Here is a 113420-nt window from a genome sequence, read left to right on the forward strand (position 1 = left end):
CACCGATGTGGGCCGGGCAGGTACCGGCCGTCCACACCGCAGACGGACAAGTCGCTCAGAAGGACACCCTTGAACAAGGGGCCAAGCGTTTTGTGCGTCACGACCGCGGGGTGGAACGGCCTGCACCTACTCTGCCAGCCAATCCCAGACCAGCCAGCACAATCCTCACAGCGTTTTGAGCCTTCAAAACGCGCTTAACTGCGACCTACTTGGGTTAGCCGGGGACGCCGTAGCGGTGTTCCGGGCGGCCTGTGGTTCCGTAGCGCAGTTGAATCTCGACGGCGCCATCATCCGCAAGCGAGGACAAGTACCTTTGCGCTGTGGCACGGGAAACGCCGACGCGGTCTGCGACTTCGGCGGCCGAATACTGTTCTCCGGGAAGCAATGACTCGAGGACGGCCGCTTCCGTGGCGGAGCGCGGCTTTTGCGTCGGCGTCGCGTCGCCGGGAATGAGCGCCCGCTTGGCACGTTCGATGCTCGTTTGGTCCACGCTTGCTTGCTGAGCGAGGATCCGCCGGTACCGCGCGTAGGACCTGAGCTGCTGGGACAACGATTCCGCGGTGAACGGCTTGAGCAGGTATCCCAGTGCGCCCCGCCGCAAAGCCACCCTGATGGACTGTGCATCCGAGGCCGCCGTAAGCATGACGGCGTCCACGTCCAGCTGGCCAAGAAGGTCCAAGCCCGAGCCATCCGGCAGGTAGACATCCAGCAACACCAGATCCGGGCGAAGGCTGTGGATCGCTTGGAGCGCCTGGGACACCGACCCCGCCGGTGCAAGCGCCATGAAGCCGGCCACCGAATCCACGTAGGCCGCATGCAGCCGGGCGACGTGGAAGTCGTCGTCCACGATCAGCACCCTCAGGTCCTCAGTCATTGCCGTCCTCCAAAAATGTCTCTTTGCCGATCGTCTCCGTCCGCCCCATCACTCCGGGGATGGCCGCCATGAAGACGGCCCCGGGACCACCTCGTCTGCCGGCTTCGAGGACGCGGACATCGCCACCACGGCGCCGCGCCAACTGCCGCACCAAAGCCAGCCCCAATCCTTGTCCAGCCCCCGAGCGTACCGGTTGTTCCGCCGTCGTGAATCCCTCCGCGAAGACGTCCTCCGGTTCCAGTTCCCCCAAACCGTCACCCGAGTCCCCAACCACGATGTGCAGGGTCCCGCCCCGGTGGTCCGGTTCGTCGAGAAGCTCGACTTCCACCCACCGCTCCGCCGCGGAACCCCCGACGGCGGCGTTCACGGCGTTGTCGATCAGGTTGCCGAGCACTGTGGTGACCTCCTGCGGATCAGCTACGTGACCACGGACCATTGTCTCGGGCCCGATCCGCAGCACGACCCCGCGTTCGGACGCTTCGACGCTTTTGGCGCCGATGAAGGCCTGCAAGTAGGTGTCCTGGAGGAGCTCACCCTGCTCCACGGGAAACTTCAACGGACCGGTGGAGGAGATCCTGGCCAGATACTCTGCGGCTTGCTCATGGTGGCCGATGCTCATGAAACCGGCGATGGTGTGGAGTTGATTGGCGAATTCGTGGCGCTGGGCGCGCAGGGCCGTGGACATGGTTCCCACGGCGTCCAATTGCCGTGTGAGCTGCTGGAGCTCGGTCCGGTCGCGGAGCATGACCACCCAGCCGAGGTCTTCCTTGCGATGCCAGGCCTTTCGGGCGTTCGCCACGATGACGCGGCCGGCGGCCATGATTTCAATGGCTTCGGCGTCGCGCGTGGCCGGTTGGGTCAGCTGCTTGAGTTGCTGCGGGACAGGGGCCGACTCCCAGGCCTGGCCGGTAGCGTCCGGCATGTCCAGCAGCCTGGAGGCGGCTGCGTTGAAGACGGAGATTCTGCCGTCGGCTGCGATGCCTATCACGCCGTCGTCCACGCCTTGGAGGACAGCGACCTGATCGTGGACAAGGGTGCTGATTTCCTCGGGCTCGAGGCCCAAAGTGAGCCGTTGGAGGCGGCGGCGCAGGAGGAAGGAAGCCAGCACCCCGGCCAGGAGGGCTCCGCCTGCGGTGAGCGCGATGGGGACGATGTCACGTGCGAGGCTCTTGCTGAGGGACTCCACGGAGTAGCCCACACTGACTTCGCCCACGATCGTGGCCTGTTCCGTGGTGGATCCGGGGGCATACACGGGCACCTTCGCCCCGGCGGAAGGGCCCAGGGTGCCGGTATTGCGCGTGGTGATTTCCTGGCCGCCCAAGGCAACGGAGGGATCTGTGCTGACCCGCTCCCCAAGCCGGGCTTCTTCCGGGTGGGCCAGCCGTAGGCCCTTTTCGTCCGTGATCACCACGAAAAGGGCGCCGGTGCGTACGCGGGCTGCCTCTGCTGCAGCCTGCAGCGGCCCTTCGGCCAGCACGGCGGGCGGAGGTGTTCCCTCCTCCTTGCTGATGGTCTGGACATCGGCCCTGACGTCAGGGTCCGCCGCAACGGTCCGGGCAAGGGTGAGGGCCTGGTTTTCGGCTTCGTCGCCGATCCGTTCATACACGAGCCACGCATGGACTGCGCCGCTGAGCAGCACCACCAACAGCACCACGCCGAGCTGCAGAAGGAGGGTTTGGGTGGAGAAACGCAGACTGACCCGTTTGAAGCGCGGCACCCTTACTCCTTTCCTTCAGCTCCATTGAAGCATTGAGCAAAATGCGCAAAAAGCTCGCAATGATCAGTATTCCCATCAAATCCCGGAAACCCTAGCCAGTGACGGGGGCCACCCTACCTTTGTAGTGCGCATCACATCGAAGTGGGTGCCTACAGAGTAGTAAGGAGCCGGCCGTGCTGGTTTTGCTTGGATTCGCAATGATTGCGGTATTCATGGTCCTGATCATGACCAAAAAGTTGACGCCGGTTTTGGCGCTGATCATCGTCCCCACCGTCTTCGGCCTTTTCGCCGGCGCCGGCCTCGGCATTGGCGACATGGTCATGGACTCCATGAAGTCCATGACGTCCACGGCCGCGCTCCTCATGTTCGCGATCATCTACTTCGGTTTGATGATCGACGTCGGACTCTTCGACCCGCTGGTGAAGTTCATTCTCCGTAAGCTCGGAAACGACCCCGCCAAGGTTGTCCTCGGTACGGCCATCCTGGCGGCGGCAGTCTCCCTCGACGGCGACGGCTCCACCACCTTCATCCTCACCACCGCCGCGATGCTCCCGGTCTACCTCCGCCTCAAGATGAGCCCGGTGGTCCTCACGTGCGTCGCCGGCCTTGCCAACGGCACCATGAACATCCTGCCGTGGGGCGGTCCCACGGCCCGCGCCGCAACGGCGCTGCACCTGGACGTCAACGACGTCTTCGTCCCCATGGTTCCGTCCCTCATCGCCGGCCTCATCGTCGTGATGGTCTTCGCCTGGCTGCTTGGCCTGCAGGAGCGCAACCGCCTCCGCGCTACTGCTCCCGAAATCTGGGGCGATGTCGCCGATCCGTCGGAAGCGTTCGACGGCGGCACTGGCCACGGCGGTACTGTTGCCGGCGGTTCGGTCCGTGGCCGCACCGGCGGCAAGCCGGGCACCGGCGGAGGGGCCGGCGTCGCAGTTTTGGAAAAGACTGAACTGCTGGTGGACGACCACGACACCGCCATGGCCGACACCGCGCTTGACCCCAACCGCCCCACCCTCCGTCCCAAGCTGTTCTGGTTCAACCTTGGCCTGACGGTTGCCGTGATGGGTGTGCTGATCGCCAACATCGTGCCGCTGCCGTACGTCTTCATGGTCGGCTCGGCCATCGCACTGCTGGTGAACTTCCCCAAGGTCAAGGACCAAGGCGCCCAGCTGATCGCCCACGCGCCGTCGATCGTCGCCGTGGTGAGCATGGTCATGGCCGCAGCAGTCCTCACCGGTGTCCTCAACGGCACGGGCATGGTCAAGGCAATGTCCGAGTGGCTCGTCCAAATCATCCCCGCAGACATGGGTCCGTTCATGGCGGTCATCACCGGCCTGTTGAGCATCCCCATGACGTTCTTCATGAGCAACGATGCCTTCTACTTCGGCGTTCTTCCCGTCCTCAGCGAAACCGCCGCGCACTACGGCGTCGGCGCTGCGGATATGGCCCGCGCCTCGATCACCGGCCAGCCCTTCCACCTGCAAAGCCCGCTGGTGCCGGCGATCCTGCTGCTGGTGTCCCTGGCCAAGGTGGACCTGGGCGACCACCACAAGAAGGTCCTGTGGAGGACGGCTGTCATCTCGATCGTCATGCTGGCAGTAGGGATGCTGACGGGGGCCATCGCCATCGGCTAACCTGCGCCGCGGCACCGCACCCGTGCTGCGCTAGAGCGCAGACCGGGCCAGACATCCTCCGCGCCGTAGCGCGAAACGAACCAGACATCCTCCGCGTGCTGCTCCTTCGTCGCTTTGACGCACGCTTCCGGATGCCTGGTTCGTTTCGCTTTGAGGGCCAACCCGGTGCCTGGCCCGGTTCGCGAAACAAGCCCACCCAGCCCACGTCCCCCTACCCAACGAGACGCAAAGTGCGAATGGTCCGCTCGGCTGTCTTTTTGGTGTGTGAGGGTTCAACGCCTGGTGGGTTCAGCGTGTGGCGAGTGAGGCACGTCGGCGGTGGCCGGGGCCTCCCGTAGGCTGCGTCTAAGCGAGGCACGAGCGAGCAGCCAAGGGAGCGTCCCGGCTGGCTCCGAAAGGCGCCCCATCGCACACAGCGCACCCCGCCGTTCGCGGGCCCACACAAGCCAAGTAGACTGGTTCGGAAAACCATTTGAACTTTGCAGGGGAGATCCATGGCTGCGATCAACCGTGACGACGTCGCGCATCTTGCGCGTCTGGCTCACATTGAAATGAGTGCCGAAGAGTTGGACAGGATGGCGGGCGAACTTGCTGTCATCGTGGATTCGGTGAAGTCCGTCAGCGAAGCCGCCGGGGAGGATGTGCCGGCCACGTCCCACCCGATTCCGTTGAGCAACGTGTTCCGTGAGGACGTGGTTGGCCACACGTTCACAGCTGAGCAGGCACTGTCGGGTGCCCCCGATGCTGCCGAGAATCGTTTCAAGGTCCCCGCAATCCTGGATGAGGACTAAAGACTGATGACTGATTTGAAGAACGAACTCATCCGCCACTCCGCTGCCGATCTTGCTGCCAAACTGGCCGCCCGTGAAGTTTCCGCCGTGGAAGTGACCCAGGCGCACCTGGACCGTATCGCCGAGGTGGACGGTCAGGTCAACGCGTTCCTCCACGTCAATACCGAAGAGGCTTTGGCTGTTGCTGCCGAGGTTGACGCTGTCCGCGCCGCCGGCGGGTCGGCTGCCGGGGAACTGCACGCGCTTGCCGGTGTTCCGATTGCGGTGAAGGACCTCATCGTAACGGTGGGCCAGCCGACCACTGCCGGTTCGAAGATCCTTGAGGGGTGGCACAGCCCCTATGACGCCACGGTGATCAAGAAGCTTCGTGCTGCCAAGATGCCGATTCTTGGCAAGACCAACCTGGATGAATTCGCGATGGGTTCGTCCACGGAGCACTCTGCGTACGGGCCTACCCGGAACCCATGGGACCTGGATCGCATTCCCGGCGGTTCCGGCGGTGGTTCCGCTGCCGCCGTCGCGGCTTTTGAGGCGCCCTTGGCGCTTGGCACGGACACCGGCGGTTCCATCCGCCAGCCGGGCGCGGTCACCGGAACGGTGGGCATGAAGCCCACGTACGGCGCGGTCTCCCGCTACGGTGCCATCGCCATGGCCTCATCGCTGGACCAGATCGGCCCCGTGTCGCGTACCGTTCTTGACTCCGCCCTGCTGCAGGAAGTCATCGGCGGTCATGATCCCTATGACTCCACGTCGCTGACCGATCCCTTCAACAACCTGGTGGAGGCCGCTCGTGTGGGCAACGTTGCCGGGCTGAAGATCGGCATCATCAAGGAACTTCACGGCGAGGGCTACCAGGGCGGCGTCGAGAACCGCTTCAAGGAGTCCCTGCAGCTCTTGAAGGATGCGGGCGCGGAAATCGTGGAGGTTTCCTGCCCCAACTTCAAGTACGCACTGGGTGCCTACTACCTGATCATGCCTTCCGAGGTGTCCAGCAACCTGGCCAAGTTCGACGGCGTGCGCTACGGCTTGCGTGTCCTCCCCACAGAGGGCCCCATGACCATTGAGCGTGTGATGGGTGCTACGCGTGCCGCCGGTTTCGGTGACGAAGCCAAACGGCGCATCATCCTGGGCACGTACGCTCTGAGCGCAGGCTACTACGACGCCTATTACGGGTCGGCGCAGAAGGTTCGGACCCTGATCCAGCGTGACTTCGATGCCGCGTTCGCCCAGGCGGATGTCCTCATTTCGCCGACGTCGCCTACCACGGCCTTCAAGCTGGGGGAGAAGCTGGAGGATCCTCTGGCCATGTACCTGAACGACGTCGCTACGATCCCCGCCAACCTTGCCGGCATCCCCGGCTTGTCGCTGCCGGGCGGCCTTGCGGACGAAGACGGGCTGCCCGTTGGTATCCAGTTGCTGGCGCCTGCCCGCGAAGACGCCCGACTGTACCGCGTGGGCGCCGTTCTTGAATCCATCCTTGAAGAGAAGTGGGGTGGCCCGATCCTCGCGCAGGCCCCCGACCTGAAGAATGCAGCTCTGGGCACCGCATTCAACACTGCCGGAGGTTCCAACTAATGTCCGTCGATGCAACCTTGAGCTTCGAAGAGGCCATGGAGAAGTACGATCCCGTCCTGGGTTTTGAGGTCCACGTGGAGCTCAACACCAAGACGAAGATGTTCTCCTCCGCTCCGAACGTCTTCGGTGACGAGCCGAACACCAACGTCAACGAGGTTGACCTGGGCATGCCCGGCGTCCTTCCCGTGGTTAACAAGACGGCCGTGGAGTCTTCCATCAAGATCGGCCTTGCCTTGAACTGCAAGATCGCCGAGTCCTGCCGGTTCGCGCGGAAGAACTACTTCTACCCCGACACCCCTAAGAACTTCCAGACCTCGCAGTACGACGAACCGATCGCTTATGACGGCTACCTCGACATCGAACTCGAGGACGGCACTGTGTTCCGGGTCGAGATCGAGCGTGCCCACATGGAGGAGGACGCCGGTAAGCTGACTCACATGGGCGGTGCTGCAGGCCGCATCCAGGGCGCCGACTATTCGCTGGTGGACTACAACCGTTCCGGTGTTCCGCTGGTGGAGATCGTTACCAAGCCGATCGAGGGCGCGGGCAGCCGCGCACCCGAGCTTGCCAAGGCCTATGTCGCGGCGGTCCGGGAGATCGTGAAGAACCTCGGAGTTTCCGATGCCCGTATGGAGCGTGGAAACGTTCGTTGTGACGCCAACGTTTCCTTGCGACCGCACGGCCAGGAAAGGTTCGGCATCCGTTCCGAGACGAAGAACGTGAACTCACTGCGCGCGGTGGAGCACGCCGTCCGGTACGAGATCCAGCGCCACGCTGCTGTTTTGGACTCCGGCCAGCCGGTCATCCAGGAAACGCGCCACTGGCACGAGGACACTCGTTCGACGACGTCCGGCCGGGCCAAGTCCGACGCCGACGATTACCGCTACTTCCCTGAGCCGGACCTGGTTCCGGTGGTAGCCTCCCGTGAGTGGGTGGAGGAACTGCGTGCCACCCTCCCCGAACCGCCGGCCGAGCGTCGCAAGCGGTTGAAGGAAGCCTGGGGCTATTCCGACCTCGAATTCCGCGATGTGGTCAACGCCGGCGTCATGGACTCCATCGAGGAAACCATTGCCGCCGGCGCGAGTGCCGACGTCGCCCGTAAGTGGTGGATGGGTGAGGTTGTTGGCCGCGCCAAGACCGCGGATGTGGAACCCGCCGAACTCGGTGTGACCCCGCAGCTGATCGTTGAGCTCAACAAGCTGGTGGAAGCCGGCAAGATCAACAACAAGATGGCCGGCCAGGTCCTGGACGGTGTCCTCGCCGGCGAGGGCACCCCGGAGGAGATTATCGAGAAGCGCGGTCTCGCGGTCGTGTCCGACGACGGCCCCCTCCTTGAAGCCATCGACGCCGCCCTGGCGGCACAGCCGGATGTGGCGGAGAAGATCCGTGGCGGCAAGATCCAGGCCATCGGCGCGATCGTCGGCGGCGTCATGAAGGCCACCCGCGGCCAGGCCGACGCCGGCCGCGTCAAGGAACTCATCCTGGAGAGGCTGGGCGTCCAGGGCTAAGCACCTCGTCTCACCCAAGTAGGTCGCAGTTGATGCCGTTTTGAGCCTTCAGAACGGCATCAACTGCGACCTACTTTTTTATCGGGATCGGCGCACAATGGAGGCATGGCCACTCTTGCACCGGGCCTTCGGAAGGCCCTCCTTGCCGGCGGAATCGCCGCCGCTCTCACAGGCGGCGGAGCCGCCGCAGTGTGGGCGGGCACCCAACCCGGTCCGTCGCCGTCGGGCACGTCCGCGACGCCAAGCCCGGGCACCACAGCTGAAACCAGGCAGGCGGAAAAGCGCGGGCATCCCATCCACGGCGAGCACGTGGTCAAAGGCGCCGATGGGACATTCCGCACGGTGGTCACCCAGACGGGCACCATCGAAGCTGTCAGTGCTTCCGGGATAACGGTCCGGAGCGAGGACGGCTTCACGCAGCGCTACGCGATCAACGCAGACACCCGCATCGCGAAGATCCCCGTGGAGGCATCGGACCAGCGCAGGGGCAACCAGCAGAAGGGAAAGGGGCGGCCGTCCCTACCTTCTGCCACGGCCGCTGACCTGAAAACGGGCGACACTGTGCGGTTATCGGGAACCAAAGACGGCGAGGTCGTCACCGCCACCAGGATTGTGGCAGGCGAGTGGCCGGCCATGAAGGGGAACGGCCTGAAGCGCGGTCACGGTCCCAAATAGCCAACAGACCCGGACCGCCGCCAGCCCTAAAGAGCAACCGTCCTGAAGCCCAGGTTGCCGCTGGCCGAATCCGGCGTGTTGGAACTCCGTGCGGCCAAACGGTAGCGATTGCAGTACGAGTCATGGCAGAGGTACGACCCTCCGCGCATCACCCGGCCGCGTCCAATGGACGGACCTTGGGGATCCGTTACCGTCCCGGCGGCAAGGCAGGTCTTGTAGTACTTGGGCAGGAACCAGTCGCTGCACCATTCCCACACGTTTCCGCTGGTTTGGTAGAGCCCGTAGCCGTTCGGGGCGAATGACGTGGCGGGAGCCGTGGTGAGGTAGCCATCCTCGACGTCGTTGCGGTGCGGAAATTCTCCTTGCCAGATGTTGCAGTTGTGTCGGGCAGCGCCCTCTGCGGCATCGTTGTGAAGTTCGTTTCCCCAGGGGAAGCGCTGCCCCGCCTTGCCGCCGCGGGCTGCGTATTCCCATTCGGCCTCGGTGGGTAGACGCCGGCCTGCCCAAGCACAGTAGGCCAAGGCATCATTGTGGGACACGTGGGTCACGGGGTGGTCCGGAACATCCGTCCAATGTGAGCGAGGCCCGGCAGGGTGGGCCCAATCGGCTCCGCGGACGTTGAGCCACCACGGGACGTTGTTGACACGGTTCAGGATGTCGTGCGGCTCGGCTTTGACTGCGAGGTGAAAGACTGCCGACGTCCCGAAGACTTCTGATTCCGTGCGGTGGCCGGTTGCGTCGATGAACTCGGCGAACTGCTGGTTGGTGACCGCCGCTACGCTGATCCGGAACGCCGACACGGACACCTCGTGCACCGGCGACTCCCCGTCACCTTCGTAGCCTTCGTTGAAAGGATCGCCCATGGCGAAGGTCCCAGCCGGAATGCTGGCGTCGGTGACCCGCAGCGGCGTTCCGCTCACGACGGCGGCACCCGGCACGGCGGTGCCGCTCACCGCAGGTTCGGGCACCGCAGGCAGGGACGGGCCCGGCGTCGAATGCTGTTGGCCCGGTCCCGGTGCGCAGCAATTGGCCATGGGAACACCCTTCCTTCTGCGGTATCACTCAATCTTAGTGGCGCCTCCTATGGTCCCGGAAATGATGAAATCTGACTTCTAAAGCAAGTTTCGATCATCTTCTTGCAAAAGTGAAAGCGGGCACTTATGGTTTGTTAAACGGTTAACGAGGCTTGGATCACATGATGGTTCTTGCTCGGCACTTGAGGAGACAGCATGAACTCGACGACGGAACAGGCTCCGGCGCTGCCGGACGCGCGCCGAGTCGCAGCACCGGACGGCGGCGAACGGCCCAGGTCCGGTCAGCGGAAACGCAACAGCCGAAAAGCCGGAAAGGCCACCGTGCCTGCACAGAGTTTCCGGTCGCGTTTCCGACGCGACAAGCAGATGCTGCTCATGATGGTCCCCGGTGTGGCCTTCCTTCTGCTCTTCTTCTACATCCCCATCCTTGGCAACGTCATCGCGTTCCAGGACTACCAGCCCTACCTTGGCATCGGGGACAGCCTCTTTGTTGGCTGGCAGAACTTCGTGGACCTGTTCGCCAACCCGGACTTCATCCACGCGTTCTGGAACACCCTCTACCTGGCAGCCTGGCAGTTGGTTTTCCTGTTCCCCGTGCCGCTGGTCCTGGCGTTGATTGTGGATTCGTTGATCAGCACGCGGGTCCGGAGGATCTTCCAAAGCATTGCCTACCTCCCGCACTTCCTGTCCTGGGTGCTGGTGATCGCTTTCTTCCAGCAGATGCTCGGCGGGGCGGGCTTCGTCAACAACGTCCTTCGGGACCTGGGCCTGGATCCCATCCCCTTCATGACCAATCCGGAAACCTTCCCCATCATGGTGGTGGTCCAAATGATCTGGAAGGACGCCGGGTGGGCCATGATCATCTTCCTGGCAGCACTTGCCAGCATTGATGCTTCGCTCTACGAGGCTGCTGCGGCTGACGGCGCAGGACGCTGGCGCCGTATGTGGCACATCACCCTCCCCGGGCTGCGGCCCGTGATTGTGCTCCTCCTGATCCTGCGCATCGGAGACATCCTTTCGGTGGGATTTGAGCAGTTCATTCTGCAGCGGGATGCCGTCGGGGCCGGCGCTGCCGAAGTCCTGGACACCTTCACCTACTACACCGGCGTCGTAGGTGGCGGTTGGAGTTCAGGCGCAGCAGCCGGGCTGGCGAAGGGCGTGGTGAGTGCCCTGTTGATCTACGGCGCCAACAAACTTGCCCACTGCTTCGGCGAAGACGGAATTTTTGCCAAGCAAGCGCGCTGACTGCGCTGCGCCCCACCAACTGCACTGCGGCACAACCAGTTGCGGCACAAGGAGAAACCCATGGCAACAACATTTTTCACCAGGAAACCCCGGGAACTGAGCTACAACCCCAAGCGCCCGGTGTGGAAGGAGCGTCCCTCCGCGCTGTACCAAACCATCAAGGCAGTGGTGCTGGTGGTTTTCAGCCTGTCCATCCTGACGCCCATCCTCCTGGTGGTGTCCACCTCCCTCGCGGACAATGAGCAGCTGGTCAAGGCCGGAGGCTTCGTGCTTTGGCCTGAGCGACCCACCCTCGAGGCATACGCGACCATCTTCAAGGGCCCCATGGTTTTGCAGTCACTGGGCGTCAGTGTCATGGTGACCGTAGTGGGTACCCTCCTGGCCCTCTTCGTGACCATCACCATGGCGTACGCGACGAGCCGTTCGGTGCTCTTCGGCAGGCCGGTAGTGCTCGCTGTACTGTTCACGCTGCTGTTTGCCCCGGGACTGATTCCTTCCTTCCTTCCTCATGATCCGTCAACTGGGCCTGCTGGATTCCCTGTGGTCGCTGATCCTCCCGGGCATTTTCGGAGCGTTCAACTTCGTGGTGATGCGCTCGTTCTTCATGAACATTCCGGGTGAGCTCATCGAGAGCGCCAGGATTGATGGGGCCAACGACTGGCAGATCTTATGGCGGATTGTCATGCCGCTGTCCAAGGCGGTCATCGCAGTGGTCGGACTCTTCTATGCCGTGGGTTTCTGGAACTCATTCTTCAACGCGCTCCTTTACATCAACGACCACAGCAAATGGCCTATCCAATTGCTGCTCCGGAACTTCGTGGTCCAGGGCAGCGGCGCGGCCGACCAACTCGGAATCACCACCACCCCGCCACCCCAGTCCATCCAGATGGCCGTGGTTGTCGTGGCGCTGGTTCCCATCCTGATGGTCTACCCGTTCCTCCAAAAGCACTTCGCAAAGGGCGTCATCACGGGCGCTGTCAAAGGCTGACGTCCCGGTCCACAACAACTGACACCCAAACCATCAAAGTAACCAGAAAGGGTTATGCCATGACGAGCACTACCTCAGGGCAGGCTGGATTCAGCCGCCGCGGTTTCCTCGGCCTCGCAGGCCTGGCCGTGACCGCCGTCGGTCTGTCCGCTTGCGGCGGCGGTGGCGCCTCCGGAGGTGGAGGCGCTGCGGCCTCCGCCACGGTCAAGCTGCCCACGTACAAGGAATTCACCGGCGTCACGCCGGATCTTGCCGGCAACGCCAAAGGCCTCCAGGCCGGATACTTCACGTTGCCCGATGCTGTGCAGTCCGTGAAGACGCCCCCGCTTAAAGGCACGGTCACCGGACTCACGGAAACGTTTGACACCATGAGTCCCGGCCTGAAGGATAATCCCTTCTGGCAGCGCCTCAACGCCAAGCTCGGCGGCGACCTCGAACTGCAGATCGCTGAAGACATCGGGGACGGTTATCCGGCCAAGTTCGCCACAGTCCTGGCGAGTAACGAACTGCCGGACATGATGTGGGTTCCACCCAACCAAGGCATTCCCAACGTCGGGCCGATGCTGGAAGCGAAGTTCCAGGACCTGACGCCGTACCTCTCCGGTGACGCCGTTCTTGAGTACCCCAACCTCGCTGCCCTTAAACCCGATTCCTGGAAGACCGCCGTCGTAAACGGCAAGATCTGGGGTGCTCCAATCCCGAGTACCCCGTTCGGTCAGGTCTACCTGGGCAACCATGATGCCTGGGCGCAGGTGGGCGGCTTCGAAGCAGCGAACGCCGACGAGTTCCTGGACAAGGCCAAGGAACTGACGCGGCCCGGCGAGCAGAAGTACGCCCTGGAGCCCGCCTACATCAATGCCCTCCACATGGTCACGGAGTGGTTCGGCGCCCCGAACAGCTGGGCCGTTAACAAGGACCGCACGCTCACCCACCTCTATGAAACCGACGAATACATGGCGGGTGTCGAATTTACGGCCAAGATGTTTGCGGCAGGGGTGTTCTATCCCGACTCCCAGGCCACGGACATCCGCTCCCGTGTCGCCAATGGCAGCGTCGCTGCCCAGGTTGTGGTGGGACCGCACGACCTTCGCAGCTACCGCGCCCTGAACAGGAACGCCAAGTTCGACATCCTCATTCCGTTCAGCGCCGACGGAAAGGTCAAGCCCGTCTACGACATGGGCTACGGCACTGTGGGTTTCACGCCGTTCAAGAAGGCCGATGAGGGCAAGATCCGCGAGTTGCTGGCACTTATCAACTACTTGTCGGCACCGTTCGGCACGGTGGAGTATATGCAAAAGAACTTCGGCGAGCTCGGCCAGGACTACACCCTTGATGCCTCGGGCAACCCGGTCCGCACGGAAACGGGAACCACCAACGCCCCTGGCCTGGTGTCAGCCCTGAACATCATGGCAAGCCCGGAGAACGTCATCTTCAACCCCGGCTTCGACGACGACACGCGCTATGTCAGCCAACAAGAGGAAAAGCTCCTGGAACTAGCATGGCGCAATCCCACCAACGGTTCGTACTCGGATACCAACGCCAAGGTCGGAGCCAAGATCACCAAACAGTTGCGGGACAAAGTGGTGGACATCATCACGGGGCGCGCCAAGATCGACGAACTCAAGGATGCGGTCAAGCGCTGGAAGAGCGAGGGTGGCGACAAGATGCGCGACGAATACCAGGCCGCATTGGACCCCAACGCGCCCGTATTCCGTAGCTAGCCGCTCTCCAAGGGCTAGCCTCAACACAGAGCCACAGCACCGGACATCACGCAGGGGGACACCATGGCAAAGACGAACAACACAGGGATCAGGCCCACCATCCGTATGGTGGCCGAACTCGCGGGTGTTTCCACGGCCACGGTTTCCTACGTTTTGTCGGGGCGGCGTGGAGATGCCGGCCCGGGAGTCTCAGATCCGACGGCGGAAAAGGTCAAGGCCGCTGCGGAGCGGCTTGGCTACCGCCCCAACCAGGCTGCCCGTGCAATCCGGACAGGCCGTACGAATACCGTGATCCTCTCGCTGACCATGCTTTCCGATCCGTGGTCGTTGTCTGTAGTGGAAGCCGTCCAAAAGGCAGCATCACCACTGGGAATCACGCCGATGATCCTTGGCGACGCCGACTGGGTCAAGGTGCTCGGCACACACAATGCCGATGCCGTGTTCGTAGACGCTGTCCGCGAAGGACAACGGGAAGCGCTGCGCAAGCTTGCGCAGCACGGGACCACCTTGGTGGTCTTTGACGAAGAACTCGAGGCCGACGGCTTCGACGTCATTCGTTCGATTGCGGGACCCGGGTGCCGCATGGCCGTGGAGCACCTGCTCCACGGCCACCGGCGGGTCGCCTGCATCACTCCCGCCACCGCTACCGGAACGTCCGGCGGCAGCCGGTACCGAGCCTACGCCGACGCTTTGGCGGCTGCGGGCCTTCCGGAGCGAAGCGACTATGTAGGACTGTTCGACGGGACAACCGCCGGGGCCTATGCGGCCGCAACGCGGCTGCTGGGTTTGGCGGACCGACCCACAGCTATTTATGCCACTACGGATTTCGCCGCCGTCAGCGCGATCAACGCCGCACAACGTTTGGGGCTGGCCGTGGGAGTGGACGTGGACATCATCGGTGTGGGCAACACCGTGGAGGGGGAACGGATGTCACCCTCCCTGAGCACCGTAGGTCCCGTGGACTTCTTCGACAAACTCGCCCGTCTCCTCCTGAAGCGGGCAGTAGGTCCGGACGGCGCAGAGGCGCCCACTGTCCTGGACTTCCCTTGGCACTTGTTCGTCCGTGAATCAGCCCCGCACCGCAGTGGCCCAACCAGACTTAACTAGAGAATCAGCAGAAGGAAATTGCACACCATGGAAAAGGATTTGAAGGTCGGCATCGTGGGTTTCGGCCTGCGCTCAGGGTTGTGGAAGCACGCCCACAAGCCCGGCCGGGGGTCTGAGGTCACCATTATTTGCGACCTCAGCGAGCGGGGCCGGGCAGATGCAGCCGAACGCATCCCGACGGCACGCATCACAAGCGACCTTGAGGAGTTGCTGTCCAGCGGCTTGGACGCCGTACTGGTGCTGACCCCCGATAACCAGCATGCCGCCGTCGTAACCCGTACCCTCAAGGCGGGCATTCCTACCTTCTGCGAGAAACCGTTGGATGTCACGCTGGAAGCCGCGGATCTGATCCTGAAGACGGCGTACCAAACGGGCACGCGTCTCTACGTTGGCCACAACATGCGCCACATGCCGGTGGTGGTTCAGATGCGCCGGATCATCGAAGAGGGCACCATAGGCGAGGTCAAGGCCATCTGGTGCCGTCACTTCGTGGGACATGGCGGCGACTTCTACTTCAAGGACTGGCACGCGCAGCGCGCCAACGTGACGTCCTTGCTGTTGCAGAAGGGCGCGCACGACATCGATGTCATCCACTGGCTGGCCGGCGGCTACACCAAACGTGTTGCGGCCGTTGGCGACCTCGCGGTTTACGGTGGCGTGAAGGACCGCGGCAACAACACCGGCAAGCGCATGGGGGACTGGTTCTCCCTTGACAACTGGCCGCCAACGGAGCAGAAGGACCTGGCCGAGGTCATCGACGTGGAGGACATTTCCATGATGAACATGGTCCTCGACAACGGCGTGCTGGCCTCGTACCAGCAGTGCCATTTCACCCCGGACTACTGGCGCAACTACACGATCATCGGCACCAAGGGCAGGATCGAGAACTTCGGGGACGGCCCGGGGGAGACCATCAATGTGTGGACCTCGCGGACGTCGGGCCGTGGGGAGCCGGACCAGGTCATCACGATCGAGGACGGCGAAGGCGGCCACGGCGGCGCGGATCCGCGCCTGATCGAGGAGTTCCTGCGGTTTGCCGTGGAGGGCGGACGGACCCTGACCAGTCCCATCGCGGCGCGGCAGGCCGTCGTCGCGGGAATCCTCGCCGCCGAATCGCTCCGTGGCGACGGCTCGGCGCGCGAGGTTCCGGAGCTTCCGGCGGATCTCGTGGCGTACTTCGACGCCGGACAGCCTGCACTGGTCCGCGACTAGCTCATCTGCGTCGCAGTTAAGCGCGTTTAGCGGCGTCTAAACGCGCACAACTGCGACTTACTTGGGTGAGGAAAGCCCGGTCATGACGGTTTGAAGTGACTCGCAGACCGTCATGACCGATTTCCGTTTGAGTGTTTCCGGCCGGGCGAGGATGTCGATTTTGCGCACCGAATTGACTCCGGAAAGTGGCCGCAGCACCACGCCCGCGTCCAATACGCGCCGCGCCGTGAATCTCGGCAGCAGCCCGATGGCACCACCGGCCGAAACCAGTGCCGCCACGGTCGAATAGTCGTTGATGCGGTGCAGGACTTCGGCCGGCCGCCCGCTGACGGCAACGACGGCGGCCAGCACGTCCGCGGGCGAGTAGCCGTCGCGGCTGGTCACCCAGGTTTCACCAACGACGTCGGACGGCTCCAGTTCGGTTCGCTGCGCCAACGGGTGGTCGGCCGGGAGCGCGATGTCCAGGGGCTCGTCGGCGAGGGGGACCACAGCGACCTTGTCCTTGGGCCATGGGGGACTGTTGTCCATCCTGTGGGCCAGGACCAGGTCATAGCGCGCCACCAACCCGGGGAAATCTTCCTGGGCCACATCCTCATCCGAGAGCCGCAGCGTTGGTGACTTCCCGCCGTCGAACGTTTTTGCCAGCAGCGCAGCCAAGGGCGCAAACAGCGCCTGGCCCGCGCTGTGAAAGGCGCTGACGCTGACCGGGGCGTCAGGAGCGTCGTGGTAGGCACCGATTGCTGCACGCGCATCCGCCATGGCATTCACGACGGCGGCACCCGCCTCTGCGAGGACGCGTCCGGCGTCGGTCAGCACCAAAGCGCGGCCTTCCTTGCGCGTGAGGGGCACGTCCACGGATTTCTGGAGCAGCGCAAGCTGTTGCGAAACGGCAGAGGGCGTGACCATGAGGGTCTCGGCGACTGCCTTGACGCTGCCAAGGTCACCCAGTTCCCGCAACATTTGCAACTGATGGATTTCCATTAGCAAATGCTAAATCGTTGATTGAGAAGAATCTAGTTGTGCTAAATCGTCAAGGGGTCTTCAATGGACTCAGCAGCAGCGAAGCAGCATCAAGCCAGTGAGGAATCCCATGAAGGCTCTCTACAAATCCGGACCGCACACAGGGTTCGAGCTCGTCGACCGTCCAGAGCCTGAGGCCGGGCCCAACGACGTGAAGATCCGCGTCATGACCACCGGCATCTGCGGCACGGACCTCCACATCCAGAGTTGGGACGCGTGGGCGCAGAGCATCATCGAAACCCCGCTCATCGCCGGTCACGAGTTCTACGGAGAAGTGGTGGAAGTCGGCGAGGACGTCCGCGACGTCAAGGTCGGGGACCGCGTCTCCGGTGAAGGCCACGTGGTCTGCGGCATCTGCCGCAACTGCCGTGCCGGTCGCCGCCAGATGTGTATCCACACGGTTTCGGTAGGCGTGCAACGCGATGGGGCGTTCGCGGAGTTCGTCGTGATTCCCGAGACCAACGTCTGGGTCCACCACGACGAATCCGTCACCCCTGAACTCGGCGCCATTTTCGACCCCTTCGGCAATGCCGTGCACACCGCCCTTAGCTTCCCCTTGGTTGGCGAAGACGTCCTGATCACCGGGGCCGGTCCCATCGGCCTGATGGCAATCGCCGTCGCCCGACACGCGGGTGCCCGAAAGATTGCCATCACCGATGTGTCCGCTCCCCGCTTGGAGCTCGCCCGGCAGATGGGCGTGGACCTCGCCGTTGACGTGTCAAAGATGCGCGTGCGTGAGGCTCAGCAGGAATTGGGAATGCGTGAAGGCTTCGATGTCGGCTTGGAAATGTCAGGACACCCCACGGCCCTGCCTGAGATGATCGACAACATGAACCACGGTGGTCGCATCGCCATGCTCGGCCTGCCCAGCCAGTCCATCGACATCGACTGGGGCAAGGTGGTCACCCACATGCTCACCCTCAAGGGCATTTACGGTCGCGAAATGTTCGAGACCTGGTACGCCATGAGCGCCATGTTGTCCTCGAACCCCGTGCTGCACCGCAACATCTCGGCCGTCATCACTGACAAGCTCTCCGCCGCCGACTGGGAGAAGGGCTTCGAGATTGCCCGCGCCGGTACAGGCGGCAAAGTGGTCCTCGACTGGACTGAACTGTAAAAGCGCGAAACAGACTTTAGGAGCACACCATGTATTCAGCCACCAAAGACCAGCTTCGGGGCGAACTGGACGACATCCGCTCTGCCGGACTCTTCAAGACCGAACGCCACATTGATTCACCACAGGCAAGCCACATCGCCGCAGGACAGCTGGGCCAGCCGGCCAACAACGTGCTTAACTTCTGCGCCAACAATTACCTGGGCCTTGCCGACCACCCGGACATCATCGCCGCAGCCAAGTCGGCCATGGATGAGCGTGGCTTCGGCATGGCCTCCGTGCGGTTCATCTGTGGAACCCAGGACCTCCACCTGGAACTTGAATCGCGTGTCTCCAGCTTCCTGGGCACGGAAGACACCATTCTGTTCTCCAGCTGCTTCGACGCCAACGGTGGCGTGTTCGAGTCCCTCTTCGGCCCGGACGACGCCATCATTTCCGACTCCCTCAACCACGCCTCAATCATCGACGGCATCAGACTGAGCAAAGCGAAGCGCTTCCGCTATGCCAACCAGGACATGGCTGACCTTGAGGCCAAGTTGGTGGAGGCATCGGGCTCGCGCCGCAAGATCATCGTGACCGACGGCGTGTTCTCGATGGACGGCTACCTCGCGCCCCTCGAAGCGATCTGCGACCTCGCCGAAAAGCACGACGCCCTGGTCATGGTGGACGACTCCCACGCCGTCGGCTTCATGGGCCCTTCCGGAGCCGGCACCCCGGAACACGCCGGGGTCTCGGACCGCGTGGACATCTACACAGGCACCTTCGGCAAAGCGCTCGGCGGGGCCTCCGGTGGCTACGTCTCCGGCCGCGGCGAGATTGTTGCCATGCTGCGCCAGAAAGCCCGCCCGTACCTGTTCTCCAACTCGCTTGCTCCCGCCATTGTGGCGGCGACCATCAAAGCGATCGATCTCGTGCGGGGATCCGGCGAGTTGCGCACCCGGCTGTTTGAGAACGCGGCGCTGTTCCGTCGCCGGATGAGCGAGGAAGGTTTCGAGCTGCTCGACGGCGAGCACGCCATCATTCCGGTCATGTTCGGCGACGCCGTGGTTGCGGCCCGCGTCGCGGATGAGATGCTCAACCATGGCGTGTTCGTCACGGCTTTCAGCTACCCGGTGGTTCCGAAGGGTGCGGCGCGTATCCGCGTGCAACTATCGGCAGCGCACAGCTCCGAGGACGTCGAGGCCTGCGTCCAGGCGTTCGTGAAGAGCCGCGCAGCCGTCGCCTGAGCCAACCGTCTCTCACCTAACGCCCCAATTTTCCCAACCGTCTCTCACTGGCGAAAAGGCCCGACGTCGGCAGTCACCGCAGGGCGGTCGTCTGGTTTGCCAGTGTGGGCGGCTGCCGGTAAGGCGCCGGTGAGAGACGGTTGGGGGGTTGGGGGTCATCGGTGAGAGACGGTTGGGGGTTTGGGGGTCATCGGTGAGAGACGGTTGGGGGGTTGGGGGTCATCGGAGAGAGACGGTTGGGGGTTTGGGGGTCATCGGTGAGAGACGGTTGGGGACCCGGGTGTCCGGCTGCCCGCGGCTTCTGACAGGATGGAGCCATGGCTTCGAATTATGACGTGGTAATCGTTGGCGGCGGGATTGCCGGGCTTTCCTTGGCATCGGCCCTGGCAGGGAAGTGCAGCGTCGCGCTGGTGGAGGCCGAGCAATCCCTGGCCTTCCACACGTCGTCCAGGTCGGCCCGCCAACTGATTCCCAGCTACGGGCCGCCCGTGGTGCAGGAACTGACTGTTCGGACCCTGGAGATGCTTGCGGCCCGTGACGCAGAGTCTGAAGCGCCGATTTTGACCCCGCGGGGCTTCATGTTGGTGGGCGACGAGGAGACCGTGCGCGCCCAAGCCAGCGGCAACATGCGCCCCATCTCGCACGACGAAGCCATGCTCCTGTGCCCGGTCCTGAACCCCGACGCGTTCTCCGCCGCAGGCTTGGACAACGGCTCCTTCGGTTGCAATGCCCCGTTGTTGCTGGAGGAACACCGCCGCACGGCTGAAGCAGCGGGAGTGGACATCATCACCGGCGCCAAGGTGCACTCGGCCCAGCGGCTCGGAAGCGGCTGGCAGGTGGGCGCAGGCACGGAAGGCTTCCAATCCGCCGTCGTGGTTAATGCGGCAGGTGCCTGGGCTGACGAGTTGGCCGTTATCAGCGGGGTGGAAAAGCTGGGGCTGCAGCCGTACCGGCGAACGGCGGCGATCGTGAACGTAGACCGGCCGCTGACCCCGGAAACGCCGATGGTGTGCGCCGCCGACGACTCCTTCTACTTCCGCGCCGAAGGAAACCAGGTGCTGATCTCGCCCTCGGAACACGTCCCCAGCGGTGCGGAGGACGCCAAGCCCTACCCAGGGGACATGGAAAAGCTCATCAGCGCGCTGAACTCCGTGACGACCCTGGGGATCCGCTCCGTGGACCGTGCCTGGACCGGGTTGCGGACCGAAGCGGCTGATGGTGTTCCGGTGGTGGGGTTCGACGCCGAAGCTCCCGGTTTCTTCTGGCTCGCCGGTCAAGGGGGATACGGTTTTCAAACATCTTCCGCAGTGGCGGAGCTGGCGGCGGCGCTGATTCTGGGCGACGTGGGCCCGGACAGTCCGGAATCCCGGACAGCGGAACAGCTTGCTGCGGTCCGTTGGTCCATCCGGCGCTGAACAATAGGGACATGAGCGGAACCACGCAGAGGCGCAGCGAGATCACAGCCGGCAGCACACTGATCACCAACATCGGCGAGTTGATGACCCAGGACCTTGAACATCGGGTCCTGAAGGATGCAGCGATCGTGTTCGAAGGGGAGCGGATTGCCTGGATTGGCTCCAGTGCTGATGCACCTGCGGCAGACGAAAAGATCGACGCTGAAGGTCGGGCCGTCCTGCCGGGTTGGGTGGATTCGCACTCGCATCTTGTCTTCGCAGGAGACCGCACTGCCGAGTTCGAGGCCCGCATGGCAGGTGAAAGCTACAGCGCGGGCGGTATCGCCGTGACCACTGGTGCCACGCGCAGCGTGAGTGATGAAGAACTTACCCGGCTGGTGCAAGACCGCGTCACCGAGGCAGTCTCCCAGGGCACCACTTACCTGGAGAGCAAGACCGGTTATGGCCTGGATGTGAAGAACGAGGCCCGCAGTGCCCGCATCGCTGAAGCGCTCGTGGACGAGGTCACGTACTTGGGCGCGCACCTTGTCCCGGCGGGATCGGATCCGGAGGACTACACGGACCTGGTCTGCGGGGAAATGCTCGACGCCGTCCTCCCGCACGTCCGCTGGGCGGATGTGTTCTGTGAGCGCGGGGCATTCACCGAGGCGCAGTCCAGGCGGGTCCTGACGGCTGCCCGTGACGCAGGCCTCGGTTTGCGGGTCCACGGCAACCAGCTCGGAGAAGGACCAGGAGTGGCGTTGGCTGTGGAGTTCGCGGCGGCGAGCGTGGACCACGTGAACTACCTTTCCGATCACGACATCCAAGCGCTCGCGGGAACATGGGCCGATTGGGACACGGCAAAGGGAACGGGGCAGCGGGGCACAGTGGCTACCTGCCTTCCGGCCTGCGACCTGTCCACGCGCCAACCGCTGGCTCCGGGACGGGCGTTGATTGATGCCGGGGTGCAGATTGCGCTTGCGGCCAACTGCAACCCGGGTACGTCGTACACCAGTTCCATGGCTTTCTGCGTCACCACGGCGGTGTTGCAAATGCACCTCAGCGTCCACGAGGCCGTTCGGGCTGCGACGTACGGCGGCGCCTTGGCGTTGGGCCGGGAGTCCGGGAACGACGTCGACGGCGAACGGGCGGTGGGCTCGCTCGCCGTCGGTCATCGGGCGGACCTGCACATGCTGAAGGCGCCGTCAGCTACGCACCTGGCGTACCGGCCGGGTATCCCACTGACGCATTCGGTCTGGCGGGCCGGCCAGCAGGCCGTCTAAAGAGGAAACTTAGGAACACGTGAACTTCGCGTCGGCCCAGTCGGCGTGGTCGTTGCCGTTTCCGTCGCCGGCGTCGTTGGCCAACAGGACCACATACTGTGCGTCGTTGACGTCCACGTTCAATGTCACGGGAGCGCTGGCCGGCGCCCGTGCGGCCGTTCGGTTGGTCCTTTTCCGCAGGGCCCCAACCGTGGTTGCACTGACCCAGGGGTGGTCGCTGGCAAGACGGTGCCCAGCGGCGGCCTGGGAAGTGTGCGGACAGTGACCGTTGAGCTGATGGTCCGGCTGCCTCGGTGGTGCAATACGCGAGGCCGGGGCCGCCATAGGGAGCCTGGTTCTCATCGTGGGGGATCGGCGACCACCTTCCGTCCAACACTTCGTCGATGACATTGATGAGCGAACCCTTCTGCGTGAAGGGTTCGTGGCGTTCCGTGATGTGCGTGCGGGGGTCGGTGGCGCCGCCGGCAGGCTTTGATCAGTCTGTGGCCAGCCGTACGGCGGCCTTGCCCATCCACTCCAGTAGATGATCCTTGTGAGATTGAAATTGATCGTTTAGTGTTTCTATAGATCAGAAAACGTCATTAGTTGAGCGGGAGCAGAACACACAATGAGCGACAACACACTCGGCGCCTTCATGGAGGAAGAACTGACATCCCAGCCGGAAGTTTGGCGTCGGGCCATCATCCAGGCCGGTTCCGAAAGCCTGCTTCCCGCGGACGGTTTGCGCATCGCGGTGATCGGTTGCGGTACTTCCTGGTTCATGGCCCAGAGCTACGCGGCCGCCCGCGAATCCGCAGGCAAGGGAGTCACGGATGCCTTCGCCGCGTCCGAAGCATTCCTGAACAGCAACAGCGTGGACCGCCGTTACGACGTGGTCGTGGCCATAACGCGCTCCGGCACTACAACTGAAGTCCTTGAGGTCCTGACGCAGCTCAAGGGGATTGTCCCAACCATCGCAATTATCGGCGACACCGCTTCGCCCATTGTCGGGTTGGCGGACGCCGTCATCGGCTTGCCCTACGCGGATGAGCGGTCTGTTGTGCAGACACGCTTTGCGACCACCGCCCTCGTGTACTTGCTGACCAGCTTGGACATCGACCTGGCCCCGGCCATCGAGGACGCTCAAGCCGCTGTCGCCGGCGAGGTCGCCCAAGAACTCCTGGACGCCGAACAGTTCACGTTCCTGGGCACGGGTTGGACCGTGGGCCTTGCCCACGAGGCGGGACTGAAGATGCGGGAAGCCGTGCAGGGCTGGACCGAGTCCTACCCGGCCATGGAATACCGCCACGGCCCCATCTCCATCGCCGCCCCCGGACGAGTGACATGGCTGTTCGGCGACGAGCCCGAGGGACTGGCCAACGACATGGCTGCGACGGGCGCCCTTTACGTCCGTTCGGACAACCACCCTCTGGCGGAACTGGCACGGGTGCACAAGGTAACCCTTGAACGGGCCCGCGCCCGGGGGCTCAATCCCGACCTGCCCCGGAACCTCACACGCTCCGTCATTCTCGACGCCACCGCCTAGGTGCCTCCCATGGTTCTTGGAGCCGCAGAATCAGCAGTCCTGGCCTTCGATGTCGGCGGAACCGACATCAAGGCCGGACTCGTGGATGCCCAAGGGGCCGTCCTTGGGTTGCGTCGCGTCCCCACGCCATTGGACCCTTCCCGCCCTGGAGAGGCGGTACTTGACCGGCTTGCTGTGCTCGCGGACGAACTCGCGTCCGAGTTCCCGGACATCACTCCCAAAGCTGCCGGCGTCATCGTGCCCGGCATTGTGGACTCAAAGGACGGAATCGGTATCTATTCGGCCAACCTTGGTTGGCGCGATTTCCCTTTCACGGCCGAGGCCGAAAAACGTTTGGGAATGCCTGTGGCGTTTGACCATGATGTCCGCTCTGCGGCTGCCGTGGAGCACCATTTCGGCGGCTCCAAGGAGTTCAAGGAAGTAGTGGTCATGGTGGTGGGGACCGGAATAGCGGCGGCAGTCTTCTCGGACGGAAAAGCGGTCACGGCCGGTGGTTTCGCCGGCGAACTTGGGCATGCCCAAGTCCCGAACCCCGACGGCGGCCACGGCACCGGAAGTGGACCCGGCACCGGAGGCGCGACCATCCTGGAGGCCGTCGGTTCCGCCGGTGCCATCGCCAAGCGATACAGCACATTCACGGGCACGCCGGTGGATGGCGCCCGCGATGTCCTGCTCCGGGCACGTTCCGGCGACGAAACCGCTGCCCGGATCTGGTCGGAGGCAGTGGATGCCTTGGCTTTCACCATCTGCCAATGCGTCAACATCATCGGCACCGAGGCCGTGGTGATTGGCGGAGGCTTGGCAGAAGCCGGGGAAGAGCTGCTTGAACCGCTTCGCCACCGCGTGGACCAAATCCTGGATTTCCAGCGGCGGCCCCGCCTGATCCGGGCCCAGCTCGGACAAGACGCGGGACTGCTCGGCGCGGCGCTGAACGCACGCGCACTCCTGGGAGCCACCTCATGAACCGCATTGTCACAGTGACCCCCAATCCGGCCATCGACATGACCTACACCGTCCACGGCATCACCGAAGGTGCGAGCCACCGCGTGCCCACTCCACTCAGCCGTGCCGGCGGCAAGGGGCTCAACGTAGCCCGCGTGGTGCACCAGCTCGGCCATCCGGTCCTCGCCATCGCGCCAACCGGGGGCGCCGCAGGGCAGACCCTCGCTGCCGAGCTGTGGACCAGCGGAGTTCCCCATAGCCTGGTGGCAGTCGCCGCCGAGACGCGCCGCAGTATCGCCCTGGTGGATACGGTCGCCGGCGAAACCTCCATCTTCAACGAGGAAGGGCAAGCCCTCCTCCCGGACGAGTGGCGCTCGCTGCGTGCCGCCGTCGACCTAGCCATCCATAGTAATGGCGGGGAAGCCGCCGCGGTGCTGGTCGGCTCGGGGAGCCTGCCACCGGATGCACCTGCGGACTTCTATCCGTCGCTCGTCCGGATGGCGCATGATGCCGGCATACCCGCGATCATCGATACCTCCGGGCCGGGAATCATCGCCGCGGCAAAGGCCGGCGCGGACGTCCTCAAACCCAACCATCACGAGCTCGCGGACGCCACGGGGGAGACGAGCGTTGAAGCCGCCGCCCTGGCTCTGATCGGGATGGGCGCCAGGACAGTCCTGGTCAGCGCAGGCGCCGACGGCATGCTCGCCTTCGACCATGCATCGCCGGGCGGCTACTGGAGCGCCCGCCTCCCCGAACCGCTCAGCGGCAATCCCACAGGGGCGGGCGACGCCGGTGTGGCGGCTGCCGCCGTCGCCCTCGCCGAAGGCGTGACGGAGCCGCGCGGGATACTCCGGCGGGCCACCGCCTGGTCCGCTGCGGCCGTGCTCATGCCGGCGGCCGGGGAGATCTCGCCCCGCTACAAGGAACTGGAACAACGGCTGATCGTGACATGGAAGGAGACCGGATGACCCTGGTCAACACCCGGGAACTGATGGAAAGGGCCGCCGGCAACGGTACCGGCCAAGGGGCGTTCAACATCATCCATGTGGAAACGGCTGAGGGCCTTGTCGCCGGTGCCGAAGCTGCAGGAGTGCCCCTGATCCTTCAGATTTCCGAGAATTGCGCCAAGTACCACGGGGGTCTGGAACCGATCGCCGTTGCTGCCCTGGCCATCGCCCGCGACGCCGCCGTCCCCGTAGCTGTCCACCTGGACCACGCCGAGTCTGAAGACCTCGCGCTCGCCGCAGTGGACTTGGGGTTCGGGTCCGTCATGTTCGACGGCGCGCACCTGCCCTACGACTGGAACGTTGAGGTCACCCGCCGGGTTGCCCGGTATGCCCGGGAGCGTGGCGTCTACGTTGAAGCCGAACTCGGCAAAGTGGGCGGGAAGGATGGAGCCCACGCGCCCGGTGTACGAACGGATCCTGCCGAGGCCAAGGCGTTCGTCGACGCCACGGGGGTAGATGCGCTCGCCGTTGCCGTTGGGTCATCCCATGCCATGACGGAACGCAGCGCCGAGCTGGACCTGCCGCTGATAGGCAGGTTGAAATCCGCAGTGGGAAAGCCTTTGGTCCTTCACGGCTCTTCAGGCGTCACAGACGAGATGCTCGTAGGTGCGATTGGCGCCGGTATGACTAAGATCAACGTATCCACACATTTGAACGGGTTCTTCACCCGCGCCGTCCGTGAGTACCTCGATGCCAACCCTGCAGTGGTGGATTCCCGGAAGTACATCAAGGCCGGACGGGAAGCACTGGTGCTTGAATCCGCACGTATGCTGACGCTGTTCGCCAAAGCGAAATAGCCAGACCCCGCGAAAGGCTTGTCATGACCCGCACCGATCGGCTGACCGCCATCCTTGACCTCCTGGCCGAATCCGGCCACGTGGAAGTCGAGGACATCGTGACGCGGCTTGGCGTGTCACCTGCCACGGCACGCCGGGACCTCGACAGCCTGGCTAAACAGCGGCTCCTGAGCCGCACCCGGGGCGGCGCCACTACGGGATCCGTGGCCTACGACCTTCCCGGCCGCTACAACCGTGACGATCACGCGGAGGCAAAGCAGGACATCGCGCAGGCAGCATCTGCACTGATCCGGCCAGGTGCCGTAATCGGGCTCAGCGGTGGAACCACCAACACCGCCCTGGCGCAGTTGCTGTCCACCCGTGAGGACCTCAACGCACCGTCCAACCGTCCCACGCTCACCGTGGTCACCAACGCGATCAACATCGCATCGCAACTTGCAGTTCGTCCCAACATCAAGATCATGGTCACCGGCGGGATCCTCAACCCGCGTTCCTACGAGCTCGTGGGACCGTACACGGATGTGATCATGCAGAAGGTTGCCTTGGATATCGCGTTCATCGGCGTTAACGGCGTGGATCCGGACCTCGGCCCCACTATCACGGACGAGGGCGAAGCCATGGTGAACACTGTCATGGCCCGCCGCGCCACTGAATCCTATGTTGTGGCCGACTCGTCCAAGGTGGGGCGCCGCTCCTTTGCAGCCATGGCTGGTTACGAGTTCCGGCACCTCATCACGGACGCCGGCATCAAGGCCGAGGACAAGGCCGCGTTCGAAGCCAAAGGCACGGAAGTCATCGTCGCACCGGCAGCGGGCTGAGTTTCCGGTTCGACGGGGCGGCGTCAGAGCACTGTTCGTCGTTCCCGGCAAAGTGGCAGGAATTGAAGGCAAGATAGGTACATGTTCCTAGCGTCCCATCGCCGCCTGCGCGCCGAAGTACTGATCGTACTGGGCCTTTCGCTGGGCCAGTCAGCCGTGTATTCGGTGGTGCAGCTTTTGGACAAGATGACGCGCGCGCCACTGTCCGAGGCCACCTCGACGCTGAACAGGTCGCAAAGCAGCAGAGAATACTTCGACCTCACCTACCAGTTGTTGGACATTGTGTTCGCCCTGGTCCCCGTAGTCCTTGTGTTCTACTTCCTTTCATCGCACTCGCCGCTGAACCGGGAAGACGCGGGTGGTTCGGCCTTCGATCGGCTTGGGTTCAACTTCGCCCGTCCCGGCAGGGACATGTTGCAAGGGCTCGCGCTGGCCGCCGCCATCGGGATCCCGTCACTGGGCCTCTACGCGGTTGGGCGCGCACTGGGAGTGACCACAGCAATTGTGCCGAGCGGACTGGATGCGTACTGGTGGACCGTGCCCGTGTTGATTCTTTCGGCCATGCGACACGCGATCGTTGAGGAAGTGATCGTGGTGGCGTACCTTCTGGACCGGTTCGGAAAGTTTGGCTGGAGCACGGCGGTGGCGATCGTTGTCAGCGCCGTCCTGCGCGGCAGTTACCACTTGTACCAAGGATTCGGGCCGTTCATCGGGAACATGGTGATGGGCCTCGTGTTCGCATGGATCTATACCAAGACCAAGCGGGTCATGCCGCTGGTCATCGCGCACGCACTACTGGATATCGTGGCATTCGTCGGCTTCAGCCTCTTCGGCAAAGCGATGGGGCTGGGCTGACACGCTGCTTAGGCGCTCTCAGGGGAACTGCTTAAAGATATTCGGCCGCCATCGGTGGGTGACGTCATTGGCACCCGCTGATGGCGGCCGAAGCTGCACCCGGACACGCTGGCCGGGGAGTTGCCCCCTCGTGGAAGGGGACTGTTGGATAGTGACTCCGCCTAGATGGTGACGGCCCCCGAGGCGGTTTCGAACGTGACGGACATGATGCCCGGCGTGCCGTGGGGAGCCATCCATTGGACCGCGACGTCCTCAAGCGGCTTCTCCACAGGTTCGCCCAGCCATTCGGTGACACGTTCCGCCGAGCCTGCAATGGTCAGGCTGGACATCTTGACGTCGCTTTCATAAACCCTGGACGGGTGCAGCGACGGGTCGCCCTCCCACTTGAGCAAATACGGCACCTGCGGATCAGCGATGAGTCCGAGGATGCCGATCTGCTGCCACACCAGTTCGCGGCCATCGGGGAACTTCCTGTTGCCGGGTACCGCTGAGCGGCCAAGGCGTTCTTCGAACGGAGCGAGGTCGTCAACGGCGACGCACCAGCCCATCCAACCGCCACCCGCTGCCGAGCGTGCCCTGACTGCCTGGCCGAAGGGTGCCTTGTCGGAAGCGGGGTGGTCCAGGACCTCCACGACTTCCAGGTATTTGTTATCCGCCAAGGGAATGATCATGTTCCGGGTGCCGAAGCGCGGGTGCACTCCGCCCCGGACTGCGTCCACTCCCAGAGCTGCGGAAATTCGTTCTGTCGTGGCCAAAAGGCCATCTCGTTCACAAGCGTAAGAGACGTGATCCATGCGCATGGCTTCATCTTGGCACTTTGTGATCGGGGTCTCAGCTAAGTCCAGCCTAACTAAGGTGGGATGTTACTGAAATGCGTCCCGAGGCGTCATGCCGGTACGCGGAAACGACCCGAGAAGTCCGAAAAATTCCGTCTTCGTCACAAAGCGGACCGCCACGGCCGGCGCTTCCTAGACTGGCCCCACGCAACCCGCCCAACCAGAACAGCGCGCTACGACAAGGAGAATGCAATGTCCCACGGATGGTCCTTCGAAACCCGCCAGATCCATGCAGGCCAGGAGCCTGATGGCGCAACGGGCGCACGTTCCCTCCCGATCTACCAGACCACGTCTTTCGTTTTTCCCAGTGCTGAGAGTGCCGCCAACCGCTTTGCGCTGGCAGAGCTCGCGCCCATCTACACCCGGATCGGCAACCCAACGCAGGACGCCGTGGAACAGCGCATCGCGAGCCTGGAAGGGGGCCTTGGTGCCCTCCTGCTCAGTTCCGGACAGGCAGCGGAAACCTTCGCGATCCTGAACATTGCCGAAGCCGGAGACCACGTCGTGGCCAGCCCGAGCCTCTATGGCGGCACGTACAACCTGCTTGCGCATACGTTGAAGAAGTTCGGGATCTCCGTGACGTTCGTTGAGGACCCGGACAACCTGGAACAGTGGCGCGCGGCCGTCCAGCCCAACACCAAGCTGTTCTTCGGCGAGGTGGTTTCCAACCCGCGCCAGGACGTGCTGGACATCGAGGGAATTGCCGGGGTGGCGCACGAAGCGGGTGTGCCGTTGATCGTGGACAACACCCTCTCCACCCCGTATCTGATACGCCCCATCGAATGGGGTGCGGACATCGTGGTGCACTCAGCCACCAAATACCTTGGCGGCCATGGCGCGGCGATCGCCGGCGTGATCGTGGACTCAGGGAACTTCGACTTCTCCCGGGACCCGGAGCGGTTCCCCAACTTCAACACACCGGACCCCAGCTACAACGGCCTCGTCTACGCCCGGGACCTCGGGAAGGACGGCGCGCTTGGCGCGAACCTGTCCTACATCCTCAAGGCCCGGGTCCAACTGCTGCGCGACCTTGGCTCCGCGGTGTCCCCGTTCAACGCTTTCCTCATCGCCCAAGGACTTGAGACTCTGAGCCTGCGCGTGGAACGCCATGTCTCCAACGCCACTAAAGTGGCGGCATGGCTGGAAGCTCATGACGACGTCGAATCGGTCGCCTTTGCGGGTCTGCCGTCCAGCCCTTGGTATGACCGTGGACGGAAGTACGGGCCGCGGGGTACGGGCGCGGTTGTGGCATTCACCATCAAGGGCGGGGTCGAGGCAGGGAAGCGTTTTGTCGACGGACTCGAGCTCCACTCACATGTGGCCAACATCGGCGACGTTCGTTCGCTGGTCATCCACCCCGCGTCCACCACCCACAGCCAATTGACGGTTGAGCAGCAGGTTGCTGCGGGCGTCAACCCCGGCTTGGTCCGCCTGGCCGTCGGCATCGAGCATGTGGACGACATCATCGCGGACCTTCAAGCCGGATTCCGCAGTGCCAAGGGCGCATAATCACCGCCGCACCTGAGTATCACGGGGAGTGCCGTCCGACGAATATTCGCCGGACGGCACTCTGAAGTGCACCTTGCTGAACGAAAACGCCCCAAACCGTCACACAGCTGTCACATTCTTCGCCATGAAGGTGGTGTCTTTCCTAGACTCTACGTATTAGGTCATGAGTGCCAGCGAACAGCCCCGGCTTGCTGGCCGGCAACCCTCCTCCGCGGTGGGGTGCCCCGGGTGAGGACCTGGCCTGTCGCACGCAAGGCGATGGGCAAGCGCGAGGTTAGGTGTCAAAGGAATGACCATTACTGCTACAGCACTCCCGAAATCGGGCGAAGAAGACGGAACGGTCAAGTTCGCCAGCGTGGGTCCGCTGGATCTTGAAGCCGGCGGATACCTCCCGAACGTTGTCCTGGCCTATGAAACCTGGGGGCGCCTGAACGCGGATGCGTCCAATGCGGTCCTCATCCAACACGCGCTAACCGGCAGCACCCACGTGGCGCGGGGAGCCACGGACGAAGAAGGCTGGTGGGAACAGCTCGTCGGGCCGGGCGCCACCATCGACACCAACAGGTTCTTCGTGGTTTCCATCAACATCGTTGGCGGCTGCTACGGCAGCACGGGTCCTTCGTCCGAAGCTCCGGATGGTCGCCCCTGGGGATCCCGGTTCCCGCTTATCACGCTCCGCGACAGCACCGCGGCCGAAGCGCGACTCGCGGACGCTTTGGGCATTCAGGCGTGGCACGCCGTCCTGGGCGGTTCCATGGGTGGTGCGCGAGCGCTGGAGTGGGCAGTCACCTTTCCGGAACGTGTCCGGCGTTGTGCCGTGATCTCCGTGGGGGCCTACAGCACGGCGGAACAGATCGCGTTCGCCCAATCGCAGACCCTCGCCATCCGTCAGGACCCGAATTTCAACAACGGCGATTACTACGGCGGACCTGCCCCGGAAGCAGGATTGGCATTGGCGCGCCGGATCGCCCACATCACCTACCGTTCGGCCCTGGAACTCGATTTCCGCTTCGGCCGCGAAGCGCAGCACCAGGAAACCCCGCTGGCCGCACCGGTCCTGGGGGAGCGGGGGCGCTACCAGGTGGAGAGCTACCTCGACCATCAAGGCACCAAACTGGTCCGCCGCTTTGATGCCAACAGCTACATCGCCATCACCGAGGCCTTGATGTCCCATGACGTCAGCCGCGGCCGGGGAACGCTGCGGGAGGCCCTGGCCCAAGCCACTGCCGAATTCTTCGTGGCGGCGGTGGATACGGACCGTCTGTACTTCCCCGCGCAATCCCGGGAACTCGCCGACAACCTTCCCGGCGATGTTTCGGTCCACCTGATCGAGGCCCCCATCGGACACGATGGCTTCCTGACCGAGATCGGGCAGTTGTCCGTCCAGCTTCGTGAGGCATTCTTCGCCTGACCAAGCCGTTGCCTGACCAAGCAGTAGGCAGTGATGCCTGGGCTTCACACCAACGTGGCCTGAATCCCCAGGAACCGCCCATAGCGTTCCACCTCGGCATCCAGCGCCTGCTGTTCGGGCGCCGTGGCAGCACGGTTCATGCGGACGTGCACTTCGCAGGCTCCTCCGGAGAAAGCGTGGCGCCACCAACCGGCCAATCTGCCATCAAGCAGGACCACATGCATGGGGCCGTTGTCCTCAGGGAAGTAGGGTGCCGTGCCGCCGAGGTAGTGCCGGGATTGCGAGTACCCCATGACGTACTCGTCGTAGCACTGGATGAGGTCCACCCGCGGGAGTGCCGGCTCCGGGTCGGCCGTCCGCGGGGTCCGGTCCAGCGCTTCAACCTCCTCGGCAGCAAGGTAAAAGTCAACGCCGTCAATGACCACCGGGGTCAAGGATCCTTCTGAAAGCCCATGGGCTGCCTCGAGACCGCGTCGCACATCCTTTTGGGTCAGTCCGGACCATGCCGCGCAGTCCTTCACGGTGGCAGGGCCACGGCTGCTGAAATAGCGCAAGGCGAGTCGGCCCAGTGCCGCATCGCGGTCATCGCCGGTCAAAGGGCCACCAGCGGCGTTGGGAACCCGTTCCTCAAACAACGCATAGCTTTGCTTGAGGGCCCCGCCGGCGGAACGAACAGGAGTGCCGCTCACCAGGATTCCGCTGATCTCGGCGTGCATCAGGTGGTAGATAAAGCCAAGTCCTTTGCTCGGGAACCCGGCTTGTCCCAACACCACGGCAAGTTCTTCGCGCGTCTTATGTGCACCGCCCGCCACCGCTTCGGCGAGGATCTTTCCGCTTCGCGCAGCAGCGTCCTCGTCCACGCCGGTCTGCCGGTACATGCCCTTGTTTCCCTGATGTAGGCGGTCTGCCGACAACGCCATCAGCCAGCCCAGGTCCTCCCGGTGCACAAAGTGCCAGGTGGGACGAAGAATATGCGTTCGCAGGACGGTGCCATCAGCGACGGCTTGCTCCACGTCCTGGGCCGTTGATCCGTACGTCCGCTGGGCGAGGGTCCAGCGGGCGTAGGCAAACTCCTGCGACTGGACTGCCAGGAGGTTCCGGAGCGCCGCGCCGGTGTCCGCCGCATGGGGAGCCCGCAATTGTTGTCGTCGCAAACGCAGTCCCACCACATCCTCAGGCTGCAGGCCCAAACCGGCATCCAAGGGCCGCCCACCCGGTGCGTGCGTCATGTCAGCCGCGGGGCAGCATGCTGCCGGTGGGTCCGAAGACGGGCCCCGGCGTCGGGCGTTTGGGCGTAATGCCGTCCCCTGAGGACTGGTGGCGCAGCCTCCTGATGACCCACGGGACAAAGTATTCACGCGCCCAGACCAGGTCCGAGGAGCGTGCCTCGCGCCACGTTCGCGGTGGCAGCGGCTTCGGCAGGAGCGGTTCCAGCGTGTGCTGGACGTTCAGGGCATCAAGCACCATCATGGCGATGGTGTGGTGGCCCAAGGGCGAGAAGTGCAGGCGGTCCTCGTCCCACATTTGCGGATCGGCCAACTGCCTGAGGGACCACATGTCGGCCACGATCGCGTCGTGGCGCGCGGCCACCGTCCTGAGGTTTTCGTTGTAGATGGCCACCTTGCCGCGTATCCGCCCGAGGACGGAGGACGCCGTGTCCGGTCCATTGAAGAGCACCACAGTGGCGCCGCCGGAGCCAAGTTCCTGAACGGCGGCGTCGAGCTTCTCTGCCAGCAAGTCCGGATCTCCGCCGGGGCGGATGAGGTCGTTGCCGCCGGCTGAGATGGACACGAGGTCGGGCTGGAGTTCCAAACAAGGGCCTACTTGCTCATCCACGATCTGTTGCAGCAACCGGCCCCGGATGGCGAGGTTGGCGTAGGCGAAGTCTTCGTGGCCCCTGCCGAGTTCTTCCGCGACGCGGTCCGCCCACCCGCGGAAGCCGCCGGGGTTTCGGGGCTCGGGATCACCGATGCCTTCCGTGAACGAATCACCCAGGGCCACGTAACGGCTCCACGGGTGCTTTTGGACCGGCTCGCCCGGTTTCACCAACGAATTGAAGTCACTCACGCTTCACATCCTGCCTCGTACCTGCGAACCTACGCCACCGTAGGTTGTTACTCATCGGTAACTGCAAGAATAGTCCCATGACTGAAGCCGTAGCATTCCCCGCGCCCGTTGTCCTCTGGTCCCATGACGAAGCCGATCGTGCGGGCAAGCCGCTGCTGGTCCTGCTCCACGGCTACGGCTCCAACGAGGACGATCTGTTCAGCCTCGCGGGTCTGCTTCCGGACGGCTTCGTCGTTGCTGCGCTCCGGGCGCCGATGCCGATGGGTCCCGGATTCACGTGGTTCCCGCTGACGGCGTCGATCGACTACTCGTTGGAGGCGGTGAAGCTCGCTGCCGAGTACGCCCTTGAATGGCTGGATACGGTGAAGGCCAACCACTCTTCAGTGACGCTGCTGGGGTTCTCCATGGGCATGGCCATGGCGACCACGATGCTGCGGTACCGGCCCGCTGACTTCGCCGCCGTCGTCGGGCTTTCAGGGTTCGTCGTCGACGCCGGTGCTGACGCTGCCTTCCGCGACTCGGAACTGGACGGTTCGGTCCCGATGTTCTGGGGCCGCGACCAGCAGGACCCCGTCATTACCCCCGACAAGATCGAGTACACCATGGGTTGGGTCCGCAAGCACGTGGACCTGACCAAAGTCCTTTACACAGGGATGTGGCACGGCATCAACCAGCAGGAAATCGGGCATGTGGGCGAATTCCTCACCCACAAAGTCCTCAGCTAGGCAGAGGCGATCCGTACTGTCCGGCCGTTGACGGTAACGGTGTCCCCGGCGTGAAGCTGCCGGCCACGGCGTTCCTCGATGTCGTCGTTGACCTTGACCAAGCCGTTCTTGATGAGCTCCGTGGCCTCAACGCCGTCCTCCACAAGGTTCGCCAGCTTCAGGACTTGGCCCAGGCGGATCATGTCGTCGCGGATGGGGATCTCTTCGATTTCGGGGTTGCTCATACAGCAATGATGCCTGAAGTAGTGTGGTGACAGTGCCGCAGCCCCAACGTTCCACCCTTCCGCTCGCCCTCGGGCTGCCTCTTGCCGTGGTCACCGGGCTGGTCCTGCCACTCCAAGGGCGCATCAACGGGGCGCTCGCGGTGGCCGTTGACGACGTCGTCACCGCCTCAGTGGTGAGCTTCACCACTGGACTGGTGGTGATCGCGATGATTTCGCTCCTGACGCCCAAGGGCCGCGCCGGACTGTGCAACATCCTTCCGGCGGTCCGCAACCGCAGCTTTCCGCCGTTCTACGTCATGGCCGGTGGAATCGGGGCGTTCTTTGTCTTTGCGCAGTCGTTCACGGTAGGTCTGCTGGGCGTTGCGGTCTTCACTGTAGCCACCGTGACCGGACAGACCCTCAGCGGATTGCTCGTGGACCGCCTGGGCCTCGGGCCCGGGGGCAAACGCTCCATCACCGGTATCCGGGTGATGGGAAGTGTCGCCACTGTCGCGGCCGTCGCCTGGGCTGTCTCCCCGCGTTTTGGTGGAACGCCCGACGCCGGTGCGTTGGTTCTGCCGGTCCTCTTGCCCCTGTTGGCGGGTTTCCTGATGAGCTTCCAGCAAGCCATGAACGGCACGGCCACGGTCCACTACGGCACGCCCCTCGCGGCTACGTTGGTGAATTTTCTGGCCGGCTCCGCCGTCCTGTGGGCAGCCTGGCTCATCAAGTCCGCGGTGGCAGGAACAGGGAAACCCCTGCCTGCTGAATGGTGGTACTACCTCGGCGGCCCCATGGGGTGCGTGGCCATTGGCCTCGCGGCCCTGCTGGTCCGAAGCCTCGGAGTCCTTATCACCGGCCTCGGCATGATCGCCGGGCAGCTGCTCGGCTCCCTGATGCTCGACATCGTGATCCCGGCGCCGGGTACTGTGGTGACCTTGCCCACGGTGTTGGGAACGTTGCTGACCCTCGTCGCGATCATTGCGGCCACCTTGCCGTGGCCGAAGGGGCCCTTGGCTGGGAGGTCGACCCTGAAAGGCCGGTAGGCTAGGACACGCAGCTTCCTGCACAGATCAACCCACCGCGGACCGCACCCAGCGGCCCTGTAGAAATATGGAGTACCCATGGCAGCAAAATCCGTCCTCGACCAGGTCATTTCCCTCTCCAAGCGGAGGGGTTTCGTGTTCCAGGCCGGTGAAATCTATGGTGGCTCGCGCTCTGCATGGGATTACGGTCCCCTCGGTGCGGAACTGAAGGAAAACATCAAGCGCCAGTGGTGGCAGAGCATGGTCCGCGGCCGCGAAGACGTGGTTGGCCTGGACTCCTCCGTCATCCTGCCCCGCCAGGTATGGGAAGCTTCCGGCCACGTCGAGGTGTTCTCCGACCCCCTGGTGGAATGCCTTTCCTGCCACAAGCGCTACCGCGCTGACCACCTCGAAGAAGAATACGAGGAAAAGAAGGGCCGCAAGGCTGAGAACGGCCTCGCCGACATCGCCTGCGCCAACTGCGGTACCCGCGGCCAGTGGACCGAGCCCCAGGAATTCTCGGGCCTCCTCAAGACGTTCCTTGGCCCGGTTGCCAGCGAGGAGGGGCTGCACTACCTCCGTCCGGAGACCGCCCAGGGCATCTTCGTGAACTTCAACAACGTTCTCACCACCTCCAGGAAGAAGCCGCCTTTCGGCATCGGCCAGATCGGCAAGTCCTTCCGCAACGAGATCACCCCCGGCAACTTCATCTTCCGCACCCGGGAATTCGAGCAGATGGAAATGGAGTTCTTCGTCGAGCCCGGCACGGATGAAGAATGGCACCAGTACTGGATGAACGAACGTATGTCCTGGTACACGGGCCTTGGCATCCGCGAAGAAAACCTGCGCTTCTTCGAGCACCCGTTGGAGAAGTTGAGCCACTACTCCAAGGGCACCACGGACATTGAGTACCGCTTCGGATTCCAGGGCTCGGAGTGGGGCGAGCTCGAAGGTATCGCAAACCGCACGGACTTCGACCTTTCAACACACGCCAAAGCCTCAGGCACTGACCTGAGCTACTTCAACCAGGCCACCAACGAGCGCTACACGCCGTACGTGATCGAGCCCGCCGCCGGCCTGACCCGTTCCTTCATGGCCTTCCTGATCGACTCCTACACGGAAGACGAGGCACCCAACGCCAAGGGCGGCGTCGATGTCCGTACGGTCCTGAAGCTGGATCCGCGACTGGCGCCGGTCAAGGCCGCCGTCCTGCCGCTGAGCCGCAACGAGGATTTGTCTCCGAAAGCCAAGGCGCTCGGCGCCCAGTTGCGCAAGAACTGGAACATCGACTTCGACGACGCCGGAGCCATTGGCCGCCGCTACCGTCGCCAGGACGAGATCGGCACCCCGTTCTGCATCACCGTGGACTTCGACACCCTCGAAGACCAGGCCGTGACCATCCGTGAGCGCGACACCATGAGCCAGGAGCGCGTCTCCCTGGACAAGGTTGAGGCCTACCTGGCAGCACGACTGATCGGCGCTTAGCCGTGGCGCTGGAATACCGCGAGTGGAAGGAGGGCGACGACCTCGCCCTCCTGGAGATCTGGGGCGACCCTGAAACCCTCCCCGCAGAGCAGTTCCGCGCAGCGTTGGCGCCGTCGGGCAACCAGCCGTGGCGCCGCTGCATCGTGGCCGAGGACGTCGTTGACGGCGTCCGCATTCCCGTGGCGGCCGGCGTAGTCCATGAGGCTTCGCTCCATCCGGAACGCCTCTGGGCGTACGTCGAAGTTGCCAAGGACCACCGGCGCAACGGAATCGGCGCGACCCTGCTGACCATGCTGCGACGCGAAGCCGGGAACTCGCCGTCGGGCGTTTCCAAGCTGCGCAGCAAAGTGGAGCCGGGTACGCCCGGCGCCGCCTTTGCCGAGGCGGCCGGGCTTGGTCCCATCCAACGGTCACAACTTGTGGTGGTCGCCCCGGAGCCGCTGAAGCTGCCGAGGTTCGGCGACGGCTCCGAGGAAGCCGCTTCCGAGCGTGTGGAGGACCTCGCCACGGGATCGGTGGAACTGAGCGACGTTGTGGGCCGCTACTATTCCGCTGTCCATCACTGGGACAGCCCCGGTGAGCTCAGCATTGCCACAGTCCAGAGGCTCTTCCTGCATGACCTCACCGGAGCGCATGGAGCCATTGTGCTGCGGGCACCGAGGGCCAGCGCGTTCGGCCAGGGCGTGCCGGCTTCCAAAAAGGGCAGGATCCAGGCGTTTGCGATCAGCTATGCGCATGGCGAATCCGACGAGCCCTCGGATGTGTTCCTGGGGCACGAGCCTCAGCTTTCGGGGGAGGAGGCGGAGTCCGCCGTCCGGGACCTGCTGGCACTCATTGCGTACCAGCATCCTGTGCTGCTGGAAGTGGATGAGTCCATGACCGCGCTGCGCAACGTCCTTGAGCCCTTGCTGGAATCAGGCAAGGCCCACGTCCGTGGTGCGGACACGCTGATTGTGAGCGACTGACCCGCGTAGGGTTGAGGCATGAGGTTTTGCGTCTGATGGGCCACGGTCACTCCCACGGTCATTCTGAAAGTTCCGAGCCGACTCCGCAGGCAATAGCCTCGCGCAAGAGGGCGAATTGGCTTTTAGCGGCGGTGCTTGTGCCGCTGGGTGTGTTGACGCTGGTGGCCATGATCGTCATGTGGCCCTCGGGCAGCCGGGAAGGGATTTCGTTCGCGAGTCCCTACCAGGCTGCTCCGGGGGTCACGTTCGACACCGGCAAGATCCAACGGGTGGTGCAGGAAAGCTGCACGCAGACGGGCCAGTCCGTACCCGGCCAAACGGACACAGGCCAGACAGGCTCGGAGTGCACCTTCGCCTTCACTGAACCGGACAACGGCGGGGAACCCGTCAAAGTGGTCATCAACCCCGACGTCGCGAAGTCCCATGGCGTGGATGTGGGCGACTCCATCCGCTACCTGAACCTTTCAGGAGTCCAAGGGGCGTCCCAGGGCAGCGGAGCGCCATCCTATGTCTTTGTCGACTTCGTGCGCAGCATGCCGATTGCCCTCCTGGCTGTGCTGTATGCGGCGGTGGTGATCGCGGTGGCGCGCTGGCGCGGCTTCCGTGCGCTGCTGGGCCTTGTTGGCGCCTACGTTGTGCTGGTCAGTTTCATCCTGCCCGGCCTTGTGGAGGGCAAGCCGCCACTGTTGCTGGCTTTGGTAGGGTCCACGGTGATCATGATCGGGGTCCTGTATTTCGCCCATGGATTCTCGGCACGGACATCCACGGCGCTGCTGGGAACCATTTTCGGCCTGGGAATTACTGCGTTGCTCGCGGCGTGGGCCACCGACGCCGCCAATTTGGCCGGTGTAGGGGACCATGACGCCTCCACCTTGGTGAACATGTCGGGGAATATCTCGATCTCCGGCATCATCCTGTGCGGCCTCATCATCTCCGGTCTAGGTGTGCTGAACGACGTCACAATTACCCAGTCCTCCGCTGTCTGGGAACTGTACGAGCTCGCGCCGAACACGAGTGCGCGCAAGCTTTTCTCCTCGGCCATGCGGATCGGCCGGGACCACATCGCCTCCACCGTTTACACGATCGCCTTCGCGTATGCCGGTGCTGCCCTGCCCATCCTGATCATCGTGATGCTTTACGACCGGCCGCTCGCTGAAGCCCTGACGAGCGCGGAGTTGTCCGAAGAAGTCATCCGGACACTCGTTGGTTCCATAGGCCTCGTCCTTGCGATCCCCGTAACAACATTGATTGCCGTGCTGGTGGTCAAGGCGACCGGAGTGAAGAAGGCAGCGCCGATTTCCTCCGTGAATCCTGACGACGTAGAGGACACCGGCGCGCTGGCTGCAGCTGCCGCCGTCGTAAGTTCCGATCGCTTGGGTGCCGGCAGCGAAGAAAGGCTCGACGGGGGCGAGTCGCCACGCGCGGGCGGCAAGCCGGCCCGCCCGGGGAGCCGACGCGCCCAACGGGAAGCCGAGCGCCGTGGGGACGGGGTGGACCCCGCACCCTAGCGGCCCCGTCCACGCCCAACGGCCGATTTGCCCCGATTTGCGACAATGGATGGGTGACTGTTGTAGCAACGCCTCCTACTCCCAAGCTTGAGCTCCCGCCTTTGAAGCTTGGCGGGATCACCGTGGACACCCCGGTGATCCTTGCTCCCATGGCAGGGATTACCAACTCGGCCTTCCGCAGGCTCTGCCGTGAATACGGTGGCGGCTTGTATGTGGCCGAGATGGTGACATCGCGGGCCCTCGTGGAGCGGACGCCCGAGTCACTGCGGATCATTTCGCACGACGACGACGAGAAAGTCCGCTCCGTGCAGCTTTACGGAGTCGACCCCAAGACCGTGGGCGCCGCCGTCCGCATGCTTGTTGAGGAAGACCGCGCGGACCACATCGACCTCAATTTCGGCTGCCCCGTGCCCAAGGTCACCCGCCGGGGCGGAGGTTCCGCGCTGCCGTGGAAGATCGACCTTTTCACATCGATCGTGCAGACCGCCGTGAAGGAAGCGTCCAAGGGCGGGATCCCGCTCACCATCAAGATGCGCAAGGGCATCGACGACGATCATTTGACCTACCTTGACGCCGGCCGGATTGCCCGCGATGCCGGTGTTGCCGCCGTCGCACTCCACGGCCGGACGGCTGCGCAGTTCTATTCAGGCCAGGCCGATTGGTCATCGATCGCCCGCCTTCGCGAGGCTTTGCCGGACATCCCGGTGCTGGGCAACGGCGACATCTGGTCCGCGGAGGACGCGGTCCGTATGGTCCGGGAAACCGGCGTGGACGGCGTGGTGGTGGGCCGCGGCTGCCAGGGCCGGCCGTGGCTGTTCGGAGACCTCCAGGCAGCGTTTGAAGGCAGCGAAAAGCGCCACCGTCCGGGTCTTCGGGAAGTCGCCGAGGGCGTCTACCGGCATGCGGAGCTCATGGTTGAGACGTTTGGCAATGACGAATACAAGGCGCTCCGGGAGATCCGCAAGCACATGGCCTGGTACTTCAAGGGTTATGTGGTGGGCGGGGAGTTGCGTGCCAGGCTGGCAACCGTGCCCACCCTCGAAGTCCTGCGGGAACTCCTGGACGAGCTGGACATGGACCTGCCCTATCCGGGCGTGGACTCGGAAGGACCCCGCGGCCGCGCAGGCTCCCCGAAGCGCCCTGCCCTGCCGAAGGACTGGCTGGACAGCCGCCGGCTGAACGCTGAGCAGAGCGCGGACATTGCGGCAGCAGAGCTGGACGTTTCGGGCGGCTAGCCTCACACGTGCAAGACTGGCTCAAGAGGCACCACACGACGGCGCTTGAAGGAGGCAGACACCCATGGGAACAGAAGCGACGCTGGGCCGTCCGGACACGGCGCACGACTACGTGCTGGCGATTCCCGGCTACACCGAAGCGGATTCGGCGCGGTGGGTCGAAGAGCCGCGCAAGAACACCTACCGCTCCGACTTTGAACGGGACCGGGCTAGGGTCCTGCACTCGTCCGCCTTGCGCAGGCTTGGCGCAAAGACCCAGGTTGTAGCCCCGGATACGGACGACTTTGTGCGGACGCGGTTGACTCACAGCCTGGAGGTCGCCCAAGTGGGCCGGGAACTCGGCCGCTCACTGGGCTGCGACCCCGATGTTGTTGACACGGCCTGCTTGAGCCACGACCTCGGCCACCCTCCTTTCGGACACAACGGAGAGTCGGCGCTCAACGAGGTTGCCCACGCCATCGGCGGTTTCGAAGGCAACGCCCAAACCTTGCGGCTGCTCACGCGCCTCGAGCCCAAGGTTTTCACCACCGATGGCAGGCCCGCCGGCCTGAACCTGACCCGTGCGAGCCTGGATGCGGCCTCCAAATACCCGTGGTCGGCGGTCGATGCCCCCGTGATCCACGGCCACCGCACCAGCAAGTTCGGCGCCTACGAGGACGACCTTCCCGTGTTCGAATGGCTCCGCGAGGGTGCTCCCGGCAACCGCTCCTGCATCGAGGCGCAAGTCATGGACCTTGCCGACGACATCTCGTACTCGGTCCATGATGTGGAAGACGCGATCGTCGCCGGCCATTTCCAGCTTAAGTGGATGGAAAACCCCGATCATCGTGCACGCGTTGTGGGGTACACCAAGCAGTGGTACCTCCCGCACAACGATCCCGCGGAGATTGACGCTGCGCTGGCCCGCCTGGAAGCGACAAAGGTGTGGGTCCGCGAGGCGGATGGCAGCCGGAAATCCATGGCCGCGCTGAAGGACATGACCAGCCAATTGATCGGCCGGTTCTGCCAAAGCGCGATGGAGACCACCAGGGACCATTTCGGCCCGGCCAACCTGACCCGCTACGGGGCAGAGTTGATGGTGCCGGAAGAGACTGTGACGGAAATCGCGGTCCTGAAGGGCCTCGCCACCACCTTTGTGATCTCCACCGATCACCGGCAACCGGTCTATGAGCGCCAGCGTGAAGTGCTCCACGCTCTTGTGGGCGTCCTGAACGCCACGGGCGACCGGCATCTGGAGCCGATGTTCGCCGCTGACTGGCGTGCCGCCGTCGACGATTCCGCCCGGCTCCGCGTGGTCATAGACCAGGTGGCCTCCCTCACTGACGGCTCCGCGCTGGCAATGTATGAGCGTTTGGTGGGGAGCCTGCCGTCGCTGTGGTAGGCACTAGGATGGTCACGTGGCTGGCTTGATCAAACGTGAAGATATCGACGAAGTTCGTCAGCGCACGGATATCAAGGAAGTCGTTGACGGTTACGTCACGCTGAAAAGCGCCGGCTTGGGCAGCTTCAAAGGCCTCTGTCCTTTCCACGATGAGCGAAGCCCGTCGTTCACTGTCCGGCCCCAGGTGGGCAGGTACCACTGCTTCGGCTGTGGTGAGGACGGCGATGCCATTTCCTTCATCCAGAAAATGGACCACAGCTCCTTCCACGAGGCTGTCGAGAAGCTGGCCGCGAGGATCGGTTATGAGCTGCGGTACGAGGACGGCGGTACCGGCCCGAGCCGGGAGGAAGTCGGCAAGCGACAGCGGCTCCTGGATGCCCACAAAATCGCCGATGAGTTCTTCCGCGCCCAGCTTCTGACGCCGGGCGCCGCGGAGGGGCGCAACTTCCTGGATGGCCGCGGTTTCGACCGCGCTGCCGCGGAACACTTCGGCGTCGGTTACGCGCCTCAAGGCTGGGACTCGCTCCTGAAGCAGTTGCGGGGACGCGGCTTCACGGATGCTGAGTTGAAGCTCACCGGAATGTTTTCCGCCGGGGGACCCGGAAACCAGCAGAGGATCTACGACCGTTTCCGCGGCAGGCTGATCTGGCCCATCCGTGACATCGCCGGGGACACCATCGGGTTTGGCGCCCGCAAACTTTACGAGGAAGACCAGGGACCCAAGTACCTGAATACCCCCGAAACCACGCTCTACAAGAAGTCGCAGGTCCTCTACGGCATCGATATCGCCAAGAGGAATATCGCCAAGGACCGCCAACTGGTGGTCGTGGAGGGGTACACGGACGTCATGGCGTGCCACCTGGCAGGAGTCACGACGGCGGTAGCCACCTGTGGTACGGCGTTTGGCACCGAACACATCAAGATTGCGCGACGGCTGCTTTCCGACGACGGCACCGGGGGAGAGGTGGTCTTCACGTTCGATGGCGACGCTGCCGGACAGAAGGCCGCGTTGCGGGCCTTCGAGGAAGACCAGCGTTTCACGGCCCAGACCTATGTGGCTGTGGAGCCCACGGGCGCCGATCCGTGTGATCTTCGCCAACTCAAGGGCGACGCCGCGGTGCGCGAGCTAATCCAAAGCCGGAAGCCACTGTTTGAATTCGCCATCCGTGCCTCCCTTCGAAAGCACAACCTGGACACCGTGGAAGGGCGTGTTGCCGCGTTGCGTGAAGCTTCGCCTGTGGTGGCGCAGATCCGCGATTCCGGCCTCCGCCCTGCCTACACCCGTGAGCTTGCGGGTTGGCTGGGGATGCCCATCGAGGAAGTGAGCCGGTACGTCGGCGCTGCAGCCAAGCGAGCCGCTTCCGGCGGCCAGGCCGAACAACCCACGACGACGGCGGCAGCACCGCCGTCGAACGGCCCGGCTTTTCATCGTCCCGACCCGCGCGATCCTGTGGCGGGGATGGAGCGCCAGGCCCTCGAAGTCGTCCTGCAGGAGCCCGCAGTGCTGGGTGGAGTGGCTTGGGAACGATTCGAGGTGTCCCACTTCGCAACGCCCGCCTATGCTGCGGTCCACGCCGCCATACGGGCTACCGGTTTGGCCCAGGCAGCCGACCCTGTGGCGTGGGTGGAACAGATCCGGCAGGAAGTCCCCGAACCGCTTCGGCCGCTGGTATCGGAGCTGGCGGTGACACCCTTGCCAGCCAGCACGCCGGAAGCGATGCAGCGGTACTGCAGGGACATCCTGGCGCGGTTGTTCGAATTGCAGATCACGCGGATCAAGGCGGACAAAATGGGCCAGCTGCAGCGCCTTGATGCTGCGGCGTATCCGGAAGAAGTCCAGCGTCTGCACCGTGAACTCATGGAGCTCGAGATACAGCGCAGGTCCCTGCGCATGGAGGCCTGAGGCTCGATTTCGTTTTCCGGCGGGACCCTGTTAAGCTGGTTACCGCTTCAATCCTCCGTAGCTCAATTGGCAGAGCATTCGACTGTTAATCGAAGGGTTACTGGTTCAAGTCCAGTCGGAGGAGCGCACAATTCCCCCGTTCCGATCTTGCGGAACGGGGGAATTTTTTATACCCCCTGGGGGTATCGCTCCCGATTTCGCATTCGGGGTAAACCTTTGCTAAAGTCATAACCGCTTCATTCCTCCGTAGCTCAATTGGCAGAGCATTCGACTGTTAATCGAAGGGTTACTGGTTCAAGTCCAGTCGGAGGAGCGAGAGGACCCCGTACCGGCCAACAGGCTTGGTGCGGGGTCCATTTTCTTTAGACGAAATCCATCTCCACTTGCAGGAACCGCGCTGCCTCTGCCACGGCTGAGAGGAAGGCTTCCTGCTCGGTGGGCGGCGTCCGGGGTTCGCGTGGATGCCACTCGTGCGGTGCGGAGTACACGCGCGTGAAACCGCCGCCGGGAGGGGCGTAGAAAATTCCGAAGCGCTGTACCGGCCACTCCGGGGAAGTCTCGGGGGCCACCAACAGCGCTGCATCAGCCTCGGGGTTATACCATTGTGCGATCGGCCTGCGGCGGTCGTCCGTGAAAAGGCCGGCTGCGTAGAGCGCCGCGGATTGCGGACTGGTTACGGAGCACAGCCTGTCCCACCACAGCGGCAGGATGCGCTCATCCCGACGCTGCCAGGGTGCCGGAAGCGGCTGCAGCTCTTGCCAATGTGGCACATCTCAACTTTATCGCCGGCGGCGTGCCGGCAACAGGGCTGCCTATCGGGACAGGCCCAGCCGCGGGTAGAGCACGTCGAACCCCTTGGTCAGTCCTGCGTTGAGGGCGATGCCCACATGGCCGCCATTGGGCACTTCGTAGTAGGTCACTGTCATTCCGGATTCCCGGGCAGCCGCGGACACAGCCTTCGCGGCGGCAACATAGGTAACGTCGTCCGAGCCCACCGTGAAGACAGCGGTAGTGTCCGGGAACTGCTTGCCTCTCATGATGTTGATCGGCTTCTGGGCATCGTACGCTGCCTGGTTGCCGCCGAAAATCTCTTTGAGGTTGCCGGCGGGATCCTCCGCCCCCGGGAATTCTTCACCGGAGATATCCACCACGTTGCCCCACATGGTGGGGTACTTTGCGGCGAACGAAATGGCGCATTGACCGCCATTCGAGTATCCGGCAATGGTCCAGTGCTCACGGTCGGGAAGGATGTTCAGGTTGGCTTTCGCCCAGTTCACGACGTCCACGTTGATGTACTTCTCCACGTTTCCGTACTTGGGGGTGTCCAGGCAGAGATTGTCGTTTTCATCGGGACCGATCTGGTCGGCCACGATGGCTATCGGCGCCAGCCCGTTGTTCTTCGCTGCGAATTCATCCAAGGCGGTGGAGACGTACTGGGGGTCCGGAAGCCCTGGCTGTCCCATCATCAGGACATAGAGGGGCAGGTGCGGCGGGTTCTCCGTAAGGGCTGCCGGTGGCAGGTAGATCCCGGCTGGACGGGCGTTGAAGCCGGATTCGGTGGCCGGGATGACCTGTGTGCCCACCTCGCCCTTGGCCGGCATGTTTGCCGGCGGTTTCCAGTGCTGCCAGAGGGGTCCGGCCGGAACGGAAGCGTCCGGATCCGGTTTGCTCAACTGGATGGCTCCTTCTGTGGAGATTCCCAACGCCGAACCCAGTGTCTTGTTGAGGCCGAACTCCGTGTTGATGCCCAGCGCTGTCACCAGGAGGAACACGGGGATGGACAGGGCAGCCACGACTTTCCGCCAGCGGGGACTGTGGCGGAAGCTGACCACGGACAGGCCCAAGGCCCCGAAGCCGGTGATCGCCCAGAACCACACGCGGGGAGTCAATCCAACGTGGAAGACATCCATGACGTCTTCCACGAGCCAGACGATCAGCCAACCCAGCAAAGCGGCTACGGCTATACCCGTGACGGCGGTGACCACCCAACGGGCGGACGGCCGCAGGAACAGCAAGAGGAAGACCCCGGCGCCGATGGCAACAGCGATGGTCATCACCAAGGGGCCGCTGATCTCAAGTTTCAGGAGTTCGTTCATGACCGCGGCGTGCCGTTCATGGCTCCACCGCCGTCATGCGGGCTCCCTGGCCACCATTTGCCGGAGCAAACCAGCGCTTTGTGCCGGAGACAATCCCGGAAGGTAGGCCGAGCCAACAGCCAGGCCGATAGACGGCAGCGCCAAGGGATCCTGATAGTACATGTACAGCGTGCGGTGCTCGGGCTGGAAACGTGATTTGAAGGCCGCCAGCGACTTGAAGCCGTACATGGGTTCCAAAGCGTTCCCCAGCATCGCCAGGACCCGGTCCAAGGCAGTGTGGTCGCCGTCGCCCGGGTCATTGCCGGCGTTCGCCAGCGGGGAGCCTGACAAGGAGATCTGTGGCACGTCGTCTTTGAAGTGGTTGACGGCAGATGCGATCAGGAATTCCATGACGCCCTTGAACCCCGTGGTCCGGCGGCGCATGAAATCCAGGGTCCACCCGGACACGGTGCCGTCGGTGAAGACCGGCAGCCAGCTCGTGACGCCATGGACCAAGCCCTCATCGTCCACTGCCACGCAGCAAAGGACCTCGGGATCCTTCAGTTCGTCCAAGCCGCCCAAAGTGAAGCCCATCTCCGGGAGTGCTTTGTCCGCCACCCACTCCTCGGAGATTTCGGCCAACTGGGCCCTGATCCCGGGCGGCATCTGGGAGTAGTGGTACCACTGATCCCTGATGGACAATTTTTCCGCCCTGTTCAGGGCGGTCCGGACGTTTTGCCATTCCTTTCCCTTGAACGTCATGGAGTGGACATTGAGGAGGGTTTCCTCGGCTACCTCCAGCTTGCGGAAACCGCGGGGGAGGAGCGCCGTATCCAGCTCCGCCGTTGCTGAGTAGAAGCAAGGCGTCAGGCCGAGGGCGGCACAGTGGGCCACGAAACCTGTTGCTGCCTGCTCCAGGTGCCCTGCCGCGCCGAACGGCCCTGCCACAGTGATCGCCACGCCGTTGTGTACCTGGTAGGCAACGCCGGCTTTCCTGTCCGGGGTGAACCAGTAGTGGTTGTTATCCCAGAGGACCATCCAGGACAAAGTCCCGCCGCCATCATGCAGGAGTTCACGGGCGTGTCCCAAGTCCGCTGCCGGGTCCTTCGCCAGGGTCCGGAACCGCTGGTAGTTGTTCAGGACCAGCAAGAGGATGCAGAGCCAGATGGCGTCGCCACCCAGTCCGTACAACACCGTGCTCAGCAAACCCTGGGGGAGTTCCACCACGAAGGGAACAGGGAAGGGAATCAGGATGTGCGTCAGTTGGCCGGCGAGATCCCACAACGACGAACGGGTGGAGTTGCCCTCGAGGAACCAGAAGAGTACGTAAAGTGCCACGGCGGTTGCCGCGAGGACGACGGTAGTCCTCCCCAGGACGCGGTACCCGGCGTCGCTGGATTCGACATGGAACTTGTGCCGGTTGGCCACAAGCAACGCCACAATGATCAGGGGTGCGAGGACCGCAGGCACGGCATATAGCCACAGGTATCCCAGGTCGTCTTCGCCCACGTTCACCTCCGGGTCCGTCAGGTATTGGAGGATCGACAGGACGGTCACCACCGCCAGGTACACCTGGACGACGAGCGTGAGGCGATATGCCAGGCGGCGGCCACGGCGGAGCCCCTCGGCGCACACCAGGAGCAGCAACACAGGGATCAGCGTGAGGATAGTGGCCCCGAAACTTTGCACACCCACCACACCCTGCAGCGTGATGCAGCTCTTATCGTTATCGCACGCTTCCTGGACTTCATCAGCCCCGGGACTGGCCTGCAGCATGACCTCGGAAACTACTGACAGCGGACCGATGTCCAAGGTCCCTGTGAGCTGGGTGAGGAGTGGACCGACAGCGAAGACCCCCACCACTGTGCCCACCAGAAAGCGCGTTTCGCGAAGACTTGAGGAGTGAAGGGACCCGGCCGGCCGCCGGAGGACCCAAGCGCGGACGGCCCACCCCGCGAGGATGCCGATCACGGCGCCCGCAAGGGCCTGAAGTGTTTGGGCGACGCCCACGAACAGGGCGAACATGAGCGTTGCGGCCAGCAGCCACGTCCGCAAGCGACGGCGCCACAGCGACTCAAGTGCCGCCGTCGAGCATCCCAAGGCCGCAGCCGCGCCGCCGTAAGCGCCGACAACGTATTCGCCACCGAGGAAACTGAGCCATTGGTCGCTGTTGTCGGTGCCGAAGGTCACCAACGCCACCACGACCAGGGCGCTCAGTGCCGAGCCCAAAACGAACGCTGCCAACGCTAGCCAGGGACCAATGGTGCGCTCGGCGATCCCGACACCCACCACGACCACCACACTGCAGGCCAGATAGTCCACAAGGGACGTCGAAAAAAACGCCGAAGTGAACACCGACCACCACGGACCGGGTTCGACGGCCAGTCCCAGGCCCACCTGCTCCAGAAGGGGTTCGGGCGGGCCCGCGAGCAGGCTCGCCGTCGCCGCTCCAATGAGCCACAGGAACACGGCGAGTCCCACTGTCAGCGGTACTCGTCGAAGCGCCCCCAAGCCGCCGGCGTTTCCCCTTAGTCCCACAGCCGCACTCATGTGATGTCCCCTTCACCGGTGAAGCACGGGTTACCCCGGCTGGCCACCATTCTGCCTTGCCCGACGCCGGAAGGGGAGGGTTTTCGGGTGGGAACGGACGCCGGGGTCAGTCCCTGTTCCAGGGCCCGGGGTTCACCCGGTACAGCACGGCAGCACCAATGACGGCCCCAAGCAGGGCCCCGAACACAGCACTTCCGGCGGCTCGGCCTATGAGCGCCCCGACGACGGCGCCAAGCAAGGCGCCGAGGAAAAGTCCCCTGCCATTGCGGTGCGGTTTCCTGGTCATGATGACAGCCTACGGGCAGGTCCTAATGAATGGAGGGGACAGACCGCGGCCGCACCACCAACCAAAGGGCTGCGATGGCACCCGTGATGCATACCGCCTGGACGGCACCCATTGGGACCGCCGAACTCACGCCAAGCCAACCGACCACCGGCGGAACAATGCCGGCCATCATGAATTGCGCAGCGCCAAGGAGGGACGCTGCTGTTCCCGCTTGGGCGCCGTGGTTGGCCAGTGAGAGCACCTGTACGCAGGGAAACATGAAGCCCGTAGCGCAGATGTAGAACCAGAGCGGGATCAGGATGCCCCAGAGGCCAACATGAAGGAGGTCAAGGACGATGATGAGTCCCGCCATGCCCACCATGAACACTGTTGCGGCGGCCACGATCCACTGCGGTGCAACCCTCTTGATCAACCGGGAGCTGATCTGTACGCCCGCCACAATTCCCAAGGAGTTCACGCCAAACAACAGGCCGTATTCCTGCGGCGAGAAACCGTACACTTCCTGGAAAAGGAAGGTAGAAGCGGACAGGTACGCGAACAAGCCGCCGAAATTGAGGCTTCCCACGAGCAACATGCCAAGGAAGATACGGTCAGTCAGTACGGTTTTATAGCGCTGCCGCACCGTCACGGTGGACTTTCCGCGCTGTTCCGCCGGGAGGGTCTCCTTGATGAAGAAGATCGACGCCACGATCACCAGCGTTCCGTAGGCAGCCAGGAAGTAGAAGATGCCGGGCCACGGCAGGACCAGGAGGAGCTGCGAACCGATTACCGGGGCCAGGATCGGCGCCAGGCCGTTGACCAACGACATCCTGGAGAACATGCGGACCATCGAGTAGCCGTGGAACAGGTCCCGCACCATCGCCATGGCCACCACACCGCCACCTGCCGCGCCGATTCCCATCAACACCCGGAACAGGGACAACAAGCCGATGTCCGTGGACAGCGCTGCGCCCACCGAGGAACCGATATGCAGCGCTGTCGCAAGGATCAAAGGCATGCGGCGGCCGAACTTGTCGCTGAAGGGACCAACCACCAGCTGGCCGAGGCCGAAGCCGACCGTCGTGCCCGTTAGTGTCAGCTGGATAGCCGCTTCAGACACGCCAAAGCTCTCTTCCAGCGCCGGGAACGCCGGCAGGTAGAGATCGATGGTGAACGGGCCCAAGGCAGTCAATGCGCCCAGGAGAAGGATGTAAACAAGCTTTTCGCGTCGGCTCAGGGAATCGCCCGGAGCAATGGGGTTGGTCACGATCATCCATCCTATTGCCGACACATCATATTTATGGAGCCTGGCGGGGCGCGCCGCGCTGTAACAGGCGGAAGTTGAGCAGGAACCTGAATGATAGTTTTGAGGACAGGCGCCCGCGGTGATCGATTTCCGGCCGCGTTCGTCACTACGCAGCCCAGAGGAAGCAGTTAGGCGGAACCCATGAGTGGACGTCATACCGGCAGGACCAGCAGAGGACCCGCCATCCGTACCTTGCCGAAGACCCTCAAGCTCGTTGCCCGCTTGGCTCCGCGGCAACTTAACGACGAAATCGCATTGGCGAAGGTCGAACTGCAACGCAAGGGCAAGCAGGTCGGAGTTGCCGGTGCCTTCTTCGGCGTAGCACTTGTCTTTATGTCACTCCTGGTCATCGCCTTGGTGGTTGCCGCTATTCTCGGCCTGGCCACCATCATGCCGGGGTGGCTGGCCGCTTTGATCGTCGCGGCAGTTTTCCTGATCATCGTTGCCCTCGGCGCGTTGATCGGCATCGCCAAATTCAAGAAGGCCATGCCACTGGTTCCCGAAGACACCATCCGTGGCCTCAAGCACGACCTTGGAATTGCCAAGGAAGGCTCGGACTTCGACGAGTCCATCCTGGATCCGAACTCGCCCGCGGCCAAGGCCGCCAAAGCTGAAAAGGAAGCCGCCGCGCAGAAGGCCAAGGCGGAAAAGGCCGCCAAGGAAGCTGCCAAGGAAGCGGATGCCGTCAAGGCGCCCACCGAGGCCGAGCTCCGCCTCCGGCTGGACAAGCGGCGCCAACACCTCACCGGGGTGCGTGACGAGCTTGGGGAGCAACTGGACGTTAAGAAGCAGGGACAGGCCCTCTTGGAAGAAGCGAACCTCAAGTTCCGGGAAGGACGCGAATTCGCAGCTGCGAAATTCGCAGACCTCAGCGGATCCGCCCCTGAAGACCTTGCCGGACGCATTGCAGCCCGTTGGAAGGACCTCGTGGCCTTTGCCGCGGCGGCGGCTGTCTTCGTGGTTGCCCTGCGAAAACTGCTGAAGCAGTAGCGGCCTGCAGCACGACAGCAGACACTGACAACGGGAAGGGGGGCAATATGAGGCTGATCGGCGCTGGATCGCGCCCGGGCCGTCCCCAGGTGGATCATGACCTCGTCTTCACCGTTCCCAATATCCTCACCGTCCTCCGCTTCATGGGCGTACCGCTCTTCGTGTGGTTGGTGCTGTGGCAGAAGGAGTACGGCTTCGCCGTCCTGGTACTCGTGATCATGGGTAGTACCGATTGGGTGGACGGTTACATCGCCCGCCGCTTTGACCAGACCTCAAAACTGGGCAGGATCCTGGACCCGATGGCCGACCGTGCCGCGCTCCTGGCCGTCGCCGTCACCTTGGCGATTGCCGGCGTCGTGCAGTGGTGGTACCTGGCCGCGCTGATGGTGCCGGACGCCGTTCTGGCGATCGCCTCGCTGATCTACTTCCGCAGCCACCCGGATCTTCCCGTGAGCATCATCGGGAAGATCCGAACTGCCCTCCTGCTGGTGGGAACGCCCCTGCTGGTGCTCTCCAAACTGCCGATTCCCTTGACGGACGTCTACTTCGTGGCTGCCTGGGTCTTCCTTGGCCTGGGCCTGGTAGGCCACTGGATTGCGGCTTACAACTACTTCTGGGCCATCTTGCGCAAAGGCAAAGAATTGCGGACCGACGACGGCGGACGAGGCTGATGGTCTGGCTGGCGGTTTTCCTTGCGGTACTTGGAGCTTTCTTCCTGGCTATCGGCGCACAGCGGCAGGGGAGCGCGGTCAAAGCCGATACCGGCGGCCTGGCGCTGAGCTCGAATGGTTTCCTGCGGCTGCTCCGCAACCCGCGCTGGATGCTGGGCCTGTTGCTTTTGTGCCTGGGCATGGTCATGAATGCGATCGCCCTGGTTTCCGCCCCGTTGACCGTTGTCCAGCCCATTGGCGCCATCGCCCTGGTCATCACCACGGTGGTCAACGCCAAGGACCAGGGCTTGAGCATCAACCGGGCAACGGTAGTGGCTATTACAGCGTGCGTCACCGGCTCCGCGTTGTTTGTGCTTCTGGCCGTCAATGTCACGCAGGAAAACCATCACGTCAATGCTGAGGACGAGCTGACCATCGTCCTTCTCCTTGCCTTGGCGGTTGGCCTGTTCGGGACCCTCGCGGCTCTGTTCAAGCACCGCATGAGCGCGTTTGTCTACATCCTGGGCGCAGGTGTCCTGTTCGGATTCGTGGCAGTCCTGACACGCATCATCGGAAAGCACCTGCTCGATCCCAACGGTCTGTTCCTGCTGAATGTCCAGTGGTACACGCTCATTGCGATTGCCGCCGCCGGCGGCCTGGGGTCCTGGTTCGTGCAAAGTGCGTACTCCAGCGGTCCGCCGGACCTCGTCATCGCCGGCCTGACGGTGATTGACCCGATTGTTGGCATCGCCATCGGCATCGTGATCCTCGGTGAGCTTCGTCCCGATGTCCACGCCGTAATGGCCATCGCCATGGCCGCAGCGGCTTCGCTTGCTATCGTGGGAGTTATTGCCCTGAGCCGGCACCACCCGGAAGTCACCAAGCGCAAGAAGGATGCGAAGGCGACTGCAAGCCGGAAGGCTTAGGCCAAAGCTGTACCTTGCGCCACCGCTTCGCAGCGGACCGGCCACCCGGCGACACCGCAGCATTGCCCCGCAACGCTGACCGCACCGTGACCATCAGGAGTTCTCCACGTGACCATTCCCGACACCACCAAGCCCCTCACTATCCTGATCGCGGCGGACACCTACCCGCCGCACGTCAACGGCGCTGCGCAGTTCGGCTACCGCCTGGCAAAGGGAATGACGGCACGTGGTCACAACGTGCACGTCCTTGCCTGCCGCCAGGACAAGGGCAAGAGCTTCACGGAGTTCCGGGACGAAGCAACCGTCCACCGGCTACGCTCCCATTCAGTTCCCACGCACGACTATTTCCGCATCTGCTTCCCATGGGAGATCAAGAAGGAAATAAGCCTGCTGTTCGACAAAGTCCAGCCGGACGTCGTCCACATCCAAAGCCACTACATGATCGGCGAGCATGTCCTTTATGAAGCCGTGAAGCGTGGCATCCGGATCGTTGCCACCAACCACTTCATGCCGGAAAACCTGAACCCGTTCCTGCCGTTCCCCCAGTGGTTCAAGAACATCATCGGGAAGATCTCGTGGAAGGACATGGGCAAGGTGATGGGCAAGGCGCACATCGTCACCACCCCCACACCGTTGGCTGCCAAAGCGATGCACCAGCACGCGTTCCTCCGCAAAGTCCTGCCGTTGTCCAACGGCATCGACTCTGCAGCCTACGAACTTCAGCCCGGCGAGGTCATTGAGCCGCACCCCCACCCCACCGTGCTGTTCGCGGGGCGTCTTGCCGAGGAAAAACACGTTGATGTGCTGATCGATGCTGTCGCCAAGACTCCTCGTTCGCTCAACGTGCACCTGGAGGTCGTTGGCGGCGGCGAAGTGCGCGCAGCACTGGAGGCCCAAGTGGCCCGTCTGGGGCTCCAGGACCGCGTGAAGTTCCTGGGACTGGCAAGCGACGAGGAACTCCGAGAGGCCTACATCAAGGCAGATATCTTCTGCATGCCGGGCACGGCGGAGCTTCAGTCCTTGGTGACCCTGGAAGCCATGTCCGCCTCTACGCCCGTCCTGCTGGCCAACGCCATGGCGCTTCCGCACCTGGTCCGCGACGGCGAGAACGGCTACCTGTTCACGCCCAATGACAGCACCGAGCTTGCAGCCAAGATCACCAAGCTGCTGGAGCTTCCGGATGACCAGTTGATGGCCATGGGCAAGGTGAGCCGGGAGATGGTGGAGCCCCACAGCATCAACGGCACACTCCAGACGTTCGAGGACCTCTACCGCGGGGCTTCGTACGAGGACAAGGTCGTGTGACACAAGCACTGCCTCGTAGCCATTAGTATTGCTAGAGTGCTTTGCCCGGTATGGCCGTTTTGCGGCGGCTGGACCAGGCATCACGGGGCTATAGCTCAGCTGGTTAGAGCGCGGGACTCATAATCCTAAGGTCCTCGGTTCAAGTCCGAGTAGCCCTACATTTCACGGGAGCCGTGGTTGACGTATAAGCGTCGACCACGGCTCTTTGCTTACTCCAGACCTTAAAAAATGTGCCAAAGAATCACTCCGTCCGGGCATTGCTCCGGGACAGCGGGATGGGGTATGTTACTGATCAGTAACTTAACTACTCGCCGGTAACATACGGATGCCCTCCCTTGTACTGTGCATCGCCGACGAAAACGTGACGTGGTCGCTGTAGACCACCCTGAAGGAGAGATCATGCCCAAACCCGCCTTCGACGCCTCCAGCCTTCCTTACGCCGATGGCGACTTCTACGCCTTTGAACAGCTGCTGACGGGCAAGGAGCAGGACCGCCTCGCCGAAGTGCGGGAGTTCCTTGCCCGCGAGGTCAAGCCCCTGGCGGTGGATTGCTGGAACCGTGCCGAGTTCCCCATGGAACTTATTCCGAAGCTGAGCGAAGTGGACCTCGTCAGCCCCGTGCGCCGGCAGGGCTACTCCAATTTGTTCGCGGGCATCCTGCACGCCGAAGTGACCAGGGCCGATGCCTCGATTGCAACCTTCATGGGTGTGCATGACGGACTGTTCACCGGCTCCATCGAAGCACTCGCCTCCGAGGAGCAAAAGGAAGCCTGGCTGCCGGACATCTACTCTTTGAAGAAGATCGGTGCGTTCGGACTGACCGAGCCCCTGGGTGGTTCGGACGTCGCAGGTGGTACCCGGACTACGGCCGAGCGGGACGGCGACCACTGGATCCTCAACGGCGCCAAGCGTTGGATCGGAAACGCCACCTTCTCCGACTGGGTCGTGATCTACGCGAAGGATGTCTCCGACAACCAGGTCAAGGCATTCCTCGTGGACACCAAGCTGCCCGGCTACTCCGCCACCAAGATCGAAAACAAGATCTCCCTGCGCACAGTCCAGAATGCCGACATCGTCCTGGACAACGTGGTGGTCCCGGACTTCTGCAAGTTGGCCAACGCCAACGGCTTCCGGGACACGAACAAAGTCCTCAAGGTCACCCGGCTTGCCGTCGCATGGCAGGCTGTCGGCCTTCAGCTGGCAGCCTTCGATGTGGCACGCAGCTACGCTGTCCAGCGTCTGCAGTTCGGCAGGCCGCTCGCTGCCTTCCAGCTGGTCCAGAACCAACTGGTCCAAATCCTCGGCAACGCCGTGGCGTCCATGGGCATGATGGTGCGCCTTGCGCAGCTTGAAGATGCAGGAGTGGCGAAGGATGAGCAGTCGGCGCTCGCCAAGGCGTTCACCACCTCACGGATGCGCGAAAGCGTTGCCCTTGGCCGCAGCATCCTGGGTGGCAACGGCATTGTCACGGACTACGAAATGGCCAAGATCTTCGCAGACGCCGAGGCCATCTACTCCTATGAAGGCACCCACGAAATCAACACCCTGGTCACGGGTCGCGCCATCACGGGCGTCTCGGCCATCGTCTAGGTACTGCACGGGGCCGGTGGGACTACTCCAAGGGAAGCAGGACTGACGGCCGAAGGTCCTGCACGAAGCCCAGGGGATTGATGTAGTCCTCGCCGCGCCGCACGCCCCAGTGCAGGCACGGCGTCCCGCCGCAATGACCAGCGGCCAAGGATCCCACTGCCTGGCCCTTGGTCACGGAATCGCCCGGCTTCAGCTCACTGCTCACAGGCTCAAAGCTGCTCCGCAAACCGTTGCCGTGATCGATGGTGAGGACGGGCCGGTCAACAACGACGCCGGCAAAAGTCACCACACCGCCCGACGGTGCGGTCACCGTGCCGCCGTCGGACGCTGGTCCCAAGTCCACGCCCCTATGCCCGCTCAACCACGGCTTGTCCGGCGGATCGAACGTCCGAAGGACGTTTGGCTTAGGGGAGAGAGGCCAGCTCCAGCGAGCCTCCACCTCAGATGCGCCGGGCGTCCCGGTCATGATTGTGGCGATGATCAACGCGATAATGGAGAGCTTGGAAAAGGCCATGTATCCAGCGTTGTCCAAGCTGTTGGGGGTAGCTATGGCTGGAGTGCCGTATGTGGACAACTGCGGGGGAGTGCGGTCAAACAACGGGGTCTGCTGTAGTACACTTGGTGGAGCAGTTTGCTGTGCCCTCAAGCTTGTTCAGGATCATGTCTCATTCAGATATGTGAGGGGCTCAAGCTGACTACGCGTATCCAGCCCTCCACCAGCGAAGCCTTGTGGCTTCAGGCTGCGGAGGATTGCGCCTCTTGCGGTCCGGCCAAGCCCTATGGTTCCACGCCGGATGAGAAGCGCAAAGGATGCCAGGAGCCAAGCCCATCAGGGCGCAGGCTAAACAACCGTCAACTATTGGCAGGGTAAGAGCAGCCCCACGGGCTCTCTCATGAATGACCTGCCGGAAGGAGCGTCGGCATGCCCGTCGTAACCATGCGCCAGCTGCTTGACAGCGGCGTCCACTTTGGACACCAGACCCGTCGTTGGAACCCGAAGATGAAGCGCTTCATCTTCACGGAGCGCAACGGCATCTACATCATCGACCTCCAGCAGTCGCTGTCTTACATCGACCGCGCCTACGAGTTCGTCAAGGCTACTGTCGCCCACGGCGGCACCGTCCTGTTCGTCGGCACCAAGAAGCAGGCCCAGGAAGCTATCGCTGAGCAGGCTACCCGCGTTGGCCAGCCGTACGTCAACCAGCGTTGGTTGGGCGGTATGCTCACCAACTTCCAGACCGTTGCCAAGCGTATCCAGCGCATGAAGGAACTCGAAGAGATCAACTTCGAGGACGTCGCCGGATCCGGTTACACCAAGAAGGAGCTCCTGCTCCTCAAGCGTGAGCTCACCAAGCTTGAGTCCAACCTCGGTGGTATCCGCAACCTCACCAAGGCTCCGTCTGTTCTGTGGGTTGTCGACACCAAGAAGGAACACCTTGCTGTTGACGAAGCCAAGAAGCTCAACATCCCGGTTGTTGCCATCCTGGACACCAACTGCGATCCCGACGAAGTTGACTTCCCGATCCCGGGTAACGACGACGCCATCCGCTCCGTCAACCTCCTGACCCGCGTTGTTGCCGACGCCGTTGCTGAAGGCCTCATCGCCCGCACCCAGCGCGCCACCGGCACCACCGAGGCTCCGGAGGAGCCGCTGGCTGAGTGGGAGCGCGAGCTCCTCGAAGGCAGCAAGGCTGAAGAAGCTCCGGCAGCCGAAGCAACTGAAGCTGCAACCGGCGAAGCCGAAGAAGCCAAGTAAATCCGGACCTTCCCTGATGCCGGCAATGGCGTCGGGGGCTACTGACAGGATGGCGGCTCACACAAGTGGGCTGCTGTCCTGTCAGTCACGTAAACACAAAACTTTCTAGACAGAGGGGTTCACATGGCGAACTACACTGCTGCTGACATCAAGGCCCTGCGCGAGCGCACCGGCGCCGGCATGATGGACGTCAAGAAGGCTCTCGACGAGGCCAACGGTGACGCCGAGAAGGCCATCGAGATCATCCGTATCAAGGGCCTGAAGGGCGCTACCAAGCGCGAAGGCCGTTCCACCGCAGAAGGCCTGGTTGCTGCCAAGGTCAACGGCGGCGTGGGCGTAATGATCGAGGTCAACTGCGAGACCGACTTCGTTGCCAAGGCTGACAAGTTCATCCAGCTGGCCGACAAGGTCCTCAACGTTGCAGTCGAGTCCGGCGCTGCCGACCTCGACACCCTGCTCGCCACCGAGGTCGACGGCAAGAAGCTTGCCGACGTCGTCATCGAAGAGGGCGCTGTCCTCGGCGAGAAGGTCGTTGTCCGCCGCATTTCCCGCGTTGAGGGCACCACGGTTGACGCTTACCTGCACAAGACCTCCAAGGACCTCCCGGCACAGGTCGGCGTTCTGTTCGCTGTCGACGGTGAAGGCGAAGCCGCTGCCACTGCCGCGCATGACATCGCTGTCCACGTCGCAGCCATGGCTCCGAACTACTTGACCCGCGAAGACGTCCCGGCCGAGCTGGTCGAGTCCGAGCGCCGCATCGCCGAGGAAACCGCCAAGGCTGAAGGCAAGCCCGAAGCTGCACTCGCCAAGATCGTTGAAGGCCGCGTGACGGGCTTCTACAAGGGTGAAGTTCTGGTTGACCAGGCATTCGCCAAGGACTCCAAGAAGACCGTTGCACAGGTCCTCGAAGAAGCCGGCGTCAAGGCAACCGCAGTAACCCGTTTCCGCGTCGGAAACTAGTAAGTCATGAAAAGGGGTGGTCACTTCGGTGGCCGCCCCTTTTTCATGCACGCGTCCGGGCAGTATCTGCGCGGACGCCCAGCACGATAATCTAGCCAGAGTCCACCAACGGGAGGCACCATGGAAACCGTCAACACTGCAATCCAGCCCGAGAAGTCCCGCCGTCGTGTACTTCTGAAGCTCTCCGGCGAGGTCATCGGCGGGGGCAAACTCGGCGTCGATCCGGAAACCGTTCGTGCCATCGCCAAGCAAATCGCTGCCGCCGTGTCCGACGTCGAGGTAGCCATCGTGGTGGGTGGCGGAAACTTCTTCCGTGGAGCAGAACTGTCGCAGAGTGGAATGGACCGGTCCCGTGCCGACTACATGGGCATGCTCGGCACGGTCATGAACTGCCTGGCGCTGCAGGACTTTTTGGAGCAGGCCGGCGTCGAAACCCGCGTACAGAGTGCCATCACCATGGGCCAGGTTGCCGAGGCCTACATTCCGCGCCGCGCGATCCGCCACATGGAAAAGGGCCGCGTTGTCATCTTCGGTGCAGGCGCGGGCCTGCCGTACTTCTCCACTGACACGGTGGCTGCGCAGCGGGCACTGGAAGTCCACGCCGACGTGGTCCTCATGGCCAAGAGCGGCGTTGATGGTGTGTACACGGCAGACCCCAAGAAGGATTCGGCAGCCGAGAAGCTCGACGTCCTGAGCTACGACGACGCCCTGCGCCGGGACATCCGGGTCATGGACCAGACAGCCATGACCATGTGCAAGGACAACAACCTCTCCATGGTGGTGTTCGGCATGGAAGGCGAGGGCAACGTTACCCGTGCCATCCTGGGCGAAACGCTGGGAACCCTGGTTACTCCGTAGCAACGGCTAGGATATTTCTAGGACTGTCCGCCCAGAGTGGCGGATCTTTACTGTGCAGTGCCGCCCGCAGTTGGGCAGCGACTATTTTCTGAGGAGAAACCGTGATCGAAGAGACCTTGCTCGAAGCCGGCGAGAAGATGGACAAGGCGGTTGAGGTAGCCAAGGAGGATTTCGCCTCGATCCGTACGGGCCGGGCCAACCCCGGGCTCTACAACAAGGTGATCGTGGAGTACTACGGCACCCCGACTCCGCTGCAGCAGCTTGCCTCTTTCGCGGTTCCGGACGCGCGGACGATCCTCATCACGCCGTACGACAAGACCGCCTTGCGTGACATCGAGAAAGCACTGAGCGACTCCGAGGTCGGGGCGAACCCTTCCAACGACGGCAACGTCATCCGCGTTACCATTCCGGAGCTCACCCAGGAACGCCGCAAGGAATACGTCAAGATCGTCAAGGGCAAGGGTGAGGACGCCAAGGTTTCCGTACGCACCATCCGCCGCAAGGCAAAGGATGCCATCGACAAACTCGTCAAGGATGGCGAGGCCGGGGAAGACGAGGGCGCCCGCGGTGAGAAGGAACTTGACGCCATCACCAAGCAGCACGTGGACAGCATCGACGAATTGCTGAAGCGCAAGGAAGCCGAGCTGCTCGAGGTCTAATGAACCAGGCAGAGCCGGCGCCCGCTGAACGGGTCCCGACACGCGAAGCGCGCAAGGGCGCCAAACGCCTGCGCGAGAACCCGACGCCGAAGGCCGGTCGAAATCTGCCGGCCGCCATCGGCGTCGGGCTTGCCATGCTGTTCGCCGTCCTGGGGGGACTGCTGTTCCTTCCCTTGGGTTTCGTCCTGCTCACCACATCCTTTGCCGTGATGGGGGTGTGGGAGGTGTTCCGGGCGCTGGAGGCACAAGGCACACGGATGCCGCTCATTCCCGTGATGATCGGCACTCTGGCCATGCCGGTATCTGCTTACTTCGGGGGCCTCGAGGGCCTGCTGTTCACCATGGTGGCAAGCTGCGTCGCGGTGCTGTTGTGGCGTTCCATTGAGAGCGCCGCCGGTGCGCCCCGCAGCGTGTTTGCCGGTGTTTTCACGCTGGCGTGGATTCCCTTCCTGATCAGCTTTGCCGCCTTGCCGCTGCATGCGAGCGGTGGTGCCACGCCAGTGGGCCTGTGGCCGAACGGAATACCGGAAGGAGCATGGCAGATTGTGGCCATGCTGCTTCTGGTCGTCTCGAACGATACGTTCGGTTACATCGTGGGAGCCTCGTTCGGCAAACATCCCATGGCGCCGAAGATCAGCCCCAAGAAGTCCTGGGAGGGCTTCGCGGGATCCGTGGGAGGCGCCATGCTCATCGGCGTTCTCGCATGCGTTCTGTTCCTCGATAAGCCGTGGTGGGTGGGCCTCATTCTTGCAACAGGCATGGTTGCGGCTGCGACGGCAGGAGACCTCGCAGAGTCCATGGTCAAACGCGAATTGGGCGTCAAGGACATGAGCAGCATCCTGCCCGGCCACGGGGGCGTCATGGACCGTCTGGATTCGATCGTCTTCGCGGCCCCTGTAGCCTATGTTCTGTTCGCGCTGCTGAGCGGCGTATGACAACCAATGAAGGAAAAGTAGTGGCTTTGGATATTCGACGCCAGATTCCCGCAACATTCGAACGGGTGGAACGAAGCAAGTACGGCTACAACGCCAAGCAAGTTGACGCATTCCTCGGCCGTGCCAGGACGTCGTTCGAGAACCCGGACGGGCCGGGGGAGCGCGTGGCCAGCACCGATGTCCGCGATGTCGCGTTCGACCCCGTCAAGGGAGGCTACGATGCGCACAGCGTAGATGCGGCCTTGGATCGGCTCGAAGACGCCTTCGCACGCCGCGAGCGGGACGAACTGATCAGCCAGCAGGGCGAGGAGGCCTGGCTTCGCCAGATCGGTAAACTCTCCGGCATTCTCCGCGGACGCCTGCACCGGCCTGACGGCGAGCGGTTCCGTCGCCCGGCCAGGAAGCGCACCCGCAGCTACAATATCCAGGATGTGGATGCGCTCTGCGAGCAGCTCATAGGCTATCTTGAGCACGATCAGCCGTTGAGCGTGGATACCGTACGCCGGGCAGTGTTCCGGGCGGCCAAGGGCGATGAGGGCTACGAAGAAGCCCAGGTGGATGTCTTCCTTGACCGCGTGGTGGAACTCATGGCCGCCATCGACTGAACCGCATTTTCACGCGACAGGTGGCGTCGGTGAAATCGGCGGGTTGGCTTTCCAGACGTCGTCGTACAGGCGCTTCCCGCGCAAAAGGGACACCAGGAAAAAGATCATTGCCACCAGCGCGGCTGTAGTAACCGTCACGACGACGGGCATGCCCACGACGGTCAGGACCGAACCCAGCAGCAGGGCCAGTAGTGCCGCGTTCGCTGTCATGATGAACATCATGCTGCTGCCGGCCACCTGGCTGAAGGAGGTTCGTCCGCCGAGGAAGTAGTACGTCTGGCCGGACCCCGCCTCGTCGTCGTGGTATCCGGCCATCATGTAGCGTGCAATTCCGGGATCGAGCTCTACATAGGCCGCCCGCAGCCGGTTCATGGCCAGGACATACATGAGGTCCTCCATGCCGACGTTTATCACCCTGATTTGGGTCAGGAGTCCCACGGCTACGTCGATGCTCAGGATGGTCAAGGCAAAGGCCCGGAAGGCATCTGAGAACTGCGTGGCATTACCCACCAGGGCCACGCTCAGGAGACTCGCCGATGTGAACGTCAGGAACATGCTTATGCGGGTGAGGACTTCTCCTTGCGTTGTGCTTCTTGATGCGAGCAGGCTCCAGTGCTCAGTGGCGAGCAGCTGCGCCCTGATGCTTGGCGACAGCGCCGGGCTTGGATCGGGTTCGGGGGTACCCGGTTCCTCGGACATGGCGTCATTGTCCACCCTGTGTGCGGCGCGGACAACAGATTCGTGGCTTCCAGGGCGGCCCTGATTCCCTGGGCGACCCTGATGCGCTGACCGACCTTAGCGCTCTGTGACGACGGGTCGCTCGGGAACGTGCAGCCTGGACATCACCCGGTGCACGGAGCCGGGTACCCGGTTCTTCGTGATGGTGGAGACCGCCACTGTCATGGCAAAGGCCGCCGGAACACTCCAGGCGGCTGGTTGGGCCAGCCAGGCGGGCGCGTTGCCCGGACCCATGAGGGTACCTGACACCATGGCGCCGCCACAGAGGAGGGCTCCCGTTATCATGCCTGCGATAGCGCCGGCGTCTGTGAGTCCACGCCACCAGATGCCCAGCAGCAGCACCGGGCAAATGGTGGATGCCGTGAAGGCGAAGACCAGTCCGACACTTCCGGCCAAAGCGAGGGAATCGGTCATGAACGCGAAGCCCAAAGGAACGACGGCGGCCAGCAGCGCCGCGAGGCGGAAGCCGCGGACGCTTCCACCAAAGACGTCCTGGCTGATGACGCCCGAGAGCGAGACGACGAGGCCCGACGTCGTGGACAGGAACGCAGCGAAGGCTCCTGCCACCACCAGCGCGGAAAGGAGGTCTCCGGCGATGCCTCCGACAAATTTGCCGGGCAACAACAGGACCAAAGCATCGGATTGGCCGGCTTGCGCCAGTTCCGGTGCGAACGCACGGCCTAGAGCTCCTGCAATGGTGGGGAAGAGATAGAACACGGAGAGGAGCCCAAGCACTATCAGGGTGGTGCGTCGGGCTGAATGGCCGTCCGGGTTTGTGTAGAACCGCACCAACACGTGCGGCAGCCCAAGGGTGCCGAACAGTAGGGCGACCATGAGGGAGATGTTTTGGTACGCGCTTGCTGCGGGTTGGCCTGTGGGGTTCACGGGGAGCGGCGCCTGGGGAGGAGCTCCGCTACCGGCCAACGCCAAAAGCACGAACACCACGGGGATGGCCAAGGCCGTGAGTTTGAGCCAATATTGGAACGCCTGCACAAAGGTAATGGACCGCATGCCGCCTGCCACCACCGTAAGGCACACCACCAGCACTACCGCCGTCGAACCTACCCACGACGGAAGACCGGTGGTGATGCGGATGGTGAGCGCGGCGCCGTGGAGCTGGGGGACGATGTACAGCCACCCGACGGCAACAACCACCAGGCTGGTCACCCGGCGAGCCATCTTGGAGTCGAGCCGGGCTTCCGTGAAGTCCGGGATGGTGTAGGCCCCGGAGCGGCGCAGGGGAGCGGCCACGAAGAGCAGCAGCATCAGGTAACCGGCGGTATAGCCGATGGGGAACCACAGGGCGTCGGTTCCTGACAACAGGATCAGTCCGGCCACGCCCAGGAAGCTCGCGGCGGAAAGGTACTCCCCGCCAATGGCCGAGGCGTTCCACCACGGCGGGACCGTTCGGGAGGCGACGTAGAAGTCGCTCGTTGTACGGGAGATGCGCAGGCCGTAGAAGCCGATGACCGCCGTCGCAATCGACACCCCGACAAAGGCCACCAGGCCGACAACGGGATTCACTTCTCCTCCACGAGGTCCCGGTACCGTGATTCATTGCGGGCGGCAGCACGGTTATAGAGCCACGCGCTGAGGCCGATCACGGGGTAGATCCCGAGTCCGAGCAGTAGCCAGTCCAAGGGAATGCCCAATATCCGGGTTTCCGCTACTCCGGGACCGTAGACGAGGATCAGCGCAAACGCGGCGAGGATCACCAGGAAGCCGCAGGCGACCACCAAGGCAAGGCGCAGCTGGGAGCGGATAAGGGAACGGACAAACACCTTGCCGACGTCCGAATCTTCGCTCGGCTCACCGGCGGCGAACCGGGACGGGAACGCTTTTGCGGCCTGCCGCGGTGCCGTAACGCGGACGCGCGTCATCCTTGCGGCCGGATGCGCGTGGAGTGCAGTTTGTCCCGGACAGACGGCAGGTGGCGGCGGCTGATCGGCAATTCCGCCCCGGCCACTGTGACGCTGGGTCCCGTTGCCGAGAGCTTGAGATGGCCCACGTGGTTGAGGGCGATGAGGTAGCTGCGGTGGATTCGGATGAAACCGGCGTCGGCCCACTTCTGTTCGAGGTCGCTCAGCGGGACGCGGATGAGGTAGCTGGCCTCGGCCGTGTGGAGCCTGGCGTAGTCGCCTTGCGCTTGCACATAGCTCACATCGTCGCGGCGGATCATGCGGGTGGTGCTGCCCAGGTCCACCGTGATCATCTCCGGCGCAGGCGTGCCTTCTTTGATGAGTTCGCTGATCCGGTCCACGGAACGCGACAGTCGTTCGGCCCTGAGGGGCTTCAGGAGGTAGTCGATGGCAGCAAGGTCGAAAGCTTCCAGCGCGCAGTCTTCGTCCGCGGTGACGAACACGACGGCGGGCGGGTTGCTGCTGCGGGAAATGGCCCGGGCGATGTCCAGGCCGGAAAGCGCCGGCATGTGGATGTCCAGAAATACGGCGTCAACGGATTCCGTTTCAAGCGTTCTCAGTGCCTCGGCTCCTGAGGATGCGCGGTGGATGGCGCCGATGCGGTCATCCCGGCCGAGCAGAAAGGCGAGTTCCTCCACGGCGGGCAGTTCGTCGTCAGCGACGAGCACGTTGATCATCCTTATAGATTAGTCCTGCGCATCAGGCGTCGTGTCCGGGCTGGGATTTGGGGACGCGCATGGTGATCAGGGTGCCTTCGCCGGGGGCTGTTTCAATGACCAGCCCATGGTCATCACCGTAGACCTGGCGCAGTCGGGCATCCACGTTGCGCAGGCCAACGTGCTCACCGTCGGTGTGACCGGCGAGGACAGAGCGCAGGTGCTCAGGATCCATTCCAACGCCGTCATCCTCGATGGTGACTTCGGCAAAGGCTCCTGAATCGTTGGCGCAAATGGTGATGTGCCCTGGGCCTTCCTTCGCTTCGAGGCCGTGCCGGACGGCATTCTCCACGAGGGGCTGGAGGCTGAGGAAGGGGATGACGGTGCTCAGGACTTCGGGGGCAATCCGAAGGCTCACCTGCACGCGCTCGCCGAAGCGTGCCCGTTCCAGCAGGAGGTAGCGGTCGATGCAGCGCAGTTCCTCGGCCACGGTGGTGAAATCTCCGTGCCGTCTGAACGAATACCTCGTGAAGTCGGCGAACTCCACCACGAGTTCCCTGGCCCGGGCAGGATCAGTGTTGATGAAGGATGCGATGGCGTTCAGCGAGTTGTAGATGAAGTGGGGGCTGATTTGCGCCCGCAGCGCCCTGACCTCGGCCTCCATCAGGAGCGTGCGCGAGGCCTCCAGTTCTGCCAGTTCAAGCTGGGCGGCAATCCAGTCAGCTACCTCACTGGTGGCCCGTACCAAGCCCGCACCAGCGGCGGGTGCCAGGGCTGCCACGGAACCGACAACCCTGGACCCTGCCCGGATCGGGGCGATGACGGCACTGAAGTCATGGCTACCGTGGACGGGCTTGGTTGCCCCGGGGTGTGCCGCGTGGGGAACTACGGCTGTGCGACCGGTGGCCAGCACTTCAGCGGCGAGCCGCATCAGGGAAGGACGCAGCTCTTCTCCTGCGCCGTCCCACGCCACGACGGAATCGGTGTCGGTGATGGCCAATGCATCACAGCCGAGGAGGGTCCGCAGTTGCTTACTGGCTTTGGCGGCGCCGGCGGCCTCCAGCCCGCCCCGCAGATATTGTCCAGCCCGCGATGCCGCGTGGAGGGTGTTGTACGTAGCCCGCTCGGCGTCAGTGCCAAGGTCCCGGAAGGACCGGATCACCTTCAATCCGACACCCACGACGACGGCGACGGCCAGCACGATCACGGCGATCGCGGCGGCGGTGAACAGCGGGGAGTCGGGCATAGAGCCAGCGTAGCGAACAGGTTGCTGCCCGCCGCGCACAGCACCGTTTGGCGCAGCATCGCAACCGCTGGGCGACGGTGCAGCATGATTCTCTGGAACACCCCCTACGGAGCGTTCGATAGTGATTGCAGTCACATTGGCACGCATGTGGAGCTGGTGTGAACACATCACAATCAGGAGGAACCATGGGTAATGACGCCCAACCCCAGGACACAACGGTGTCTGTGGACTTCCAGGAAGTCCAGCAAACGGAACGGTTCAAGACACTGCGCAGGCGGCACCGCAGTTTTGTTTTCCCGATGGCAGCAGCGTTCCTGCTGTGGTACTTCGCATACGTTCTCCTGGCCGACTACGCGGTCGGCTTCATGTCCATCAAAGTCATGGGCAATATCAACGTCGGCCTGATCCTCGGGCTGCTTCAGTTCGTCACCACCTTCGGTATCACCGCGTGGTACGTGAGCTACTCCAACAGAAAACTTGACCCCATCGCCGCGGAGATCCGGGACGAAATCGAGGGACACGAATTTGATAAGGACGGCAACGTGAGCAGCAGGGCAGCCAGATGATCACCAGTCAGCCAAGCGCCATGGTCCCGGCGGTCAACGTCGCTGCACTCCAGGACAGTACGCTCCTCAACATGGGCATCTTTGCCCTCTTCGTAGCGGTCACCATGGTGATCGTCTTCCGCGCAAGCAGGAACAACAAGACCGCCGCTGACTACTACGCTGCCGGTCGCTCGTTCACAGGATCCCAAAACGGCACGGCCATCGCGGGCGACTATCTGTCCGCAGCGTCGTTCCTCGGGATCACCGGGGCTATTGCCATCAATGGATATGACGGGTTCCTCTATTCGATCGGCTTCCTCGTCGCCTGGCTTGTTGCGCTGCTCCTCGTAGCCGAGCTCCTTCGCAACACCGGCAAGTTCACCATGGCCGACGTCCTGTCGTTCCGGCTGCGCCAGCGACCGGTCCGGATCGCGGCGGCACTGTCCACGCTCGCAGTGTGCTTCTTCTACCTCCTTGCCCAAATGGCAGGGGCGGGATCCCTGATCTCGCTTCTGTTGGGAATCAGCGACTGGGGCGGACAAGCGTTGGTGATCATCGTCGTCGGCGCCCTCATGATCATGTACGTCCTCATTGGCGGCATGAAGGGCACCACATGGGTGCAGATCATCAAAGCCGTGCTGCTGATTGCCGGTGCCGCGGTCATGACAGCGTGGGTGCTCGCCATCTATGGCTTCAACCTGTCCAGCCTGCTCGGATCTGCGGCCGAAGCCGCCAACAACCCGGCCGTCCTCAACCCCGGCCTGCAGTATGGCAAGACCGAAACATCAAAGCTCGACTTCATGTCGCTCGGCCTGGCACTCGTGCTCGGCACCGCAGCCCTCCCGCACGTGCTGATGCGCTTCTACACGGTCCCCACAGCCAAGGAAGCACGCAAGTCGGTGGTGTGGTCCATCTGGCTGATCGGCCTGTTCTACCTGTTCACCCTGGTACTGGGTTACGGCGCTGCAGCCCTGGTTGGCGCGGAAACCATCAAATCCGCTCCGGGCGGCGTCAATTCCGCCGCGCCTCTCCTCGCCTTCCACCTTGGCGGGCCACTGCTCCTGGGCTTCATTTCAGCTGTCGCATTCGCCACCATCCTCGCTGTCGTGGCGGGCCTCACCATCACGGCGGCAGCTTCCTTCGCCCACGATATCTACGCGAACGTTATTTCGAAGGGGAAAGCCGATGCCACCACCGAGGTCAAAGTGGCACGGCGCACGGTAGTCGTGATTGGTATCCTCGCCATCCTCGGAGGCATCCTCGCGAACGGCCAGAACGTGGCCTTCCTCGTAGCGCTCGCCTTCGCGGTCGCAGCGTCCGCGAACCTGCCGACAATTGTCTATTCCCTGTTCTGGCGCAAGTTCACAACCCAAGGCGCCGTCTGGAGCATGTACGGCGGGCTGGCCTCGGCGATCCTGCTGATCACCTTCTCCCCGGTGGTGTCCGGTGCCAAGACGTCCATGATCCAGGGAGCCAACTTTGCGTTCTTCCCGCTGAGCAACCCCGGGATTGTCTCCATCCCGCTGGCCTTCTTCCTCGGCTGGCTCGGCACGGTCCTGGACAAGCGGCGTGAAGATGCTGCCAAGCAGGCCGAGATGGAAGTCCGTTCGCTGACCGGCGTAGGGGCGGAAAAGGCGGTGGACCACTAGCCATGCACGGGCAGGGGCCCTTCGTGCCGCGAGGCAGGAGGGGCCCGTTGCTATGCTCACTTTTTCAAACTCAGCCACTCCTTCAACTGCTCCAGGGGCCAGGTGGTCACAATCCGCTCTTTCGGAACCCCCATGGCCTCGGCACGTTCGGCACCGTATTGGAGGAAATCGAGTTGTCCTGGCGCATGGGCGTCGCTGTCAATACTGAAGAGGCAGCCGGCGTCGAGGGCCATCTTGATCAACGTGTCCGGCGGATCCTGCCGCTCCGGACGTGAATTGATTTCGACGGCGACACCCCACTCGGCGCACTCGGTGAACACCTTCGCGGCGTCAAACTCGGACTCCGGCCTTGTGCCGCGCGAGCCCTGGACCAGCCGCCCCGTGCAATGGCCAAGCACATTGGTGTGGGGATCCCGGATGCCGCCCAGCATCCTCTTGGTCATGGTCTTCTTGTCCGCGCGGAGCTTCGAATGGACGCTTGCCACCACTACATCCAGGCGGTCCAGCATCTCGGGGCTCTGGTCAAGGGTTCCGTCTTCCAGGATGTCCACTTCGATGCCCTTCAACAGCGTGAAACCGTCGTGCAGGGCATTGAGTCCGTCTACCACGGCAAGCTGCTTGTCCAGGCGTTCGGCGCTCAGTCCATTGGCGATCTGCAGGTTGGGGGAGTGGTCGGTGAGGGCGATGTAGTCCCTGCCGAGGGTGCGGGCCGCTGCCACCATGGTTTCGATGGGCGAGCCGCCGTCAGACCAGTTGCTGTGGCTGTGAAGGTCTCCGCGCAATGCCGTCCGAAGAGTGTGTCCCCCTGAAGCCAGGGCTTCACTGCCGCGTTCTCGAAGAGCCGCAAGGTACTCCGGCACCCGGTCCTCGAGCGCCTGCGCGATTACCTCGGCGCTCCTGCTGCCGACGCCTTTCAGGCTCGTGATCCTGCCGGTGCGGACCAGCCGGGGTAACTCTTCGGGCGGAAGCTGCCGCACGGCGTCGGCCGCCTTCCGGAAGGCCTGGACCTTGAAGGAGGGGGCCTGGCCGCGTTCCAGCCAAAAGGAAATTTCTTCGAGCGCCTCAACAGGATCCATGGCTCCATGATCCACGAACCCGGCGCACCATCAACAGTGGGCTGTGCTGACGGCGCGCCGGTTCGGGCCGGTCCACCTAGTGGTGGTGGCTTTGGGAAGGTGCCCGGGTGCCTGGTTCTGCGGGAACTTGTTCGGCCGGAACCTGGCTGTGCTCCCCATGGGGAACGGCGTGCTGGCCCGCCATCGACGCGGCCAGGCCCGGCGTGGCAACCGAAGCAACAACGACGGCGGCTCCGAACGCGGCTGCCAGAAGCCGCCCGGTCCTTGGCTGGCCGTGGGCGCCGCCGTCGTTGGTCTTTCGTTGCCGCCTCAGCCAGCCGGCTCCGGCTAGCGCCATGAGCGTAAGGCCAAGGGCGGCGAGGTGGCTGATTTCCAGCGATCGTTGAGCGGCAGACGCACCTGCCGTCAGTGCCGCAAGGTGCGCGGTGGCCGCTGCTGCCAAGGCGGGAAGGACGAGCCGTGTAAGGATGAGCCGGTTCCGGTGGAGGCCCCACAACGACCACGTGAGGAAGGCTAGTCCCGCTGCGAGGGCCGCAACTCCGGCGGGTAGCTGACCGTCTCCGGAAAGGTAACCCGCAGCGAGGGACAGGTCCACCATGGAGGCGGCCATCGCCGCGAAATAGACGAACAGCAGTGCTGCTGCGTACAGCGTAGGATGCTGCCTTCCGGATGATTGCAGTGCAGTCACAGTGCCAACCCCCTCGTTCGGTTGTCCGGTCGCGGTCCTTGGTGAATCAGGCGCGGGCGGCGGCTACTGCTGCCTTGTCCTGGGACAATGCGACGCCCAACAGGACCACAGCGCTTGCGAGGTGCAGGACGTTGTCCGGGCCGTTCAGGGCGATGATGTTCAGCGAGGTTCCCACGAGGAAGAGTCCGAGGATGCCCACCAGCAGGTACACGCCGCCCACGGCCGTGTTGACGGACTTGGACAATGTGACGCTGTTCAGGCCGGCGTAGAGGAGTGCGGCACCAATGGCCAGGTGGATGACGTTGTGCAGGGGGTTCACCGCGAAGATGATCAGGGTGGCACCCTCGGTGGCGAAGAACCCGGTTCCTGAGGTGACGAAGAATCCGAGCACGCCTACCAACAGGTACACGGCTCCGAAGATGGTGGCGATCAGGCGATTGGGCGAAGTACGCATGGTCCGAACCTTTCGGTGCTGGCCGGGCTTGCCGGCCTCCTTGTGAAGCCCCGGGTGGGGCTTTCAAGGAGTGATTCGGATCAGGCGTTGGGGTGGATGGGTGGAAATCCGACTATTCTTTCCTGCGGTCAGGGGCGGAGCCGGATGCTGCTCATTTTGAGGTCGTTGGTGCCCTCGAATACGTACTTAAGGTCGATGTTCCTGCCGTCGCATTGCAGGGTTCCTGCGATGTCAGCCTTGTTGTTGCCGTTCTCGGAGTTCACGCTGACCGAGTTGTAGTTCGGCTTGCACGAGTCGTCGAGCTCCAGGCTGGCTATTCCGTCGACGAACGACTCCTTATCAAGTTCATCTTTCAGGGCCTGGTGGAGGTAGTTGTCATAGGCCTCCTCCGTTTGTCCGGCAATCACCAGGTTGGTGAATTCATCTGCCAGGGACCTCGCCTTGGACGTCGAGTTGCCCACGACGTTGACGAGTACCAGGACGCCTACAACGGCAAGGACGATCACGCCGGCCACGATGCTCAACACGATCCAAAGCACCTTCTTGCTCTTGGCAGCGGGCGGGAGTTGTTGCCCGTACTGGCCGGGCGGGTACTGTCCGGGAGCGTATTGACCCGGCGCGTATTGACCTGATGGGTACTGGCCCGGTGCCTGCTGGTTGTGGAGATAGGGGTCCCGGGGAGCGGACGACGGCGGCTGTTGCCACTGCGGTGGCGTTCCGTCTTGTTGGGGGTACCCGGGGCCCGGTGGTACCGGTGGCGGGTACTGGCCTGGTTGGTTCTGGTCGTGGCCCGAGGGTTCCTGCGGGTTGCTCACTGTATTGCCCCTTTCGGCAGCCTGCGCCAGCGCCACCCGTTTGCCGGGAACCTCTGGCCGGCCCCCGATGCGTCCACCTGCATCAAATCGTATCCCTGTGGATGTGTACAGCCGCAGGGACTAAAGAGCTGGAGCACACGGCGGGTCAGGCGTCTGAATGTCGTCCGAGCAGCGGCTGCACGCGGTAGGGAATCATTTCCCGCATGGCCAGCGCCGTGTCCGTGCGGTCCACGCCGTCGCAGGCAAGGATCTTGCCGTTGATGCGGTACAGGTCCTCGGCATCCAAGGCGACTACCCGCAACAGCAGATCGGCCGAGCCCGTCAGGCCGAAGCCTTCAAGGATTTCCGGGATATCAGCCAGGTCCTGCGCCAGGGAAGCGAGTTTCTGCTGTTGGACGTGGACGGTAATGAAGGCCGTGAGCGGGTAGCCGAGGGCGACGGGGTTAATGCGCCGTTCGAAGGAGAGGAATGCATGCTTCTTCTCCAGCTGAGCCATCCGGGCCTGCACCGTGTTCCGCGAAAGCCCCAGTTCTTGGGCGAGGGCCACCACAGTGCCACGGGGATCCTTCGCCATGGCGGAGAGGAGCCTGGTGTCAGTGCCATCCAAGGGTTGCATAATGCGCAAGATTAGCACGGGCAGGCCAGCTGGAACATGGCAAAATGCTCAACTTTTTGCAAGGTAGTTGTACGTCATGCGTCTTGTGAGTAGGGTCACAATTAACTCGGGCGAAGAAGCCGGAGGGCCGGTCTGCGGTTGGACCACAAGTCCAGCAAGGGCCGACGAAACTAGCCGGAAGGTCGCGATCACCTGTGTTGACGGATAAGGCGGGCAAGGGAGTGCAGCACAACGCTCCGGGCCCCGGACAAAGTGCACAAAATCCCCTGCGTACCGGGGGCAATCTGCTCCAATTGGTGTCGCCGGAAGGCGAACGGATCAGCCACCCGGAATTCGATGAATGGGTCAAGGATGTCGGCGATGAACAATTGGGCTCCTTGTTCGAGGACATGGTTGTCATCCGGCGAATTGATGCAGAAGCCACCGCCCTGCAGCGCCAAGGCGAACTGGCCCTGTGGCCCCCGCTCCTGGGACAGGAAGCTGCGCAAATAGGTTCCAGCCGATCTTTGAGGGATGACGACTTCGTCTTTCCCAGCTACCGGGAAAGCGGCGTGGCCTACGTCCGCGGTGCACACCTCGCCGAGATCGCGAAGGTGTGGCGCGGCAACGCCCTCTACAGCTGGGACCCGCAGCGCATCAACATGGCCACCCCGCAAATCATCATCGGTTCCCAAAGCCTGCATGCGACCGGCTATGGGATGGGCGTCCAGCTCGATGGCGCCAGCACCGCGGTCCTGACCTACTTTGGCGACGGTGCCACGAGCGAAGGCGATGTGAATGAAGCCATGGTCTTCGCCGCCAGTTTCCAGGCTCCAGTGGTCTTCTTTTGCCAGAACAACCATTGGGCCATCTCTGAACCCGTCCGTGTCCAGTCTCACGTCCAGCTGGCCGACCGACCTACAGGCTTCGGCATTCCCAGCATGCGCGTTGACGGCAACGACGTGCTCGCGGTCATGGCTGCAACCCGATTGGCTTTGGACAGGGCGAGGAAAGGTGGTGGACCCACCTTCATCGAAGCCGTCACGTATCGCATGGGCCCCCACACCACAGCGGATGACCCCACCCGTTACCGCGACCCCAACGAGTTGGAGGACTGGGCTGCCAAGGACCCGATTCTTCGGATCCGCAGGCTCCTGCAAGCCAAAGGCCTCCTCACGGATGAATTGGAAGCAAGGGTCAAAGCCAAGGCGGACGCCGTGGCAGCGGAACTCCGCAGCAGCTGCATCAACATGCCGGACCCGCAGCCGCTGGACGTTTTCAACCATGTGTACAGCACGCCAAACCCCTGGATTGAACGCCAAAAGGATCACTATTCGCGCTACCTGAGCAGTTTCAACGAACCCGTCGAGGAAGGTGCACTCTGATGTCCAAGCTCACGTTTGCCCGTGCCATCAACGCCGGCCTCCGCAAGGCACTCGACAACGATCCCAAGGTAGTACTTATCGGCGAGGACATTGGTTCGCTGGGCGGTGTCTTCCGTGTCACGGACGGCCTGCAGAAGGACTTCGGAAAGCACCGCGTTATCGATTCCCCGCTCGCCGAGTCCGGGATCATCGGCACAGCGGTGGGTCTGGCCTACCGGGGATACCGCCCGGTGTGCGAGATCCAGTTCGACGGATTCGTCTATCCGGCCTTCGACCAGATCGTCAGCCAGGTTGCGAAGATGCACTACCGCACGCAGGGGCGTGTGAAGATGCCCATCACCATCCGAATCCCGTTCGGCGGCGGCATCGGTTCCCCTGAGCACCATTCGGAATCTCCCGAGGCCTACTTCACGCACACCTCCGGCCTTCGTGTGGTTGCAGTATCAAACCCGCAGGACGCCTACACAATGATCCAGCAGGCCATAGCCTCGGACGATCCCGTGCTTTATTTCGAGCCCAAACGCAGGTACCACGACAAAGGCGACGTCGACGAGTCGATCGATCTCACCGCGGCCCTGCCCTTGGATAAGGCTGCGATCGTCAACGCGGGCTCCGACGTGACGCTCGTGGCGTACGGTCCGCTCGTCAAGACCGCCAGGGACGCCGCGCAAGCCGCCGCGGACGAAGGCATCTCCGTGGAAGTCATCGATCTACGCTCACTGGCACCCGTCGACTACCCGGTGGTCGAGGCCTCCGTCCGCAAGACCGGCCGCCTGGTCATCACGCACGAAGCCGCCCAGTCCGGTGGACTGGGCGCGGAAGTCGCGGCCAGCATCACGGAACGCTGCTTCAACTACCTGGAATACGCGCCGGTCCGGATCACGGGCTTCGATGTGCCGTACCCCTACTCGAAAGTCGAGATGCATCATTTGCCTGACCTGGACAGGATTTTGGATGGCGTGGACCGTGCCCTGGGGCGCAGGAACTCGCTGAGTGGACTGGAAGGATGACCGCCACCATGATCAAGGAATTCAGGCTGCCGGACCTTGGCGAAGGCCTGACCGAGTCCGAAATCCTGAGCTGGAAAGTGGCAGTGGGGGACACGGTGACCCTCAACCAGGTCATCGCCGAGGTGGAGACGGCCAAAGCCGTGGTGGAACTGCCTTCACCGTTCACCGGGGTGGTGGCTGCGTTGCACGAGCAGCCCGGTACAGTCGTCGAGGTAGGCAAGCCCATCGTCTCCTTCGAAGTGGACGACGCCGGCCCTTCCGCCCGGGAGCAGTCACCTGACGCTGGCGTGGGGACAGCCGCCGGTGAGGTTACCGCCGCTGGCGGGGCTCCCGCCGTCGAGCCTCAACCGGAGACAGTGGAGCGCAAGGCAAGCGAGGCAGCGAAACCCGCGCAACGGGAACCCAACCTCGTCGGCTACGGAGCAGTCCTCGAAGATACCGGACGGCCGACCCGGCGCGCACGTGCCCAAGCGGCAGCAGAACAAACGACCGGTGCCGCCCAGGCCGTCCCGGAGCCAGCGGTCCAAGCTGGCGGGCAGCCGGCAACCGAGCGGCCACGCTCCACCCCGCCTGTTCGCAAGCTGGCCCGGGACCTGGGCATCGACCTGCACTTGGTTCCGGGCACTGGTCCCGCGGGGCTCATCACCCGTGAAGATGTGCAGAACTACACCCGCACGGACACCGCGGCCGCATCCTCACCAGCGGCGCCGCAGCAGGGTGAACGTGAAACGCGAACACCGATCAAGGGCGTCCGTAAGTTCACGGCAGCAGCCATGGTCCAAAGCGCGTTCACCGCTCCGCACGTCACGGAGTTCCTGACGGTCGATGTCACGGCGACCATGGACCTGTTGGCGCGCCTCAAGGGCAACAAGGCGTTCGAAGGCTACAAGCTCACCCCGCTCACCATCGCGGCGAAGGCGCTCCTCATTGCGCTGCGAAACAACCCAACGCTCAACTCGCGCTGGGATGAAGAGGCCCAGGAGATCATCCAGTACAACTACGTCAACTTGGGAATCGCCGCGGCAACGCCCCGGGGACTCACAGTGCCGAACATCAAGGACGCGGACAGGTTGTCGCTCCGGGAACTGGCGACGGCGCTCGCGGACCTCACCGACACCGCGCGCGCCGGCAAGACGGCGCCAAGCGACCTCTCGGGAGGCACGATCTCGATCACCAATATCGGGGTGTTCGGGATCGATGCCGGGACGCCCATCCTGAATCCGGGTGAGGCGGCCATCGTGGCCTTGGGCGCTGTGCGGAAGGCGCCGTGGGTGGTTGACGACGAGCTTGCCGTCCGGCAGGTCATGTCGCTGAGCCTGTCCTTCGATCACCGCTTGGTCGATGGCGAGCAGGGTTCCCGCTTCCTGTCGGACCTGGGCGCCATTCTCGCCGACCCCGCCATGGTCATGACCATGGTTTAGGCCGGGTTGGCCTGCCCGGGACATCGGGCAGGCCAAGCCTGGTTCAGTCTTCCGTTGGTGTGGTCCGGTTTGAATGGACGTGCCGCCAACTGTGTTCGGGCTCGAAGGCGAGCAGCCTCCGGGCCTTGTCAATGGACAGCATCGTTTCGTGCAGGCCCAGTTCCTTGAGGACTTCGACGCCGGGAAAGACTTCCGCTGCGAGTTCGGCGCTGCTGCGGCTCATCACGGTGTCCGCGGCGGCGATGATGAAAGCCTCGAAGCCCGATACGCCGTGCTCCAGGGCCCGGACCACAGCCTGGGCGCCGTCACGTGCGTCGATGTAGCCCCACAGATTCCACTTGCGCAGCGCCGGGTCAGAGTCGAAGGACGGGAAAGCATCGTAGTCTTCGGGATCCATGACGTTGGAAAAGCGCAGGGCGGTGATGCTCAGCTCCGGATCCCAGCGCGTGAACTGGATGGCCATCTGCTCTTCCAAGTGCTTCACCAAGGAATACGTGCTCTCCGGGCGGGCGGGATACTCCTCATCCACGGGAATGTACGGTGGGTCGATGTCGAAAGGGAGTCCGAGGACTGTCTCACTGGAAGCGTAGACCACCTTCTTGATGCCTGCCCTGCGTGCGGCCTGGAAGACGTTGTAGGTAGAGAGCATGTTGTTCTCGAAGATGGCGGCGTCCGGCGCGAGTCCCGGAGCGGGGATCGCTGCCAGATGCACGATCGCATCGAGCCCGCCGTGCTGGTCGTCCAAGCCGAGGATGACGTCAAGGACCTGGCCGTAATTGCGGAGGTCAACGTTCACGTAACCGCGCCCCCTCGTGCCCACGCGGTCCACATTGAGAACCTGGTGTCCGTCCTGCGTCAGGCGCCGGATGACACTGCGGCCAAGTTTTCCGCTTCCTCCGGTAACGGCAATCCTGTTAGTGTGCACCTTCGCTCCTTATAGTGGCTGGATCGTCCCGTGATACGTTGCCGGTTTCTGCCCGGGTCCGGGGTTTTCAGCCTAAGTGGCACAGCAGCTGAGCACAGCCCCTAAGGCAGGCTCTGTCAGTCCTAGGAAAACTGGAACGCCAGGGCTTGGCGATGTGAGTGCGCGCAACCTGCTTGCAGCGAGCCACCCCCGGTCCCTAGGTTTTGAGGGGTGTGTGGTGTGGGGTCGATGTGGGGTGGTGGGACGAACCAGGGGACACCTGTTGTCATGTCGATGGTCCATTGTTCTTTGTGGATGACGTGGTGGTGGTGTGAGCAGAGGAGGGTGCCGTTGTCGGTGCTGGTGGTGCCGCCGTTGGACCAGTAGGTGATGTGGTGGGCTTCGCACCAGGGTGCAGGGAGGGTGCAGTCGGGGAAGGTGCAGCCTTGGTCGCGGGCGTTGAGGGCTTGGCGGATATGGGGTGGGAAGATCCGGGTGGTTCGCCCGACATCCAGGATGCGGGATTCGCTGTTGAGCAGCACAGGCAGGACATCGGCGTCGCAGGCGATTTTGCGGATGGTGTTGGGGTGGATGGGGCCGGTGAAGGTTGCGGTGGCGGTGCCTGGCAGGCGGGACCCGCCGGACAGCTGTGTGGCGCCTGTTCCGGGGGTGGTGGTTTGTGTGAGTTGGTTGTAGAGGTCAAGGTGGTCGATGGTGACCATGACTTGCGGTTTGAGTCCGCCGTTGGCGGGAAGTTCTCCGGTGGCCAAGGCCAGCGAGCAGCCGCCGACCAGACCGTCGAGGAGTTTCTGCGCCCGGGAGCGCCGGTCCAGGTCCGGGCCGGTTGACCCGGCGGGGACGGCCGTGCCGCTGCTTGTTGCGCTAGCTGCTTCCTCAGTCTGGCCGCACCTGCCGGCGTTTCTGGTTTCGTCGTCGCGGGTGGTGCCCTGGAGTCGGGGGTTTGTGGCGGTGTTCATGATGGTGGTGAGGGTCTCGAATTGTTCGTTGGTGGCGAAGATTTCGATGCGGTGCAGGCCGTGGCGGCGTTTGCGGATGAAGGCGCCTTGGAGTTGGCGGAGGATTTCTTCGGTGGGTTCGGGACCGTCTTGGTCGATGGCGTCGGTCCAGCGTTGGGCCATTTTGGTGACGAAGTCGGGGTCGGATTCGATCGCGGTGCGGTCTTGGTGAGGGCTTGTTCCATGCGGCTGAGGGTGTCCTCGTCGGTCAGGAGCCGCACTTTGTCCAGGGCGATGCTGATGATGGTCGCCGACCGGGACGGGACCTGCGCCGTTTCGACGGCGTCGGCCAGCATCTTCCGGCGCGGCGGGAGGTGTTGACCGGCGATGCCGGTGCCGGGCAGGACTTCGGGGGCCAGGGCGAGCCTTCGTCGGGCTTCCCCGATGCCGATCCGCAACCGAGCGCGCAGGAACTCTGCCGCGTTCCGGGACCCGTCATCCACCATTGCAGCCACATTCCCCCTGACCGCGCCGGCCGCGTCCGCACCAGCCGCTGTGCCCGGCTCAGTCCAGCCAGTCCGCCATTCCGTCCCGGGCGACGAGGGCTGTGCCTGCCGGGCTTCGCGCCGGGATCGTTCCACGGCCTGCGCCGCGACCACTTGCAGGTACTCGAGAGTCCGGGAGATATCCTCCACCTTGTCAGCGAAATCCGCCGCTTCAACCAGATCAAACAAGGCAGCCTCGGCGACAACAGACAGCCGTGCGGAGTCCAGTAGAGCAGCGCCGTAGTCTAGAAGCGCCGCCACGCCCCGTCCGGCAGCTGAAACAGGTTCCGGCCTTTTGGTGTCGAAACGTCCGAAGGGCTGAACAGAGTCCGCTCCATGACCGGTCCCCGGCACGCACCCTGGTTCCGGGATCGAGCCGGCACGGTGAGCCGGAGCGTCTGCCCTCTCCATGTCTGTGTCTGCTGAAGTCCGGGTGAGGGTGGCGGGGCCGTTGAACGATCCGGCGCCGTGGAAGTGGTCGATGGCGGCGAACCGCGCCGTCCCGCCGTTGAAACCAGCCTTGACCAAGTGCGGCTTGCTCACGTGTGGCCGTGTCCGGACCGCTGCCAGTGCAGCAACAGCAGGGGACGATGCCGCCCACGATGCTGTCGCCTGACCCTGATCTTCCATGAACACATCATTTCACCGGGGTCCGACATTATTGGCTGGAAAGGGAAGAGCCGCTCCCGCCTCGCGGAAATCAAGTAATTAAGTTGAGGTCAGCGCCGCCAACGCCATCTGCTCCAAGATGGGTCGCGCGGACTTCACTGCTATTTTGCGGCCGTGGTGCCGTACCGAGTGCGGCGTCGAGTTGATCAGGCCAAACGCCGCATGCGCCCGCACCCGAAGTTCCGTGGGGTCGGTTTCCTTGTGGATGTCTCCCAGTACCTCCACCCATGTTTCCACGTAACTGCGCTGGAGGGACCTGACTTCGGCCTGGTCCGCCTCTGTAAGGCTTGAAAAATCCCTGTCCTGCACCCGGATCACGTCCGGGTTGCTCAGAGCGAAATGTACATGGAACCGCACCAGTCCCCGTAGGGCTTCCCGTGCGTCGGCAGCTCCGGAAACAACATCGCGCCCGCCGCTCAGGAGATCCCGGCTCACGCTGAGGAGGAGTTCGCCCAAAACCGCTTGCTTGCCGGGAAAATGGCGATAAACCGCTGGTCCGCTGACTCCGGCGGCGGCGCCAAGCTCCTCGAGGGAAACCTTGCTGTATCCGTTTTCGGCGAATAACCCGGCCGCTGCGGCGAGCAACGCCTTCCGACGGAGTTCCTTGGCCTGGCTTCGCTGCGTTCCGCCTGTGCGCGCTTCTGCCGTGGTGGTCGCATCTGCCGTGGTGGTTTGGGGGCCTCCGGTCACAGTCTCCTCCTCATGCGCACCCCTGCGTTGGACGGTCAATGCTGTGTGCTGGACATCACAGTTAATACAGACTAACCTAAATTTCAGTTACATGGCACTAACCGAAATGGCCTTGGGGCAGGAATGGATCAGTGGTCAATGGAGACAATCACCAGCGTGTCAGGACCCCGGAGCGACACCTTTGACGTTAACGAGGAAAGCCAGTTGGCCCTCGTCCGGGACCTCAAGGACCGCCTGGCCAAAGCAGCCCTCGGAGGCCCGGCGAAATCGAGGGAGCGGCACCTCGCCCGAGGCAAACTGCTGCCGCGGGAGCGGATTGATTTCCTGCTGGACGAAGGGAGTCCGTTCCTGGAGATCGCGCCCCTCGCCGCCAACGGAATGTACAACGACGATTCTCCCGGCGCCGGTGTGATCGCGGGCATCGGTTTGGTGCATGGAAGGCACGTCCTGGTCATTTCGAACGATGCCACGGTCAAAGGCGGCACGTACTACCCCATGACGGTCAAGAAGCACCTCCGGGCCCAGGAGATCGCGCTCGAGAACAAACTTCCGTGCATCTACCTTGTGGATTCCGGGGGAGCATTCCTGCCGAAGCAGGACGAAGTTTTTCCGGACAGGGAGCACTTTGGCCGGATCTTCTACAACCAGGCACGCATGTCCGCGGCAAGGATCCCGCAGATCGCGTCCGTGATGGGTTCATGCACAGCCGGAGGCGCCTACGTCCCGGCCATGAGCGACGAGACCGTGATCGTGCGCAACCAAGGGACCATTTTCCTTGGCGGCCCGCCTCTCGTGAAAGCCGCGATTGGCGAAATCGTCACCGCGGAAGAGCTGGGCGGCGGCGACGTTCACTCACGGATTTCGGGTGTCACCGACCACTTGGCAGAGAACGACCAGCATGCGCTGGAAATCGTACGGGATATCGTGTCCACGCTTCCCAAGCCGGCCCCGCCGGCGTGGGACGTTCGGGATGTCGTGCTGCCACCCGTCGTCGACCCTTCCGGCATCTACGGCGTGGTCCCCACGGACGTCAACGCCCAATACGATGTCCGCGAGGTGATCGCGAGGCTCGTCGACGGCTCCGAGTTCCACGAATTCAAGAAGAACTACGGCACCACCCTGGTGACCGGTTTCGCCCACCTGCACGGACACCCGGTAGGGATCGTGGCGAACAACGGCGTGCTGTTCAGCGAGTCATCCCTTAAAGGCGCGCACTTCATAGAACTCTGCGATCAGCGCGGCATCCCGTTGGTCTTCCTGCAGAACCTCTCCGGTTTCATGGTGGGCAAGGACTACGAACAAGGAGGCATCGCCAAGAACGGCGCCAAGATGGTTACAGCCGTCGCCACAGCACGGGTGCCCAAATTAACGGTGATTATCGGGGGAAGCTTTGGCGCAGGCAACTACTCCATGTGCGGCCGCGCCTACTCGCCGCGTTTTCTCTGGATGTGGCCTGCAGCCCGGATCTCCGTGATGGGCGGCAACCAGGCGTCCAGCGTCCTGGCAACAGTGAAGCGGGAGCAATTCGAAGCCGCAGGCCAGGAATGGTCGGCCGAGGAGGAAGAAGCTTTCAAAGCCCCCATCCGGCAACAGTACGAGGACCAGGGGAGTCCCTACTACTCCACTGCCAGGCTATGGGACGACGGCATCATCGACCCCGCGGACACCCGCCGGGTTCTTGGCCTGGCCCTGGACGTCGTCAGCCGCCAGCAACTGCCCGGGACCGCCTTCGGCCTCTTCAGGATGTGACCATGACCCTGCAAACCACTAGCACAGCCCCCACAAGCACAGCGGCGCAACGTCCCTTCAACGCAGTCCTCGTGGCCAACAGGGGCGAGATCGCGTGCCGCGTCATCCGAACCCTGAGGGATATGGGTATCCGCTCCATCGCCGTCTACTCGGACGTGGACAAGAACGCCAAGCACGTCGCGCTTGCAGATACCGCAGTGGCCATCGGCGGAACGGCGCCGGCGGACAGCTATTTGAAAATCGAGTCCATCATCGACGCCTGCCGGCGCAGCGGTGCCGAGGCTGTCCACCCGGGCTACGGATTCCTTGCAGAAAACGTTGAGTTCGCAAAAGCCTTGGACGCGGCAGGAATCACGTTCATCGGCCCCGGCATTGACGCCATTGAGGTCATGGGTGACAAAATCCGGTCCAAGAACCACGTCATGGGTTTCAACGTTCCCTGTGTTCCCGGTGTCGCCAAGCCCGGACTCACGGATGTCGAACTCATTGACGCAGCAGCCGGCGTCGGCTTTCCCCTGCTCATCAAACCGTCCGCCGGCGGCGGCGGCAAGGGAATGCATGTGGTGGAATCGCCCGAGGATATGTCCGCCGCGCTGGAAGCCGCACGCCGCGTGGCAGCCTCCGCATTCGGCGACGACACCCTGTTCCTTGAGCGGCTCATCCGCTCGCCGCGGCACATCGAGGTTCAGGTCCTCGCGGACAACCACGGAAACGTCATCCACCTCGGCGAGCGCGAATGCTCCCTGCAACGCCGCCACCAAAAAGTGATCGAGGAAGCTCCCTCGGCACTCTTCGAAACCCTGGCGGACGGTGCCGACGAGCGGTCGCGTATCGGTGAAGCCGCCTGCAACGCGGCACGATCGGTCAACTACAGCGGGGCAGGCACGGTTGAATTCCTGGTGTCCGATGAACATCCTGATGAGTTCTTCTTCATGGAGATGAACACCCGCCTCCAAGTGGAACACCCTGTCACGGAAATGGTTACCGGCATCGACCTCGTCGAATGGCAGGTGAGGATCGCCGCCGGTGAGGTGCTCACCGTGGCGCAGTCCGACGTCGTACTCCATGGCCACGCGGTGGAAGCGAGGGTCTACGCGGAAGTTCCCGAGCGCAACTTCATGCCCTCCATGGGACGCATCGTGGCGCTTGCCGAGCACGGTACCGGGGACCCGGCCGCACCACCCCGAAATGTCCGGATCGACTCAGCCATGCGGGAAGGCCTGGACGTGACCGGAGACTACGATCCCATGCTCGGCAAGGTCATCGCCTGGGGCCGGGACCGCGCCGAAGCGCTGGACACACTGGACGCGGCCTTAGGGGAGTACACACTGCTGGGGATTGACACGAACGTCGAATACCTGCGCTTGCTGATCAACGAACCCGAGGTTCGCGACGGCCGGCTGGATACAGGCCTGATTGAACGCAGGCTGCCGTCCATGGAGTTCAGGCGCATCGGCCGAAACGAACTGATCACCGCAGCCGTCGTTCTGTGGTTGGAGCGTTCCGGACCTGGCGGACATGGGGCCACTCTTGCCGGAGACGCATGGCGGGTGCCCGATTCCTGGCGCATAGGCGGGCGCGGTGCATGGACGGTCACGCTCGGCTTGCCCGGCGGTGACAGCTGCACTGTCCGCCTCACCGAGGACGCCGGCAGGGTCACGGCAGTCGTCGACGGCGGTGGCCTGCCTGGTGCGGAGGCGAAAGTCCGCGTCGTGGACAGAAGCGAAAGCGGCATAGAGCTGGAGATCGACGGCGGAACGGTCGCGTACGCGGTGGGCATGGCGGACGGGGTAATCCACCTGGGAAACGGTGGGTGGTCGTGTCGACTCGAGCTCCTCGGACGCGCGGAACGCCTGCGGAGGATGCTGGCCGCCATCGAACGGGAAGAAGGGGCGGCGGACCCGGAGGTGCGATCGCCGATGCCAGGAACGGTGGTATCCGTGGCGGTGGCCGACGGAGACCCGGTCCACGAGGGCCAAGTGCTCCTTGCAGTCGAGGCCATGAAGATGGAGCACCAATTGGTGGCGTCCGTCTCCGGAACCGTCCACCTGACCAGCAAACCCGGCGATCTGGTCAAAGCCGACCAGGTGCTCGCCACCATCCACGTTTCCGACACCGCGGAAGAACCGGCGGCCGGAGACACCGAAGACAAGGAACCCCTGCCATGAGCACTTTTGAATCCGCCAACACCTACGGCCTGACGGAGGAGTACCAGGACCTTAGCGACTCCGTCCGTGAGTTCGCCGACGAAGTGGTTGCTCCCGTCTCCGCCAAACACGACGAAGAACACAGCTTCCCGTACGAGGTAGTCAAACAGATGGGGGAGATGGGGCTCTTCGGGCTTCCCTTCCCTGAGGAGTACGGCGGCATGGGAGGTGACTACTTCGCGCTCGCGTTGGCGTTGGAACAGCTCGGACGCGTGGACCAGTCTGTTGCCATCACCCTCGAAGCCGGTGTGTCGTTGGGTGCCATGCCTGTGTACCGCTTCGGCACCGAGGAACAGAAGCAGGAGTGGTTGCCGCAGTTGGCGTCCGGCCGGTCTTTGGCCGGCTTCGGCCTTACCGAGCGGGAGGCCGGTTCCGATGCCGGAGGCACCAAAACCCACGCCCGCCTTGAAGGCGGCGAGTGGGTGATCAACGGCAACAAGGAGTTCATCACAAACTCCGGCACGGACATCACTACCCTGGTGACAGTCACGGCCGTCACAGGCAAGCAGGAGAACGCCGACGGCAGTACCAAAAAGGAGATCTCCACCATCCTTGTGCCCACGGACACGCCCGGTTTCAAGGCCGAAAAGCCGTACAACAAGGTGGGCTGGAACGCCTCGGACACGCACCCCCTGACCCTGGACAATGTCCGCGTGCCCGAAGCCAACCTGCTGGGCGAGCGCGGACGGGGCTATGCGAACTTCCTGTCCATCCTGGACGAGGGCCGGATTGCCATCGCGGCCCTGGCCACTGGTGCTGCGCAGGGATGCGTGGATCTTTCCGTCAAGTACGCCAAGGAACGGACCACTTTCGGGCTGAACATCGGCAAGTACCAGGCCATCCAGTTCAAGATCGCCCGGATGCAGGCGAGGGCCCACACTGCCCGTCTCGCCTACTACGACGCCGCGACAAGGATGCTGGCCGGCAAGCCGTTCAAGACGGAAGCGGCCATCGCTAAGATGGTCGCAGGCGAGGCAGCCATGGATAACGCGCGGGACGCCACCCAGGTGTTCGGCGGCTATGGCTTCATCAATGAATTCACGGTGGCACGCCACTACCGCGACTCCAAGATCCTTGAAGTCGGGGAAGGGACCACTGAGGTCCAGTTGATGCTCATCGCCCGCGAGCTGGGTCTGTAACCGCAGGGGAAGGATCAAGGATGATTGACAAGGTTGTTGCCAGCGCCGCGGAAGCGGTGAAGGACATCCCGGACGGTGCCTCGCTCGCCGTCGGAGGCTTTGGCTTATGCGGTATCCCTGTCTCCTTGATCGAAGCGCTCCACAGCCAAGGCACCACGGACCTGGAGACGGTCAGTAATAACTGCGGCGTGGATGACTGGGGCCTGGGAATCCTCCTCAAGGATGGCCGGATCCGCCGGACCATCAGCTCATATGTGGGCGAGAACAAGGAGTTCGCGCGCCAGTACCTGGCCGGCGAGTTGGAGGTAGTCCTCACTCCGCAGGGCACCCTCGCTGAAAAGCTCCGCGCCGGCGGTGCGGGCATACCTGCCTTCTACACAAAGGCCGGTGTGGGAACCCAGGTGTCCGAAGGTGGCCTTCCGCAAAAGTACGACGCCGAAGGGAATGTTGCGCTGGCGTCCTCGCCCAAGGAGGTGCGCACCTTCAACGACGCCGACTACGTGTTGGAGGAATCGCTGACACCTGATTTTGGGCTGGTCCATGCGTGGAAGGGTGACCGCCATGGCAACCTGGTCTTCCATGCGGCGGCCATGAACTTCAACCCGCTCTGCGCCATGGCTGCCAGGACCACCATCGCCGAGGTTGAAGAACTCGTCGAAACCGGTGAGCTGGACCCCGAACACATCCACACTCCGGGCATCTTCGTGCAGCGGGTGGTGGTTGCGCCGACTCTCGAGAAGCGGATCGAGAAACGGACGGTATCACTGACGGCGTCTTCGACGACCCCCAATACCAGCGGGCAGAGCGTCGACCAGGTAGGAGGCTAACCATGGAATCAGACCGTCTTCAGGACATTCCGCCCCGTCCGGAAGCCGTTCGGCACGAATACCGCCGTGCCGACGTCGAACATCATGAAGCCAAAGGCTGGACCCGCAACGAACTGGCCGCCCGCGTGGCCCGGGAACTCACCAACGGGCAGTACGTCAACCTGGGTATCGGTATGCCCACCCTGATCCCCAACTACATTCCCGCAGGCGTGGAAGTCATCCTCCATTCCGAAAACGGCATCCTCGGCGTCGGGCCGTACCCGGCGGAGGACCAGGTTGATCCGGACCTGATCAATGCCGGTAAGGAAACGGTCACCACCAACGCCGGCGCGGCCTTCTTTGATTCAGCATCGTCCTTCGGCATGATCAGGGGCGGGCACGTGGATGTCGCAGTCCTGGGCGCCATGGAAGTGGCCGCCAATGGAGACCTCGCCAACTGGATGATTCCCGGCAAGATGGTCAAAGGCATGGGGGGAGCGATGGACCTGGTGTTCGGCGCCAAGAAAGTGATCGTGATGATGGAACACGTGGATCGCAACGGCAGGCCCAAGATCGTACAGGAATGCTCCCTTCCGCTCACGGGCAAGGGGTGCGTGGACCGGATCATCACTGATCTTGCGGTCATGGACGTCGTCAAGGACGAAGGCCGGCCACGGCTCGTCCTGCGTGAGCTCGCGCCCAATGTGACGTTGGATGATGTGGTTGCTGCGACCGGCGCTGAGCTGTTCGAAGAAGACCAGGAACTCACCGTATGAGTGCCCCGGCCGATGTTTCATCCGGGGCCGGCCAGCCGCGCGTCGTAGAGCAGCGCGGCCTCTATTTCGACGAACTGGAAGAGGGCGTGATTTACGCGCACAAGCCCGGGCGAACCGTGACGGAGGCAGATAACGTCCTGTTCACCACCTTGACCATGAACACCCAGGCTTTGCATTTGGATGCCGCATGGAGTTCGGCGCAGCCGTTCGGACAGCGCCTCATGAACTCCATGTTCACCTTGTCCACCATGGTGGGACAGTCGGTGACCCAACTGACGCAAGGCACCATCGTCGCCCAGCTGGGCCTGAGCGATGTCACCTTTCCACACCCGCTGTACCACGGGGATACGCTGTACACGGAAACGGTGATCAGCGGCAAAAGATTGTCGTCGTCCCGCCCCGGCCAGGGCGTGGTGACCATGCAGCACACCGGCCGGAACCAGGACGGCGTGGTCGTGGCGCTTGCCACCCGTACTTGCCTGATGTGGACCAAGGAAGCGCACTCCGCTCAGTCTTAGTCTTTCGTTTCGTCATTTGTCCAGTACCAGCAGCAAGGACCTTCATGCCCTCTCCCGACGTCATGCCATTCACCATGGGACCGGCGCTCTTGTTCTGCCCGGCCGACCGTCCGGAACGCTTTGGCAAGGCCGCGGAACGATCGGATGCTGTCATCCTCGACCTTGAAGATGCGGTGGCTCCGGCGGACAAGCAGCGTGCCCGGAGAGCTATCCTCGCGCAGGTGGGATCCGGCGGCGATACTGCTGAACTGGACCCGAGCCGAACCATTATCCGGGTAAATCCCGTCGGATCGGCGGAGTTCGAGAAGGACCTTCACAGCCTGGCGCACACGCCTTACCGCACGGTCATGCTGGCAAAGGCGGAGAGCGCCGGCCAGTTGAAAGCCCTGGAGGGCTACCGCGTGATCGCACTTTGTGAGACTGCCGCGGGTATCGTCAATGCCCCAGCTATCGCCACCGAACCGAACGTCGTGGCCCTGATGTGGGGAGCGGAGGACCTCTTGGCTTCCTTGGGCGGGCTCTCCAGCAGGAACGACGACGGCGGGTACCGGGCTGTCGCGCTCCACGCACGTTCCGCTGTACTGCTTGCTGCCAAGGCCGCAGGCAAGGAAGCCATTGACGCCGTGTACGTCAACATTCCTGACCTCGAAGGACTCGCCGCCGAATCCCTCGATGCTGTGGCCAGCGGCTTCGGTGCCAAAGCGTGCATCCACCCCGGCCAGGCCGCGGCCGTGCGGGAGGCCTACGCCCCGGCACCCGAAGCCGTGGCCGAAGCCGCCGAATTGCTGGACGCAGCGTCGGCGGCCGGCACGGGTGTCTTCCAGTTCAAGGGCAAAATGATCGACGGGCCAATCCTCAAACACGCCGAAACCGTAGTGCGGCGCGCCCGGGACGCGCGAGATGGCATTTAATGCCAATGTTTTGGGGAAACACTGTCATCAAATGCCATCTCGGCGGGTCTTAGGCGCGTACCGTCGTCGCGAGTTCCGTTAGCGGGACAGCCGATGGGCGACGGGCGGTGCTCTTGATGGACACAGCCTGTCCGGTCCTGGCGGACTCCAACACGGACTCCATGACCTCCAAGGCATGGAAAGCCAGTTCGCCACCCGCGCGGGGTTCTTCTCCGGCAGGCGTGGCCGCTAGATCGGCGATGCCGAAGCCCCGGCCCGAGTCAACGTAGCCGGCCGAGGCAGGGATCGTTTCCCAGTCCTCCGCGCCGAGGGCAAACAACTGCACGTCGCCGTTGAAGTGGTTGGGATCCGGAACCGCCAACGAGCCCTTCTCACCGTGAATCTCGATGTTGGAGCTCTTGGTCTTCACGGCATCGAAGCTCATGAACAGGGTGGACAGCGCTCCTGAGGCGTGAACCAGGACGCCAGTGACGTGCGAATCGATCTCCACCGGAACCTTCTGGCCTTCGCGCGGGCCGGAGCCGATGGTGCGCTCATTCCGGGTGTGGCTCGCGGCGCCCACCACGGAGACCACGGGGCCCAGGAGAGTGACCAACGCCGAGACGTAGTAGGGGCCCATGTCCAAAAGCGGTCCGCCGCCGGGTTGGTAGTAGAAGTCCGGGTTCGGATGCCAGCGTTCGTGTCCCGGAGTTGCCATAGTGGCCGTGGCGGAGATCGGCGCTCCGATGAGGTCGTCGTCGATTGCTTTCCGGGCAGTTTGGATGCCGGTGCCGAGGACCGTGTCCGGGGCGCAGCCCACCACAACGCCGGCGGACTTGGCGGCGTCGAGCACCTGCCGGGCTTCCTCTGTTGTCGCGGCCAGAGGTTTCTCGCCGTACACGGACTTGCCCGCAGCGATCGCCTTCAGGGCGATGTCGGCATGGGCTGCGGGGATCGTCAGGTTAAGAACCAGGTCGACGTCGTTCGCTTCAAGCAGCCCGTCCACGGTCAGGGCCCGGACCCCTTCATACGAGTCGGCAACGGCTTGGGCCCTGGCGGGGTCGAGGTCCGCCACGGCTACCAGGTCGATTGAGTCGAGCCGACGGAAGTTGGTGAGGTACTGCTCGACGATCTTGCCGCAGCCGACGATTCCAACGTTTAGCGGCTTGCCCACAGCATGCCCCTTTCAATAATGGTGCGGACGTTGCTGTCCTGAAGTACCTCCACGCGATGGCCGGGAGTGCAGACGAAGATCTTGCCGCGGCCCCACAGCCTGGTCCAGATGGCGGGTGAAGTAACTTCCCGATGCCAGGGATCCCATTCGCGCACCTTCTGGGTGGTGGTGGCAAGGACGTCGATATAGTCGTCGGCAAGGACCCAGTACTGTTCGGTGACGAGGTCAAAGTCGGACAATCCCTTGGTAATCGGGTGGTCAGCGGCAGCCGACAGCATGTTCACGGTGTACGGAACATAGTTGTCGGACTGCTCTCCGATCCGCTCATCGGGGTGTTTGCCCGGATGGCATGCGAACTGTCCGCCGATCAGGTGCAGGTAGTCGGAATTGTTGCGGTACGAGTCTGCGATGCCACCGTGCCAGCCGGCCAGCCCGGTGCCGTTTTCGACGGCGGCGCGGAGCCCCTCGAACTCGTCTTTTTCGATGGTGGACATCGTCATGCACTGTACGACCAGGTCGAGCGTCGCCATGTACTCCGCGTCGGCGTAGATCTTGGGTGATTCCTCTATCCGGACCTCGTAGCCGTTGGCCTTCAAGTAGGGGATGAAGAGTTCGGTGGCCTCCACGGGCTGATGTCCGTCCCAGCCGCCGCGCACCACCAGGGCGCGTTTGTTGTTGCTTGTCATGGTTTCCTTCAGTTCGGGGCGTATCCGTTGTGGCTTGTTCGTTGTGGTGCTTACCGTGTGGCGAAGGCGGCATCGAAAGCCGCCGCGGGCGGCCGGATGGCTGCCAGGTCCTTGACCATGGCGAGTGCCTGCGGCGCTCCGATCAGCCGGTCCATGCCGGCGTCTTCCCATTCGATGCTGGTGGGGCCGTCATAGCCGATCGAGTTCAAGGTGCGGAAGATCGGTTCCCACTGGACGTCACCGTGTCCGGCAGTGACAAAGTCCCATCCGCGGCGCGGATCGGCCCACGGCAAATGGGAGCCGAGTCGACCGTTCCTCCCATTCAGCTGGCGCACGGATTCCTTCACATGGACGTGGAAGATCTTGTCCGCGAAGTCCTGCAGGAACATCACGGGGTCCAGGTCCTGCCACATAAAGTGCGACGGGTCGAAATTCAACCCGAAGACGTCCCGGTGGCCGATCGCTTCCAACGTGCGCTTGGCGGTCCAGTAGTCGTAGGCGATTTCGGAGGGGTGGACTTCCAGTGCGAAGCGCACACCTTCGTCGTCGAACACGTCCAGGATGGGGTTCCACCGGTCCACGAAGTCCTGGTAGCCGCGGTCAATCATTGCCTCCGACGCCGGAGGGAACATTGCTACGCACTTCCAGATGGAAGACCCGGTGAAACCCGTAACGGTGCTGGCCCCCAGTCTGGCAGCGGCCCGGGCCGTGGTTTTCATCGCTTCCGCGGCACGCTGCCGGACGCCTTCGGCGTCGCCATCGCCCCAGACATCAGGGGAGAGGATGTCCCGGTGGCGTTCGTCGATGGGGTCGTCGCAGACTGCCTGCCCCGTCAGGTGATTGGCGATTGCGTGGACGGACAGATGGTGTTTGTCCAGGATGTCGAGTTTGTTCCGCAGGTAGGTGTCGTCTTCGACGATGCGCTGCGGATCCAGGTGGTCTCCCCAGCAGGCGATTTCCAGGCCGTCAAAGCCCCATTCGCCTGCCAGTCGCGCCACTTCTTCAAACGGCAGGTCGGCCCACTGGCCGGTGAACAGAGTGATGGGTCGTGTCATGATGTCTCCTTCAGACGTTCTGCCAGCGGCTGTATTGGGCGGCGCTGGTCTCGACGGCGGCCAGCACCTTCTGGACCTGAAGGGCATCAGCGAACGACGGCGAGGGCTGCTCGCCTGCGCCGATGGCGTTGACCAAGTCCACCACCTGATGAGTGAAACCGTGCTCGTACCCCAGGCCATGGCCGGTGGGCCACCAGTTGCCCGTGTAGGGGTGGGACGGTTCGGTGACCATAATCTTGCGGAAGCCCGCGTCGGGTTCAAGCGAAGCATCGTAGAACTGCAGGGAATTCATGTCCTCGAAGTCGAAGGCCACCGAACCCTTGGTGCCGTTCAGTTCCAGTCGCATTGCGTTCTTGCGGCCCAGCGCGAAGCGGGTTGCTTCGAAGATGCCGACGGGACCAGTGCCGCCGTCGTTCTTTCCACTGAAGCGGGCAGTGAACAACGCGGCGTCATCAACAGTGACCGGGCCCTTGGGCCCGTCCGGGCCGCCGTGGCCGCCAAGTCCCACGAAGTCGCCACCCACCGGTCGCTCCTTGACGAAGGTTTCCATCAAGGCGGAGACTCCGGTGATGTTTTGTCCGGTGATCCACTGGGCTGCATCGATACTGTGGGCGCCGATGTCGCCGAGGGAGCCCGAACCCGACTTGGACTTATCAAGGCGCCAAGTGAGGGGAGCATCGGCATCCGAGAGCCAGTCCTGAAGGTACTGCGCACGGACGTGCCGGATGTCGCCCAGCCGGCCTTCGTCAACCATCCGTTTGGCCAATGCGAGGGCGGGGGTGCGGCGGTAGCTGAAGCCGCACATGGACAGTACTCCCCGCGCCGCTGCTGCCTGAGCCACGAGCGTCATCTTTTCGGCTTCCTCCACGGAGTTGGCCAGCGGCTTTTCGCACAGGACATGCTTGCCCGCTTCAAGGGCTGCGATGGCAATATCGGCGTGGGTGTTGCCTGGCGTGCATATATCGATGAGGTCGATGTCGTCGCGCTCGATCAGGGCGCGCCAGTCCGTTTCCACGGATTCCCAACCGTACTTGGCTGCCGCTGCCCGGACTCCTTCTTCATTCCGGCCCGCCACCGCGGTGAGCTGCGGCGCCAAGGGCAGGTCGAAGAAGCGCGGCGCGGTGCGCCATGCGTGGGAGTGGGCAGCGCCCATGAAGGCGTAACCGACCATCCCTACGCGGAGCGGTTTCTGTTGCGTCATCTGTGAGTCCTTTCTACTTGCCGAATCCGGCTCTACTTGCTGAATCCGGCGGTCAGGCCGCTCAGGAGCTGACGCCGTCCTACTACGTACAGCACCAGGATGGGAAGCGTGCTCAGGACCACCGAAGCCAGGACGGCCGGGATGTTGACGCTGAACTCACCTTGGAAGGTCCACAATCCCAGTGGGAGGACCCGGAGGTCCGGGCTCTGGGTCAGCACCAACGGCAACAGGAACCCGTTCCAAACATGCAAGCCGTTGTAGATGGACACGGTGACGATCGCCGGGCGGGTCAGCGGTAGGGCAAGCCGCCACATGGTCTGCCACTCGCTGCATCCGTCCAGGCGCATCGACTCAAAGAGCTCGTTGGGAACATCGCGGATGAAGTTGGACAGGATGAGGACCGTCAGCGGAATCGCGAAGGCGATGGACGGAAGCATGATGGCCAGGAGACTGTCGTACAGGTTCAACCTGATGATCATCAAGTAGATCGGAATGATGGTTGCCTGCAGTGGAATTGCGAGGCCCATCAGGAACACGCCATTGACCAGCTTCAGGAACCTGCCGCCACCCCGGACGATCGCGAACGCTGCCATGAAGGAGACCAGGACCGTGGGGATGACTGCGCCGAGAGTGACGATCGCACTGTTCATGAAGTACGTCGCGAAGTTGGACTCCAGGACCAGTTGGTAGTTCTCAAGGGTCGGGGACAGCGGCGGCGCCAAGGGGTTCTGGCCGAAGTAGCCCTCTGATGTCTTGAGGCTGGTGATGACGATGTAGTAGACGGGAATAATGATGATCGCCAACCAGATCCACCCGCCCAGCCCGCCGGGGATGTTGAGGCGTCTCAACCGCGATCCCATGCTTTGGCCGTTTGCCGGCGGCATGGCTGCGGAACCGGGGCTGGGCGTTTCCTGCTGGTTGGCCAGTACGGTGCTCACGCTACATTCCTTCCAATTGGCTGCCCTGCTTGTCCTTGCCGCCAAGGCGTTGCAGGAACAGGGCAAGGGCCAGGCCGATGACCACAAGAATCACCGCGATGACGCTTGCCGGTCCCATGAGGTTGGCCCGGAAACCTCGTAAGTACATGTCCAAGGCAAGGATGCGGGTGGAGTTCCCCGGGCCGCCCCCGGTCAGGACGAAGATGAGGTCGAAGTAGGTCAATGAACCCACAACCATCAGCGTGGACGAGGTGATGATGGTGTATTTCAACTGCGGCAGAGTGATGTGGAAGAACTGCTTGATGGTGCCCGCTCCATCAATCTGCGCTGCCTCGTAGAGGGACTTGGGGATCTGCCGTACGCCGCCTTGGTAAATCAGCGTGTGGAAGGGAACGAACTGCCACGCGATGACGAAGATCACCAGGCCCAGGGCCAGTTGCGGCACGCCGAGCCAGTCCTGTGCAAGGAAGGGCAGGCCAAGTCCCATGGCCAATCCGAAGTTCGGATCAAGGAGCGCTTTGAAGGCGATCGCCACAGCGGCCGACGACAGCAGGAGAGGCAGGAAGTACAGCACCGCAAGGGCTGCCCGGTATTTTTGGCTTCCCGCTGTAAAGACTCCCAACAGCAGGCTGATCGGCGTCTGGACGAGCCAGGAAGCGATCATGATCATGAAAGTGAGCCCCAGCGCGTTGTACAGTTCGGGGTCGGCAAGGACGGACGTCCAATTGCCCATGCCGGCTGCGCCGATCGCCCCGATGCCGTCCCAGTTGGCGAAGCTCAGGATGAGGACGCCAACAAGGGGTACAACGGCGAAGACCAGGAAGAACACCAGCGCCGGAAGGGTCAACCAGGCCAGCGGGGAACTCCTGGCTCCGGCCTTGGCCGTTTGTTGTGTGGGAGCGGCGGGACGTGCCTGTGTTGACGTGCTCATTTGCCCAGCGTTGCGTTCATGTTTTCGGCGAACTGCTGCGGGGTGATCGACTTCAGGAAAAGCTGGTCGATGTTGTTCAAGAGCGCTTCCGCAGCTGTAGGACTCAGGGCCTGGTCCCAGGACTGCTGGAAGCTGGGTGCGTTCTTTGCCAAGTCATAGACGAAGTTCAGGAAGTCCTTGTCCGGCGATGAGGCCAGCTTGTCCTCGATCCCGTTGACAATCGGAACGGACCCCGAGTTGATGTAGGCGTCAATGACGGTGTCGGTCAGGATGCCTTCCTTGAAGAACTTTTTGGCGGTTTCCTTTTCCTTGTCCGTGGCCTTGGACGAGATGGACATGTACTGTGCCGGATTGCCTACACCGTTCTTGGGGTCGCCCTTGCCGCCCGGGATCGTGGGGAACCGGGCAAAGCCGAGCTTTCCATCCTGGACGAAGTTCTGTCCCTCCTTCTTCATGGCCCCGTACGTCCAGGATCCATGGAGCATCATGGCTGCTTTTCCGGTGAACAGCAGAGCCTGGTCCGCCTTGGAGTCAGCCGTAATGGATGAGAATCCCTTGATGAAACCGTCGGCTGAGACCAGTTCCTGGATTTTGGTCCCGGTTTCGATCACAGCCGGGTGCAACCACGCATCAGGCTTGCCTTCAAAGATGGCGGTGAAGACTTCAGCCCCGCCGATGCGGTCCAGCAGATACTCCAGCCACATCATCGATGTCCAGCGCGACTGGCCGCCGAGGGAGAACGGTGCGACGCCCATGTCATTGAAGGTTTTCACCAAGGACATGACGTCGTCCCACGTCTTGGGCGGCTCTGCCCCGGCCTTCGCGAAGAGTTCCTTGTTGTAGAACAACACGATCGGAGCGACGTACTGGTTGGGCAGGGCGTAGATCTTTCCGTTGACCGTCGCTGCGCCGAATGACGAAGGAAAGAACTTGTTCTTGAGGTCCGGGTTGGCGTCGAACCACGCTGTCAGGTCTTCAACCTGGTTGGCTTCGGCGTAGGTTTTCAGGCCGCCGCCGCCCCATCCATAGACGATCGTGGGAGCCTGGCCGGCACCGATGGCGGTCTTGATCTTTGTCTTGTACGCGTCGTTCTGGAAGTAGGTGACGGTGATCTTGTGGTCCGGGTTCGCTGAGCCAAAGGCATCCACGGCTTTCTGCATGGTGGTCTGGTTGGGCTCTCCCGTAAGGAACCACATGCTGGCACCGGCGCCTGAGCCGGTTCCTCCGGGCCCCGATGTGCCGCAGGCTGTGGTGGCCATGGCGGCGAACGGCGTCAGGGCAGCGAGGGCCAGAAAGGAACGCCGGGACGACTGGAATTGCTTCATTGCTTCTCCATGGGTAATCGCATGAACAGAGTGCGAGAGACAAAATTATCGAAATATTTCGCTCCGGTGATTTAGATCACGGTATAAACTAAAGGCGAATTGTGGCGACGTCAAGCCCTTGTTTTAGCTGTTCTCGATCGCGTCTTGCCAGGGTGCGCGTTCCGGTGCATTATCGAAACAACAGAAAATTTTCGAAAGCCGGGGGACATGAGTACCAGCACCAAACCGTCGAAGCTGACGCTGGCCGCAGTGGCCAAGGAGGCCGGAGTGTCCACCCCAACCGTCTCCAAAGTGGTCAACGGTCGCGAAGATGTGGCGGAGGCGACCCGCGCCCGCGTCCTTGCCGTTCTGGAGAAAACCGGTTACCGGTCACCACTCCAGAGAAAAAGCCTCCCGGCCGCCAGCACGGTCGAAGCCGTGTTTGACTCGCTCAACTCCGCGTATTCCGTTGAAGTCCTGAACGGGGTGCTGGAGCAGGCGTCCGTTGCCGACGTCGAGGTGATTCTCTCCGTCACCAGCCGTCAGGTGGGGCCGCCGGTCAGTCCCGAGGAGCGGGCCCAGCGCATGATCGATGAACGCCGGAGCGGCATGATCGTGGTCACATCCGCCTTCGACTCAGCGCAACTGCGGGCCTTTCAACGCCGGCAGATTCCGATGGTGGTGATTGACCCGCTTAATCCGCCGGCCCTGGACGTCTTCAGCGTAGGAGCCAGCAACTGGGCGGGCGGCAAGGCGGCTGCGACACACTTGCTGGAATTGGGGCACCGGCGCATTGCCTACATCGGCGGGCCCGCTGCAGCGGAATGCAGTCAGGCCCGGCTCCATGGATACATGGCCGCCCTCATGGCGGAAGGCATCACCGTGGACCACGAGTACGTATCGTCCGGACCATTCCGGCCGGAGAACGGCGTGAAGGCCATGAAGGCACTGCTCGCGCTCGAAGATCCGCCCACGGCGATTTTTGCCGCCAGCGACAGCATTGCGCTGGGTGTCCTCGCTGAGGCGCGACGGCAGGACGTCCGCATACCGGAGGAGATGAGCCTGGTTGGCTTTGACGGCACGCACCAGGCTGAAGAATCCGTTCCGCCACTGACATCCGTTTCCCAGCCCCTCCAGGAGATGGGTCGCTCCGCGCTCAGCTTCGTGTTGCGCCAGGTCCGCGGTGAAGAAGTTGACTCCCGCCGGGTGGAACTCGCCACCCACCTCGTGGTGAGGGAGTCGACGGCGGCGCCACGCACGAGCGTCCTATGGAGAAACGCGGCGCGGACACAACGCCGCTGACCTGGGCCCGCACCTGTCGTCACGTTTGGGGGACTCCGGCCACGTATGGGTTGTGAGCGGTCCGTGTTTGTCCGGTTCCTTGGGACATCGCTTCTGCGAACAGCCCATTGGAGGTTCAATTCCGGGTCGTGTAACGGCCCGGACGGAAACCGGCTAAGGAGACCCTCGTGCCCGATCCCCACAACCAGGGGGCAGCCAAGCAGCCGCCCCGTCGCTACCGCCTGAACGTGCCCCACGCAGATGAGGCGGTGGTTGCCTGGATGGAATTGCAGGACAACCAGTCGATGTCCATACGCATGCTGATCCGGGCCAGTATCGAGCGGTTTGGTTATGTGGACATCGTTAACAGGCCTGTCCTGCCGCTCCCTGCGCCAAGCCAGGCGCCGGACGTTCCCGCGCATGAACCGACGCACGGTACCCGCCACATGGAAGCCGGCCCCACGGCGGCTCCTGGACAAGCACCCCGCGGGGTGCGGCAACAAGAGGTCCTGCAACCATCAGTCGCGCAGGTGGACGTCAACGACCTCTTCACCCAACTGCGGCGATAAAGGCCTCCTCGAGCCGTACTACCCAATCACTTGAACGAAGGATATTGCATGACTATTTCGACCAATCTCACGGGCGGCATCGATGTCGGGAACGGCTACGTCAAGGGGCTCATCCGCGGGCCTCTTGGCGCCGATGCCGGGGAGGCCGACGTGATCGACCTCCCCAGCGGCGTTGCCTTGATTACCCGCTCCAACGCGCTTCCAGCGCCGGACCGGGAAGCGCCCGGGCGAATGGAAGGTAATTTCTACAACGAGCTGGACGTGAGCTTTTCGTCGCCGCTGATCGGTGACCAGTATCGCCGGTTGTTTGGTGTCAGGGCGTTGAGCGCACCGGGGGCTTTCGAAGAGTTCGACGTCATCGGGCACAGGAGCAAAGCCGAGCAGGAGTTGAGCAAGATCCTCGTCATGGGGGCTTTTGCAGCGAAAGCCCTCCGCGACCATGTACGCGACAATGGATCCCTACCTCCCGTGGATGAAGCCCTGAGCGTGCGTGCGAGGGTCGCACTTGCCTTGCCGATCAACGAGTACCTGTCGCACAGGACCAGCTACGCCAGCGAATTCATGAGCGGCATCCACACGGTTACCATCCATAACTTCGAAACGCCGGTGACAGTGAAGTTGCGGTTCATGGATGTGCAGGTCATCCCTGAAGGCGCCTCTGCGCAGTACGCCATCACCGCCCAAGGTGCCCCGCTGATGGATGCGATGCTGGCCGATGTCCGCCGTCGCGGATTGGCGTTGGAGGGAATCACGTCAAGCGATGTCCTGGCGGCACAGCACACCATCGGTATCGATGTCGGCGAAGGCACCGTCAACTTTCCGGTCTTCACGGCGGGGCAGTTCAACGCCGATGCGTCCACCACCTTCAAGAAGGGTTACGGCACAGTCCTCACTGATGCCCTGAAAGCCATGCGCGACCGTGGATTCCAATCCGGTTTCACTTCCAGAAAGCAGCTCTCCGAGTACCTTCACGCAGGACCGTCCGCCCTCAAGCGCAACTTCTACGAGCGGGTGATGGGTTTCGTCGACGAGGAAACGATGTTCTTTGCCAAGGAGGTCGCAGAACAATTCGGCAGGGTTCTGGCTGTGGTGGGTGCGACGACGGAAGTCGCCTATGTTTATGGCGGCGGCGCCGGGGCCGGTGCTGTCAAGGAGTACCTGTACAGCGCATTACTGGCCAAGGCTGCCGAGATGAACAGCGAAGATTCGTTTCCGACGCTCTACCTCGACTCCAGCTATTCACGGCATTTGAACCGCGAAGGCCTATATATCGCTGCCGAATCCGTGGAACGAAAGGCCCACGTCACGGCCGCCACGCCCGGGAAGCGCAGCACCAAAAGGGCCGGGGTGACGGAGGACAAGGAGTTGTCCGGCACAGCTGTGTAGGGCCCACAGGTTGCTAACGCAGCCAATGCCGCCGCGGCGTCAGTGACAACGGTGGAATGGCGTCATACAGCGGAATCCGCACCCACCTCTCGCCGGTTTCGCGGAACTCCGCGCGGCTCGCGAAGCGGTAAAGGTAGCTGCGGGCACGCACCCAACGCGGCCTCCCGCCGTCGAACGGGTCATGGCGAAGCAGCCGAAGCGTGGGCGGATCGGCTTGCAGGAGCTTGTCCAGGAAAGCGTAGAACCAGTCCTCATGGACCGTTCGCAGCGGCAGGAACCACATCAGCCAATCCAAGCGAAGATGGTACGGCGCCCACTGCCGGGGCAATCGCCGGACGTCGCCTGGTTTTCCCTTGAAGCCGTATTCCCGCCAACGGTCGTCGGGGGCGTCGGGTTCCTCATCCAAGGTGCCTTCCACCACGATCTCGATCCGTTGCTTGGTCACCGTGCCGAAGGCGCCGTACGCGTTGACCAGCCGCCAACGGTTGAAACTGGCGTTCATGAGTTGCCGTCGTGAGAAAAGGTTGAGCAGCGGGCGGTAGCTGAGGACCAGCAGCAGCACCGTCACGGCAAGTACGACGGCGAGCCACCACACCGGGGTCTCCGCGCCACGGTGCCACTCGAGCGGGATGAAGGGAAAAACGGCGTGGGCCACCGGGTCACTGACGGCAGCGAAGGCCAGGACAATGGCCGACCAGTTCAGCCAGGCAAAGTTGCCGCTTCCCACCAGCCACAACTGGGTCACGATAATGATGGCGGCAGCGATGCTCGCCAGAGGCTGTGGAGCGAACAGGAAGAACGGCACTACGAGCTGCGCGAAATGGTTGCCGACCACCTCCACTTTGTGCAGGGGGCGCGGCAAAAGGTGTGCTTGGCGGCTCAACGGCCCGGGCATCGGTTGCGTCTCATGGTGGTAGAACATGGCCGTCATATCGCGCCACTCGCGGCCCCCCCGGATTTTGATCATGCCGGCACCGAACTCGAGCCTGAAGACCAGCCACACGATCAGGATCAGGATGGTGGTGGGCGGGGGAGTCTGGTCCGAACCGAGGAAAGCCACCGTGAAACCGGCCTCAAGCAGGAGGATCTCCCAGCCGAACCCGTAGAACGTCTGGCCGACGTTCACGATCGACATGTACAGCATCCACAGGGCGAGGAAGGCCAGCATGGGCACCCAAGGAGGGCCGGTTTGCGGGAGGCCAACCAGCAACAGGGCGGAGACGCCGATGCCCACCCCGCACACCGTCCGCAGCAGGGCATCCGAATAGCGCCACTGGAACACGGTAGGACGGGCGAGACGGCGGGCCATGTCCAGGAAGGCAGGTACCGGAAGCAAGCCGCGCTCGCCCAAGAGGGCGGGGAACTGGTTCATGGTGGAGAGGAACGCAACCAGATAGAGCGCGGCCGTGCCGCGTTGCAGGACCTGCCGGGCGAATTCAAAGTCCCGCGCATCAAACCAGGCGAGCCACTCCACGACTTCCACGTTACGCGGGAGCGATTCGCGGTCAAGGAGTGGCGGTGCCGGTTTTCCACTTACGGTGCCGTGGCGTTCGCTGTGGCTTGTGGGGGCTGGGATACTTAAGCAATGCAGCCGCGCAAGATCGTCATCCTCGGGTCCACCGGTTCCATCGGCACACAGGCGATTGACGTCGTCGAGGCCGCCCCGCATCTCTTTGAAGTGGTGGCCCTGAGCGCGGGCGGCGGCAACGTGGACCTGATCGCCCGGCAGGCGGTGCAGATGCGCGTGCAGGCTGTCGGCGTTGCCCGCGGCGATGCCGGGGCATTGCGGCAGTTGATCGATCAGGCCGCATCACAAGCCGGGCTCCGCAACTTCGCGCCCGAAATCTTCGTTGGCCCTGATGCCTCCGCGCAGATTGCCGCCATCTCCTGCGATGTCGTCCTCAACGGGATCACGGGCTCCATCGGTTTGGCGCCTACGCTCGCTGCCCTTGGCTCTGGCGCCACGCTGGCGCTCGCCAACAAGGAGTCCTTGATCGTAGGGGGCGCCTTGGTGAAGGCCGCGGCCCAGCCGGGGCAAATTGTGCCTGTTGATTCGGAGCACTCGGCGATCGCCCAGTGTTTGCGCTCAGGTTCAGCCCCGGAAGTGGAGAAGTTGATCCTCACCGCTTCGGGGGGACCGTTTCGAGGACGGACACGGGAGCAGCTTCACAGTGTTACACCGCAGGAAGCGTTGGCGCATCCTACTTGGGACATGGGCCTCATGGTCACCACCAACTCGGCCAGCCTGGTGAACAAGGGCCTTGAAGTCATCGAGGCCCACTTGCTCTTCGATGTTCCCTTGGACAGGATCGACGTCGTGGTCCACCCGCAGTCCGTCGTCCACTCAATGGTCCAGTTCGTGGACGGATCCATCATCGCGCAGGCATCGCCTCCGGATATGCGGCTCCCCATCGCCTTGGGCCTGGGGTGGCCCCACCGCGTTCCACGTGCCGCCCAGGCTTGCGACTGGACCCAGGCCACCAGTTGGACCTTCGAACCCCTTGACTCTGTTGCGTTCCCCGCGGTCGACCTCGCCAAGGATGCCGCAAAGCAAGGCAGCACCTACCCGGCTGTCTTCAATGCCGCCAATGAGGAAGCTGTTGAGGCGTTCCATGCAGGACGCATCAGGTTCACGGACATCGTGGACACAGTGGAGTCCGTCCTCAGCGAACATTCAGGATCCTCGGAGCTGACGGTGGAGTCGGTATTGGATGCTGAGAGTTGGGCACGCACCCGTACCCACGATCGTTTAGCCACCAGCACCCTGTAGCTGGCACACCTCCTATGGAAGCAGTCCCACCGGCATGAGTCCCGTCCTCCTTTTCATCCTCGGAGTCGTCTTCGTCGCTCTCGGCGTAGCCGTCTCCATCGCCCTTCACGAGGTCGGCCACCTCGTTCCTGCGAAGCTCTTCAAAGTCCGGGTAACCAAGTACATGATCGGCTTCGGCCCCACCCTGTGGTCCAGGAGAAGAGGGGAAACCGAGTACGGCTTCAAGGCCCTTCCGCTGGGTGGCTACGTCGCCATGATCGGCATGTACCCGCCCAACAAGGACGACGGTGGCGTCAGGCCGTCCAGTACCGGGATGTTCCAAACCCTTGCATCAGAGGCCCGTTCGGTAGCGCATGAGGAAGTTGGTCCCGGGGACGAAAACCGGGTCTTCTACAAGCTGCCCGTTTGGAAGAAGATCATTGTCATGCTCGGGGGGCCGGCCATGAACCTGCTCATCGGGCTGGTTCTGACGGCGGTGCTTCTCATGGGTTTCGGCGTGGCCACGGCAACCACCACCATCGCCGACGTTTCGAAGTGCCAGGTAGCCGCGGGGGAGACCGTCGATCCGGACTCCGCCGACTGCAAGCCGACACCCGCGGCCGCAGCAGGGCTGCAGCCGAACGACACCATCACGTCCTTCGACGGGAAGCCCGTCACTGATTGGGATGAGCTGACGGGCTGGATCAGGGCTTCTGCGGGGCGGGAAGTTCCCATCACGGTGGAGCGCAGCGGCGAAGCTGTATCCACCACGGTGACGCCTGTGCTGACCTCCCGGCCGGTCATTGGTTCTGACGGTCGTCCCGAACAGGACGCAAACGGCGTGTTGAAGTACCAGGAAGTAGGCTTCCTCGGCATCGGTGCCCAAAGCGACCTTGTGCCCCAACCGGCGTCGTCCGTGCTCCCCATGGCGGGGGAGAACATCAAGCAGATATCAGGCGTGATACTCAACCTGCCGGCAAGGGTGGCGGGCGTGGCCAAGGCTGCCTTCAGCGAGGAGCCCCGCGATCCCAACGGTCCCATCAGCGTGGTGGGCGTGGGGCGGGTTGCCGGCGAGGTGGCCGCAATGGAAGAGATTCCCTTGAAGGCCCGCGTAGGTGCACTGGTGGGGCTGCTTGCAGGGCTCAATTTCGCGTTGGCGATCTTCAACCTCATCCCCCTCCTGCCGCTGGACGGCGGCCACGTTGCGGGCGCGCTGTATGAAGGACTACGACGGCGGGTGGCGAAGTTGCGTGGCAAGCCGGACCCCGGAGCCTTCGACATCGCGAAGCTGCTTCCGGCCACGTACGTTGTGGCTGCCCTGTTGATGGCCATGGGCGCGCTGCTGATCTACGCCGACATCGTTAAGCCGGTGAATATCTTTGGGTAGGCATCCACTGCAAAGGCAAGGTGATCCGCTGACGATGGGGGATCACCCGGTGCATCGGGATAGGCTAGCACCATGACTGTTTTCGCTGTTGAGTACGTATATGTTGCCGATTCCGGCGCCCTCCGCGACGAAGCCCGCCCCGCTCACCGTGCCTGGCTGGGCGATCTGGCTGAAGAGGGCAAGCTGCTGGCGAGCGGCCCCTACGGTGACGGCGCCGGCGCGCTGCTGATCTTCAAGTCCGCGGACGAAGCCGAACTCAATGACCTCCTCAAGCAGGATCCGTTCGCAGATGCCGGCGCAATCGCCGGTATCCGCACCACCGAATGGTCCCCGATCATCGGCGTCCTGGCCGACCACGCGTCCTAGTCCTGGCGCCCCACCACAAGATCCACCCCAACCCAAGGAGTCCACGTGACCTCGGTCAGCCTGGGAATGCCATCTGCCCCTCCACCAGTCCTTGCCCCACGCCGCAAGACGCGGCAAATCAAGGTTGGGTCCGTTGGCGTAGGTTCCGACTCGCCAATCAGCGTGCAGTCCATGACCACCACACCCACCACGGACATCAACGCCACCCTGCAGCAGATCGCGGAGTTGACGGCTTCCGGCTGTGACATTGTTCGCGTTGCCTGCCCGTCCGCAGATGACGCCGAGGCACTGCCCATCATCGCCCGCAAATCGCAGATTCCGGTGATCGCGGACATCCACTTCCAGCCGAAGTACGTCTTCGCCGCCATCGAGGCAGGCTGCGCCGCGGTCCGCGTAAACCCCGGCAACATCCGCAAGTTCGATGACCAGGTGAAGGAAATCGCTGCAGCGGCCCGGGACCATGGCACGTCCATCCGTATCGGCGTCAATGCAGGTTCGCTGGAGCCAGGCATCCTGAAGAAGTATGGCAAGGCAACGCCGGAGGCACTCGTCGAGTCGGCCGTTTGGGAAGCCTCTCTATTCGAAGAGCACGGTTTCCATGACTTCAAGATCTCCGTGAAGCACAACGACCCCGTGGTCATGGTGGCGGCGTATGAGATGCTCGCGGAAAAGGGCGACTGGCCGCTGCACCTGGGCGTGACTGAAGCCGGCCCGGCCTTCCAGGGAACCATCAAGTCGGCCACGGCATTCGGCGCGCTCCTGTCGCGGGGTATCGGTGACACCATCCGAGTTTCGCTCTCGGCACCGCCCGTGGAGGAAATCAAGGTGGGCAACCAGATCCTGCAGTCCTTGAATCTTCGCCCACGCAAACTGGAAATCGTGTCTTGCCCGTCCTGCGGACGCGCCCAGGTAGATGTGTACACGCTGGCCGAGCAGGTCACTGCCGGTCTCGAGGGCATGGAAATCCCGCTGCGCGTCGCCGTCATGGGATGTGTCGTCAATGGCCCGGGTGAAGCCCGCGAAGCGGACCTCGGCGTGGCATCGGGCAACGGCAAGGGCCAGATTTTCGTGAAGGGCGAAGTCATCAAGACTGTGCCCGAAAGCCAAATTGTTGAGACACTGATCGAAGAAGCGATGCGAATCGCTGAAGAGATGGGGGAGGCCGATGGCGAAGATGCTGTCAAGGGTAGCCCCGTGGTTAGCGTCTCGTAACGAGACAGGCCTGGGCGTCAGGGTGCTCGGCGGTGCCGACACCCTGGCCCTTCGCGCGCTTGCGGGTGAAGACCCCGTGTCCAACGTCTTCATCCTGGCGCACTTGGACAGTGTCGGAACTGCTGCCCCCACCAGTGGTGGCGCCAGCGTCATTGGCGTGTTTGACGACGAGACCCTCCTCGGAGCATGTTGGGCCGGGGCCAACCTCGTCCCGGTCCAGCTTGATCCCGAGTTTGCCGGGCACGTCGCCGCGGCCGCCCACCAATCCGGCAGGCGATATGCCTCGATCTTTGGCCCCGCCGATACCGTCCTTGCCCTCTACTCCCGCTTCGAACAATTGGGCCACTTTGCCCACGAAGTCCGTTCCAGGCAACCCCTCCTGAGCCTTTCCGGGAAACCGTCCATCGAAGCAAACCCCCGGCTTACCTTTGGAACCATGGCTGATTTCGACCGCATCCTCCCGGCATGTGCGGCCATGTTCGAAGAAGAAGTGGGCTACTCGCCCTTCCTGGGCGGTCATGATTTCTACAGCAGGCGGGTAGCAGGACTTATCCGTCAAGGACACTCCCTGGTCCACATCGACGAAGCCGGAACGGTCGTTTTCAAGGCTGAGCTGGGTGCCGTCACCGCGGACGTCACCCAGGTGCAGGGCGTTTGGATGAACCCGGAAATGCGTGGACTCCACCAGAGCGCCGGCTACATGGCCGCCGTCGTCAATCTTTCCCGGACATACGCTCCGGTGACGAGCCTCTATGTCAACGACTACAACGCCAAGGCGCGGGCTACCTACGAAAGGGTGGGCTTCGAGCAAGTCGGCACGTTCGCGACCGTCTTGTTCTAGACCCGCTTCGGCCCTCCCAACTGAGTCGCAGTTAAGCACGTTCTGAACGCTCAAAAAGGCATCTTCTGCTACTTACTTGTAGTCTTGTCCCGGTTGGCATGCGCCAACGAATCACTCGACTTCCTTGGGGAACAAATGAATAAGAACGCTCTGCGCGGATTTGCCGTGTCGGGACTGCTGGTCATGGGCCTTACCGCCTGTGGCGGCTCCGGTGCTTCCACGAAAGCCGCCTCGGCTCCCGCCAGCGAAACGGCGACACCTACGCCGACTCCGACGCCGGTCAAGGACTACACCGTGGATGAGCTGACGGCCATCATGGTCCAACTTCGTGACGACAACGGACTGCAGCTTGCGGTGATGTCTATGGCAGATATGGCCGGGACGGCACAGCAGAGCAAGGCAATGTTCGAAGGCGCCGCTATAGAACCGGCCCAGTGCAGGGAGCTTGTGCTGGCCAGCCTCTTCCCGATTGAGAACGTGAAGGGCGTAGTGGGTACAAGCGTGGACGTTGCTGCCGGATCGTCAACCGCACTGTCCTTGGCGTCCGGACTGGACCAGGATCGCCTGGAGGCGGACTTTGCAAAGCAGGACCAGATCAGCGAGTGTTCGAGTATGGCAATGACCATGGGCGAAACGAAGGTGACGATGGAGATGCGTCCGGTCGAGGTATCCCTGGCAGCTCCGGTCTCAATGGCATTGCGTACCGACTCATCATTCGCTGACGGCCGTAAGCAATCCATGATCATGGTCAGGGGATTGAAAGACGGAGTTCTGATTAACGCACTCGCGAATGGTGGAAAGACGGAGCAAGAAGCTGTCGCCCGCGCCGCAGACCTTGTCAACCAGGCTGTGGAACTCATCAAGTAGCCACTAAAACCAGGTAGCAGCACATGCCGTTTTGGGCTCTCAAAACGGCATGTGCTGCTACTTACTTGGGGGAGCGCAGGTCTCCGGTGAGGTACCGCTGGATGTTGGGTGCCACCTTACGCACAACGTCGTCCTGCGAGGCTGAGGCAAGGGGTTCCAAACGCACCACGTAGCGGACCAGGATGAGGCCGACGGTCTGCGTAGCCACCAGGTTGCCCCGCAGCAGGACCTCTTCCTCGGACCCCTGCACGCCTGCCATGACCCTGGACAGGATGGCACGCGTCACCACTTCCCGCAGCATGGCCGTCTTGGTCTTCGACCCGATGGTGCCGCGGGCAAACGCCACGAGTGCGTGCTGCGCAGGGCTTTCCCACAGCCGCAGGATGGCGCGGACAAGGGCCTCGGACCGATCGGCAGGATCCAGGAGCTCCACTCCGGCAAGTACCTCGGCCGGGTCCACCGGCAACTCCACGCTGCACGCGAACAGTTCGTCCTTGCCCTTGAAAAAGTGGTGCACCATGGCGGGGTCCACTGAGGCCTCCCGCGCTACTTGGCGCAGGCTTGTGCCGTCAAAACCCTGCTCGGCGAACAGCTTGCGGGCAGCCGCCAGGATGGTTTCGCGGGAGTGATCGCCAACCCTTCTCCGGCCCCTCCGCAAAGGCTGGAGGCTCATGACGTTTGCCTCCGCAACGTCAGGGAAGCCAACACGAGGACGCCCACCACGATTCCGCCCATCACCACGGTGTCCTGCCACATCGTGTCCGTTGCATCTGTGTTTGCTGCAATCTCCTGGAGGGCATCTACCGAGAAGGTCAGCGGCAGGACACCGGAGATTGCCTCGAGGACATCGTTCATGCGGTCACGTGCCACGAACAGTCCGCACAACAGAATTTGCGGTACCACCACAACCGGCATGAATTGGACGGCTTGGAACTCGGTACGGGCGAACGCTGAGCACAACAGCCCCAGGGCGACGCCGAGTACTGCGTTGATGACGGCGATCATCACCACGAAGCCCGGGCTTCCCTTGATGTCGAGATCAAAAATCCAATACGCAACTGCTGTTGCCACCAGTGATTGGAGCGCGGCCATGATGGAGAACGCCAGGGCATAGCCGAAGAGCAGGTCCGCTTTATGGATGGGGGTCGTCAGGAGGCGTTCCAATGTCCCCGACGTTCTCTCCCTCAGCATGGTGATGGAGGTGACCAGGAACATCACCACGAACGGGAAGATGGCGAGCATCATGAGCCCTACGCGGTCGAACGTGCGGGGAAATCCCGGTGGAAGCGTTTCGTTCTCGAACAGGAAATAGACGGCCGTGAGCAACAATGCGGGGACCACAAGGATCAGCGCAATGCTTCGGTGGTCGTGGCGCAACTGGCCCAGGACGCGGGCAGTCGTCGCAAGGGCCATCCGGGGGTTCACGGTGCCACCCGCCTTTCCTTCACATCTTGTTGGGTGGCCTGGCCGCGTTCAGCATCCTTGATCATGGTCAGGAACGCCCGTTCCAGGTCGTTGCTGCGCCCACGCTCAGCCAGTTCAGCCGGAGTGAGCTGGGCCAGCAGCAGTCCGTCCCGCAGAAGCAGCAGGGACGAACAATGCGAGGCCTCTTCCATCACGTGGCTGGAGACCAGCAACGTAGTCCCGTGGGATGCCATGCCGGCGAACCGCTCCCACAGTTCGGCGCGAAGGACGGGGTCCAGCCCGACGGTCGGTTCATCCAGGACCAGCAGCTTTGGGCGGGCCACCAGCGCACATGCCAGCGAGACGCGGCTGAACTGCCCGCCGGACAGGTTTCCCGCCTTCTGCCGGGCAAACGCTTGAAGTCCGACGGCGGCAATCGCCTCGGTGACGTCGGCCGCCGTCGAGCCGTGCAGTGCACCGAAGTACCTGACGTTCGCCTCGACGCTCAAGTCTCCGTACACGCTGCCGCCCTGCGTGACGTATCCGACGTCGCGCCTCAAACCGGCGGAGCCGGCAGGGCGGCCGAGTACGGAGATCGATCCGCGGGTGATCCGCTGCACGCCGACGATTCCGCGCATGAGCGTTGTCTTGCCGCTGCCCGAGGGCCCAAGGAGTCCCGTAATGCAGCTCTGCTCCACCGTGAAATCCAGTCCGCGCAGGATTTTTGTCCGACCCCGCGAGATCTCCAAACCCTTTGCTTCCATGGCTACATGGGACATGATTGCCTCCGGCTGAGCTTTAATTCACCAAGTGATGAATTAAACCTAGATCCGGCGTTAGGGCAGGTCAAGGGGCACGCGGCGAACCTCCATCCTTGAAAACGTGTCCGCAATCACATAAATTCATCCCTAGCCGTGTCGTTGGGGCGCGGGTGGTGACAGGGGGAATCATGACTTTGACCTTGAAGGATGCCCAGGGCAGCCGCACCACCCAAAAGCTCGGCAGTGACCATTGCTTCCCAGTCGCAGGCGATCCCGTTCCGCTGGAGGGAACGGGAAGATAGTCCCAGGACAGAGTCTGCGGCCGGCCGGCCGCTGAGCCACGCCATCGCAGGATGACCAGCCGGATTCGGCCAGGGGCTTCCGGACGCGGCGGCGTGGCTCTTCTGTGACAGACGCGTTGGAGCAGCGCCTCGAAACACCGTTCAAGAGGTCGTGCTGCCAGCCGGTAGATTAGTAGACAGTTGTTTTTGCCACATCTGCCATAGAAACGGATACGTACCCGTGGTCCTTCGCCTTTCCCATCTATTCCTGCGCACGTTGCGTGAAGATCCCGTCGACGCCGAGGTTGCCAGCCACAAGCTTCTGGTCCGGGCCGGATACATCCGCCGCGCAGCCCCCGGAATCTACACGTGGCTTCCGCTGGGACTGAGCGTCCTGCGCAAGGTGGAGGAAGTCATTCGCCAGGAGATGGCGGCCATCGGGGCGCAGGAAGTCCACTTCCCGGCGTTGCTTCCGCGCGAGCCCTATGAGGCCACCAACCGCTGGACCGAGTACGGCGAAGGCCTGTTCCGCCTCCAGGACCGCAAGGGAGCGGACTACCTTCTGGCTCCCACGCATGAGGAGATGTTCACTCTCCTGGTGAAGGACCTGTACTCCTCGTACAAGGACCTGCCGCTGAGCCTGTACCAGATCCAGAACAAGTACCGCGATGAAGCTCGCCCCCGGGCCGGCCTCCTCCGTGGCCGCGAATTCATCATGAAGGACTCCTACTCCTTCGACGTGGACGACGCCGGCCTGGATGCCAGCTACGCCGCCCACCGTGCCGCGTACCTGAAGATCTTCGAACGCCTCGGCCTGGAAGTTGTCCCCGTTGCCGCAACGGCGGGTGCCATGGGCGGTTCCAAGAGTGAGGAATTCCTGTTCCCCACGGACATCGGCGAGGACACGTTCGTGCGTTCCGCGGGTGGTTATGCTGCCAACGTTGAGGCCGTGACCACCGTGGTCCCGGATGACATCGACTTCAGCAACGCGCCTGCCGCCGAGGTTTTGGACACCCCGAACACGCCCACCATTGAAACGCTGGTGGACGCAGCCAACCAGTTGGCTGCTCGGAGCGAGGCCGACGGCGGCGCCTGGACTGCCGCCGACACGCTGAAGAATGTGGTCCTTGCCGTGACGCTGCCTACTGGTGAGCGGCAGATCGTTGTGATCGGAGTTCCCGGCGACAGGGCAGTGGACCTCAAGCGCGTGGAAGCCAACATCGGCGCCTTCCTGCCGATCGCCGGCGAGATCGGCCTGGAAGCGGCCAACGAGGAAGACCTCAAGAAACTTCCATGGCTGGTCAAGGGCTACATCGGCCCCGGCCTTTCCCTCGACAACGCTGTCCTCGGCCTTGAAGGCTCCTCAAAGTTGCTCTTCCTCGTGGACCCACGCGTTGTCTCCGGCACCAGTTGGGTCACCGGGGCCAACCTCGAAGGCAAGCACGTCTTCGGGCTTGTCGCCGGCCGCGACTTCACGTGGGATGGCGTCATTGAGTGCACTGAAGTCCGTGCAGGAGACCCCTCGCCCGATGGCTCGGGCCCCCTGGAGACGGCCCGCGGCATCGAGATGGGCCACATCTTCCAGCTCGGCCGTAAGTACGCCGAGGCGCTGGACCTGAAAGTCCTGGACCAGAACGGCAAGCAGGTTGTGGTCACCATGGGCTCCTACGGAGTTGGTGTCACCCGTGCTGTTGCTGCCCTGGCTGAGGCCAACCACGACGACCGCGGCCTTGTCTGGCCCCGCGCCGTGGCACCGGCCGATGTCCATGTGGTGGCCGTAGGCCGCGGGGACGAGATCTTCGAGGCAGCAGAAAAGCTCTCAGCCGAGCTTGAGGCTGCCGGCCTGGACGTCATTTTCGACGACCGCCCCAAGGTCTCACCCGGAGTCAAGTTCGGCGACGCGGAGCTCTTGGGCGTGCCCACCATCCTGGCTGTTGGCCGTGGACTCGTTGACGGCGTCGTGGAAATCAAGGACCGCCGCAGCGGCGACGCCGAGAACATTTCGGTGGACAAGGCCGTCGATTACGTGGTCAACGCCGTCCGCAACCGGTGATTTCAGGCTTCGAGTCCATCCAGCTGACCACCCTCATTTTGATTGTGGTGGCTGGATTCGCTGCCGGCTGGGTTGATGCCGTAGTCGGGGGCGGGGGACTGATCCAGCTCCCCGCCCTGCTGCTGGTGCCGGGAATCACTCCCGTCCAGGCGTTGGCTACCAACAAGATGGGCTCCATCTTCGGTACCACCACGAGCGCCACGACCTACTACCGCCGGGTGGGCCCGGACCTCAAGACAGCCGTTCCCATGGCGGTGATTGCACTTGCCGGAAGCTTCGGTGGTGCCATTCTTGCGGCGTCCCTGCCTGCCAGCGTTTTCAAGCCGATCATCGTGGTCGCGCTCATCGCCGTCGCCATATTCACTGCCCTGCGGCCCACCGCCGGTGAATTGACGGCCCTGCGCCATGACGGCCACAAGCATTACGTCGTCGCATGCCTCATCGGCGCCATGATCGGGTTCTATGACGGCCTCATCGGCCCTGGAACCGGCTCATTCCTGGTCATCGCCCTGGTCTCGGCCATGGGCTACGCCTTCCTCGAAGCAAGCGCAAAGGCCAAGATCGTCAACATGGCCACCAACGCCGGTGCCCTGCTCTTTTTCCTCCCCCATGGCTCTTTGCTGTGGGGAGTGGGACTGGTCCTCGGCTTGGCGAACATGGCCGGAGGCTACCTTGGAGCCCGGACGGCTGTTGCCCGCGGAAGCGGCTTCGTCCGGATCGTCTTCCTGATCGTGGTGGGTGCGCTGATTATCAAGCTCGGTGTGGACGTCTGGAACGACACCTTCCGGTAGCCGGCCTGCCGCCGGTTACCCCGCGGCCTCGCCGGGTTGGGGAAGTTCGTGGGCGTGGGGCAGCCCCTCCAGAGTCCTGCCGGCCAGCGTACTGGCCACCCAAAGGGAACGAGCGAGGTCGCCCCCATGGCCTGGTTTGCCGGCAGACCACAGAGCGTTGTCCACTTCGCGGACGATGCTCCACTGCCTGGCCACCTCGGGGTCAAGGCCGGCGGCAAGGCTGAAGTCCCGGCAGCGCTCCCACAGGCCTTCTGCCGGGCTGGCCGCAGGCAAATCCCTGATCCGGTTCCACAAAAGGGGTGCGACGGCAAATTCGGCTTCGCCGACCTGGGGCTGGGGATCGATGGCAAGGTAGTCGCCGCGACCTGGCTGATCGGCGCCGGGAACTCCCAGGATGTTCATGAAGTGGAGGTCGGTATGCACCAGAACATCAGTGCCGGAACGTCGGCCCACGGCCCCACGGGTCTGGCAGACTTCCAAGGCAGCTTCCAAAAGCCACCGGGGAAAGGGACGATCCAGCTGCTCCCACGTGGCGGGCAATTCGTCGCTCCAGCGCTCCGCAGTGGCCGCGACGTGCTCAAAGTCCTGCCATTCGGCGCGGGCATCCGGTGTGATGGAAAGCCGGCGCACGATGGCGCCCCAGATGTCCCGGGCTTCGTCCAAGGGGGCATCCTGGAGCCAGCGGGTTGCGTCCAGGCGTTCAAGGAGCATCGAGCAGCTTGCTGCGTCGGCGCCCAGGAGGCGCACGGCTCCGTGGCCACCCCATAACGCCAGCGCGTGGCGCTCAACGAGCGCTTCCTCGTGCGGGTACGCGATTTTCAGCGCAGTTGGAGTGCCGTTCTGCAGGACCGGGATAACCAGGGCGCCATGTCCGTTCCACGGCTCAGCCCCGGGCGCGAGGTCCACTGAGAGCTGCCAGCGGTCCAGGGCCTCCGCGATGAGCCCGGGGAGGCTGGCCAGCCAGTCCCGTCCCGCGGAGTTGCGGTTGTAGCGGGCATGCAGATCGCCCGGTATCGGAATGATGGCGTGAAGGGTCACGCGATCAGCCTAGCTCTGCGGTGGCAAACGCAGATGGCGAAAACGCCGCCGCGGCTAGAAAATGCCGCTGGCACCCAGCATGCTGCCGATCGTGAAGGTCGCAGCCAGTGCCAGCGCTCCTCCCGTCACCACCCTGGCCGCTGCCCTGAACTTGGGCGCACCGCCGATCCATGCCCCGACGGCGCCAGTGATGGCGAGCGCAAGCAAGACCGCTACGAACGTCAGGGGAACCCGCATCTCCGGAGGTGGTAGCAGGATGGCCAGCATGGGAAGCACGGCACCAAGGGTGAACGCTACCGCGGACGCGAACGCAGCGTTCCAGGGACTGACGATGTCTTCTTCCTGGATGTTCAATTCCGCGGACAGGTGTGCGGCGAGGGCGTCGTGTTTCGTCAATTCTTCTGCCACAGTCCTGGCTGTACGGGGAGTCAGGCCCTTGGCTTCATAGATGGCTGCGAGCTCGCTGAGTTCTTCTTCCGGCTGTTCTGCGAGTTCCCGGCGTTCCTTTTCGATCAACGATTTTTGGGTGTCTCTCTGGCTGCTGACAGAGACATATTCGCCCAAGGCCATGGAGACCGCACCGCCTACCAGGCCGGCAGTACCTGCGGCCAGGATGCTACCGGTGTTGGTGGTGGCCCCGGCTACGCCCACAACGATTGCGGCCACGGAGACAATGCCGTCGTTGGCTCCCAGAACTCCGGCCCGCAGCCAATTCAACCGGTGGGCGAGGTCGTCCCGGTGCGGTTCATTCCCGTGGGTCGTGGCAGTTTCCGGGGATGCCATGGTTCAAGCCAAGCACTGGCCGCCTGTCTTGGCCAGCATGGATAGGCTTAGCTATCCTGCCTGTCGTGTCGGGCTGGGACCGGGCGTCGCCAGGGCGGCAACTCATCGGCATCGAGCTCCAACCCTGGTAACACGGGCAGCGGGGCACCCCAGGCAAGGCTTCTGCGGCCCGCGGCCAGCAGGCCGCTGATCGCCCAATCACGCGTTTCGCCCTCAGACAGAGCGATGAGGTCACCGAATCCCGGCAAGGAGTCCGACTCCAACGTGCCCAAGGCAGCTCCCGGATCCTCGGCGAACTGCGTGGGAAGTGTATATCCGGCTTCCCGGGCGGGAACGTCGCCGCAATTGCTGCGGGTGAGGGCTTCCGCCTTCTGCAACAGTTTCTCGTGCACCGCCAGGTCCCTCGCCGCGGAAACCGCAGCTTCGGCATCGATCCGCTTGAGGGCCACTTGGTAGACGTACACCGCTTCCTGTTCGGACCGGACGGTGGCGGCCAGGGCAGCGTCCGTGGTGGCAGCTGTGCTCTCCGCGGTGGGGCTCACCGAGGGGCATTGAACCGCCTCCGGTA

103 protein-coding genes, 3 tRNA genes, 3 pseudogenes and 1 riboswitch (1 of these 110 running past the window's edge) are annotated in these 113420 nt (G+C 63.2%); of the genes and pseudogenes, 67 read left to right on the plus strand and 42 right to left on the minus strand.

The annotated features are described in order from the left end of the window. Window positions 1-214: 214 nt before the first annotated feature. Window positions 215-874, minus strand: a complete 660-nt coding sequence (locus AB0N65_RS08320; protein WP_364160016.1) for a response regulator — start codon at window positions 872-874, stop codon at window positions 215-217. Beyond that, a complete protein-coding gene (locus tag AB0N65_RS08325; RefSeq protein ID WP_364160018.1) occupies window positions 867-2591 on the minus strand; it encodes an ATP-binding protein in 1725 nt (574 codons plus the stop codon). The genes AB0N65_RS08320 and AB0N65_RS08325 overlap by 8 nt, the downstream gene beginning before the upstream one ends. 173 nt (window positions 2592-2764) lie before the next feature. Here AB0N65_RS08325 and AB0N65_RS08330 point away from each other — a divergent pair, with 173 nt between their 5' ends. The 5 genes from AB0N65_RS08330 (at window position 2765) to AB0N65_RS08350 (ending at window position 8774) form a co-directional block, all read left to right on the plus strand. Next, on the plus strand, window positions 2765-4225 hold the full coding sequence (locus AB0N65_RS08330) for a CitMHS family transporter (RefSeq protein WP_364160020.1): 1461 nt from the start codon (window positions 2765-2767) through the stop codon (window positions 4223-4225). Window positions 4226-4719: 494 nt separating this feature from the next. Next, complete coding sequence (gene gatC / locus AB0N65_RS08335; RefSeq protein WP_364160022.1) at window positions 4720-5016, plus strand: Asp-tRNA(Asn)/Glu-tRNA(Gln) amidotransferase subunit GatC; 297 nt, start codon at window positions 4720-4722, stop codon at window positions 5014-5016. 6 nt (window positions 5017-5022) lie between these two features. Then, window positions 5023-6591 (plus strand): Asp-tRNA(Asn)/Glu-tRNA(Gln) amidotransferase subunit GatA, encoded by a 1569-nt coding sequence (gatA, locus tag AB0N65_RS08340; protein WP_364160024.1) that lies wholly within the window; start codon window positions 5023-5025, stop codon window positions 6589-6591. After that, window positions 6591-8099, plus strand: a complete 1509-nt coding sequence (gene gatB / locus AB0N65_RS08345) for an Asp-tRNA(Asn)/Glu-tRNA(Gln) amidotransferase subunit GatB (protein WP_364160026.1) — start codon at window positions 6591-6593, stop codon at window positions 8097-8099. The genes gatA and gatB overlap by 1 nt, the downstream gene beginning before the upstream one ends. Window positions 8100-8204: 105 nt before the next feature. After that, on the plus strand, window positions 8205-8774 hold the full coding sequence (locus AB0N65_RS08350) for a DUF5666 domain-containing protein (protein ID WP_364160028.1): 570 nt from the start codon (window positions 8205-8207) through the stop codon (window positions 8772-8774). Between the two features lie 26 nt (window positions 8775-8800). On the opposite strand, the gene AB0N65_RS08355 is transcribed toward AB0N65_RS08350, so the two are convergent. Next, the gene (locus tag AB0N65_RS08355) at window positions 8801-9808 is read right to left on the minus strand and encodes a formylglycine-generating enzyme family protein (protein WP_364160030.1); all 1008 of its coding nucleotides are present in this window, start codon (window positions 9806-9808) and stop codon (window positions 8801-8803) included. A 195-nt stretch (window positions 9809-10003) separates the two neighbouring features. On the opposite strand from AB0N65_RS08355, the gene AB0N65_RS08360 reads away from it, so the two are divergent. The 5 genes and pseudogenes from AB0N65_RS08360 (at window position 10004) to AB0N65_RS08380 (ending at window position 16081) form a co-directional block, all read left to right on the plus strand. Continuing rightward, complete coding sequence (locus AB0N65_RS08360) at window positions 10004-11053, plus strand: ABC transporter permease subunit (protein WP_364160032.1); 1050 nt, start codon at window positions 10004-10006, stop codon at window positions 11051-11053. A gap of 60 nt (window positions 11054-11113) precedes the next feature. After that, window positions 11114-12041, plus strand: a pseudogene (locus AB0N65_RS08365) (carbohydrate ABC transporter permease). A gap of 59 nt (window positions 12042-12100) precedes the next feature. Continuing rightward, complete coding sequence (locus AB0N65_RS08370) at window positions 12101-13762, plus strand: sugar ABC transporter substrate-binding protein (protein WP_364160034.1); 1662 nt, start codon at window positions 12101-12103, stop codon at window positions 13760-13762. A gap of 63 nt (window positions 13763-13825) precedes the next feature. Further along, a complete protein-coding gene (locus AB0N65_RS08375; protein WP_364160036.1) occupies window positions 13826-14869 on the plus strand; it encodes a LacI family DNA-binding transcriptional regulator in 1044 nt (347 codons plus the stop codon). Between the two features lie 18 nt (window positions 14870-14887). Further along, window positions 14888-16081 carry a Gfo/Idh/MocA family oxidoreductase gene (locus AB0N65_RS08380; protein ID WP_364160038.1) on the plus strand — a complete coding sequence of 398 codons (1194 nt, stop codon included), beginning with the start codon at window positions 14888-14890 and terminating at the stop codon, window positions 16079-16081. 57 nt (window positions 16082-16138) lie between these two features. Here AB0N65_RS08380 and AB0N65_RS08385 read toward each other — a convergent pair whose 3' ends face one another. Next, the gene (locus AB0N65_RS08385) at window positions 16139-17062 is read right to left on the minus strand and encodes a LysR family transcriptional regulator (protein ID WP_364160040.1); all 924 of its coding nucleotides are present in this window, start codon (window positions 17060-17062) and stop codon (window positions 16139-16141) included. 109 nt (window positions 17063-17171) lie between these two features. Between AB0N65_RS08385 and tdh the strand changes: the two genes are divergently transcribed. The 4 genes from tdh (at window position 17172) to hutI (ending at window position 22118) form a co-directional block, all read left to right on the plus strand. After that, window positions 17172-18218 (plus strand): L-threonine 3-dehydrogenase, encoded by a 1047-nt coding sequence (gene tdh / locus AB0N65_RS08390; protein ID WP_364160042.1) that lies wholly within the window; start codon window positions 17172-17174, stop codon window positions 18216-18218. A gap of 29 nt (window positions 18219-18247) precedes the next feature. Beyond that, window positions 18248-19441, plus strand: coding sequence for a glycine C-acetyltransferase (locus tag AB0N65_RS08395; protein ID WP_364160044.1), 1194 nt, complete (start codon window positions 18248-18250; stop codon window positions 19439-19441). Between the two features lie 317 nt (window positions 19442-19758). Then, a complete protein-coding gene (locus AB0N65_RS08400; protein ID WP_364160046.1) occupies window positions 19759-20856 on the plus strand; it encodes an FAD-dependent oxidoreductase in 1098 nt (365 codons plus the stop codon). 11 nt (window positions 20857-20867) lie between these two features. Next, window positions 20868-22118, plus strand: a complete 1251-nt coding sequence (gene hutI / locus AB0N65_RS08405; protein ID WP_364160048.1) for an imidazolonepropionase — start codon at window positions 20868-20870, stop codon at window positions 22116-22118. A gap of 9 nt (window positions 22119-22127) precedes the next feature. Here hutI and AB0N65_RS08410 read toward each other — a convergent pair whose 3' ends face one another. Then, window positions 22128-22247 carry an NPCBM/NEW2 domain-containing protein gene (locus AB0N65_RS08410; RefSeq protein ID WP_364160050.1) on the minus strand — a complete coding sequence of 40 codons (120 nt, stop codon included), beginning with the start codon at window positions 22245-22247 and terminating at the stop codon, window positions 22128-22130. Window positions 22248-22725: 478 nt separating this feature from the next. On the opposite strand from AB0N65_RS08410, the gene AB0N65_RS08415 reads away from it, so the two are divergent. The 6 genes from AB0N65_RS08415 (at window position 22726) to AB0N65_RS08440 (ending at window position 28065) form a co-directional block, all read left to right on the plus strand. Beyond that, on the plus strand, window positions 22726-23643 hold the full coding sequence (locus AB0N65_RS08415) for an SIS domain-containing protein (protein ID WP_364160052.1): 918 nt from the start codon (window positions 22726-22728) through the stop codon (window positions 23641-23643). Between the two features lie 9 nt (window positions 23644-23652). Beyond that, the gene (locus AB0N65_RS08420) at window positions 23653-24606 is read left to right on the plus strand and encodes an ROK family protein (protein WP_364160054.1); all 954 of its coding nucleotides are present in this window, start codon (window positions 23653-23655) and stop codon (window positions 24604-24606) included. Continuing rightward, a complete protein-coding gene (locus tag AB0N65_RS08425; RefSeq protein ID WP_364160056.1) occupies window positions 24603-25556 on the plus strand; it encodes a hexose kinase in 954 nt (317 codons plus the stop codon). Before AB0N65_RS08420 ends, AB0N65_RS08425 begins: the two co-directional genes overlap by 4 nt. Further along, entirely contained in the window at window positions 25553-26392 is an 840-nt protein-coding gene (locus tag AB0N65_RS08430; RefSeq protein WP_364160058.1) for a class II fructose-bisphosphate aldolase, read from the plus strand. The genes AB0N65_RS08425 and AB0N65_RS08430 overlap by 4 nt, the downstream gene beginning before the upstream one ends. 23 nt (window positions 26393-26415) lie before the next feature. Then, the gene (locus tag AB0N65_RS08435) at window positions 26416-27210 is read left to right on the plus strand and encodes a DeoR/GlpR family DNA-binding transcription regulator (protein ID WP_364160060.1); all 795 of its coding nucleotides are present in this window, start codon (window positions 26416-26418) and stop codon (window positions 27208-27210) included. Between the two features lie 81 nt (window positions 27211-27291). Beyond that, complete coding sequence (locus AB0N65_RS08440; protein ID WP_364160062.1) at window positions 27292-28065, plus strand: CPBP family intramembrane glutamic endopeptidase; 774 nt, start codon at window positions 27292-27294, stop codon at window positions 28063-28065. A 161-nt stretch (window positions 28066-28226) separates the two neighbouring features. On the opposite strand, the gene AB0N65_RS08445 is transcribed toward AB0N65_RS08440, so the two are convergent. Then, window positions 28227-28865, minus strand: a complete 639-nt coding sequence (locus AB0N65_RS08445; protein ID WP_364160064.1) for a VOC family protein — start codon at window positions 28863-28865, stop codon at window positions 28227-28229. 207 nt (window positions 28866-29072) lie between these two features. Here AB0N65_RS08445 and AB0N65_RS08450 point away from each other — a divergent pair. Next, window positions 29073-30410, plus strand: a pseudogene (locus AB0N65_RS08450) (bifunctional o-acetylhomoserine/o-acetylserine sulfhydrylase); the annotation flags it as partial. 159 nt (window positions 30411-30569) lie between these two features. After that, window positions 30570-30685: riboswitch (SAM riboswitch) on the plus strand. A gap of 14 nt (window positions 30686-30699) precedes the next feature. Continuing rightward, complete coding sequence (locus AB0N65_RS08455) at window positions 30700-31821, plus strand: homoserine O-acetyltransferase (RefSeq protein ID WP_364160066.1); 1122 nt, start codon at window positions 30700-30702, stop codon at window positions 31819-31821. Window positions 31822-31865: 44 nt separating this feature from the next. Here AB0N65_RS08455 and AB0N65_RS08460 read toward each other — a convergent pair whose 3' ends face one another. Then, window positions 31866-33050: a winged helix DNA-binding domain-containing protein gene (locus tag AB0N65_RS08460; RefSeq protein ID WP_364160068.1), complete on the minus strand. Its 1185-nt coding sequence runs from the start codon at window positions 33048-33050 to the stop codon at window positions 31866-31868. Between the two features lies 1 nt (window position 33051). Then, window positions 33052-33888, minus strand: a complete 837-nt coding sequence (locus tag AB0N65_RS08465) for an SGNH/GDSL hydrolase family protein (RefSeq protein WP_364160070.1) — start codon at window positions 33886-33888, stop codon at window positions 33052-33054. A gap of 77 nt (window positions 33889-33965) precedes the next feature. Between AB0N65_RS08465 and AB0N65_RS08470 the strand changes: the two genes are divergently transcribed. Further along, entirely contained in the window at window positions 33966-34613 is a 648-nt protein-coding gene (locus AB0N65_RS08470) for a phospholipase (protein WP_364160072.1), read from the plus strand. Here AB0N65_RS08470 and AB0N65_RS08475 read toward each other — a convergent pair. After that, window positions 34610-34837, minus strand: coding sequence for an RNA-binding S4 domain-containing protein (locus AB0N65_RS08475; protein ID WP_364160074.1), 228 nt, complete (start codon window positions 34835-34837; stop codon window positions 34610-34612). The genes AB0N65_RS08470 and AB0N65_RS08475 overlap by 4 nt on opposite strands. 23 nt (window positions 34838-34860) lie before the next feature. Here AB0N65_RS08475 and AB0N65_RS08480 point away from each other — a divergent pair, with 23 nt between their 5' ends. The 9 genes from AB0N65_RS08480 (at window position 34861) to AB0N65_RS08520 (ending at window position 44631) form a co-directional block, all read left to right on the plus strand. After that, complete coding sequence (locus AB0N65_RS08480; RefSeq protein WP_364160076.1) at window positions 34861-35862, plus strand: DMT family transporter; 1002 nt, start codon at window positions 34861-34863, stop codon at window positions 35860-35862. 78 nt (window positions 35863-35940) lie between these two features. After that, complete coding sequence (locus AB0N65_RS08485; RefSeq protein WP_364160078.1) at window positions 35941-37326, plus strand: glycine--tRNA ligase; 1386 nt, start codon at window positions 35941-35943, stop codon at window positions 37324-37326. Between the two features lie 2 nt (window positions 37327-37328). Next, complete coding sequence (locus AB0N65_RS08490; protein WP_364160080.1) at window positions 37329-38291, plus strand: GNAT family N-acetyltransferase; 963 nt, start codon at window positions 37329-37331, stop codon at window positions 38289-38291. 35 nt (window positions 38292-38326) lie between these two features. Beyond that, window positions 38327-39799: a YibE/F family protein gene (locus AB0N65_RS08495; RefSeq protein WP_364160082.1), complete on the plus strand. Its 1473-nt coding sequence runs from the start codon at window positions 38327-38329 to the stop codon at window positions 39797-39799. Between the two features lie 53 nt (window positions 39800-39852). Then, window positions 39853-41034 carry a tRNA dihydrouridine synthase DusB gene (gene dusB, locus AB0N65_RS08500; protein ID WP_364160084.1) on the plus strand — a complete coding sequence of 394 codons (1182 nt, stop codon included), beginning with the start codon at window positions 39853-39855 and terminating at the stop codon, window positions 41032-41034. A gap of 64 nt (window positions 41035-41098) precedes the next feature. Next, entirely contained in the window at window positions 41099-42415 is a 1317-nt protein-coding gene (locus tag AB0N65_RS08505; RefSeq protein ID WP_364160086.1) for a deoxyguanosinetriphosphate triphosphohydrolase, read from the plus strand. A gap of 16 nt (window positions 42416-42431) precedes the next feature. Continuing rightward, complete coding sequence (gene dnaG / locus AB0N65_RS08510; RefSeq protein WP_364160088.1) at window positions 42432-44318, plus strand: DNA primase; 1887 nt, start codon at window positions 42432-42434, stop codon at window positions 44316-44318. A 51-nt stretch (window positions 44319-44369) separates the two neighbouring features. Next, window positions 44370-44442: transfer RNA gene (locus AB0N65_RS08515), tRNA-Asn, on the plus strand. Window positions 44443-44558: 116 nt separating this feature from the next. Continuing rightward, window positions 44559-44631, plus strand: a tRNA-Asn gene (locus AB0N65_RS08520). A 49-nt stretch (window positions 44632-44680) separates the two neighbouring features. Here the strand turns inward: AB0N65_RS08520 and AB0N65_RS08525 are convergent. The 5 genes from AB0N65_RS08525 to AB0N65_RS08545 all read right to left on the minus strand — a co-directional run bounded on the left by AB0N65_RS08525 (window position 44681) and on the right by AB0N65_RS08545 (window position 50481). After that, window positions 44681-45088, minus strand: a complete 408-nt coding sequence (locus AB0N65_RS08525) for a hypothetical protein (RefSeq protein WP_364160090.1) — start codon at window positions 45086-45088, stop codon at window positions 44681-44683. Between the two features lie 42 nt (window positions 45089-45130). After that, window positions 45131-46414 carry an alpha/beta hydrolase-fold protein gene (locus AB0N65_RS08530; protein WP_364160092.1) on the minus strand — a complete coding sequence of 428 codons (1284 nt, stop codon included), beginning with the start codon at window positions 46412-46414 and terminating at the stop codon, window positions 45131-45133. 33 nt (window positions 46415-46447) lie between these two features. Beyond that, window positions 46448-48943: a DUF2156 domain-containing protein gene (locus tag AB0N65_RS08535; protein WP_364160094.1), complete on the minus strand. Its 2496-nt coding sequence runs from the start codon at window positions 48941-48943 to the stop codon at window positions 46448-46450. Between the two features lie 106 nt (window positions 48944-49049). Then, complete coding sequence (locus tag AB0N65_RS08540) at window positions 49050-49229, minus strand: glycine zipper domain-containing protein (RefSeq protein ID WP_364160096.1); 180 nt, start codon at window positions 49227-49229, stop codon at window positions 49050-49052. 22 nt (window positions 49230-49251) lie between these two features. Beyond that, window positions 49252-50481, minus strand: coding sequence for a multidrug effflux MFS transporter (locus AB0N65_RS08545; RefSeq protein WP_364160098.1), 1230 nt, complete (start codon window positions 50479-50481; stop codon window positions 49252-49254). Between the two features lie 174 nt (window positions 50482-50655). On the opposite strand from AB0N65_RS08545, the gene AB0N65_RS08550 reads away from it, so the two are divergent. The 6 genes from AB0N65_RS08550 to AB0N65_RS08575 all read left to right on the plus strand — a co-directional run bounded on the left by AB0N65_RS08550 (window position 50656) and on the right by AB0N65_RS08575 (window position 55975). Continuing rightward, window positions 50656-51504 carry a phage holin family protein gene (locus AB0N65_RS08550; protein WP_364160100.1) on the plus strand — a complete coding sequence of 283 codons (849 nt, stop codon included), beginning with the start codon at window positions 50656-50658 and terminating at the stop codon, window positions 51502-51504. A gap of 47 nt (window positions 51505-51551) precedes the next feature. Beyond that, window positions 51552-52175 (plus strand): CDP-alcohol phosphatidyltransferase family protein, encoded by a 624-nt coding sequence (locus AB0N65_RS08555; protein ID WP_364160102.1) that lies wholly within the window; start codon window positions 51552-51554, stop codon window positions 52173-52175. Next, a complete protein-coding gene (locus AB0N65_RS08560) occupies window positions 52175-53080 on the plus strand; it encodes a DMT family transporter (protein ID WP_364160104.1) in 906 nt (301 codons plus the stop codon). The genes AB0N65_RS08555 and AB0N65_RS08560 overlap by 1 nt, the downstream gene beginning before the upstream one ends. A gap of 108 nt (window positions 53081-53188) precedes the next feature. Continuing rightward, window positions 53189-54385: a glycosyltransferase gene (locus AB0N65_RS08565; protein ID WP_364160106.1), complete on the plus strand. Its 1197-nt coding sequence runs from the start codon at window positions 53189-53191 to the stop codon at window positions 54383-54385. Between the two features lie 84 nt (window positions 54386-54469). After that, window positions 54470-54543: transfer RNA gene (locus tag AB0N65_RS08570), tRNA-Ile, on the plus strand. Window positions 54544-54784: 241 nt separating this feature from the next. Beyond that, window positions 54785-55975, plus strand: coding sequence for an acyl-CoA dehydrogenase family protein (locus AB0N65_RS08575; RefSeq protein WP_364160108.1), 1191 nt, complete (start codon window positions 54785-54787; stop codon window positions 55973-55975). A 22-nt stretch (window positions 55976-55997) separates the two neighbouring features. Here the strand turns inward: AB0N65_RS08575 and AB0N65_RS08580 are convergent, their stop codons facing one another. Continuing rightward, on the minus strand, window positions 55998-56489 hold the full coding sequence (locus tag AB0N65_RS08580; protein WP_364160110.1) for a M23 family metallopeptidase: 492 nt from the start codon (window positions 56487-56489) through the stop codon (window positions 55998-56000). Between the two features lie 408 nt (window positions 56490-56897). Between AB0N65_RS08580 and rpsB the strand changes: the two genes are divergently transcribed. From rpsB to AB0N65_RS08610, 6 genes are all read left to right on the plus strand, one after another. Continuing rightward, entirely contained in the window at window positions 56898-57731 is an 834-nt protein-coding gene (gene rpsB, locus AB0N65_RS08585) for a 30S ribosomal protein S2 (protein ID WP_364160112.1), read from the plus strand. Window positions 57732-57854: 123 nt separating this feature from the next. Further along, entirely contained in the window at window positions 57855-58691 is an 837-nt protein-coding gene (tsf, locus tag AB0N65_RS08590) for a translation elongation factor Ts (RefSeq protein ID WP_364160114.1), read from the plus strand. A gap of 120 nt (window positions 58692-58811) precedes the next feature. Next, a complete protein-coding gene (gene pyrH, locus AB0N65_RS08595; protein WP_364160116.1) occupies window positions 58812-59549 on the plus strand; it encodes a UMP kinase in 738 nt (245 codons plus the stop codon). Between the two features lie 101 nt (window positions 59550-59650). Beyond that, complete coding sequence (gene frr / locus AB0N65_RS08600; protein WP_364160118.1) at window positions 59651-60208, plus strand: ribosome recycling factor; 558 nt, start codon at window positions 59651-59653, stop codon at window positions 60206-60208. Then, the gene (locus tag AB0N65_RS08605) at window positions 60208-61143 is read left to right on the plus strand and encodes a phosphatidate cytidylyltransferase (protein ID WP_364160120.1); all 936 of its coding nucleotides are present in this window, start codon (window positions 60208-60210) and stop codon (window positions 61141-61143) included. Before frr ends, AB0N65_RS08605 begins: the two co-directional genes overlap by 1 nt. Before the next feature lie 20 nt (window positions 61144-61163). Then, a complete protein-coding gene (locus tag AB0N65_RS08610) occupies window positions 61164-61748 on the plus strand; it encodes a DivIVA domain-containing protein (RefSeq protein WP_364160122.1) in 585 nt (194 codons plus the stop codon). Between the two features lie 9 nt (window positions 61749-61757). Here the strand turns inward: AB0N65_RS08610 and AB0N65_RS08615 are convergent, their stop codons facing one another. The 5 genes from AB0N65_RS08615 to AB0N65_RS08635 form a co-directional block, all read right to left on the minus strand. After that, the gene (locus AB0N65_RS08615; protein ID WP_364160124.1) at window positions 61758-62447 is read right to left on the minus strand and encodes a hypothetical protein; all 690 of its coding nucleotides are present in this window, start codon (window positions 62445-62447) and stop codon (window positions 61758-61760) included. Window positions 62448-62543: 96 nt separating this feature from the next. Continuing rightward, window positions 62544-64010 carry a cation acetate symporter gene (locus AB0N65_RS08620; RefSeq protein ID WP_364160126.1) on the minus strand — a complete coding sequence of 489 codons (1467 nt, stop codon included), beginning with the start codon at window positions 64008-64010 and terminating at the stop codon, window positions 62544-62546. Next, complete coding sequence (locus tag AB0N65_RS08625) at window positions 64007-64366, minus strand: hypothetical protein (RefSeq protein WP_364160128.1); 360 nt, start codon at window positions 64364-64366, stop codon at window positions 64007-64009. The genes AB0N65_RS08620 and AB0N65_RS08625 overlap by 4 nt, the downstream gene beginning before the upstream one ends. After that, window positions 64363-65082 (minus strand): LytTR family DNA-binding domain-containing protein, encoded by a 720-nt coding sequence (locus AB0N65_RS08630; protein WP_364160130.1) that lies wholly within the window; start codon window positions 65080-65082, stop codon window positions 64363-64365. The genes AB0N65_RS08625 and AB0N65_RS08630 overlap by 4 nt, the downstream gene beginning before the upstream one ends. 22 nt (window positions 65083-65104) lie before the next feature. Beyond that, window positions 65105-66307, minus strand: coding sequence for a histidine kinase (locus tag AB0N65_RS08635; protein WP_364160132.1), 1203 nt, complete (start codon window positions 66305-66307; stop codon window positions 65105-65107). A 185-nt stretch (window positions 66308-66492) separates the two neighbouring features. On the opposite strand from AB0N65_RS08635, the gene AB0N65_RS08640 reads away from it, so the two are divergent. Next, window positions 66493-66873 carry a DUF485 domain-containing protein gene (locus tag AB0N65_RS08640; RefSeq protein ID WP_364160134.1) on the plus strand — a complete coding sequence of 127 codons (381 nt, stop codon included), beginning with the start codon at window positions 66493-66495 and terminating at the stop codon, window positions 66871-66873. A 20-nt stretch (window positions 66874-66893) separates the two neighbouring features. After that, window positions 66894-68501 (plus strand): sodium/solute symporter, encoded by a 1608-nt coding sequence (locus AB0N65_RS08645; RefSeq protein ID WP_364160378.1) that lies wholly within the window; start codon window positions 66894-66896, stop codon window positions 68499-68501. A gap of 56 nt (window positions 68502-68557) precedes the next feature. Here AB0N65_RS08645 and AB0N65_RS08650 read toward each other — a convergent pair whose 3' ends face one another. The 5 genes from AB0N65_RS08650 to AB0N65_RS08670 all read right to left on the minus strand — a co-directional run bounded on the left by AB0N65_RS08650 (window position 68558) and on the right by AB0N65_RS08670 (window position 72150). Further along, a complete protein-coding gene (locus AB0N65_RS08650) occupies window positions 68558-69577 on the minus strand; it encodes a PHP domain-containing protein (RefSeq protein WP_364160136.1) in 1020 nt (339 codons plus the stop codon). Window positions 69578-69653: 76 nt separating this feature from the next. Then, window positions 69654-70265, minus strand: a complete 612-nt coding sequence (locus AB0N65_RS08655; protein ID WP_364160138.1) for a hypothetical protein — start codon at window positions 70263-70265, stop codon at window positions 69654-69656. Between the two features lie 46 nt (window positions 70266-70311). Continuing rightward, on the minus strand, window positions 70312-70719 hold the full coding sequence (locus AB0N65_RS08660; protein WP_364160140.1) for a DUF4383 domain-containing protein: 408 nt from the start codon (window positions 70717-70719) through the stop codon (window positions 70312-70314). Between the two features lie 128 nt (window positions 70720-70847). Beyond that, window positions 70848-71534, minus strand: coding sequence for a hypothetical protein (locus AB0N65_RS08665; protein WP_364160142.1), 687 nt, complete (start codon window positions 71532-71534; stop codon window positions 70848-70850). A 145-nt stretch (window positions 71535-71679) separates the two neighbouring features. Further along, the gene (locus AB0N65_RS08670) at window positions 71680-72150 is read right to left on the minus strand and encodes an Lrp/AsnC family transcriptional regulator (RefSeq protein WP_364160144.1); all 471 of its coding nucleotides are present in this window, start codon (window positions 72148-72150) and stop codon (window positions 71680-71682) included. Window positions 72151-72344: 194 nt separating this feature from the next. Here AB0N65_RS08670 and pdhA point away from each other — a divergent pair, with 194 nt between their 5' ends. Genes pdhA through AB0N65_RS08685 form a run of 3 tightly spaced genes read left to right on the plus strand, consistent with a single transcriptional unit; the run spans window position 72345 to window position 75945 of the window. Continuing rightward, window positions 72345-73514: a pyruvate dehydrogenase (acetyl-transferring) E1 component subunit alpha gene (gene pdhA, locus AB0N65_RS08675; RefSeq protein WP_364160146.1), complete on the plus strand. Its 1170-nt coding sequence runs from the start codon at window positions 72345-72347 to the stop codon at window positions 73512-73514. Continuing rightward, window positions 73514-74524 carry an alpha-ketoacid dehydrogenase subunit beta gene (locus tag AB0N65_RS08680; RefSeq protein WP_364160148.1) on the plus strand — a complete coding sequence of 337 codons (1011 nt, stop codon included), beginning with the start codon at window positions 73514-73516 and terminating at the stop codon, window positions 74522-74524. The genes pdhA and AB0N65_RS08680 overlap by 1 nt, the downstream gene beginning before the upstream one ends. Next, a complete protein-coding gene (locus AB0N65_RS08685) occupies window positions 74521-75945 on the plus strand; it encodes a dihydrolipoamide acetyltransferase family protein (RefSeq protein WP_364160150.1) in 1425 nt (474 codons plus the stop codon). The genes AB0N65_RS08680 and AB0N65_RS08685 overlap by 4 nt, the downstream gene beginning before the upstream one ends. Window positions 75946-75988: 43 nt before the next feature. Here the strand turns inward: AB0N65_RS08685 and AB0N65_RS08690 are convergent, their stop codons facing one another. The 3 genes and pseudogenes from AB0N65_RS08690 to AB0N65_RS08700 form a co-directional block, all read right to left on the minus strand. Continuing rightward, window positions 75989-76870 (minus strand): NAD(P)-dependent oxidoreductase, encoded by an 882-nt coding sequence (locus AB0N65_RS08690; RefSeq protein WP_364160152.1) that lies wholly within the window; start codon window positions 76868-76870, stop codon window positions 75989-75991. A gap of 122 nt (window positions 76871-76992) precedes the next feature. Then, window positions 76993-78980: pseudogene (locus tag AB0N65_RS08695) on the minus strand (DUF222 domain-containing protein). A gap of 78 nt (window positions 78981-79058) precedes the next feature. Then, entirely contained in the window at window positions 79059-79709 is a 651-nt protein-coding gene (locus AB0N65_RS08700) for a TetR family transcriptional regulator (RefSeq protein WP_364160154.1), read from the minus strand. Between the two features lie 138 nt (window positions 79710-79847). On the opposite strand from AB0N65_RS08700, the gene AB0N65_RS08705 reads away from it, so the two are divergent. From AB0N65_RS08705 to AB0N65_RS08735, 7 genes are all read left to right on the plus strand, one after another. Next, window positions 79848-81458, plus strand: coding sequence for a carboxyl transferase domain-containing protein (locus AB0N65_RS08705; RefSeq protein WP_364160156.1), 1611 nt, complete (start codon window positions 79848-79850; stop codon window positions 81456-81458). Between the two features lie 2 nt (window positions 81459-81460). Beyond that, a complete protein-coding gene (locus AB0N65_RS08710; RefSeq protein ID WP_364160158.1) occupies window positions 81461-83626 on the plus strand; it encodes a biotin carboxylase N-terminal domain-containing protein in 2166 nt (721 codons plus the stop codon). Further along, a complete protein-coding gene (locus AB0N65_RS08715; protein ID WP_364160160.1) occupies window positions 83623-84804 on the plus strand; it encodes an acyl-CoA dehydrogenase family protein in 1182 nt (393 codons plus the stop codon). Before AB0N65_RS08710 ends, AB0N65_RS08715 begins: the two co-directional genes overlap by 4 nt. Before the next feature lie 20 nt (window positions 84805-84824). Beyond that, complete coding sequence (locus AB0N65_RS08720) at window positions 84825-85631, plus strand: CoA transferase subunit A (protein WP_364160162.1); 807 nt, start codon at window positions 84825-84827, stop codon at window positions 85629-85631. A 2-nt stretch (window positions 85632-85633) separates the two neighbouring features. After that, window positions 85634-86386 carry a CoA transferase subunit B gene (locus tag AB0N65_RS08725; RefSeq protein WP_364160164.1) on the plus strand — a complete coding sequence of 251 codons (753 nt, stop codon included), beginning with the start codon at window positions 85634-85636 and terminating at the stop codon, window positions 86384-86386. Next, entirely contained in the window at window positions 86383-86904 is a 522-nt protein-coding gene (locus AB0N65_RS08730) for a MaoC family dehydratase (RefSeq protein WP_364160166.1), read from the plus strand. The genes AB0N65_RS08725 and AB0N65_RS08730 overlap by 4 nt, the downstream gene beginning before the upstream one ends. Before the next feature lie 62 nt (window positions 86905-86966). After that, the gene (locus AB0N65_RS08735) at window positions 86967-87815 is read left to right on the plus strand and encodes a CoA ester lyase (RefSeq protein WP_364160380.1); all 849 of its coding nucleotides are present in this window, start codon (window positions 86967-86969) and stop codon (window positions 87813-87815) included. 49 nt (window positions 87816-87864) lie between these two features. On the opposite strand, the gene AB0N65_RS08740 is transcribed toward AB0N65_RS08735, so the two are convergent. The 7 genes from AB0N65_RS08740 to AB0N65_RS08770 all read right to left on the minus strand — a co-directional run bounded on the left by AB0N65_RS08740 (window position 87865) and on the right by AB0N65_RS08770 (window position 95104). After that, a complete protein-coding gene (locus AB0N65_RS08740) occupies window positions 87865-88968 on the minus strand; it encodes a Gfo/Idh/MocA family oxidoreductase (RefSeq protein ID WP_364160168.1) in 1104 nt (367 codons plus the stop codon). Further along, window positions 88953-89654 (minus strand): ThuA domain-containing protein, encoded by a 702-nt coding sequence (locus tag AB0N65_RS08745; protein WP_364160170.1) that lies wholly within the window; start codon window positions 89652-89654, stop codon window positions 88953-88955. Before AB0N65_RS08745 ends, AB0N65_RS08740 begins: the two co-directional genes overlap by 16 nt. Window positions 89655-89704: 50 nt before the next feature. Beyond that, window positions 89705-90709, minus strand: coding sequence for a sugar phosphate isomerase/epimerase family protein (locus AB0N65_RS08750; RefSeq protein WP_364160172.1), 1005 nt, complete (start codon window positions 90707-90709; stop codon window positions 89705-89707). Window positions 90710-90719: 10 nt separating this feature from the next. After that, complete coding sequence (locus AB0N65_RS08755) at window positions 90720-91910, minus strand: Gfo/Idh/MocA family oxidoreductase (protein WP_364160174.1); 1191 nt, start codon at window positions 91908-91910, stop codon at window positions 90720-90722. A gap of 32 nt (window positions 91911-91942) precedes the next feature. Continuing rightward, window positions 91943-92770 (minus strand): carbohydrate ABC transporter permease, encoded by an 828-nt coding sequence (locus tag AB0N65_RS08760; protein ID WP_364160382.1) that lies wholly within the window; start codon window positions 92768-92770, stop codon window positions 91943-91945. Between the two features lie 79 nt (window positions 92771-92849). After that, window positions 92850-93779 carry a sugar ABC transporter permease gene (locus tag AB0N65_RS08765; RefSeq protein ID WP_364160176.1) on the minus strand — a complete coding sequence of 310 codons (930 nt, stop codon included), beginning with the start codon at window positions 93777-93779 and terminating at the stop codon, window positions 92850-92852. After that, window positions 93776-95104 carry an extracellular solute-binding protein gene (locus AB0N65_RS08770; RefSeq protein WP_364160178.1) on the minus strand — a complete coding sequence of 443 codons (1329 nt, stop codon included), beginning with the start codon at window positions 95102-95104 and terminating at the stop codon, window positions 93776-93778. Before AB0N65_RS08770 ends, AB0N65_RS08765 begins: the two co-directional genes overlap by 4 nt. A gap of 207 nt (window positions 95105-95311) precedes the next feature. Here AB0N65_RS08770 and AB0N65_RS08775 point away from each other — a divergent pair, with 207 nt between their 5' ends. From AB0N65_RS08775 to AB0N65_RS08785, 3 genes are all read left to right on the plus strand, one after another. Continuing rightward, window positions 95312-96385 carry a LacI family DNA-binding transcriptional regulator gene (locus AB0N65_RS08775; protein ID WP_364160180.1) on the plus strand — a complete coding sequence of 358 codons (1074 nt, stop codon included), beginning with the start codon at window positions 95312-95314 and terminating at the stop codon, window positions 96383-96385. Between the two features lie 167 nt (window positions 96386-96552). Then, window positions 96553-96933 (plus strand): hypothetical protein, encoded by a 381-nt coding sequence (locus tag AB0N65_RS08780; RefSeq protein WP_364160182.1) that lies wholly within the window; start codon window positions 96553-96555, stop codon window positions 96931-96933. Between the two features lie 48 nt (window positions 96934-96981). Beyond that, complete coding sequence (locus AB0N65_RS08785; RefSeq protein WP_364160184.1) at window positions 96982-98319, plus strand: hypothetical protein; 1338 nt, start codon at window positions 96982-96984, stop codon at window positions 98317-98319. A gap of 13 nt (window positions 98320-98332) precedes the next feature. On the opposite strand, the gene AB0N65_RS08790 is transcribed toward AB0N65_RS08785, so the two are convergent. Further along, window positions 98333-99793, minus strand: coding sequence for a lipase maturation factor family protein (locus AB0N65_RS08790; RefSeq protein ID WP_364160186.1), 1461 nt, complete (start codon window positions 99791-99793; stop codon window positions 98333-98335). A 111-nt stretch (window positions 99794-99904) separates the two neighbouring features. On the opposite strand from AB0N65_RS08790, the gene dxr reads away from it, so the two are divergent. From dxr to AB0N65_RS08820, 6 genes are all read left to right on the plus strand, one after another. Next, entirely contained in the window at window positions 99905-101089 is a 1185-nt protein-coding gene (gene dxr / locus AB0N65_RS08795) for a 1-deoxy-D-xylulose-5-phosphate reductoisomerase (protein WP_364160188.1), read from the plus strand. Between the two features lie 34 nt (window positions 101090-101123). Then, window positions 101124-102455, plus strand: a complete 1332-nt coding sequence (locus AB0N65_RS08800) for a site-2 protease family protein (protein WP_364160190.1) — start codon at window positions 101124-101126, stop codon at window positions 102453-102455. A 72-nt stretch (window positions 102456-102527) separates the two neighbouring features. Next, a complete protein-coding gene (locus AB0N65_RS08805; RefSeq protein ID WP_364160192.1) occupies window positions 102528-102821 on the plus strand; it encodes a YciI family protein in 294 nt (97 codons plus the stop codon). 45 nt (window positions 102822-102866) lie between these two features. Continuing rightward, on the plus strand, window positions 102867-104033 hold the full coding sequence (ispG, locus tag AB0N65_RS08810) for a flavodoxin-dependent (E)-4-hydroxy-3-methylbut-2-enyl-diphosphate synthase (protein WP_364160194.1): 1167 nt from the start codon (window positions 102867-102869) through the stop codon (window positions 104031-104033). After that, window positions 103996-104874, plus strand: a complete 879-nt coding sequence (locus AB0N65_RS08815; protein WP_364160384.1) for a DUF4081 domain-containing protein — start codon at window positions 103996-103998, stop codon at window positions 104872-104874. Before ispG ends, AB0N65_RS08815 begins: the two co-directional genes overlap by 38 nt. A gap of 135 nt (window positions 104875-105009) precedes the next feature. After that, window positions 105010-105741 (plus strand): hypothetical protein, encoded by a 732-nt coding sequence (locus tag AB0N65_RS08820; protein ID WP_364160196.1) that lies wholly within the window; start codon window positions 105010-105012, stop codon window positions 105739-105741. Window positions 105742-105802: 61 nt separating this feature from the next. Here the strand turns inward: AB0N65_RS08820 and AB0N65_RS08825 are convergent, their stop codons facing one another. Genes AB0N65_RS08825 through AB0N65_RS08835 form a run of 3 tightly spaced genes read right to left on the minus strand, consistent with a single transcriptional unit; the run spans window position 105803 to window position 107924 of the window. Further along, the gene (locus tag AB0N65_RS08825) at window positions 105803-106414 is read right to left on the minus strand and encodes a TetR family transcriptional regulator (RefSeq protein WP_364160198.1); all 612 of its coding nucleotides are present in this window, start codon (window positions 106412-106414) and stop codon (window positions 105803-105805) included. Next, window positions 106411-107154 carry an ABC transporter permease gene (locus tag AB0N65_RS08830; protein ID WP_364160386.1) on the minus strand — a complete coding sequence of 248 codons (744 nt, stop codon included), beginning with the start codon at window positions 107152-107154 and terminating at the stop codon, window positions 106411-106413. The genes AB0N65_RS08825 and AB0N65_RS08830 overlap by 4 nt, the downstream gene beginning before the upstream one ends. Window positions 107155-107162: 8 nt before the next feature. Continuing rightward, a complete protein-coding gene (locus AB0N65_RS08835) occupies window positions 107163-107924 on the minus strand; it encodes an ABC transporter ATP-binding protein (RefSeq protein ID WP_364160200.1) in 762 nt (253 codons plus the stop codon). A 504-nt stretch (window positions 107925-108428) separates the two neighbouring features. Between AB0N65_RS08835 and AB0N65_RS08840 the strand changes: the two genes are divergently transcribed. Together AB0N65_RS08840 and AB0N65_RS08845 are read left to right on the plus strand one after the other, a co-directional pair. After that, window positions 108429-110240 (plus strand): proline--tRNA ligase, encoded by a 1812-nt coding sequence (locus tag AB0N65_RS08840; RefSeq protein WP_364160202.1) that lies wholly within the window; start codon window positions 108429-108431, stop codon window positions 110238-110240. Then, window positions 110237-111031 carry a TSUP family transporter gene (locus AB0N65_RS08845; protein WP_364160204.1) on the plus strand — a complete coding sequence of 265 codons (795 nt, stop codon included), beginning with the start codon at window positions 110237-110239 and terminating at the stop codon, window positions 111029-111031. Before AB0N65_RS08840 ends, AB0N65_RS08845 begins: the two co-directional genes overlap by 4 nt. Before the next feature lie 15 nt (window positions 111032-111046). Here AB0N65_RS08845 and AB0N65_RS08850 read toward each other — a convergent pair whose 3' ends face one another. The 3 genes in view from AB0N65_RS08850 to AB0N65_RS08860 are tightly spaced (at most 54 nt apart) and all read right to left on the minus strand, a layout consistent with a single transcriptional unit that may run on beyond the window. Next, entirely contained in the window at window positions 111047-112069 is a 1023-nt protein-coding gene (locus tag AB0N65_RS08850) for an aminoglycoside phosphotransferase family protein (protein WP_364160206.1), read from the minus strand. 54 nt (window positions 112070-112123) lie between these two features. Beyond that, complete coding sequence (locus AB0N65_RS08855; protein WP_364160208.1) at window positions 112124-112852, minus strand: VIT family protein; 729 nt, start codon at window positions 112850-112852, stop codon at window positions 112124-112126. 47 nt (window positions 112853-112899) lie between these two features. Next, a protein-coding gene (locus tag AB0N65_RS08860; RefSeq protein WP_364160210.1) for a DUF4439 domain-containing protein crosses the window boundary here: on the minus strand, window positions 112900-113420 show its 3' end. It continues 577 nt past the right edge of the window; only the last 521 of its 1098 coding nucleotides appear in the window; the start codon falls outside the window, past its right edge; it ends in the stop codon at window positions 112900-112902.

This window comes from Paenarthrobacter sp. NPDC089322, from assembly GCF_040684895.1.
In the GTDB taxonomy this organism is placed as follows: domain Bacteria; phylum Actinomycetota; class Actinomycetes; order Actinomycetales; family Micrococcaceae; genus Arthrobacter.

What these genes read in the sequence shown, in the direction of transcription:
- AB0N65_RS08320 (WP_364160016.1), bottom strand. Translation starts at nt 874, where the DNA reads ATGACTGAGGACCTGAGGGTGCTGATCGTGGACGACGACTTCCACGTC.
- gatC (WP_364160022.1), top strand. Translation starts at nt 4,720, where the DNA reads ATGGCTGCGATCAACCGTGACGACGTCGCGCATCTTGCGCGTCTGGCT.
- gatA (WP_364160024.1), top strand. Translation starts at nt 5,023, where the DNA reads ATGACTGATTTGAAGAACGAACTCATCCGCCACTCCGCTGCCGATCTT.
- gatB (WP_364160026.1), top strand. Translation starts at nt 6,591, where the DNA reads ATGTCCGTCGATGCAACCTTGAGCTTCGAAGAGGCCATGGAGAAGTAC.
- AB0N65_RS08350 (WP_364160028.1), top strand. Translation starts at nt 8,205, where the DNA reads ATGGCCACTCTTGCACCGGGCCTTCGGAAGGCCCTCCTTGCCGGCGGA.
- AB0N65_RS08355 (WP_364160030.1), bottom strand. Translation starts at nt 9,808, where the DNA reads ATGGCCAATTGCTGCGCACCGGGACCGGGCCAACAGCATTCGACGCCG.
- AB0N65_RS08360 (WP_364160032.1), top strand. Translation starts at nt 10,004, where the DNA reads ATGAACTCGACGACGGAACAGGCTCCGGCGCTGCCGGACGCGCGCCGA.
- AB0N65_RS08370 (WP_364160034.1), top strand. Translation starts at nt 12,101, where the DNA reads ATGACGAGCACTACCTCAGGGCAGGCTGGATTCAGCCGCCGCGGTTTC.
- AB0N65_RS08375 (WP_364160036.1), top strand. Translation starts at nt 13,826, where the DNA reads ATGGCAAAGACGAACAACACAGGGATCAGGCCCACCATCCGTATGGTG.
- AB0N65_RS08385 (WP_364160040.1), bottom strand. Translation starts at nt 17,062, where the DNA reads ATGGAAATCCATCAGTTGCAAATGTTGCGGGAACTGGGTGACCTTGGC.
- tdh (WP_364160042.1), top strand. Translation starts at nt 17,172, where the DNA reads ATGAAGGCTCTCTACAAATCCGGACCGCACACAGGGTTCGAGCTCGTC.
- AB0N65_RS08395 (WP_364160044.1), top strand. Translation starts at nt 18,248, where the DNA reads ATGTATTCAGCCACCAAAGACCAGCTTCGGGGCGAACTGGACGACATC.
- AB0N65_RS08400 (WP_364160046.1), top strand. Translation starts at nt 19,759, where the DNA reads ATGGCTTCGAATTATGACGTGGTAATCGTTGGCGGCGGGATTGCCGGG.
- hutI (WP_364160048.1), top strand. Translation starts at nt 20,868, where the DNA reads ATGAGCGGAACCACGCAGAGGCGCAGCGAGATCACAGCCGGCAGCACA.
- AB0N65_RS08415 (WP_364160052.1), top strand. Translation starts at nt 22,726, where the DNA reads ATGAGCGACAACACACTCGGCGCCTTCATGGAGGAAGAACTGACATCC.
- AB0N65_RS08420 (WP_364160054.1), top strand. Translation starts at nt 23,653, where the DNA reads ATGGTTCTTGGAGCCGCAGAATCAGCAGTCCTGGCCTTCGATGTCGGC.
- AB0N65_RS08425 (WP_364160056.1), top strand. Translation starts at nt 24,603, where the DNA reads ATGAACCGCATTGTCACAGTGACCCCCAATCCGGCCATCGACATGACC.
- AB0N65_RS08430 (WP_364160058.1), top strand. Translation starts at nt 25,553, where the DNA reads ATGACCCTGGTCAACACCCGGGAACTGATGGAAAGGGCCGCCGGCAAC.
- AB0N65_RS08435 (WP_364160060.1), top strand. Translation starts at nt 26,416, where the DNA reads ATGACCCGCACCGATCGGCTGACCGCCATCCTTGACCTCCTGGCCGAA.
- AB0N65_RS08440 (WP_364160062.1), top strand. Translation starts at nt 27,292, where the DNA reads ATGTTCCTAGCGTCCCATCGCCGCCTGCGCGCCGAAGTACTGATCGTA.
- AB0N65_RS08445 (WP_364160064.1), bottom strand. Translation starts at nt 28,865, where the DNA reads ATGCGCATGGATCACGTCTCTTACGCTTGTGAACGAGATGGCCTTTTG.
- AB0N65_RS08455 (WP_364160066.1), top strand. Translation starts at nt 30,700, where the DNA reads ATGACCATTACTGCTACAGCACTCCCGAAATCGGGCGAAGAAGACGGA.
- AB0N65_RS08460 (WP_364160068.1), bottom strand. Translation starts at nt 33,050, where the DNA reads ATGACGCACGCACCGGGTGGGCGGCCCTTGGATGCCGGTTTGGGCCTG.
- AB0N65_RS08470 (WP_364160072.1), top strand. Translation starts at nt 33,966, where the DNA reads ATGACTGAAGCCGTAGCATTCCCCGCGCCCGTTGTCCTCTGGTCCCAT.
- AB0N65_RS08475 (WP_364160074.1), bottom strand. Translation starts at nt 34,837, where the DNA reads ATGAGCAACCCCGAAATCGAAGAGATCCCCATCCGCGACGACATGATC.
- AB0N65_RS08485 (WP_364160078.1), top strand. Translation starts at nt 35,941, where the DNA reads ATGGCAGCAAAATCCGTCCTCGACCAGGTCATTTCCCTCTCCAAGCGG.
- AB0N65_RS08495 (WP_364160082.1), top strand. Translation starts at nt 38,327, where the DNA reads ATGGGCCACGGTCACTCCCACGGTCATTCTGAAAGTTCCGAGCCGACT.
- AB0N65_RS08505 (WP_364160086.1), top strand. Translation starts at nt 41,099, where the DNA reads ATGGGAACAGAAGCGACGCTGGGCCGTCCGGACACGGCGCACGACTAC.
- AB0N65_RS08530 (WP_364160092.1), bottom strand. Translation starts at nt 46,414, where the DNA reads ATGAACGAACTCCTGAAACTTGAGATCAGCGGCCCCTTGGTGATGACC.
- AB0N65_RS08535 (WP_364160094.1), bottom strand. Translation starts at nt 48,943, where the DNA reads ATGAGTGCGGCTGTGGGACTAAGGGGAAACGCCGGCGGCTTGGGGGCG.
- AB0N65_RS08540 (WP_364160096.1), bottom strand. Translation starts at nt 49,229, where the DNA reads ATGACCAGGAAACCGCACCGCAATGGCAGGGGACTTTTCCTCGGCGCC.
- AB0N65_RS08545 (WP_364160098.1), bottom strand. Translation starts at nt 50,481, where the DNA reads ATGATCGTGACCAACCCCATTGCTCCGGGCGATTCCCTGAGCCGACGC.
- AB0N65_RS08550 (WP_364160100.1), top strand. Translation starts at nt 50,656, where the DNA reads ATGAGTGGACGTCATACCGGCAGGACCAGCAGAGGACCCGCCATCCGT.
- AB0N65_RS08555 (WP_364160102.1), top strand. Translation starts at nt 51,552, where the DNA reads ATGAGGCTGATCGGCGCTGGATCGCGCCCGGGCCGTCCCCAGGTGGAT.
- AB0N65_RS08560 (WP_364160104.1), top strand. Translation starts at nt 52,175, where the DNA reads ATGGTCTGGCTGGCGGTTTTCCTTGCGGTACTTGGAGCTTTCTTCCTG.
- AB0N65_RS08575 (WP_364160108.1), top strand. Translation starts at nt 54,785, where the DNA reads ATGCCCAAACCCGCCTTCGACGCCTCCAGCCTTCCTTACGCCGATGGC.
- AB0N65_RS08580 (WP_364160110.1), bottom strand. Translation starts at nt 56,489, where the DNA reads ATGGCCTTTTCCAAGCTCTCCATTATCGCGTTGATCATCGCCACAATC.
- rpsB (WP_364160112.1), top strand. Translation starts at nt 56,898, where the DNA reads ATGCCCGTCGTAACCATGCGCCAGCTGCTTGACAGCGGCGTCCACTTT.
- tsf (WP_364160114.1), top strand. Translation starts at nt 57,855, where the DNA reads ATGGCGAACTACACTGCTGCTGACATCAAGGCCCTGCGCGAGCGCACC.
- pyrH (WP_364160116.1), top strand. Translation starts at nt 58,812, where the DNA reads ATGGAAACCGTCAACACTGCAATCCAGCCCGAGAAGTCCCGCCGTCGT.
- AB0N65_RS08605 (WP_364160120.1), top strand. Translation starts at nt 60,208, where the DNA reads ATGAACCAGGCAGAGCCGGCGCCCGCTGAACGGGTCCCGACACGCGAA.
- AB0N65_RS08615 (WP_364160124.1), bottom strand. Translation starts at nt 62,447, where the DNA reads ATGTCCGAGGAACCGGGTACCCCCGAACCCGATCCAAGCCCGGCGCTG.
- AB0N65_RS08625 (WP_364160128.1), bottom strand. Translation starts at nt 64,366, where the DNA reads ATGACGCGCGTCCGCGTTACGGCACCGCGGCAGGCCGCAAAAGCGTTC.
- AB0N65_RS08630 (WP_364160130.1), bottom strand. Translation starts at nt 65,082, where the DNA reads ATGATCAACGTGCTCGTCGCTGACGACGAACTGCCCGCCGTGGAGGAA.
- AB0N65_RS08635 (WP_364160132.1), bottom strand. Translation starts at nt 66,307, where the DNA reads ATGCCCGACTCCCCGCTGTTCACCGCCGCCGCGATCGCCGTGATCGTG.
- AB0N65_RS08640 (WP_364160134.1), top strand. Translation starts at nt 66,493, where the DNA reads ATGGGTAATGACGCCCAACCCCAGGACACAACGGTGTCTGTGGACTTC.
- AB0N65_RS08645 (WP_364160378.1), top strand. Translation starts at nt 66,894, where the DNA reads ATGGTCCCGGCGGTCAACGTCGCTGCACTCCAGGACAGTACGCTCCTC.
- AB0N65_RS08650 (WP_364160136.1), bottom strand. Translation starts at nt 69,577, where the DNA reads ATGGATCCTGTTGAGGCGCTCGAAGAAATTTCCTTTTGGCTGGAACGC.
- AB0N65_RS08660 (WP_364160140.1), bottom strand. Translation starts at nt 70,719, where the DNA reads ATGCGTACTTCGCCCAATCGCCTGATCGCCACCATCTTCGGAGCCGTG.
- AB0N65_RS08670 (WP_364160144.1), bottom strand. Translation starts at nt 72,150, where the DNA reads ATGCAACCCTTGGATGGCACTGACACCAGGCTCCTCTCCGCCATGGCG.
- AB0N65_RS08680 (WP_364160148.1), top strand. Translation starts at nt 73,514, where the DNA reads ATGTCCAAGCTCACGTTTGCCCGTGCCATCAACGCCGGCCTCCGCAAG.
- AB0N65_RS08685 (WP_364160150.1), top strand. Translation starts at nt 74,521, where the DNA reads ATGACCGCCACCATGATCAAGGAATTCAGGCTGCCGGACCTTGGCGAA.
- AB0N65_RS08705 (WP_364160156.1), top strand. Translation starts at nt 79,848, where the DNA reads ATGGAGACAATCACCAGCGTGTCAGGACCCCGGAGCGACACCTTTGAC.
- AB0N65_RS08710 (WP_364160158.1), top strand. Translation starts at nt 81,461, where the DNA reads ATGACCCTGCAAACCACTAGCACAGCCCCCACAAGCACAGCGGCGCAA.
- AB0N65_RS08715 (WP_364160160.1), top strand. Translation starts at nt 83,623, where the DNA reads ATGAGCACTTTTGAATCCGCCAACACCTACGGCCTGACGGAGGAGTAC.
- AB0N65_RS08720 (WP_364160162.1), top strand. Translation starts at nt 84,825, where the DNA reads ATGATTGACAAGGTTGTTGCCAGCGCCGCGGAAGCGGTGAAGGACATC.
- AB0N65_RS08725 (WP_364160164.1), top strand. Translation starts at nt 85,634, where the DNA reads ATGGAATCAGACCGTCTTCAGGACATTCCGCCCCGTCCGGAAGCCGTT.
- AB0N65_RS08730 (WP_364160166.1), top strand. Translation starts at nt 86,383, where the DNA reads ATGAGTGCCCCGGCCGATGTTTCATCCGGGGCCGGCCAGCCGCGCGTC.
- AB0N65_RS08735 (WP_364160380.1), top strand. Translation starts at nt 86,967, where the DNA reads ATGCCATTCACCATGGGACCGGCGCTCTTGTTCTGCCCGGCCGACCGT.
- AB0N65_RS08745 (WP_364160170.1), bottom strand. Translation starts at nt 89,654, where the DNA reads ATGACAAGCAACAACAAACGCGCCCTGGTGGTGCGCGGCGGCTGGGAC.
- AB0N65_RS08750 (WP_364160172.1), bottom strand. Translation starts at nt 90,709, where the DNA reads ATGACACGACCCATCACTCTGTTCACCGGCCAGTGGGCCGACCTGCCG.
- AB0N65_RS08755 (WP_364160174.1), bottom strand. Translation starts at nt 91,910, where the DNA reads ATGACGCAACAGAAACCGCTCCGCGTAGGGATGGTCGGTTACGCCTTC.
- AB0N65_RS08760 (WP_364160382.1), bottom strand. Translation starts at nt 92,770, where the DNA reads ATGGGATCGCGGTTGAGACGCCTCAACATCCCCGGCGGGCTGGGCGGG.
- AB0N65_RS08765 (WP_364160176.1), bottom strand. Translation starts at nt 93,779, where the DNA reads ATGAGCACGTCAACACAGGCACGTCCCGCCGCTCCCACACAACAAACG.
- AB0N65_RS08770 (WP_364160178.1), bottom strand. Translation starts at nt 95,104, where the DNA reads ATGAAGCAATTCCAGTCGTCCCGGCGTTCCTTTCTGGCCCTCGCTGCC.
- AB0N65_RS08775 (WP_364160180.1), top strand. Translation starts at nt 95,312, where the DNA reads ATGAGTACCAGCACCAAACCGTCGAAGCTGACGCTGGCCGCAGTGGCC.
- AB0N65_RS08785 (WP_364160184.1), top strand. Translation starts at nt 96,982, where the DNA reads ATGACTATTTCGACCAATCTCACGGGCGGCATCGATGTCGGGAACGGC.
- dxr (WP_364160188.1), top strand. Translation starts at nt 99,905, where the DNA reads ATGCAGCCGCGCAAGATCGTCATCCTCGGGTCCACCGGTTCCATCGGC.
- AB0N65_RS08800 (WP_364160190.1), top strand. Translation starts at nt 101,124, where the DNA reads ATGAGTCCCGTCCTCCTTTTCATCCTCGGAGTCGTCTTCGTCGCTCTC.
- AB0N65_RS08805 (WP_364160192.1), top strand. Translation starts at nt 102,528, where the DNA reads ATGACTGTTTTCGCTGTTGAGTACGTATATGTTGCCGATTCCGGCGCC.
- AB0N65_RS08815 (WP_364160384.1), top strand. Translation starts at nt 103,996, where the DNA reads ATGCTGTCAAGGGTAGCCCCGTGGTTAGCGTCTCGTAACGAGACAGGC.
- AB0N65_RS08820 (WP_364160196.1), top strand. Translation starts at nt 105,010, where the DNA reads ATGAATAAGAACGCTCTGCGCGGATTTGCCGTGTCGGGACTGCTGGTC.
- AB0N65_RS08825 (WP_364160198.1), bottom strand. Translation starts at nt 106,414, where the DNA reads ATGAGCCTCCAGCCTTTGCGGAGGGGCCGGAGAAGGGTTGGCGATCAC.
- AB0N65_RS08830 (WP_364160386.1), bottom strand. Translation starts at nt 107,154, where the DNA reads ATGGCCCTTGCGACGACTGCCCGCGTCCTGGGCCAGTTGCGCCACGAC.
- AB0N65_RS08835 (WP_364160200.1), bottom strand. Translation starts at nt 107,924, where the DNA reads ATGTCCCATGTAGCCATGGAAGCAAAGGGTTTGGAGATCTCGCGGGGT.
- AB0N65_RS08855 (WP_364160208.1), bottom strand. Translation starts at nt 112,852, where the DNA reads ATGGCATCCCCGGAAACTGCCACGACCCACGGGAATGAACCGCACCGG.